This is a genomic window from Jatrophihabitans cynanchi (assembly GCF_027247405.1).
In the GTDB taxonomy this organism is placed as follows: domain Bacteria; phylum Actinomycetota; class Actinomycetes; order Mycobacteriales; family Jatrophihabitantaceae; genus Jatrophihabitans_B; species Jatrophihabitans_B cynanchi.
In genome coordinates, this window is the sequence record NZ_CP097463.1 from 2947275 (window position 1) to 3061005 (window position 113731).

At 70.6% G+C, this 113731-nt stretch carries 108 protein-coding genes, 2 tRNA genes and 1 pseudogene (2 of these 111 only partly in view); 62 read left to right on the plus strand and 49 right to left on the minus strand.

Translation table 11 applies throughout. The features are described from left to right. Window positions 1–674 carry the 5' portion of a citrate synthase 2 gene (locus M6B22_RS14420; protein WP_269442257.1) on the minus strand. The gene continues 433 nt to the left of window position 1, outside the view, so 674 of the gene's 1107 nt are visible here — the first part of the coding sequence; it begins with the start codon at window positions 672–674; its stop codon lies beyond the left edge, outside the window. Window positions 675–795: 121 nt separating this feature from the next. On the opposite strand from M6B22_RS14420, the gene pdxH reads away from it, so the two are divergent. Genes pdxH through M6B22_RS14435 form a run of 3 tightly spaced genes read left to right on the plus strand, consistent with a single transcriptional unit; the run spans window position 796 to window position 3689 of the window. Further along, window positions 796–1437, plus strand: coding sequence for a pyridoxamine 5'-phosphate oxidase (gene pdxH, locus M6B22_RS14425; protein WP_269442258.1), 642 nt, complete (start codon window positions 796–798; stop codon window positions 1435–1437). A gap of 17 nt (window positions 1438–1454) precedes the next feature. Continuing rightward, window positions 1455–2783 (plus strand): MFS transporter, encoded by a 1329-nt coding sequence (locus tag M6B22_RS14430; protein ID WP_269442259.1) that lies wholly within the window; start codon window positions 1455–1457, stop codon window positions 2781–2783. Window positions 2784–2792: 9 nt separating this feature from the next. After that, entirely contained in the window at window positions 2793–3689 is an 897-nt protein-coding gene (locus M6B22_RS14435; RefSeq protein WP_269442260.1) for an aldose 1-epimerase family protein, read from the plus strand. Between the two features lie 38 nt (window positions 3690–3727). Here the strand turns inward: M6B22_RS14435 and M6B22_RS14440 are convergent, their stop codons facing one another. After that, window positions 3728–4576, minus strand: coding sequence for a LysR family transcriptional regulator (locus M6B22_RS14440; RefSeq protein WP_269442261.1), 849 nt, complete (start codon window positions 4574–4576; stop codon window positions 3728–3730). A 96-nt stretch (window positions 4577–4672) separates the two neighbouring features. On the opposite strand from M6B22_RS14440, the gene M6B22_RS14445 reads away from it, so the two are divergent. Next, on the plus strand, window positions 4673–5398 hold the full coding sequence (locus tag M6B22_RS14445) for an SDR family oxidoreductase (protein WP_269442262.1): 726 nt from the start codon (window positions 4673–4675) through the stop codon (window positions 5396–5398). A 33-nt stretch (window positions 5399–5431) separates the two neighbouring features. Here the strand turns inward: M6B22_RS14445 and M6B22_RS14450 are convergent, their stop codons facing one another. The 4 genes from M6B22_RS14450 to M6B22_RS14465 form a co-directional block, all read right to left on the minus strand. Next, a complete protein-coding gene (locus M6B22_RS14450; RefSeq protein ID WP_269442263.1) occupies window positions 5432–5833 on the minus strand; it encodes a type II toxin-antitoxin system VapC family toxin in 402 nt (133 codons plus the stop codon). Further along, window positions 5830–6060: a hypothetical protein gene (locus M6B22_RS14455; RefSeq protein ID WP_269442264.1), complete on the minus strand. Its 231-nt coding sequence runs from the start codon at window positions 6058–6060 to the stop codon at window positions 5830–5832. Before M6B22_RS14455 ends, M6B22_RS14450 begins: the two co-directional genes overlap by 4 nt. Window positions 6061–6338: 278 nt before the next feature. After that, a complete protein-coding gene (locus tag M6B22_RS14460) occupies window positions 6339–7514 on the minus strand; it encodes an ATP-dependent nuclease (protein ID WP_269442265.1) in 1176 nt (391 codons plus the stop codon). A 523-nt stretch (window positions 7515–8037) separates the two neighbouring features. Beyond that, window positions 8038–9513 (minus strand): MFS transporter, encoded by a 1476-nt coding sequence (locus tag M6B22_RS14465; protein WP_269442266.1) that lies wholly within the window; start codon window positions 9511–9513, stop codon window positions 8038–8040. Between the two features lie 102 nt (window positions 9514–9615). Here M6B22_RS14465 and M6B22_RS14470 point away from each other — a divergent pair, with 102 nt between their 5' ends. Both M6B22_RS14470 and M6B22_RS14475 read left to right on the plus strand, forming a co-directional pair. Continuing rightward, a complete protein-coding gene (locus tag M6B22_RS14470) occupies window positions 9616–10500 on the plus strand; it encodes a helix-turn-helix transcriptional regulator (RefSeq protein ID WP_269442267.1) in 885 nt (294 codons plus the stop codon). Window position 10501: 1 nt separating this feature from the next. After that, complete coding sequence (locus M6B22_RS14475; protein ID WP_269442268.1) at window positions 10502–11140, plus strand: MBL fold metallo-hydrolase; 639 nt, start codon at window positions 10502–10504, stop codon at window positions 11138–11140. Between the two features lie 7 nt (window positions 11141–11147). Here M6B22_RS14475 and M6B22_RS14480 read toward each other — a convergent pair whose 3' ends face one another. Further along, entirely contained in the window at window positions 11148–11309 is a 162-nt protein-coding gene (locus tag M6B22_RS14480; protein ID WP_269442269.1) for a hypothetical protein, read from the minus strand. A 77-nt stretch (window positions 11310–11386) separates the two neighbouring features. Between M6B22_RS14480 and M6B22_RS14485 the strand changes: the two genes are divergently transcribed. Further along, entirely contained in the window at window positions 11387–12778 is a 1392-nt protein-coding gene (locus tag M6B22_RS14485; protein ID WP_269442270.1) for a serine hydrolase domain-containing protein, read from the plus strand. A 61-nt stretch (window positions 12779–12839) separates the two neighbouring features. Here M6B22_RS14485 and M6B22_RS14490 read toward each other — a convergent pair whose 3' ends face one another. Then, window positions 12840–14315, minus strand: a complete 1476-nt coding sequence (locus M6B22_RS14490) for an amidohydrolase family protein (RefSeq protein ID WP_407935709.1) — start codon at window positions 14313–14315, stop codon at window positions 12840–12842. Window positions 14316–14428: 113 nt separating this feature from the next. Here M6B22_RS14490 and M6B22_RS14495 point away from each other — a divergent pair, with 113 nt between their 5' ends. The 12 genes from M6B22_RS14495 to M6B22_RS14550 all read left to right on the plus strand — a co-directional run bounded on the left by M6B22_RS14495 (window position 14429) and on the right by M6B22_RS14550 (window position 31208). After that, the gene (locus M6B22_RS14495; RefSeq protein WP_269442272.1) at window positions 14429–15811 is read left to right on the plus strand and encodes a serine hydrolase domain-containing protein; all 1383 of its coding nucleotides are present in this window, start codon (window positions 14429–14431) and stop codon (window positions 15809–15811) included. A gap of 155 nt (window positions 15812–15966) precedes the next feature. Next, on the plus strand, window positions 15967–16950 hold the full coding sequence (locus M6B22_RS14500) for an ABC transporter permease (RefSeq protein ID WP_407935710.1): 984 nt from the start codon (window positions 15967–15969) through the stop codon (window positions 16948–16950). A gap of 3 nt (window positions 16951–16953) precedes the next feature. Then, the gene (locus M6B22_RS14505) at window positions 16954–18984 is read left to right on the plus strand and encodes a dipeptide/oligopeptide/nickel ABC transporter permease/ATP-binding protein (RefSeq protein WP_269442274.1); all 2031 of its coding nucleotides are present in this window, start codon (window positions 16954–16956) and stop codon (window positions 18982–18984) included. Further along, window positions 18977–19981, plus strand: coding sequence for an ABC transporter ATP-binding protein (locus tag M6B22_RS14510; RefSeq protein ID WP_269442275.1), 1005 nt, complete (start codon window positions 18977–18979; stop codon window positions 19979–19981). The genes M6B22_RS14505 and M6B22_RS14510 overlap by 8 nt, the downstream gene beginning before the upstream one ends. A 53-nt stretch (window positions 19982–20034) precedes the next feature. Continuing rightward, window positions 20035–23403, plus strand: a complete 3369-nt coding sequence (locus M6B22_RS14515) for a serine hydrolase (RefSeq protein WP_269442276.1) — start codon at window positions 20035–20037, stop codon at window positions 23401–23403. A 29-nt stretch (window positions 23404–23432) separates the two neighbouring features. Further along, window positions 23433–24593 (plus strand): M20 family metallopeptidase, encoded by a 1161-nt coding sequence (locus tag M6B22_RS14520; protein WP_407935711.1) that lies wholly within the window; start codon window positions 23433–23435, stop codon window positions 24591–24593. Between the two features lie 23 nt (window positions 24594–24616). Beyond that, complete coding sequence (locus M6B22_RS14525) at window positions 24617–25552, plus strand: GNAT family N-acetyltransferase (protein WP_269442278.1); 936 nt, start codon at window positions 24617–24619, stop codon at window positions 25550–25552. Further along, window positions 25549–26655, plus strand: coding sequence for an o-succinylbenzoate synthase (gene menC, locus M6B22_RS14530; RefSeq protein WP_269442279.1), 1107 nt, complete (start codon window positions 25549–25551; stop codon window positions 26653–26655). The genes M6B22_RS14525 and menC overlap by 4 nt, the downstream gene beginning before the upstream one ends. A 125-nt stretch (window positions 26656–26780) precedes the next feature. After that, on the plus strand, window positions 26781–28448 hold the full coding sequence (locus M6B22_RS14535; protein ID WP_269442280.1) for a PucR family transcriptional regulator: 1668 nt from the start codon (window positions 26781–26783) through the stop codon (window positions 28446–28448). 64 nt (window positions 28449–28512) lie between these two features. Next, window positions 28513–28695, plus strand: a complete 183-nt coding sequence (locus M6B22_RS14540) for a hypothetical protein (protein ID WP_269442281.1) — start codon at window positions 28513–28515, stop codon at window positions 28693–28695. 398 nt (window positions 28696–29093) lie between these two features. Beyond that, window positions 29094–30578 (plus strand): HNH endonuclease, encoded by a 1485-nt coding sequence (locus M6B22_RS14545; RefSeq protein ID WP_269442282.1) that lies wholly within the window; start codon window positions 29094–29096, stop codon window positions 30576–30578. Between the two features lie 150 nt (window positions 30579–30728). After that, window positions 30729–31208, plus strand: a complete 480-nt coding sequence (locus M6B22_RS14550; protein WP_269442283.1) for a hypothetical protein — start codon at window positions 30729–30731, stop codon at window positions 31206–31208. Window positions 31209–31250: 42 nt separating this feature from the next. Here the strand turns inward: M6B22_RS14550 and M6B22_RS14555 are convergent, their stop codons facing one another. Continuing rightward, a complete protein-coding gene (locus M6B22_RS14555; RefSeq protein WP_269442284.1) occupies window positions 31251–32090 on the minus strand; it encodes a PaaX family transcriptional regulator in 840 nt (279 codons plus the stop codon). A 105-nt stretch (window positions 32091–32195) separates the two neighbouring features. Here M6B22_RS14555 and boxC point away from each other — a divergent pair, with 105 nt between their 5' ends. Genes boxC through M6B22_RS14575 form a run of 4 tightly spaced genes read left to right on the plus strand, consistent with a single transcriptional unit; the run spans window position 32196 to window position 37726 of the window. Beyond that, on the plus strand, window positions 32196–33872 hold the full coding sequence (boxC, locus tag M6B22_RS14560; protein WP_269442285.1) for a 2,3-epoxybenzoyl-CoA dihydrolase: 1677 nt from the start codon (window positions 32196–32198) through the stop codon (window positions 33870–33872). Window positions 33873–33875: 3 nt separating this feature from the next. After that, window positions 33876–35294 carry a benzoyl-CoA 2,3-epoxidase subunit BoxB gene (gene boxB, locus M6B22_RS14565; protein ID WP_269442286.1) on the plus strand — a complete coding sequence of 473 codons (1419 nt, stop codon included), beginning with the start codon at window positions 33876–33878 and terminating at the stop codon, window positions 35292–35294. Window positions 35295–35307: 13 nt separating this feature from the next. Continuing rightward, window positions 35308–36867, plus strand: coding sequence for a benzoate-CoA ligase family protein (locus M6B22_RS14570; protein WP_269442287.1), 1560 nt, complete (start codon window positions 35308–35310; stop codon window positions 36865–36867). Continuing rightward, the gene (locus M6B22_RS14575) at window positions 36860–37726 is read left to right on the plus strand and encodes an amidohydrolase family protein (protein WP_269442288.1); all 867 of its coding nucleotides are present in this window, start codon (window positions 36860–36862) and stop codon (window positions 37724–37726) included. Before M6B22_RS14570 ends, M6B22_RS14575 begins: the two co-directional genes overlap by 8 nt. Here the strand turns inward: M6B22_RS14575 and M6B22_RS14580 are convergent. From M6B22_RS14580 to M6B22_RS14595, 4 genes are read right to left on the minus strand one after another with little or no spacing between them, the layout of a single operon-like run. Further along, window positions 37715–38749 (minus strand): NAD(P)/FAD-dependent oxidoreductase, encoded by a 1035-nt coding sequence (locus M6B22_RS14580; protein ID WP_269442289.1) that lies wholly within the window; start codon window positions 38747–38749, stop codon window positions 37715–37717. The genes M6B22_RS14575 and M6B22_RS14580 overlap by 12 nt on opposite strands. Continuing rightward, complete coding sequence (locus tag M6B22_RS14585; protein ID WP_269442290.1) at window positions 38746–39258, minus strand: isoprenylcysteine carboxyl methyltransferase family protein; 513 nt, start codon at window positions 39256–39258, stop codon at window positions 38746–38748. The genes M6B22_RS14580 and M6B22_RS14585 overlap by 4 nt, the downstream gene beginning before the upstream one ends. A 4-nt stretch (window positions 39259–39262) precedes the next feature. Then, entirely contained in the window at window positions 39263–40318 is a 1056-nt protein-coding gene (locus M6B22_RS14590; protein WP_269442291.1) for a type III polyketide synthase, read from the minus strand. 59 nt (window positions 40319–40377) lie between these two features. Beyond that, window positions 40378–40869: a hypothetical protein gene (locus M6B22_RS14595; RefSeq protein WP_269442292.1), complete on the minus strand. Its 492-nt coding sequence runs from the start codon at window positions 40867–40869 to the stop codon at window positions 40378–40380. A gap of 217 nt (window positions 40870–41086) precedes the next feature. Between M6B22_RS14595 and M6B22_RS14600 the strand changes: the two genes are divergently transcribed. From M6B22_RS14600 to M6B22_RS14620, 5 genes are all read left to right on the plus strand, one after another. Then, complete coding sequence (locus tag M6B22_RS14600; protein WP_269442293.1) at window positions 41087–42397, plus strand: NAD(P)/FAD-dependent oxidoreductase; 1311 nt, start codon at window positions 41087–41089, stop codon at window positions 42395–42397. 1 nt (window position 42398) lies between these two features. Further along, window positions 42399–42716, plus strand: a complete 318-nt coding sequence (locus M6B22_RS14605) for a TusE/DsrC/DsvC family sulfur relay protein (RefSeq protein ID WP_269442294.1) — start codon at window positions 42399–42401, stop codon at window positions 42714–42716. An 11-nt stretch (window positions 42717–42727) separates the two neighbouring features. Next, window positions 42728–43195 (plus strand): DsrE/DsrF/DrsH-like family protein, encoded by a 468-nt coding sequence (locus tag M6B22_RS14610; protein ID WP_269442295.1) that lies wholly within the window; start codon window positions 42728–42730, stop codon window positions 43193–43195. A gap of 13 nt (window positions 43196–43208) precedes the next feature. Further along, window positions 43209–44087, plus strand: a complete 879-nt coding sequence (locus M6B22_RS14615; RefSeq protein ID WP_269442296.1) for a universal stress protein — start codon at window positions 43209–43211, stop codon at window positions 44085–44087. A 198-nt stretch (window positions 44088–44285) separates the two neighbouring features. After that, a complete protein-coding gene (locus M6B22_RS14620) occupies window positions 44286–44552 on the plus strand; it encodes a DUF1918 domain-containing protein (RefSeq protein ID WP_269442297.1) in 267 nt (88 codons plus the stop codon). Window positions 44553–44585: 33 nt separating this feature from the next. On the opposite strand, the gene M6B22_RS14625 is transcribed toward M6B22_RS14620, so the two are convergent. Both M6B22_RS14625 and M6B22_RS14630 read right to left on the minus strand, forming a co-directional pair. After that, entirely contained in the window at window positions 44586–46901 is a 2316-nt protein-coding gene (locus M6B22_RS14625; RefSeq protein WP_269442298.1) for a heavy metal translocating P-type ATPase, read from the minus strand. 107 nt (window positions 46902–47008) lie between these two features. Beyond that, complete coding sequence (locus tag M6B22_RS14630; protein ID WP_269442299.1) at window positions 47009–47998, minus strand: polysaccharide deacetylase family protein; 990 nt, start codon at window positions 47996–47998, stop codon at window positions 47009–47011. A gap of 143 nt (window positions 47999–48141) precedes the next feature. On the opposite strand from M6B22_RS14630, the gene M6B22_RS14635 reads away from it, so the two are divergent. Then, window positions 48142–48939 carry a class I SAM-dependent methyltransferase gene (locus tag M6B22_RS14635; protein ID WP_269442300.1) on the plus strand — a complete coding sequence of 266 codons (798 nt, stop codon included), beginning with the start codon at window positions 48142–48144 and terminating at the stop codon, window positions 48937–48939. Window positions 48940–48945: 6 nt separating this feature from the next. On the opposite strand, the gene M6B22_RS14640 is transcribed toward M6B22_RS14635, so the two are convergent. The 7 genes from M6B22_RS14640 to M6B22_RS14670 all read right to left on the minus strand — a co-directional run bounded on the left by M6B22_RS14640 (window position 48946) and on the right by M6B22_RS14670 (window position 53716). Next, on the minus strand, window positions 48946–49128 hold the full coding sequence (locus M6B22_RS14640) for a tautomerase family protein (protein WP_269442301.1): 183 nt from the start codon (window positions 49126–49128) through the stop codon (window positions 48946–48948). 100 nt (window positions 49129–49228) lie between these two features. Further along, window positions 49229–50128 carry a LysR family transcriptional regulator gene (locus tag M6B22_RS14645; RefSeq protein WP_269442302.1) on the minus strand — a complete coding sequence of 300 codons (900 nt, stop codon included), beginning with the start codon at window positions 50126–50128 and terminating at the stop codon, window positions 49229–49231. 1038 nt (window positions 50129–51166) lie between these two features. Beyond that, window positions 51167–51478: a hypothetical protein gene (locus M6B22_RS14650; RefSeq protein ID WP_269442303.1), complete on the minus strand. Its 312-nt coding sequence runs from the start codon at window positions 51476–51478 to the stop codon at window positions 51167–51169. Window positions 51479–51552: 74 nt separating this feature from the next. Further along, window positions 51553–52023: a hypothetical protein gene (locus tag M6B22_RS14655; RefSeq protein ID WP_269442304.1), complete on the minus strand. Its 471-nt coding sequence runs from the start codon at window positions 52021–52023 to the stop codon at window positions 51553–51555. 43 nt (window positions 52024–52066) lie between these two features. Beyond that, window positions 52067–52282 (minus strand): hypothetical protein, encoded by a 216-nt coding sequence (locus M6B22_RS14660; protein ID WP_269442305.1) that lies wholly within the window; start codon window positions 52280–52282, stop codon window positions 52067–52069. Between the two features lie 87 nt (window positions 52283–52369). Further along, window positions 52370–52726 (minus strand): J domain-containing protein, encoded by a 357-nt coding sequence (locus M6B22_RS14665; protein ID WP_269442306.1) that lies wholly within the window; start codon window positions 52724–52726, stop codon window positions 52370–52372. A gap of 558 nt (window positions 52727–53284) precedes the next feature. After that, window positions 53285–53716 carry an Hsp20/alpha crystallin family protein gene (locus M6B22_RS14670; RefSeq protein ID WP_269442307.1) on the minus strand — a complete coding sequence of 144 codons (432 nt, stop codon included), beginning with the start codon at window positions 53714–53716 and terminating at the stop codon, window positions 53285–53287. 150 nt (window positions 53717–53866) lie between these two features. On the opposite strand from M6B22_RS14670, the gene M6B22_RS14675 reads away from it, so the two are divergent. Beyond that, a complete protein-coding gene (locus M6B22_RS14675) occupies window positions 53867–54208 on the plus strand; it encodes a MerR family transcriptional regulator (protein ID WP_269442308.1) in 342 nt (113 codons plus the stop codon). A gap of 35 nt (window positions 54209–54243) precedes the next feature. On the opposite strand, the gene M6B22_RS14680 is transcribed toward M6B22_RS14675, so the two are convergent. From M6B22_RS14680 to M6B22_RS14695, 4 genes are read right to left on the minus strand one after another with little or no spacing between them, the layout of a single operon-like run. Further along, window positions 54244–55242, minus strand: coding sequence for an SDR family NAD(P)-dependent oxidoreductase (locus tag M6B22_RS14680; RefSeq protein WP_269442309.1), 999 nt, complete (start codon window positions 55240–55242; stop codon window positions 54244–54246). Then, window positions 55239–56579: a TIGR01777 family oxidoreductase gene (locus tag M6B22_RS14685; protein ID WP_269442310.1), complete on the minus strand. Its 1341-nt coding sequence runs from the start codon at window positions 56577–56579 to the stop codon at window positions 55239–55241. Before M6B22_RS14685 ends, M6B22_RS14680 begins: the two co-directional genes overlap by 4 nt. Beyond that, window positions 56576–57349: a DUF1365 domain-containing protein gene (locus M6B22_RS14690; RefSeq protein ID WP_407935712.1), complete on the minus strand. Its 774-nt coding sequence runs from the start codon at window positions 57347–57349 to the stop codon at window positions 56576–56578. The genes M6B22_RS14685 and M6B22_RS14690 overlap by 4 nt, the downstream gene beginning before the upstream one ends. Beyond that, on the minus strand, window positions 57343–58647 hold the full coding sequence (locus M6B22_RS14695; RefSeq protein WP_269442312.1) for an NAD(P)/FAD-dependent oxidoreductase: 1305 nt from the start codon (window positions 58645–58647) through the stop codon (window positions 57343–57345). Before M6B22_RS14695 ends, M6B22_RS14690 begins: the two co-directional genes overlap by 7 nt. 77 nt (window positions 58648–58724) lie before the next feature. Here M6B22_RS14695 and M6B22_RS14700 point away from each other — a divergent pair, with 77 nt between their 5' ends. Both M6B22_RS14700 and M6B22_RS14705 read left to right on the plus strand, forming a co-directional pair. Then, window positions 58725–59132 carry an SRPBCC family protein gene (locus tag M6B22_RS14700; RefSeq protein ID WP_331459736.1) on the plus strand — a complete coding sequence of 136 codons (408 nt, stop codon included), beginning with the start codon at window positions 58725–58727 and terminating at the stop codon, window positions 59130–59132. A 15-nt stretch (window positions 59133–59147) separates the two neighbouring features. Next, entirely contained in the window at window positions 59148–60026 is an 879-nt protein-coding gene (locus tag M6B22_RS14705) for a MerR family transcriptional regulator (RefSeq protein WP_269442314.1), read from the plus strand. 32 nt (window positions 60027–60058) lie between these two features. Here M6B22_RS14705 and M6B22_RS14710 read toward each other — a convergent pair. Then, window positions 60059–60131: transfer RNA gene (locus M6B22_RS14710), tRNA-Arg, on the minus strand. 338 nt (window positions 60132–60469) lie between these two features. Beyond that, on the minus strand, window positions 60470–61312 hold the full coding sequence (locus M6B22_RS14715; RefSeq protein WP_269442315.1) for a hypothetical protein: 843 nt from the start codon (window positions 61310–61312) through the stop codon (window positions 60470–60472). A 162-nt stretch (window positions 61313–61474) separates the two neighbouring features. On the opposite strand from M6B22_RS14715, the gene M6B22_RS14720 reads away from it, so the two are divergent. Further along, the gene (locus tag M6B22_RS14720) at window positions 61475–61750 is read left to right on the plus strand and encodes a hypothetical protein (RefSeq protein ID WP_269442316.1); all 276 of its coding nucleotides are present in this window, start codon (window positions 61475–61477) and stop codon (window positions 61748–61750) included. A 23-nt stretch (window positions 61751–61773) separates the two neighbouring features. Here M6B22_RS14720 and M6B22_RS14725 read toward each other — a convergent pair whose 3' ends face one another. Together M6B22_RS14725 and M6B22_RS14730 are read right to left on the minus strand one after the other, a co-directional pair. Next, complete coding sequence (locus M6B22_RS14725) at window positions 61774–63372, minus strand: alpha/beta fold hydrolase (protein ID WP_269442317.1); 1599 nt, start codon at window positions 63370–63372, stop codon at window positions 61774–61776. A gap of 110 nt (window positions 63373–63482) precedes the next feature. After that, the gene (locus M6B22_RS14730; RefSeq protein ID WP_407935713.1) at window positions 63483–65405 is read right to left on the minus strand and encodes a putative Ig domain-containing protein; all 1923 of its coding nucleotides are present in this window, start codon (window positions 65403–65405) and stop codon (window positions 63483–63485) included. Between the two features lie 286 nt (window positions 65406–65691). Here M6B22_RS14730 and moaC point away from each other — a divergent pair, with 286 nt between their 5' ends. Genes moaC through M6B22_RS14745 form a run of 3 tightly spaced genes read left to right on the plus strand, consistent with a single transcriptional unit; the run spans window position 65692 to window position 67030 of the window. Continuing rightward, window positions 65692–66120: a cyclic pyranopterin monophosphate synthase MoaC gene (gene moaC, locus M6B22_RS14735; protein ID WP_331459816.1), complete on the plus strand. Its 429-nt coding sequence runs from the start codon at window positions 65692–65694 to the stop codon at window positions 66118–66120. Continuing rightward, the gene (locus tag M6B22_RS14740; protein WP_407935529.1) at window positions 66105–66602 is read left to right on the plus strand and encodes a MogA/MoaB family molybdenum cofactor biosynthesis protein; all 498 of its coding nucleotides are present in this window, start codon (window positions 66105–66107) and stop codon (window positions 66600–66602) included. Before moaC ends, M6B22_RS14740 begins: the two co-directional genes overlap by 16 nt. Next, window positions 66599–67030 (plus strand): molybdenum cofactor biosynthesis protein MoaE, encoded by a 432-nt coding sequence (locus tag M6B22_RS14745; RefSeq protein WP_269442321.1) that lies wholly within the window; start codon window positions 66599–66601, stop codon window positions 67028–67030. The genes M6B22_RS14740 and M6B22_RS14745 overlap by 4 nt, the downstream gene beginning before the upstream one ends. Before the next feature lie 206 nt (window positions 67031–67236). Here the strand turns inward: M6B22_RS14745 and M6B22_RS14750 are convergent, their stop codons facing one another. Beyond that, window positions 67237–67692, minus strand: a complete 456-nt coding sequence (locus M6B22_RS14750) for a large conductance mechanosensitive channel protein MscL (protein WP_269442322.1) — start codon at window positions 67690–67692, stop codon at window positions 67237–67239. 190 nt (window positions 67693–67882) lie between these two features. After that, entirely contained in the window at window positions 67883–68293 is a 411-nt protein-coding gene (locus tag M6B22_RS14755) for an FmdB family zinc ribbon protein (protein ID WP_269442323.1), read from the minus strand. A gap of 314 nt (window positions 68294–68607) precedes the next feature. Between M6B22_RS14755 and M6B22_RS14760 the strand changes: the two genes are divergently transcribed. Next, on the plus strand, window positions 68608–72333 hold the full coding sequence (locus M6B22_RS14760) for a 5'-nucleotidase C-terminal domain-containing protein (RefSeq protein WP_269442324.1): 3726 nt from the start codon (window positions 68608–68610) through the stop codon (window positions 72331–72333). Here the strand turns inward: M6B22_RS14760 and M6B22_RS14765 are convergent. Continuing rightward, on the minus strand, window positions 72320–72925 hold the full coding sequence (locus M6B22_RS14765) for a 5-formyltetrahydrofolate cyclo-ligase (protein ID WP_269442325.1): 606 nt from the start codon (window positions 72923–72925) through the stop codon (window positions 72320–72322). The genes M6B22_RS14760 and M6B22_RS14765 overlap by 14 nt on opposite strands. 49 nt (window positions 72926–72974) lie before the next feature. Between M6B22_RS14765 and M6B22_RS14770 the strand changes: the two genes are divergently transcribed. The 9 genes and pseudogenes from M6B22_RS14770 (at window position 72975) to M6B22_RS22245 (ending at window position 80012) form a co-directional block, all read left to right on the plus strand. Continuing rightward, window positions 72975–73871, plus strand: a complete 897-nt coding sequence (locus M6B22_RS14770; RefSeq protein WP_269442326.1) for a UTP--glucose-1-phosphate uridylyltransferase — start codon at window positions 72975–72977, stop codon at window positions 73869–73871. Between the two features lie 21 nt (window positions 73872–73892). After that, the gene (glp, locus tag M6B22_RS14775) at window positions 73893–75134 is read left to right on the plus strand and encodes a molybdotransferase-like divisome protein Glp (RefSeq protein ID WP_269442327.1); all 1242 of its coding nucleotides are present in this window, start codon (window positions 73893–73895) and stop codon (window positions 75132–75134) included. A 3-nt stretch (window positions 75135–75137) separates the two neighbouring features. Continuing rightward, window positions 75138–75758, plus strand: coding sequence for a GNAT family N-acetyltransferase (locus tag M6B22_RS14780; RefSeq protein WP_269442328.1), 621 nt, complete (start codon window positions 75138–75140; stop codon window positions 75756–75758). After that, the gene (locus M6B22_RS22240; RefSeq protein WP_407935530.1) at window positions 75667–75879 is read left to right on the plus strand and encodes a pentapeptide repeat-containing protein; all 213 of its coding nucleotides are present in this window, start codon (window positions 75667–75669) and stop codon (window positions 75877–75879) included. Before M6B22_RS14780 ends, M6B22_RS22240 begins: the two co-directional genes overlap by 92 nt. 42 nt (window positions 75880–75921) lie before the next feature. Further along, the gene (gene sepX / locus M6B22_RS14785; protein ID WP_269442329.1) at window positions 75922–76599 is read left to right on the plus strand and encodes a divisome protein SepX/GlpR; all 678 of its coding nucleotides are present in this window, start codon (window positions 75922–75924) and stop codon (window positions 76597–76599) included. A 50-nt stretch (window positions 76600–76649) separates the two neighbouring features. After that, a tRNA-Ala gene (locus M6B22_RS14790) sits at window positions 76650–76723 on the plus strand. 481 nt (window positions 76724–77204) lie between these two features. Then, a complete protein-coding gene (locus M6B22_RS14795) occupies window positions 77205–78119 on the plus strand; it encodes a tyrosine-type recombinase/integrase (RefSeq protein WP_269442330.1) in 915 nt (304 codons plus the stop codon). Beyond that, window positions 78116–79030, plus strand: a complete 915-nt coding sequence (locus M6B22_RS14800) for a tyrosine-type recombinase/integrase (RefSeq protein ID WP_269442331.1) — start codon at window positions 78116–78118, stop codon at window positions 79028–79030. Before M6B22_RS14795 ends, M6B22_RS14800 begins: the two co-directional genes overlap by 4 nt. Continuing rightward, window positions 79027–80012, plus strand: a pseudogene (locus M6B22_RS22245) (tyrosine-type recombinase/integrase). Before M6B22_RS14800 ends, M6B22_RS22245 begins: the two are co-directional and overlap by 4 nt. A gap of 354 nt (window positions 80013–80366) precedes the next feature. Here M6B22_RS22245 and M6B22_RS14810 read toward each other — a convergent pair. After that, window positions 80367–83198, minus strand: coding sequence for a COR domain-containing protein (locus tag M6B22_RS14810; RefSeq protein ID WP_269442333.1), 2832 nt, complete (start codon window positions 83196–83198; stop codon window positions 80367–80369). Between the two features lie 795 nt (window positions 83199–83993). Continuing rightward, complete coding sequence (locus M6B22_RS14815; protein ID WP_269442334.1) at window positions 83994–84419, minus strand: hypothetical protein; 426 nt, start codon at window positions 84417–84419, stop codon at window positions 83994–83996. Between the two features lie 374 nt (window positions 84420–84793). Between M6B22_RS14815 and M6B22_RS14820 the strand changes: the two genes are divergently transcribed. The 3 genes from M6B22_RS14820 (at window position 84794) to M6B22_RS14830 (ending at window position 86439) form a co-directional block, all read left to right on the plus strand. Then, on the plus strand, window positions 84794–85102 hold the full coding sequence (locus tag M6B22_RS14820) for a hypothetical protein (protein ID WP_269442335.1): 309 nt from the start codon (window positions 84794–84796) through the stop codon (window positions 85100–85102). A gap of 496 nt (window positions 85103–85598) precedes the next feature. Continuing rightward, entirely contained in the window at window positions 85599–85799 is a 201-nt protein-coding gene (locus M6B22_RS14825; protein WP_269442336.1) for a hypothetical protein, read from the plus strand. A 199-nt stretch (window positions 85800–85998) separates the two neighbouring features. Continuing rightward, window positions 85999–86439 carry a DUF4145 domain-containing protein gene (locus tag M6B22_RS14830; protein WP_269442337.1) on the plus strand — a complete coding sequence of 147 codons (441 nt, stop codon included), beginning with the start codon at window positions 85999–86001 and terminating at the stop codon, window positions 86437–86439. Between the two features lie 172 nt (window positions 86440–86611). Here the strand turns inward: M6B22_RS14830 and M6B22_RS14835 are convergent, their stop codons facing one another. Beyond that, entirely contained in the window at window positions 86612–87253 is a 642-nt protein-coding gene (locus M6B22_RS14835; protein ID WP_269442338.1) for a uracil-DNA glycosylase, read from the minus strand. Between the two features lie 200 nt (window positions 87254–87453). Continuing rightward, window positions 87454–87660: a helix-turn-helix domain-containing protein gene (locus M6B22_RS14840; protein WP_269442339.1), complete on the minus strand. Its 207-nt coding sequence runs from the start codon at window positions 87658–87660 to the stop codon at window positions 87454–87456. Between the two features lie 156 nt (window positions 87661–87816). Between M6B22_RS14840 and M6B22_RS14845 the strand changes: the two genes are divergently transcribed. From M6B22_RS14845 to M6B22_RS14875, 7 genes are all read left to right on the plus strand, one after another. Next, window positions 87817–88266 carry a helix-turn-helix domain-containing protein gene (locus tag M6B22_RS14845; protein ID WP_269442340.1) on the plus strand — a complete coding sequence of 150 codons (450 nt, stop codon included), beginning with the start codon at window positions 87817–87819 and terminating at the stop codon, window positions 88264–88266. 285 nt (window positions 88267–88551) lie between these two features. Next, window positions 88552–89181 (plus strand): hypothetical protein, encoded by a 630-nt coding sequence (locus M6B22_RS14850; protein ID WP_269442341.1) that lies wholly within the window; start codon window positions 88552–88554, stop codon window positions 89179–89181. Continuing rightward, complete coding sequence (locus tag M6B22_RS14855; RefSeq protein WP_269442342.1) at window positions 89169–90116, plus strand: hypothetical protein; 948 nt, start codon at window positions 89169–89171, stop codon at window positions 90114–90116. The genes M6B22_RS14850 and M6B22_RS14855 overlap by 13 nt, the downstream gene beginning before the upstream one ends. A gap of 21 nt (window positions 90117–90137) precedes the next feature. Further along, entirely contained in the window at window positions 90138–90812 is a 675-nt protein-coding gene (locus M6B22_RS14860; RefSeq protein ID WP_269442343.1) for an SAF domain-containing protein, read from the plus strand. 2 nt (window positions 90813–90814) lie between these two features. Next, window positions 90815–91627, plus strand: a complete 813-nt coding sequence (locus M6B22_RS14865) for a hypothetical protein (protein WP_269442344.1) — start codon at window positions 90815–90817, stop codon at window positions 91625–91627. Continuing rightward, window positions 91617–92957, plus strand: a complete 1341-nt coding sequence (locus M6B22_RS14870; protein ID WP_269442345.1) for a CpaF family protein — start codon at window positions 91617–91619, stop codon at window positions 92955–92957. The genes M6B22_RS14865 and M6B22_RS14870 overlap by 11 nt, the downstream gene beginning before the upstream one ends. Continuing rightward, complete coding sequence (locus M6B22_RS14875) at window positions 92954–93748, plus strand: type II secretion system F family protein (RefSeq protein ID WP_269442346.1); 795 nt, start codon at window positions 92954–92956, stop codon at window positions 93746–93748. Before M6B22_RS14870 ends, M6B22_RS14875 begins: the two co-directional genes overlap by 4 nt. On the opposite strand, the gene M6B22_RS14880 is transcribed toward M6B22_RS14875, so the two are convergent. The 6 genes from M6B22_RS14880 to M6B22_RS14905 form a co-directional block, all read right to left on the minus strand. After that, the gene (locus tag M6B22_RS14880) at window positions 93708–94304 is read right to left on the minus strand and encodes a TetR/AcrR family transcriptional regulator (RefSeq protein WP_269442347.1); all 597 of its coding nucleotides are present in this window, start codon (window positions 94302–94304) and stop codon (window positions 93708–93710) included. The two genes, M6B22_RS14875 and M6B22_RS14880, sit on opposite strands and share 41 nt — an antisense overlap. A 122-nt stretch (window positions 94305–94426) precedes the next feature. Next, window positions 94427–94843, minus strand: coding sequence for a VOC family protein (locus M6B22_RS14885; protein WP_269442348.1), 417 nt, complete (start codon window positions 94841–94843; stop codon window positions 94427–94429). A gap of 147 nt (window positions 94844–94990) precedes the next feature. Continuing rightward, the gene (gene narI, locus M6B22_RS14890; RefSeq protein WP_269442349.1) at window positions 94991–95737 is read right to left on the minus strand and encodes a respiratory nitrate reductase subunit gamma; all 747 of its coding nucleotides are present in this window, start codon (window positions 95735–95737) and stop codon (window positions 94991–94993) included. Continuing rightward, the gene (gene narJ / locus M6B22_RS14895; protein WP_269442350.1) at window positions 95734–96372 is read right to left on the minus strand and encodes a nitrate reductase molybdenum cofactor assembly chaperone; all 639 of its coding nucleotides are present in this window, start codon (window positions 96370–96372) and stop codon (window positions 95734–95736) included. Before narJ ends, narI begins: the two co-directional genes overlap by 4 nt. Then, the gene (gene narH / locus M6B22_RS14900) at window positions 96369–98015 is read right to left on the minus strand and encodes a nitrate reductase subunit beta (protein ID WP_269445833.1); all 1647 of its coding nucleotides are present in this window, start codon (window positions 98013–98015) and stop codon (window positions 96369–96371) included. Before narH ends, narJ begins: the two co-directional genes overlap by 4 nt. 5 nt (window positions 98016–98020) lie before the next feature. Next, entirely contained in the window at window positions 98021–101773 is a 3753-nt protein-coding gene (locus tag M6B22_RS14905) for a nitrate reductase subunit alpha (protein ID WP_269442351.1), read from the minus strand. 159 nt (window positions 101774–101932) lie between these two features. Between M6B22_RS14905 and M6B22_RS14910 the strand changes: the two genes are divergently transcribed. From M6B22_RS14910 to M6B22_RS14930, 5 genes are read left to right on the plus strand one after another with little or no spacing between them, the layout of a single operon-like run. Next, window positions 101933–102403, plus strand: coding sequence for a CBS domain-containing protein (locus M6B22_RS14910; RefSeq protein ID WP_269442352.1), 471 nt, complete (start codon window positions 101933–101935; stop codon window positions 102401–102403). Window positions 102404–102454: 51 nt separating this feature from the next. Further along, window positions 102455–103537, plus strand: coding sequence for a pyruvate dehydrogenase (acetyl-transferring) E1 component subunit alpha (gene pdhA, locus M6B22_RS14915; RefSeq protein ID WP_269442353.1), 1083 nt, complete (start codon window positions 102455–102457; stop codon window positions 103535–103537). Continuing rightward, on the plus strand, window positions 103534–104526 hold the full coding sequence (locus M6B22_RS14920; protein ID WP_269442354.1) for an alpha-ketoacid dehydrogenase subunit beta: 993 nt from the start codon (window positions 103534–103536) through the stop codon (window positions 104524–104526). The genes pdhA and M6B22_RS14920 overlap by 4 nt, the downstream gene beginning before the upstream one ends. A 10-nt stretch (window positions 104527–104536) precedes the next feature. Further along, window positions 104537–105745, plus strand: a complete 1209-nt coding sequence (locus M6B22_RS14925) for a dihydrolipoamide acetyltransferase family protein (protein WP_269442355.1) — start codon at window positions 104537–104539, stop codon at window positions 105743–105745. Then, entirely contained in the window at window positions 105742–106653 is a 912-nt protein-coding gene (locus tag M6B22_RS14930) for a PLP-dependent cysteine synthase family protein (RefSeq protein WP_269442356.1), read from the plus strand. The genes M6B22_RS14925 and M6B22_RS14930 overlap by 4 nt, the downstream gene beginning before the upstream one ends. A gap of 30 nt (window positions 106654–106683) precedes the next feature. Here M6B22_RS14930 and M6B22_RS14935 read toward each other — a convergent pair whose 3' ends face one another. From M6B22_RS14935 to M6B22_RS14960, 6 genes are all read right to left on the minus strand, one after another. Then, entirely contained in the window at window positions 106684–107145 is a 462-nt protein-coding gene (locus tag M6B22_RS14935; RefSeq protein WP_269442357.1) for a carboxymuconolactone decarboxylase family protein, read from the minus strand. Beyond that, window positions 107142–107474 carry a carboxymuconolactone decarboxylase family protein gene (locus M6B22_RS14940; protein WP_269442358.1) on the minus strand — a complete coding sequence of 111 codons (333 nt, stop codon included), beginning with the start codon at window positions 107472–107474 and terminating at the stop codon, window positions 107142–107144. The genes M6B22_RS14935 and M6B22_RS14940 overlap by 4 nt, the downstream gene beginning before the upstream one ends. Window positions 107475–107527: 53 nt before the next feature. After that, window positions 107528–110320: an aconitate hydratase gene (acnA, locus tag M6B22_RS14945; protein WP_269442359.1), complete on the minus strand. Its 2793-nt coding sequence runs from the start codon at window positions 110318–110320 to the stop codon at window positions 107528–107530. Between the two features lie 53 nt (window positions 110321–110373). Beyond that, window positions 110374–110742, minus strand: a complete 369-nt coding sequence (locus M6B22_RS14950) for a PRC-barrel domain-containing protein (protein ID WP_269442360.1) — start codon at window positions 110740–110742, stop codon at window positions 110374–110376. A gap of 87 nt (window positions 110743–110829) precedes the next feature. Continuing rightward, the gene (locus tag M6B22_RS14955) at window positions 110830–111033 is read right to left on the minus strand and encodes a cold-shock protein (RefSeq protein ID WP_269442361.1); all 204 of its coding nucleotides are present in this window, start codon (window positions 111031–111033) and stop codon (window positions 110830–110832) included. A 181-nt stretch (window positions 111034–111214) separates the two neighbouring features. Continuing rightward, window positions 111215–112276 (minus strand): fatty acid desaturase family protein, encoded by a 1062-nt coding sequence (locus M6B22_RS14960; RefSeq protein ID WP_269442362.1) that lies wholly within the window; start codon window positions 112274–112276, stop codon window positions 111215–111217. A 473-nt stretch (window positions 112277–112749) separates the two neighbouring features. On the opposite strand from M6B22_RS14960, the gene M6B22_RS14965 reads away from it, so the two are divergent. Then, on the plus strand, window positions 112750–113731 hold the 5' portion of the coding sequence (locus M6B22_RS14965) for a DEAD/DEAH box helicase (protein ID WP_269442363.1). 197 nt of this gene lie beyond the right edge of the window; only the first 982 of its 1179 coding nucleotides appear in the window; its start codon is at window positions 112750–112752; its stop codon lies off the right edge, out of view.

Consider the following 113731-nt stretch of genomic DNA (forward strand, 5'->3'; position numbering starts at 1 on the left):
CCGGTCTGCTCCACCTCGGCGATCATCGGCAGCACGCGCGCGGGAGCACCCCCGTGCAGCGGCCCGCTCATCGCGCCGATCGCGCCGGACATGGCGGCGGCGACGTCGGCGCCGGTGGAGGCGATCACGCGGGCGGTGAAGGTGGACGCGTTCATGCCGTGCTCGGCGGCCGAGACGAAGTACGCGTCGACGGCCTTGATGTGCGCCGGGTCGGGCTCGCCGCGCCAGCGCACCATCATCCGCTCGACGATGGTGTCGCACTGGTCGATGCGCGACTGCGGCACGGCCGGGTTGGCCAGCCCGCGCGCGGACTGCGCGACGTAGGACAGTGCCATCACGGCGGCACGGGCCAGCTGCTCGCGCGCCTCCTCGTCGCTGATGTCCAGCAGCGGGCGGTAATCCCAGATCGGCGAGAGCATCGCCAGCGCGGCCTGCACGTCCACGCGCACGTCGCCGGTGTGCACCGGGATCGGGAACGGCTCGGCGGGCGGCAGGCCCGGACCGAACTTGCCGTCGACCAGCAGCGCCCACACGTTGCCGAAGGTGACCTCGCCGGCGAGGTCCTCGATATCCACCCCGCGGTAGCGCAGCGCGCCGCCGTCCTTGTCCGGTTCGGCGATCTCGGTCTCGAACGCGATGACGCCTTCGAGGCCCGGGCTGTAGTCGGCGGCCATAGGGGATGCTCCGATCGGATTTGGTGTCGGCTTCCGTCTCGGCGGCTGGGTCACACCCGCCGCCCGCCATTGTGCCCATACCGAAGGATGGGACGAGCAGGAGGTGCGAGAATCAGCACAAATGACGGACCCAGCCAGCATGCGCCGCGTCTACCAGCGCGGCACGCTCACCGAGAGCACGGCGCCGGAGCACTGGTTCACCCTGTTCGCCGAGTGGTTCGCGGCCGCAGCCGCCGAACTGATCGCGGTCGAGGTCAACGCGATGCAGGTGGCGACGGTCGATGCGGCCGGCCATCCCGCCGTCCGGACGGTGCTGCTCAAGGCCTTCGACGAGCGCGGCATCGTCTTCTACACGAACTACTCCTCCGCCAAGGGCCGTGACCTCGAGGCGCGGCCGTATGCCGCGGCGGTCCTCGCCTGGCTCGCGCAGGAGCGGCAGGTGCGGATCAGCGGTCCGGTCTCACGCGTCACCCGCGCCGAGACCGAGGCGTACTTCGCCGGCCGGCCGCGCGGATCGCAGCTGGGTGCGTGGGCCTCGGGCCAGTCGGCGCTCGTCCCGTCCCGTGCCGTGCTGGACGAGGCGGAGCGGGAGGTGACCGAGCGGTTCGCCGGGCGCGACATCCCGCCGCCGCCGCACTGGGGCGGCTACCGCATCGCGCCCGAGGCGGTGGAGTTCTGGCAGGGGCGCCCGGACCGGTTGCACGACCGGCTGCGCTACCGGCGCGAGGGTGAGCGCTGGCTGCTGGAACGGCTGGCCCCGTAGTTGAACCGGCACCGTCGTTGAGCGAGCCCACGACGGGTCTCGACGCCAATCCTGATCCGGCCGAAGCCCCGGAGCAGGCGCGCCGGTTGCGCGGGTTGCTGGGCCGGCACGCGGTCGACACCCGGCCGCTGGCGATCGCGCCGTACCGGCGGCTGCTGATCGGCCAGGGCACGTCGTTCATCGGCTCGATGCTCACTCAGGTCGCGGTGCCGGTGCAGGTGTACGCGATCACCCGCTCCTCGCTGTACGTCGGGTTCGTGGGGTTGGCCGGGCTGCTGCCGATCGTCGTGTTCGGCCTGTACGGCGGCGCGATCGCCGACGCGGTCGATCGGCGCCGGCTGTACCTGTTCTCGTCGCTCGGCGGCTGGGTGGTGACGCTCGCGCTGTTCTGCCAGACGCTGCTGGAACTGGACGACGTGGGGCTGATCCTGGCCCTGGTGATGGTGCAGTCCGGCATGTTCGCGGTGGCGTCGTCGGCGCGCGGCGCGATCATCCCGCGCATCGTCGAGCTGGACCTGGTGCCCGCCGCGAACACGCTGAACTTCACGGTCAGCAACGTCGGGCAGGTGATCGGGCCGCTCATCGCCGGCGTCCTGGTCGGGCTGAACCACGGCTTCGCGTACGCGTACGGAATCGACGCGGTGCTGTTCACCGCCGCGCTCTACTCGGCGTTGCGGCTGCCGGACATCCCGCCGCTGGCAGACGTCCGCGAGCAGCCGAGCATGCATGCCGTCGCCGAGGGGCTGCGCTTCATCGCCAAGAACCCGATCCTGATCATGTCCTTCCTCGTGGACATCGCGGCGATGGTGCTGGCGATGCCGCGTTCGCTGTTCCCTGCGGTCGCCGACCTGCGCTTCGGCGGCAACGTCGGCCCGCTGTACGCGGCGATCGCGATGGGGGCGGTGCTGGCCGGGCTGTCCAGCGGCTGGATCGGACGGGTGCGGCGGCAGGGACGCGCGCTGGTGGTCGCGATCGCCGGCTGGGGCGCGGCCGTGGCGCTGTCCGGGCTGGCGCAGCAGCTCTGGCTGGTAGTGGCGCTGCTCGCGCTCGCCGGTGCCGCGGACCTGGTCAGCGCGGTGTACCGGCAGACGATCTTGCAGACGTACGCGCCGGACGCGATGCGCGGCCGCATGCAGGGGGTATTCATCGCGGTGGTGGCGGGCGGGCCACGCCTCGGCGACGTGCGCGCGGGGGCGACCGCGGCGGTGAGCACGCCGGAGTTCTCCTGGGTGGCCGGCGGGGTCGGCTGCGTCGCCGTGGTGATCGTGGCCGGCTACCTCGTCCGGCCGTTCTGGCGCTACGACGCAAGGGTTGCCGAGGCAGCGGCCGAAGCAGCCGCTCGCTAGGTTGCACGAATGACATTGAGCGGGCGGCAGTTCACCCTGACGGCGGGCGGGCACGAGGCGACGGTGGTCGAGGTCGGCGCCGGCCTGCGGCGCTACGCGCGCGACGGGGTGGACGTCACCTGCAGCTACCCCGCCGACGCCCTCGCGCCGAAGTGCTGCGGTGCCACGTTGGTGCCGTGGCCGAACCGGCTGCGCGCCGGCAAGTACGCCTTCGACGGGACCGACTTGCAGCTAGCCCTCACCGAGCCGGCGACCGGGAACGCGATCCACGGCCTGGGCCGCTGGGAACGGTGGTCGCTGGTCGATCAGGACGCGGCGTCCGTCAGTCTCGAACTGGACATCGTGCCGCAGACCGGCTGGCCGTTCGAGCTGAGCGCCCGGGTGACCTACGCGCTGGACGCCGGCTCCGGGCTGACGGTGACCGCGACCGCGACGAACACCGGCTCGGGTCGTGCGCCGTTCGGTGCGGGCTTCCACCCGTACCTGGCCACCCCGGCGCTGGACCGCACGGCCGTCCGACTGCCCGCCGCCACCCGGCTGCTGCTGGACGAGCTGCAGATCCCGGTCGGGTCGGAACCGGTCGAGGGCACGCCGTACGACCTGCGGGACGGGCGCCCGCTCGGTGCTCTGCGCATGGACGACGCGTTCACCGACCTGCAGGTGATCGACGGCCGTGGCGTTGCCGAGGTGCGTACGCCGCACGGCGGTGCGCGCGTCTGGTTCGACGCCGCGTTCGGTCACCTGCAGGTGTTCACGCTGGAGAACTTCCCCGGCTCGGACACCGCGGGGGTCGCGGTCGAGCCGATGACGTGCGCACCCGACGCCTTCAACTCGGGCGCGGGGCTCATGGTGCTCGAGCCCGGCGAGCGCTGGTCGGCGTCGTGGGGCATCACGCCGCTCGACTAGTCGGCGGCGTCCTCGCGAAGCACGTCGGCGACGGGTGGTCAGAGCCGGGTCGCGGTCCGGACGAGATCGGCGACGGCCCTCGATCGACTGTGCGGGGGCCAGGCGATCACCGTGGTCACGTGCGGCGCGTCCACGACCGGTATGGCGAGCACGTCGTGGCGCAGGTTGGCGCGGACCGAGTCGGGCGCGATCACCGACGCCCGTCCCAACGCGATGAGTTGAAGCAGCTGCGCGTGGTCGCGCACCTCCGGGCCGGGACCGGCTTCATACCGTCCGTCCGCCTGCGGCCAACGCGGCTGCGGCAGGCCGGGCAGGTCGCTGACCTCGTCCGTCCGCACCTCGGTCCGGCCGGTGAACGGGTGTCCCGCGGGCAGCAGCACGACCTGGCCCTCCGTGCCGAGGTTTTCGTAGTCCAGCCCGGCGAGTGAGTCGAACGGCGCGTGCAACAGCGCGACGTCCGCGTGTCCTTCGCGCAGCATCCGGCCTTGCTGTCCGGGTCCGCAGAGAATGACGTCGACCCCGACGGCGCCCGGTTCGCCGGCGCACGCGTCGAGCAGCTTCGCGACCAGTTCCGTGGATGCACCGGCCTTGGCGACCAGGGCGACGGCGGGCTTGCCCTCGGCGGCCTCGGCTGCCCGCCGCGTGCGGCGTTCTGCGGCGGCGACCGCCGCGAGGGCTGCCCGGGCTTCCTCGAGCAGCACCGCGCCGGGGCCGGTGAGGGTGACGCCGCGGCTGGTCCGCTCGAGCAGCGTCGTACCGAGGCGCCGTTCGAGCTGGGCGATGGACCGGGACAGGGGCGGCTGCGCCATCCCAAGCCGCTGCGCCGCACGGCCGAAGTGCAACTCCTCGGCGACCGCGACGAAGTAGCGCAGCTCCCGGGTCTCCACCGCTGCCACGCTACCCGTCGCCAATACCCACCGGGTATCGCAGCTGACCTGATCGGTCTTGGCGCTGGCGCCGAGCCCGCGGCGAAGATCGATGGCATGAGTGAATCAACGATTGCGCTGGTAACCGGCGCGAACAAGGGCATCGGATTCGAGATTGCGGCCGGGCTCGGCCGGCTCGGCTGGCGGGTCGGTGTCGGCGCCCGCGAGGCGCGACGCCGCGAGGAGGCGGTGGACAAGCTGCGCGCCGAGGGAGCCGACGCGTTCGGCGTAGCGCTGGACGTGACGTCGGACGAGAGCGTTGCCGCGGCCGCGCGGCTGTTCGAGGAAGAGCACGGACGGTTGGACGTCCTGGTCAACAATGCGGGGATCACCGGCGGGATGCCGCAGGACCCGACCAGCGTCGACCCGGCCGTCATGCTTCAGGTGGTCGACACGAACGTCGTCGGCGTCATCCGCGTCACCAACGCGATGCTTCCGTTGCTGCGCCGGTCGTCCTCACCGCGGATCGTGAACATGTCCAGCAGTGTCGGGTCGCTGACCCTGCAGACCACGCCGGGTGCGTTCGTCGGTCCGATCTCGGCCGCGTACACGCCGTCCAAGACGTTCCTGAACGCGGTGACGGTGCAGTACGCGAAGGAACTCGCCGACACCAACGTCCTGATCAACGCGGGGTGTCCGGGCTACTGCGCCACGGACCTGAACGGGTTCCGAGGCACCCGCACCGCCGAGCAGGGCGCGCAGATCGCCATCCGACTCGCCACTCTTCCGGACGGCGGGCCGACCGGCAGCTTCTTCGACGACGACGGTCCGGTCGCGTGGTGACCCGGCGGGACGTCTTGTGTCCAGGGGGCCAGATCAGGTGATCAGCTCGAAGGCACACCGAGGCCCTGATGCGGCGGCGAGCTTGGCGTCGCAGGTGACGAGGGCACAGCCCAGTTGCTCGGCGAGCGCGACGTAGGCCGCGTCGTAGGCGGTGACGTTGGAGCGCAGTTGCCACACACGCTCGAGCAGCGGCGCGATCGGCATGCGACGCAACGGGAAGGCCGCCAGGTGCGCGAGGGCGCGTGGCGCGGCGCGGTCCACCGCGCGGCTGGTGCGGGCGAGCCGGCGCAACGCCGAGGCGACCTCGGCGTCGAGGTGAGCAGGGGCAAACCACGCGTCGCCGGCTGCGAGGCGCGAGGCGACGGTGCTGCGGCGTGAGTCGTCGGAGGCGTAGAACACCGTGAGGATCGAGGCGTCCAGCACGGCCAGGCTCACGATGCTTCGCGGACCTCGCGCACGGCGGCGACAGCGTCCTCCAACGAGACCCCGGTGCGCCGCGGTGGCACATAGGAGTCGACGTAACCCGCGACACCGATCACCTGCGCGACCTCGGACAGGCGCTCGACGACATAAGAACTCAGTGACTGCCGATTCTGTTCTGCAGCCTGCGCGAGCGCGTTATAGACGTCCTCCGGTACGTCCCGCAGGTTCATCCGTTTCATGGTGCCACTATGGCACCATCCCTTGCGGATGGCCAACAAAGCCGTGCAAGCCGCCGGGCCGACAGAACGTCGCGCCTGGCAGGCAAGGAGAACAACAGCCGGAAACTCGACTTGGATGGAAGTCGGCCGGCTGTTCCCGCCTGGGTGGATCAGGACGCCGCTGACCCGTCGGTGCGACGTCCCCAACGGATGCCGACCGGTCCGACTCATTGGCGTGCCACTCGTCCAATAACTGTCTGTGCGGCAAGAGGTCCAACCGCAAGGTCGCCTGCGACCGCTCACTCCAGGCCGCGAACGGCTGCAACTACCGGCGAAAGGAACTCTTCTGCTATTGGCGAAGCGAGGTGGCGTCCGGCAGCCAATGCACCAGACACCCAAGCGGGGCCGTGGCCGCCTATCGACCGATCGTAGGACTCGAGTTCCCCTCCAGGCAAAACGAGCACTCGCGCATCGCGGAGGTCAGCGACGAGATCCTGCGCCAGCCGTGTCAAATCGCCGTGCGGCAAGCCGTCTAGGCCAAACTCTTTTGCTCGAGCGCGTTGCTCGGTCGTCAAGAGCTGCTTAACGATATTCGTTGCTCTTGATAATAAGTCGTCACCGGTAGCCCCTGCCGACGCGAGTAAAGTCTTCAAGTATGGTGGATCGAGTAGCGCGTCGAAATCTACTGCGACGAAGGCGCCTACGTCCAAACCTTCCAACGCATCTACGCATTGTGGGATCTGCGATTTGCCGCCGGCTGGAACAAATAAGACTTCTTCCGCTGCGAAATCTGCCCGGCGGCCTAACTCGTCGAGTACCGCCGCGTACCACCGGCAGTCACCATCGCTTTCGCAGACGACAACAGTCCGATGGAAAAGTCCCTGTAGCACATTTGAATACCGAAGCAGAGGTCTGTCCCAGATCGATTTAACTCGCTCTGGGGACAACGTCGCGGCAGAGGTATTATCCTGATATCGCTGAAGGCGGACAAACGTGACGGGGCAATTTGTTTCTAGCAAACCGAGCACGAAATCACGATCGTGTGTAGCCGTGAGAAGCTGCAGACCACGGCTTAGCGCTTGCGTCCCGAGATGCCGACCGAGAGACCGCGCTTGCGCAGGGTGCAGGAAGGCTTCCAGCTCGTCTATCACCGTCACTGATGCGCGCGACGTCATGAGGTGGAGTACCATGCCTAAATAGTTCTTTACTCCATCACCTTGTTCGGAAAGCAATCGCAACGCTGCAACTGATTCGGCGTACTCTCGCGTGGGGTGCTGCAAGGGTGGAGAGTCAATTCCTGGTTTACCCACTCTAAGCTGAACATTGCCATTTGCCCTATCCAGGGTAAGTGGAAAATTGAACGTCTTGAGACAAATTTTGGAAAGCTCTGACTCTAAGTCGCCGTCTATGAACAACTCGTGGATCGGGTTGCCGGTTGCTTCCATCCCTGGCTGGCCCATCCCGCCGATCGCCACCCCAACCCGTTGGGCAGAATCGAGGGTCCGCAGGAACCATCCTATGACGTGCCCGAGGTTTTCGCCGCTTGGATCAGCAAGCCATCGTTGTAACTGCGGCAGCTGCAAGCTTGGCCACCGCCTGGCGGCGTGAAAGTTTCCGGTTGCCCGGGAGGAGACTGGACGACCGAATTCGATCGAGCCCAGCTCTCCACATCTTCTGAAATATTGAGTGTAAAATCGACGTCCGATAGGATTACGGCGCGAGATTGGTAACCCTGCAGACACTCGCTGACGTCTCTCAGAAGCTGCGATTTTCCGACATTATTACCGCCGACGACGCAGAGCACACCCGCCGGTGGCAGGTCGATCGTCGCACCCGTCCTGGTTCTGATTCGGGCCACGCGGAAGTCCGTCACGGGCGACGATCTTCGTCTAGTTCTCTTTCATCCTCAAGACCTGCAGCATGGACACAGATTCGGCCTTGGGTGCGTGGGGACGGCCGGGGTTCGGCCGTCCCACGCGGAGCAACATCGCTGCAGCCCTACGCGGCCTCCACCACCACGTCGACGGACGGGGCGGCAGCGCGGCGCGGGCTGGCCAGCGCGAGCAGCACCGCGAACCCTGCCTGGATGCCGACCACGACCAGGAACGCCGTCCGCATGTTGTGCGCCGACAGGCTGACGAACAGCGTGCCCAAGCTGGCCACGCCCAGCGCGACCGAGCCCTGCTGCACGGTCACCAGCACACCGCTGCCGATACCCGCCAGCCGCTGCGGCACGCCGGCCAGCACGGTGCGGAACAGCGCACCCAGCCCGAGCGACTGACCGAAGCCGGCCACCGCAAGACCCGGAGCGAGCGCGACCAGCGACACGTGCGGCCACTGGTCGCCGATCACCGTGAGCAGCCCGACGAGCCCGAGGGCCTGCAACGCGAAGCCGGCCGCGAGCAGCCGGGTGCCGAACCGCTCGTAGAGCCGAGCCGCCAGCAGTGAACCGGTGAAGAAGGCCACCGCCATCGGCGTAATGGCAAGCCCCGAGCCCAGCGCGTCGTGGTGCAGCCCGTCCTGCACGGTGAGCGCGAAGACGAACATGAACGCGCCGAAGCCGAGGAAGAACGGCACCGCGAGCACCAGCCCGTGCCGCACCGTGGCCAGCCGCACCAGCGACGGCGGAACGAGTGGCGTGGTGCCGCGGCGCTCGGCCCGCCGCTCCACCGTCACGAACGCGGCGGCGAAAACGGGCGCGGTGGCCAGCACGAGCCACGACCACACCGGCCAGTGCAGCGCGGGACCCTCGGTCAGCGGCACCAGCAGCGTCACGATGGCGGCGGCGAGCAGCGCGGTACCGGGGATGTCGACGGCCGCGGGGTGCGGTGAGCGGCTGGTCGGCACCACGCGCCGCGCGAGCAGCAGCCCGGCGATGCCGAACGGGACGTTGACCAGGAAGATCGGCCGCCACGACGACCCGGCGAGGTCGGCGTTCAGCAGCACCCCGCCCAGCAGCTGGCCGAGCACGACCGCGATGCCGCCGGTTGCGGCGTACATGCCGATCGCGCGGCTGCGGGCCTGGCCCTCGAGCGTCGCCTGGAAGGTGGCGAGCACCTGCGGCTGCAGCATCGCGGCCGAGACACCCTGCAGGATTCGCGCGGCGACGAGAACGCCGATGGACGGCGCGATGCCGCACAGCAGCGAGGTGAGCGTGAAGCCGAGCATGCCGATCATGAACATGCGGCGCCGGCCCATCGCATCGCCCAGCCGGCCGCCGACCACGAGCGAGACGGCGAACGCGACGCCGTAACCGGCGACGACCAGTTCGAGCATCGGCGTGGACGCGTGCAGCGTGCTGTCGATGGTGGGCAGCGCGACGTTGACGATGAAGAAGTCGAGCATCGGCAAGAACGCGCCGAGGAGGAGCACCAGGGTTCCCAGCGAGGTCAACCGCTGCGGTTCCCGGCGGTGCCCCGGGCGACGTGTCGAGATGGAGCGGAGGTTGTCCGCGGTGAGGGTCTGTGCTGTCATGGCGACCACGATGCGGCCTCAGCCAACCTGGTACCAGGAGTGCGTTTATCCAGGTATCACCACCACCTGGAAACCGCACCGCCGATGCGTCAGGCTAGAACCATGACATCGACGCTCAGCACGGTCGGCACCACCGCCGTCCGGCGCAGCCCCGACGAGATCAGGCGCGAGGAGCTGTCGGCGTTCCTGCGCAGCCGCCGCGAGCGCATCGCGCCCGAGCAGGTCGGCGTGCCGCACTCCGGGCGACGCCGCACGCCGGGCCTGCGGCGCGAGGAGGTCGCCCAGCTCGCCGGGGTGGGCGTCACCTGGTACACCTGGCTCGAGCAGGGCCGTGATATCCGGGTCAGCGAGCAGGTGCTGGAGGCGATCGCTCGCACGCTGCTGCTCGACCGGGACGAGCGCGCGCACCTGTTCACGCTCGCCGGCGCGTCCGACCAGAGCCTGGCGCACGAGTGTGCGGCCGTCAGCCCGCAGCTGCACGCACTGCTCGCCCAGCTCAGCCCGTTCCCCGCCTGCGTCGTGAACGGCAAGTACGACATCCTGGCCTACAACCGCACCTACGGCCGGCTGGCAGGCAACCTGGACGAGGTGCCGATCGAGCAGCGCAACTGCATGTGGCTGCTGTTCACCGACCCGGTGTGGCGCAAGGCGTTCGTCGACTGGGACGACGCCACGTCCCGGATGACGGCCAACTTGCGCGTGCTGTACGCCGACCACATCACTGAGCCCTCCTGGAAGGCGCTGGTCGGCAGGCTGCGCGCCGCCTCGCCCGAGTTCGCCGAGCTGTGGGCCCGGCACGACGTGCGTGGCATCGAGAACAAGCGCAAGCGGTACCGGACCGAACTGGTCGGCATGCTGCACCTGGACGCGACGAACGCCTGGCTGGCGCCCAAGAGCGGAACCCGCCTGCTCGCCTACACTCCGGGCGACGCCGAGACCCAGCGCCGGCTGGAGACGATGGCGCGCCTGATCGAGGAGGGACACTGACGTGCAGCTCACCAAGTTCACTCATTCCTGCGTCCGGTTCGACGACGCCGACCGCTCGCTGGTCATCGACCCGGGCGTGTTCAGCGAGGTCGACGAGGCGCTGGACGGCGCCGGCGCGGTGCTGATCACGCACGAGCACGCCGACCACATCGACACCGAGAAGGTGCTCGCCGCGGCGCGCAAGGATCCGCGGCTGCGCATCTGGGCGCCAGCGGGAGTCGCCGCTTCGCTGGGCGAACTCGGCGAGCAGGTCGTGGCCGTGGGCGCCGGCGAGCAGTTCGACGCGGCCGGATTCGACGTCCGCACCTTCGGCGGCCAGCACGCGGTGATCCACCCGAGCATCCCGGTAGTCGCCAACGTCGGGTACTTGATTGCGGGGGTCGCCCACCCGGGGGACTCGCTGATCGTCCCGACCGAGGACGTCGACGTGCTGCTGCTGCCGGTCAACGCCCCGTGGTCGAAGCTGTCCGAGGTGATCGACTACGCGATCGCGGTGCGCGCCCCGCGCGTGCATCAGATCCACGACGGCCTGATGAACCAGTTCGGCTACGGCATCGTGGAGCGGCAGGTCACCGCGCTCGCCGGCGCGTACGGACCGCAGTACCAGCACCTGGATCCGCGGACCACCGTCAGCGTCTGACGCGGCCTCACTCGAACCGGGCGCCGCAGTTCTCGCAGACGACCGGTCGCTCCGCGTCGTTCAGCCGGCCGCACTCCGGGCACACCCGGTTCGCCCAGCACGCGGGGTCGCCGCCTTCGTCCGGATCCGGCGGCGTCGCCGCGGCGTTGCGTTCGACGGGTTGGGTCATACGTCCACTGTGGCACGGTCCCGGTTCGTCCGTGCGGACGAACCGCAGCGCTGGGGGACCGTCCTAGCGTGTGCGACATGTCGAACCTGAACGAGATCAAGACGTGGCTCGAGGGCCGGTTGCCCGCTCTGCTCGCCGAGAACGAGGTCCCCGGCGCGGCCGTCGCGGTGTACGCCGGCGGCGAGGTCGTCGACCTGGCCGGTGGGGTGCTGAGCAAGGCGACCGGGGTCGAGGCGACCGCGGACTCGCTGTTCCAGATCGGCTCGATCACCAAGGTCTGGACGACGACGCTGGTGATGCAGCTGGTCGACGAGGGGCTCGTCGAGCTGGACGAACCGGTACGCACCTACCTGCCCGAGTTCGTCATCTCCGACGAGTCGGCGGCAAAGGTGATCACGGTGCGCCAGCTGCTCAGCCACCAGGCCGGCTTCGAGGGCGACATCTTCACCGACACCGGCATGGGCGACGACTGCGTCGAGAAGTACGTCGCGACCCTGTCCGACGTCGACCAGCTGTTCGCGCCGGGGGAGATGTTCTCCTACAACAACGCCGGGTTCTGCGTACTCGGCCGCATGGTCGAGGTGCTGCGCGGCAAGCCGTACGACAGCTGCCTGCGCGAGCACCTGTTCACGCCGCTGGCTCTGACCCACGCCGCCAACGGGGCGAACGAGGCGATCCTGTTCCGCGCGGCGGTCGGGCACATCCGGCCGGAGCCGGACGCAGCGCCGGTGCCCGCACCGGTCTGGTCGCTGGTGCGCTCCAACGCCCCGGCCGGCTCGTCACTCGCGATGCGCCCGCGCGACCTGCTCGCCTTCGCGCAGCTGCACCTGCACTCCGGCACCGCCGCCGACGGCACCCAGGTGTTGAGCGCGGCGTCGGTCAAGGCCATGCAGGAGCGCCAGGTGGAGGTGCCCGACCTGGGGCTGATGGGCAACGCCTGGGGGCTGGGCTGGGAGCTGTTCGACTGGGACGGCGGCCCGGTGATCGGCCACGACGGCGGGACGATCGGGCAGAGCGCGTTCCTGCGCGTCGTGCCGGAGCAGAACATCGCCGTCGCCCTGCTCACCAACGGCGGCGACACGTTCGCCGTGTACACCGAGATCTTCGGCCACGTGCTGCGCGAGCTCGCCGGGATCGCGATGCCGGCGCTGCCCACCCCGCCGGCCGAGCAGCTGCCCTTCGACGCCGCACGCTTCCTCGGCACCTACTCGTGCGAGGTCGGCGACCTGACCGTCAGCCAGGACGACGAGGGCCGGCTGTGGCTGCAGACCCTGCCCAAGGGTGCGGTCGCCGAACTGGTCGGCGAGAGCGAGCGGGTCGAGCTTCTCTACCTGCGGGAGAACACGCTGATCCCGGCCAAGCCCGATCGTGGCGTGCACCTGCCGAACGTCTTCCTCGGCGACGACGGCACCGGCCGTGCCCTGTACCTGCACGCCGGCCGGGCCATCCGCCGCGCGAGCCCGGCGTAGGGGGTAACGGAGCAGCCTCGGCGCGGGCCGGATGCTCAGCTGGCGCGGCGGGGCCCGGCGGTCAGCGCGGTTCACCGCGTAGCGGCCGACCGGGCAGCGCCTCGGCCTGCAGTGCGCCGCCGCGCACCACGAACTCGCCACCTACCAGCAACTGCCGAACACCCACGGACGGGCGGGTCGAGTCGAGGTACGTCGCCGCGTCGGTGACCCGCGCCGGGTCGAGCACGACCAGGTCGGCGTCCGCACCGACGCCGAGGTGCCCCTTCGCCCGGGCAGCCGGCGCGATGTCGTCGAGCACCCGCGCGGGCAGGTACGAGCACCGGCGGAACGCCTCCAGCCAGGTCCATGCTTCGGTCTCGCGCACCATCCGCCGCAGCGACCGGGCGAACGTGCCCGCGGTGCGCGGGTGCGTGCGTCCGCCCGCTGGCAGCGGCCACTCCAGGCTCTCGCGCGTGCCGCCGGGCCACAGCACCGGCATCGCGTCGCTCGCCACGATCGCGTCCGGGAAGGCCAGCGCGCGGTGCAGCAGCGCCTGGTCGTCGGCGTCGGACTCGTCCAGGAACTCGACGATGCACTCCGCGCCCGGATCGGTGCGGCGCAGGTCGCGCAGCCGCACGACGTCGCTGACCCGCTCGCCGGTCTCGACGATCACGATGCTGTCCGGCCGCAGCCCCCAGACGTGCAGCCGCTCCGGATCGAGGAAGAACGCGCCGATCCCGGTGCTGCCCGCGCCGTACGGATAGGCCTCCACGGTCACCCGTGCGCCGTCCGAACGGGTGCGCTCCAACAGCGCCAGCACCCGGTCGACGTGCCGGCGCGACGTGCTGTTCACGTGGCAGTGATGCATCGCGGCACCGGTCTCGGCCGCGGCGATCGCGATCTCCGCGGAGCCGTCGACGGGCGTCGTCGGGTCGGCCTCGACCAGCTCGCGCACGTGCGTGAACGTGGGCGCGCCGGCCCGCGCGGCCAGTCCGGCGACGGCACGGAACTCGGCCGGGTCGGTGCGCGGCGCATAGCCCATCAGCACGCCGATCCCCAGGGCGCCGCGGGCCAGGTCGCGTTCGAGCAGGCCCAGCCAGGCAGCGAGTTCGGTGGGCGACGAGTCGCGCTGCCAGCCGCGATCGCCGAGCACGGCCAGGCCGCTCTCCAGCGTCGCATCGGGCTGACGGCCCAACAGCACCTGGGCGCGGGCATCGCCCCACGACGCCGAGAAGCCGTAGTTGAGCGGCCGCCCTTCCTGCGCGGCGCGCTCGTACGCGAGCTCGATCGGCATCAGCCCGGCCTCGAGGTCGAGCGCGGTCGTCACGCCGTCCATCGCCTGCAGCCGCTGCCCGGCGATCGAGTGCACGTGCGAGTGCAGGTCGACGAAGCCGGGCCCGACCACCATGCCGCTGACGTCGACGAGTTCGGCGCCGTCGGGCACGGGCAGGTCGGAGCCGACGCCCACGATCCGTCCGTGATCGACGAGCACGTCGGCAACCTGATCAAGACCCGTGCCGGGATCGACGACCCGGCCACCGCGCAGCACGATCACCAGGCAAGTCAAGCAGCAGCGGCGCCGGCAGTTCGGTCGGTGCCGACAGAATGCGGCAGCACGCCTCGTGCCGAGCGACGAACAGACGCGACGGCACACGACCGACGATGGCTGGCGTGACCGATACGACGACCCGGGCCGGGCTGGCCGACCATGTAGCAGCGCTCGCCGGCGAACTCGGCATCCCCGCCGTCGCGGTGGGCATCGTCCACGGCGACGACGAACTGAGCACCTTCCACGGCATCACCAGCGTGCCGAACCCGCTGCCCGTCACCGAGGACACGCTGTTCCAGTTCGGCTCGATCACCAAGACGTACACCGCGACGGCCCTGGTGTTCCTGGCCGAGCAGGGAAAGGTCGACCTGGGCGCGCCGGTGCGCCGCTACGTCCCTGAGCTCACGCTCGCCGACGAGAGCGTCGCCCGGGCGGTGACCGTCGCCCAGCTGCTGAACCACACGTCCGGCTGGGACGGCGACTTCGAGACCGACACCGGTGACGGCGACGACGCGCTCGCCCGGTTCGTCGCCAAGCTGGCTGACCTGGAGCAGCAGCGCCCGCTCGGCAGCGCGATGTCGTACAGCAACACCGCGTTCTCGCTGGCCGGCCGGGTGATCGAGCACGTCACCGGGCGGAGCTACGAGGCCGCGATCGCCGACCTGATCTTCACCCCGCTGGGGCAACGCGATTCGTACCTGCGCGCCGCCGACGTGATGACCCGCCGCTTCGTGGTCGGGCACCTGCAGGGGGAGGGCGGCGAGCTGCGTGTTGCCCGCCCGTGGCAGCTCGCGCGAAACAACAATCCGGCCGGCGGCATCGTTTCCACCCTGGCCGACCAGCTGACCTGGGCCCGGTTCCACCTCGGCGACGGAACCTCGTCCGCCGGAACCAGGGTGCTGAGTGCGGACGCGGTGGCGGGGATGCGGGAGCCCACCTTCGAGGTGGCCGGCGGCGGTCCCGGCGAGGCGATCGGCACGTCGTGGTTCCTGCGCACCGTCGACGACGTGCTGCTGGCCGGGCACGGCGGCACGACGGCCGGCCAGTTCAGCGAGCTGCTGCTCGTGCCCGAGCACCGGTTCGCGATCGTCAGCGCCACCAATAGCGGGCCGAACGGGCTGCAGTTCAACCAGGAGATCATCCGCTGGGCGCTGCAGGCCTACCTCGGCGTGATCGAGCGCGACCCGGAGCCGGTCGAGCTCGATGCCGCCGAGCTGGCCCGCTACACCGGCGAGTTCGAGACCGCAGCGACCCTCGCCTACGTGAGCGCCGTCGACGGCGGGCTGGTGCTGCGCATGGAGCTCAAGCCCGAGACCAAGGCGGAGCTGGGCGAGGCCGTTCCGGACTACCCGCCGTTCCCGCTGGGCATCCTGCCCGGCGCGGGCGACGAGTACGTGATCACCAGCGGGCCCGCCAAGGGGCTGCGCGGCTACTTCGTGCTGGAGCCGGACGGCACGGCAAGCGCCGTCGACCTGAGCGGCCGCGTGCACACCCGGCGGCCGTGACGGCGCAGCTGCCGCCGGTGTCCCTTCGGCCAGATCGACGAACCGGACCGGTGCCAGTGGTACGCGGCGACGAAGAGCCGGAGCCGGGGGACAGGGGATGCTGGCTCGATGGTGACTGTCAGCCGAGCGGTCCTGGCGAGCCGTCCGTGACCAGCGTGACCCTCGCGCCGCGACCGCTCGCGGGCCTGGCGCAGAACGCATGGGTACGGTTCGCGGTCCGCCGGGCCGGGCGTCTCGTGGTGTCGGTGTGGGTGCTGATCACCGCGTCGTTCATGATGATCCATCTCATCCCGGGCGACCCGGTCCGCGCGGCGCTCGGGCCGACGGCACCCGCCGCCCTGGTGCGGGCGCGGCGCACCTCGCTCGGCCTGGACGACCCGCTGCTCGAGCAGTACTGGCACTACCTGCGCCACCTGTTCAGCGGGGACATGGGGACGTCGATGATCTCCAACCTTCCGGTGTCCGAGACCATCTCCGACCGGCTGCCCGCGACGGTCGAGCTGGCCGTGTACGCGTTCCTGCTCGCCGTCGTGATCGCGGTCCCGCTCGGGACGGTGATGGCGGTGCTGACGCGCGGCGGGCGTGGCCGGCGCACCGAGCTCGCGTTCACCTCGACCAGCGTGGTGCTCGCCGCCGTCCCGGAGTTCCTGCTCGGCGTCGCGCTGGTCTACGTGTTCGGCGTCCAGCTCGGCTGGCTGCCGGTCGCCGGGCGGACCGGCCCGGACTCGTACCTGCTGCCGGTGATCTCGCTCGCGGTTGGCCCGGCCGCCGTGCTCGCGCGCATCATGCGGGTCGAGCTGCTGAGCGTGCTCGGCGCCGACTTCATCCGTACCGCTCGTGCCAAGCGACTGCCCGCCCGGCTGATCTATGCGAGGCACGCGCTGCCCAACGCGGTTACCGCGACGCTGACGCTGGCCGGGCTGCTGCTCAGCTCGCTGGTCGCCGGCACCGTCCTCGTCGAGAACGTCTTCGCCTGGCCCGGGCTGGGCAGCACGATCGTCTCCTCGATCCTGGCCAAGGACTACCCGGTCGTGCAGGGGATCGTGCTGGTCTACGGCCTCGGCGTGCTGCTGGTGAACCTCGCGGTCGACGTCCTGCTCGCGCTCCTCGATCCCCGCTCCACGATCATGGAGGGCTGAGCGGTGCCGGCTCCCGAATCCCGCAAGCGCGCGGTGGCGGCGCGGCTTTTCTCCGTGGTGCGCACCCCGGTCGGCGCCTGCGCGGGCGCGCTGCTGCTCGCCGTGTTGCTGCTGGCGGTGCTCGGACCGGTGCTGTGGTCCGACCGCGCGAACGCGATCGACACCGACCACATCCTGCAGGGCTCGTCCGGCGCGCACTGGGTCGGCACCGACAGCCTGGGCCGCGACATCTTCTACCGGGTGCTCGTCGCCACCCGGCTGTCGGTCGGACTGGCGCTGCTCGCCACCGCGATCGGCGTGGCGATCGGCCTACTGCTCGGCGCGGTGCCCGCGGTGTTCGGCCGCCGCGTCGGGCGGCTGGCCGCCGCGGTCGTGAACATCGCGGTCGCGTTTCCCGGCCTGCTGCTCGCGCTGTTCTTCGCCGTCGTCTTCGGTGTCGGCGCGAAGGGCGCCGTGCTCGCTATCGGCGTGGCCACCGCGCCCGGATTCGCCCGGCTGGTGCAGACGCTCGTGGCCGGCGTGGCAGCGCGCGACTACGTCGCGGCCGCGCGCATCGCCGGCGTCGGGCGGGTCCGGTTGCTGGCCCGGCACATCCTGCCGAACATCGCCGAGCCGCTGGTCGTCAACGCCACGATGAGCGCCGGCGGCGCGCTGCTCACCTTCGCCGGGCTGTCCTTCCTGGGGCTGGGCGTGCAGGCGCCGCAGTACGACTGGGGCCGGCTGCTCGGCGAGGGGCTGAACGGGATCTACGTGCACCCGGCGGCGGCGCTCGCGCCCGGCGTCGCGGTCGTCATCGCCGGCCTAGCGTTCAATTTGTTCGGCGAGGCCGTCGCGCGCACGATCGGCCTGACCGTGACCGGCGGCGGCGTCGTGCGACGCCGGGTCGCCGACGATGCCCCGGGCGATGTCGCCGACGTCGAGCAGCTCGCCGACGCGGCGGTGCCTGCTGCCGGCGACCAGGACGCGGACGTGCTGCGCGTGGACGGTCTGCGGGTGCAGTTCCCCGGGGCGGACGGCCCGATCACCCCGGTGCGCGGGGTCAGCTTCGGCATCGGCCGCGCCGAGGCGGTCGGCGTGGTCGGGGAGTCCGGGTCCGGCAAGTCGTTGACCGCGCTCGCCGTCGCGCAGTTGGTGGACGAACCCGGCCGGGTGATCGCGCAGCAGTTGACGTTCTGCGGCACCGACCTGCTGCACGGCACCGCGCGCGTGCACCGGCAACTGCTGGGCACCAGCTTCGCGATGGTGTTCCAGGACCCGATGACCTCGTTCAATCCGACCAAGCGCATCGGCCGCCAGCTCGCCGAGGTCGCCGAGCAGCACCAGGGCATGAGCCGGTCGCGGGCAATGGAACGCGCGGTCGACCGGCTGCGCGCGGTGCGGGTGCCGGCGGCCGAGCGCCGCGCCCGCCAGTACCCGCACGAGTTCTCCGGCGGCATGCGCCAGCGCGCCATGATCGGCATGGGGGTGATGGGCAGCCCGAAGCTGATCGTCGCCGACGAGCCGACCACCGCGCTGGACGTCACGGTGCAGCAGCAGGTGTTGCGGCTGCTGCAGGCGATCCGGGACGCCGACGACGTCGCGATCCTGCTGATCAGCCACGACATCACCGTGGTGGGCCAGATGTGCGACCGGGTGCTGGTGATGTACGCCGGGCGGATCGTCGAGGAGCTGCCCGTGGCCGCGCTGCGCACCGACGCCAGGCATCCGTACACCCGCGCGCTGCTCGCGGCGGTGCCGGACATGAGCACCGACCGCGACGCGCCGCTGCCGGTCATCCCGGGCCGTCCCGTCGACCCGGCGCACCTGCCGCCGGGCTGCCCGTTCGCGCCGCGGTGCGAACGCGCCGACGCGCGCTGCCGCGCAGCGGACCCTGAGCTGATCGAGTTGGCCGGCTCCGGGGCGGGTGACGTGCGGCGGGTCGCTTGCTGGCACCCGTACGACGGCGACGCGGACACCGACCCGAGCGACGACGAACCGGGGCAGCTGGGCAAGCGGCCACGCGCCACCGTCCCGGCGGGAGACGTCCATGAGTGAGCTGCGGTTCGACGCGGTCAGCGTGCGGTTCGGCAGCCTGCGGCACGGCATGACTGCTGTCGACGGTGTCGACCTGACCGTGCCCGACGGACAGATCGTCGGGCTCGTCGGCGAGTCCGGGTCCGGCAAGTCGACGCTCGCCCGCGCGGCCGCCGGCCTCACCCCGCTGTCGGCCGGCCGGATCCTGCTCGACGGCAGCCCACTGCGCTATCGCGGCCGCGCCCGCCGTCCACTGCAGATGGTCTTCCAGGACCCGTACTCCTCGCTCGACCCGCGGATGACCGTCGGCGCCTCGATCGCCGAGGCCGTTCCCGCCGAGGCCGGGCTGCGCGGCGCGGGCCGGCGCGCCGAGGTCGCGCGGCTGCTCGAGCAGGTCGGGATGGACCCCGGTCGCGCGCGGGCCTACCCCAGCCAGCTGTCCGGCGGGCAGCGGCAGCGGGTGGCGCTCGCCCGAGCGCTCGCCGGGCGACCGGACGTGGTCATCGCCGACGAGATCACCTCGGCGCTGGACGTCTCGGTGCAGGGCACCGTGCTGAACCTGGTGCGCGACCTGCAGCGGGAGCTGCGGCTGTCGATGCTGTTCATCTCGCACAACCTGGCCGTGGTGCGCTACGTCGCCGACACGATCGCGGTGATGTACCTCGGCCGGATCGTCGAGCACGGGCCGGCCGACGACGTGCTGCGCGACCCGCAGCACCCCTACACGCGCGAGCTGCTCGCCGCGGCGCCGCAGCCGGAACTGACCGGCCTCGGCCCGCTGGAGAGCGACCCGGCGCTGCGCGCGGTGGCCGATGCCGAACCCGCCGACCCGCACCGGCCGCCGCGCGGCTGCCGGTTCCACCCGCGCTGCCCGGTCGGCCCGCTCGTCCTGTCCGGACGGGACGTCTGCATCGAGACCGAACCGACCGGCGCCGGCCACCGCCACGGCGCCGCCTGCCACTTCGCCGGGAAATCGCACCCGGCGCTGGAACCCACGGCGCTGGAACCCACGGCGTGACCGCGCCGCACCGACCCGCCACGCACATCGACTCGCCACATGAGGAGCCCGTCGTGACCCGACGCCTGCGCATCGACGACCTGACCGCCCTGACCGTTCCCGAGCAGCCGACGATCTCACCGGACGGCACCCGCATCGCGTACGTGCTGCGCGGCAACGACGCGGGCGGTGACCGGGTCGTGCACAACCTGTGGTGGGTACCGGCGGCCGGCGGTGCGCCGGCCCAGCTGACCCGCGGCGGCGCGGACACCTCGCCCTCGTGGTCGCCGGACGGAACCCAGCTGGCGTTCCTGCGGGCGCAGGACGGCCCGCCGCAGCTGTGGCTGCTGCCGGCGGCCGGCGGCGAGCCCGAGCAGCTGACCAGCCTGCCGCTCGGCGCGGGTGCGCCGGTGTGGAGCCCGGACGGGACGCGGCTGGCGTTCGGTGCCGCGGTCGACGTCGCCGCGGCCGCCGGCGAGGACGACGCGGCCCGCAAGCGGCGTGCGACGCAGGCGATCGTCGCCGACCGGCTGGACTACCAGGCCGACGGCGCCGGGTTCCTGCGCACCATGCGCACCCACCTGCACGTGCTCGAGCTGGCCGGCCGCACCTGCCGCCAGGTGACCGAGGGCGACTGGCACGCCGGCCCGCCGGCCTGGTCACCGGACGGCACCCGGCTCGCGTTCGGCGCCGCGATGGCACCGGACGCCGACCTGACCGGTCGCGCCGGGACGTATGTGCTGGGCGTGCAGGACAGCAAGGCGGTCCCGCAGCTCGTGGGGCTGGCCGACGGGGTGACCGGCCCGCTGATCTGGACGGCCGACGGCGACGCGCTGCTGGTGGTCGGGATGCCGGGCGCACCCGTCGGGCACGCCGGCCTGCTGCGCGTGCCGCTCGCCGGCGGCGAGGTAGTCGACCTGGCCGCCCCGCTGGACCGCAACGTCATGCCCGGCGGCCCCGCCTACCCCGGCGCCGTGCCGGTGCTCGTCGACGGCGGCGCGAACGTGCTGTTCTGCGTGCGCGACCGCGGCTGCACGCACCTGTACTCGGTGCCGGTGCAGGGCGACGGTGCGCCGCGGCTCGTCGTGGGCGGGGCGGGACGCAACGTGTCCGGCCTGTCCGTCGCGGGCGGCACGGCCGCGATCGCGCTCGGCACGCCGACCTCGTTCGGCGAGATCGTCGCGATCGACCTCGCCGGCGGCGCCGAGACCGTGTGCACCGCGCAGGGCGGCGTGCCCGACGGCGTCGAACCGTACGAGCGGGTCGAGCGCGAGTTCACCATCTCGGACGGGACGACCGTGGCCGGCTGGCTGGTCCGCGACCCGGACGCCGTCGGGGCGCAGCCGCTGCTGCTCGACATCCACGGCGGCCCGCACAACGCATGGAACGGCGCGGCCGACGAGATCCACCTGTACCACCACGCGCTCGCCGCCCGCGGCTGGACGGTGCTGCTGCTGAACCCGCGCGGCAGCGACGGCTACGGCGAACAGTTCTACAACGCCGCGCTCGGCGGCTGGGGCGTCGCGGACGCGAAGGACTTCCTCGAGCCGCTGGACGCCCTGGTGACCGAGGGAGTGGCCGACCCGCAGCGGCTGGCCGTCGCCGGCTACAGCTACGGCGGCTTCATGACCTGTTACCTGACCAGCCGCGACGGCCGGTTCGCCGCGGCGGTTGCGAGCGGTGTGGTCAGCGACGCGATCAGCATGGCCGGCACGTCCGACGCGGGCCACTTCATCGCGGCCTGTGAACTGGGCGGGGCGCCGTGGGCCGAGCCGGAGCGCTACGCCGAGATCTCGCCCCTGGCGCAGGTCGATCGCGTCAACACGCCGACGCTGGTGATCCAGGGCGCGGCCGACGTCCGCTGCCCGGTGGGCCAGGCCGAGCAGTGGCACACCGCGTTGCGCGAGCGCGGCGTTCCCACCCAGCTGGTGCTCTACCCCGAGGGTTCGCACCTGTTCATCCTGCAGGGGCCGCCGTCGCAGCGGCTGGACTTCAACCGTCGCGTCACCGACTGGGTCGAGCGGTACGCCGGTGACGCCGCCGGTCCGCGCCCCGCGCGCATCGACGCGGCGCACTGGCAGCGGCGGCTGGACGTGCTCGCCGCACGGCACCGGGTACCCGGAGCGAGCCTGGGCATCCTGCGGGTGCACGCCGGCGCCGAGGACGAACTCGCGCGGGCCGCGTCCGGTGTGCTCAACGTGGACACCGGCGTCGCGACGACCGTCGACTCGGTGTTCCAGATCGGCTCGATCTCCAAGGTGTGGACGGCCACCCTGGTCATGCAGCTTGTCGACGAAGGCCTGCTCGAGCTCGACGCCCCGGTCGTCGACGTCCTGCCCGAGCTGCAACTGGCCGACCCTGACGTGACCAAGCGGGTCACCATGCGGCACCTGCTCACGCACACCAGCGGTATCGACGGCGACGTGTTCACCGACACCGGGCGCGGCGACGACTGTTTGGAGAAGTACGTCGAGGGGCTCGCCGAGGTCGCGCAGAACCATCCGCTCGGCGCCACGTGGTCGTACTGCAACTCGGGCTTCTCGCTGATCGGGCGGGTGATCGAGAAGATCACCGGTGACACGTGGGACGAGGCCATGCAGAAGCGGGTCTTCGCGCCGCTCGGGCTGCAGCGCACCGGGACGCTGCCGGAGCACGCACTGCTGCACCGGGCCGCGGTGGGGCACGTCGCCGAGGGTGACGCCGAGCCGACCCGTGCCCCGGTGTGGGGACTGCCGCGCTCGCTCGGGCCGGCCGGGCTGATCAACGCGCAGACCGCCGACGTTCTCGCGTTCGCCCGGCTGCACCTGACCGGCGGGCTGGCCGCCGCCGGCACCCGGCTGCTCAGCGAGGCAGCCGCCGCCGAGATGACCACGCACCAGGCCGACCTGCCGGACAAGTACACCCTCGGCGACTCGTGGGGGCTGGGCTGGATCCGGTTCGGCTGGGGCGGGCACCGGCTGATCGGTCATGACGGCAACACCATCGGACAGTCCGCGTTCTTGCGGCTGCTGCCCGAGGCCGGCCTCGCGGTCACCCTGCTGAGCAACGGCGGGAACACCCGCGACCTGTACGAGGACCTCTACCGCGAGATCTTCGCCGAACTGGCCGGCGTGGCGATGCCGCGGCCGCTCGTACCGTCCGCCGGGGCGGTGCAGGTGGATGTGACGCCGCACGTCGGCAGGTACGAGCGGGCCGCCGCCGAGATCGAGGTGTTCGTCCGGGACGGCAAGGCGATGATGCGCCAGACCGTCGCCGGTCCGCTCGCCGCGCTCGTGCCCGAACCGTCCGAGGAGTTCGAACTCGTCGCTGCCGATGACTCCGGCGACCTGTTCGTCATCCGCGAGCCGTCGGCGCTCACCTGGATCCCGGTCACGTTCTACGCGCTGCCGGGCGGTGAGCGGTACGTGCACTGCGGGGTGCGTGCCACGCCGAAGGTCGCGTGAGCACCGGCGGGGGCGCTCTCGTCGACCGGATGAGGGCAGCCCTGCCGCTGCTGCTCGCCGACATCGAGGCGCTCGTGACGTGTGAGTCGCCGTCGGCCGATCTCGCCGCGGTCGCGGCGAGTGCGCAGCGGGTTGCCGAGCTCGGGACGCAGCGGCTCGGTGTCGCGCCGGAGCACATCGCGATCGACGGCCGCAGCCATCTGCGCTGGCGGTTCGGTGCGGCTTCCTCGCGGGTGCTGCTGGTCGCCCATCACGACACGGTGTGGCCGCTCGGCTCGCTCGGGCGGCACCCGTTCGACATCACCGACGGGATCATGCGCGGGCCGGGCTGCTTCGACATGAAGGCCGGGCTGGTGATGGCGCTGCACGCGGTCGCCGCCCTCGAGGACCGGTCCGGCGTGACCATCCTCGTCACCGGGGACGAGGAGCTCGGGTCACCGACCTCGCGCGAGCTGATCGAGTCCGAGGCGCGCGGGTGCGACGCCGCGCTCGTGCTCGAGGCCTCGGCCGACGGCGGTGCGCTGAAGACCGCGCGCAAGGGCGTCTCGTTGTACGAGGTGCAGCTGGTCGGCCGAGCGGCACACGCCGGCCTCGAACCGCAGCGCGGGATCAGCGCGAGCGTCGAGGCAGCGCACCAGATCCTTGCGGTGTGCGGGCTGGGCGATCCCGCGCTCGGCAGCACGGTGACGCCCACGCTACTCAGCGCCGGCACGACCACGAACACGGTGCCCGCGGCGGGTCGTTTCGCCGTCGACGTCCGCGTGCCCAACGCTGCCGAGCAGGCCCGCGTCGATCGGGCGATGCGCTCGCTGCGGCCCGTCCTCAACGGCGCAGAGGTGATCGTGAGCGGCGGTCCGAACCGTCCGCCGCTGGAGCCGGGCGCCTCGCGTTCGCTGTACCTGCTGGCGTGCGCGCTGTCCGAGTCACTCGGCCTGCCGGCGCCGCAGTCCGCCTCGGTCGGTGGCGCGTCCGACGGCAACTTCACCGCCGGTGTCGGCACTCCCACGCTGGACGGGCTGGGTGCGGTCGGTGGCGGCGCGCACGCCGATCACGAACACGTGCTGGTCGACGCGCTGCCCGGGCGTACCGCGCTGCTCGTCGCCTTGATCGCCGAGTTGCTCGGCCCATCGAGGGAGGCGCGGTCCGGTGCAACCAACACCGCTGCCGCGTCTGGTTCGGATCGACCATGACGCAAGGCGATCCGGTCGCGAACATGGCTAGCGTGACCGACCTGCACCATGATCCCGGCGGCCTGCCCGGGCGCACTGCCGACACCGCGGCCGCCATCGACGCCGCGGTGCAGGCGGCCGACGCCGCAGCCCAGGCATCCGGCGTGCACGTGCGCGAGCTGAGCGCACTTGCCGACCTCGAATCCGTGTACCGCCTCTACGACGGCATCTGGCGACCCGACCCGAAGAACCCGCCGGTCACCACCGAGATGTTGCGTGCGCTGACCAAGGCGGGCAACTACGTCGCGGGCGCCTACGAGGGCGAGCAGTTGCTCGGCGCCTGCGTCGGGTTCTTCGGCGCGCCGCTGCAGGGCGCGACCATGCACAGCCACATCGCCGGTGTCTCGTCCGCCGCGCGCGGGCGCAGCGTCGGCTTCGCGCTCAAGCTGCACCAGCGCGCCTGGGCGATGCTGCGCGGCGTCAGCACGATCTCGTGGACCTTCGACCCGCTGGTGCAGCGCAACGCCTACTTCAACCTGGCCAAGCTGGGCGCGGTGGCCGAGGAGTACCTGCCGAACTTCTACGGCGGAATGCACGATCGGATCAACGGCGGCGACGACACCGACCGGCTGCTGGTGCGCTGGGACCTCGCCGGCCCGCGCGTCGCGGCTGCCTGCGTCCATGCGCCGCCTCGGGTCGACGCCGCCGTCGAGCGTGGGAACGGTGCGGTCGTCGCACTGGAGTCCTCGGCACACGGCCGTCCGGTTCCGGGTCGGCTGGACGGGGACGTGCTGCTGGTCGCCGTCCCGCCCGATGTCGAATCGTTGCGGACGAGCGACCCGGGCTGCGCCAAGGAGTGGCGGACCGCTCTGCGTGAGGCGCTCGCCGGGCTGCTGTCCGACGGTGCGCACGTCAGCGGCTTCGACCGGGCCGGCTGGTACCGGCTGAACAGGACCGAGACGGAAGGTGCGCCCAGATGAAGCTGACCGGAGTCGAATTGCGCCGGATCACGATGCCGCTGGTCGCGCCGTTCCGCACGTCCTTCGGCACCGCGACCGACCGCGACGTGCTGCTGCTGCGGGCCGTCACCGATGACGCCGAGGGCTGGGGCGAGTGCGTGGCGATGGCCGACCCGCTGTACTCCTCGGAGTACGTCGACGCGGCCGCCGACGTGCTGCGCCGGTTCCTGATCCCGGCGCTCGCCGCCGCCGAGCGGCTGGACGCGAACGCGGTCGCCCCCACCCTGGCGCGGTTCCACGGGCACCGGATGGCCAAGGCGGCGCTGGAGCTGGCGGTGCTGGACGCCGAGCTACGCGCCGCGGGGCGCCCCTTGGCCCGCGAGCTGGGCGCGGTGCATGACCGGGTGCCGTGCGGCGTCTCGGTCGGGATCATGGCGAGCGTCCCCGAACTGCTCGACGCGGTAGCCGGTTACCTGGACCAGGGCTACCTGCGGATCAAGCTGAAGATCGAGCCGGGCTGGGACCTCGAGCCGGTGCGTGCGGTCCGCGAGCGCTTCGGTGACGACCTGCTGCTGCAGGTGGACGCGAACACCGCGTACACCGTTGCCGACGCGCGGCACCTCGCCCGCCTCGACCCGTTCGACCTGCTGCTGATCGAGCAGCCGCTGGACGAGGAGGACGTGCTCGGGCACGCCCGGCTGGCCGGGCTGATCAGCACCCCGGTGTGCCTGGACGAGTCGATCACCTCGGCGCGTGCGGCGGCCGACGCGATCACGTTGGGCGCCTGCTCGATCGTCAACGTCAAGCCGGGCCGGGTCGGCGGCTACCTGGAGGCGCGCCGCATCCACGACGTCTGCCAGGCGCACGGCATCCCGGTGTGGTGCGGCGGCATGCTGGAGACCGGCATCGGCCGCGCCGCCAACGTCGCGCTCGCGGCACTGCCCGGCTTCACCCTGCCGGGCGACACGTCCGCGTCCGACCGCTACTTCCGCACCGACATCACCGAGCCGTTCGTACTGGACGACGGCCACCTCGCCGTCCCGACCGCGCCCGGCATCGGCGTCGACCCGCTGCCCGAGGAGCTCGCCGCGGTCACCGTCAGCACGGAGTGGATCACCGTCTGAAGGGGATCGCCGTCCGAGTGTGGATCACCGCCGGAGCGCCGGTTGGTCCGCTCGGACAACTTCGCGATCGACGGTTGTGGGCACCGACGAACTAGGCTGGCCGTTCGGCTCCTAGCCTGTGGAAGGTGCTTGTCTCGGTGAACTCGCGCCCGCGCGCCAGCCTCGGCCGGATCCTCGACGATCTCGGCGCCACGCTGCTGGAGCTGATCCACGGCGACGCCGACCTGCCCGGCGATGTCGGCGGCATCGTCATCCACGACCCGTTCGAGGAGACCGCGCTGCCGGCGCATGCCGTGGTGCTCGGCGTGGGGGTGCGCGAACCGGACCAGGTGCTGGCACTGCTGCGCGAGCTGGCCGGGCACGGTGCCGCGGCGCTCGTGGTGCGGGCGCCCGCACCGGCCGACCCGCGGATCGCGGCGGCCGCGGCCGAATCGGGTGTGGCGCTGCTGGCGCTCACCCGCGGAGCGTCCTGGGCTCAGCTGGCCGCGATGCTGCGCTCGCTGTTGGCCGAGGGCGATGTCGGGACGGCCGGCCCGGAGACGCTCGCCGGCATGCCGTCCGGCGACCTGTTCGCACTCGCCAATGCGGTGGCCGCGCTGCTCGATGCGCCCGTCACGATCGAGGACCGCGGCTCGCGCGTTCTCGCGTTCTCCGGGCGGCAGGACGAGGCCGACCCGTCCCGCGTCGAGACGATCCTCGGCCGGCAGGTGCCCGAGAAGTACGCCCGGTTGCTCGCTGAGCGTGGCGTGTTCCACGAGCTGTACCGCAGCGACGAGCCGGTCTACGTCACGCCGATGCCGTCCGGGCCGGACGAGTTCTCGCTGCCTCGCGTGGCGGTGGCGGTGCGCGCGGGCGATGAGATCCTCGGCTCCATCTGGGCGGCGGTGCACGAGCCGCTGAGTCCCGAGCGGTCGCAGGCGTTCTGCGACGCCGCCAAGCTGGTCGCGCTGCACATGCTGCGGATCCGCGCCGGTGCCGACGTCGAGCGGCGGTTGCGGGCCGACCTGGTGAGCACCGCTCTCGAAGGTGGCGTCGGGGCCCGTCAGGCGATCGACCGGCTCGGGCTCGCCGACCAGCCGATGGCGATCCTCGCGCTCGCCGTCGTGGACGCGAGCGCCGAGCCGTCCGTCGGTGTCGACGCGAACCTGGCGACGGAACGGCAGCGGCTGGCCGACGCGCTCGCGATGCACCTCAGCGCCGTGCATCCACGCTCGGCCGCGGCGCTCGTCGGCGACGTGGCGTACGGGCTGATCCCGGTGCCCCGGGACCGGGCGGACGGCGAGGAGCGCGCGGTGCGGATCGCGACCGAGTTCCTCGACCGGGTCGGTGACCGGGTGCGGGCCTCGATCGGGGTCGGGCCGGTCGTCGCCGACCCGGCCGATCTGCCGCAGGCGCGTGCCTGCGCCGATCGTGCGCTGCGCGTGCTTCGTTCCGGACGTGGCGCCACGCGGGTCGCCCGGCTGGCCGACGTCCACGTCGAGGCGCTGCTGCTGGAACTGCAGGACCTGGTCACGGTGCGTGGTGATCAGCCGACGGGACCGGTCGCCCGGTTGCTCGACTACGATGAACTGCACGGGACGAACCTGGTCGAGACGCTGCGCGCCTGGCTGGACGCGTTCGGCGACGTGATCGCCGCGGCGGCAGCGGTGTACGTGCACCCGAACACGTTCCGCTACCGGCTGCGGCGGCTGGCCGAGGTCGGCGAACTCGACCTGGCCGACCCGGAGGCCAGGTTCGCCGCGATGCTGCAGTTGCGTGTCGTGCCGGTCGGCAAGCCGGCCAAGCGTCGCTGATCGGTTCTACTCCGGGCGGATGCGGAGCTGCGCCGGCAGGCGCGGCTCGGGCTAGCCTCGCGGTATGGCAGATACCGATAACGAAGTTCCCGAGGCGCCGGCGAAGTGGGAGAACGTCGTGGTCGGCAAGGCCAAGGAGGTGCTCGGCCGCGTCGTCGGTGACGAGGAGTTGACCGAGGAGGGTCAGGAGCAGGAAGAGGTCGCTCACGAGGTCCGCGAGGAGTACCGCGAGGAGAAGCAGGACTAAGCCCGACACCGCGCTCGCGGCGGGGGTTTCGCCGTCGTGGCAGCGGCTGCTTGCCCTGCCGTCGCGGCACAGTGGCGAGGCCGTTGCCGTCGGGCACCTTGCCGGATGAAACCGAGTTGATCACCGCACTCGGAGTCAGTGGACCGATCGCTCGCACGCCGGTCCGCCTGCCCAGGCACCCACGCGCCTACTCGATCGAACTGGCCGCAACCATAGGGTCGGGATGCAGCACGTAGCGCGCGGCTACACGCTCGACCGCATCGTGCCAGCTCAACAGACTGCAGCCGTTCCCTCCCGGTCCGTCGTGCATCACGAGAGGCAGCGCGCACAAGGCGGATCGCGACGCGGCTTTCGTCGGAAGAGGCAGAACTGTCAGACCCTGCGCTTATGGTGAACGCATGCTCGAATTGGCGGTGGATCGGGGGGACGGCGATGCCGTCCTGGTCGGGCTGCGCCGGGCGTTGCGGGAGCTGACACCGGCTGCGGATGACGCGGCGCGGGTGGATCAGATCCGGGTACTGGAGGAAATCAAGTCGGCCGCGGCAGCGGCGCAGGCGGCGGTGACGGCGGCGTTCTGCGCCTCGCAGCGGGCCGAGCAGCTCGCGGCCGGGGTGCCGGCGGAACGGGCCGATCGGGGAGTCGCGGCGCAGGTGGGGCTGGCGAAGCGGACATCGCCGTTCCGTGCGCGCCGCTACGTGGGCTGGGCCAAGATCCTCACCAGCGAACTGCCCGGCACCTTCGCGGCACTGCGGCGCGGCGAGATCCCGGAGTGGAGAGCGATGCTGGTCGCGCGGGAGACCGCGTGGCTATCGCGCGCCGACCGGGCGCTGGCGGACGCCGAGCTGGCGCCACGGCTGGAGCAGCTCGGGGACAAGCGGACCGTCGCGGAGGCGAAGAAGATCGGCTACCGGCTGGACCCGAGCGGCTTTGTGGATCGGTTGCGTAACGCCGAGACCGAACGGCGGGTCACCCTGCGACCCGAGCCAGACGTCATGTGCCGTCTCAGCGCACTTTTGCCGGTAGCGCGGGGTGTTGCCGGGTACGCGGCGTTGTGTCGCGAGGCCGACGCACGCCGTGCCGCCGGCGATTCCCGCAGCCGTGGCCAGGTCATGGCCGACACGCTGGTCGAGCGGCTCACCGGCCAGTCCGTCGCCGACGGGGTGCCGATCGAGGTGAACCTGGTCATGCCGGCAGACAGCTTGCTACCCACAGCAGCGGCCCAACCTGCCGACACCGGTGCCGCTGCGGCCGATCCCGCCGGTCCGAAGGCTGCCCATCGCGATGCGGGGGCGGATCCACATGAGACGGGACCGGAGACCCGCGCGGAGGAGACCCGCGCGGCTGAACCGCCGGCCGGAGGACGTCCGGGGGATGAGCCGGCGCACCTGGACGGGTACGGGCCGGTCCCGGCGGCGATCGCGCGCGACTGGCTGCTCGACCCGGCCCGCACCGCTCCGACCTGGATCCGCCGCCTCTACGCCCACCCGCGTAGCGGCGATCTGATCGCGATGGACTCGCGCCGTCGCACTTTCACCGCCGGGCAGCGGCGGTTCCTGCGGCTACGCGACCAGCTGTGCCGCACTCCGTGGTGCGAGGCCCCGATCCGCCACTTCGACCACGTGACCCCCGCGGAGCAGGGCGGCCCGACCAATACCAGGAACGGTCAGGGCAGCTGCGAGGGCTGCAACTACGACAAGCAAGCCCCCGGCTGGTACGCCCGCTCCGACCCGGACGGCAGCATCACGCGGACCACGCCGACCGGCCACGAGTACCGGAGCAGTCCACCCAGTCGCGGGACGAGTCCGGCCCGAGGCAGTCCGACTCGCCGGACGCAGCCTGCTGGCTGGCCGGTGATCGTCGATTACGTGCACTTCGCCGCCTGATCCGTGCGGTCGGAGGGTATCCCGCATCCGCCAGGGGATGCGTTCGATCGGGCGCGATCACGCGCGCGGACTGCTCCGACCCCACGCCCGCGGGCGCCACACCTGCCCTACACTTGCGCCACCGGACGATCCAGTGCCCTGGAGGCATGCGTGAAGCTGACCAAGCTCGGCGAGAAGGCAGTAAAGCTCTCGGTGCAGGATCGCAAACTGGTCGGGGCGAAAGTGGTGAAGGGCGAGGACATCACCAAGTACACCCAGGGCGCGGTCTGCTACGACGCCGCGGCCTTCGTGCGCTTCCTGCTCGGCAACACCATCACCGCCGACGATGTCGTCAAGGTCAACGGCCAGAGCTGGGAGTCCAAGCTCGCGCTCAAGAGCGGCTCGGCGTGGAACGGCACGGCAGGGATCCCCACCGGGTACGCGCTCGGCTTCTTCCGCAAGCCGGACAAGAAGTTCTTCCACGCCGCGGTCTCGGTCGGCGGCACAACGATCAGAGCCGTCAACGGCGGCAAGCTGGGCGCGGGATGGAGCTCCCCGGTGGACCTGAAGAAGGTCCTCGGCGCGCCGGACAGCGAAGGCTGGTTCGCCTACGACGGCACCCAGATCAAGGTGTTCATGTCGAAGGTCTGACGGATCTGCTCGGCCCGTCCCGCTGCGACTACGGCCGAAGGATCACCCGGCGTTGAGCCGCAGCCAGTCCTGCTGCGCCCGCGCGGACCAGGCCGCGTGCCGGCGGGCGAACAGCGCCGCGGCTCGCTGCCCGCTCCAGCGCGCGGGAAGCAGTTCGCGCGGCAGGCCCGGATCGCGCCAGGGGAACGCGCGCCAGGCGTGCACCAGGTCGACCAGCCGGGGCAGCGGGTCAGCGGCCGACGCGGCCGCGAACGAAGCCAGGAACTCGCGATAACTCTGCTCGATCGCCGGCAGGTCCCACGCCTGCGCCACGAAGGACTCCAGGTCGCCGCCCCCGCGGTGCCGGGCCACGAACACGCGGGCGTCCTCGAACGCCGCGGACTGCGCCAAGACGGCTTCGGCCTCGGCCGCCCGCTCGGCGTGCGTGCTGATCCAGACCCCGGGCACCGGGTTGCCGAAGCCGGCCCAGCGCATCCTGGTGCGCAGCAGGTGCCGGGCCGCCCGATCGCTCTCGGCGACCCGCGCGAGCACCAGCACCCACTGCCCGTCCCAATCCGGCGTGGCGCCGGTGAAGCCGTAGATGCGCCCGGCGCCCTCGGTGAGCAGCTGCTCAGCGCGCGCGGTGAGCCGCCACCGGCTGCGCCGCCCGATCCGTTCGGACGTCAGCCAGCCGTCGGCCCCGGTGCGCATCACTGCCTGCCGGCTCGCCTTCTCCTCGACGCCGAGCCGGCCGAGGACGTCGATGAGGGCGGACGTCCAGGCAACCCCACCGTGCGGCAGGACCAGCTCGCCGAGCACGGTGAACAGCAGGCCGCGCGCGCTCTCGGCGCCCGCGGCATGCCGGCGGGACAGGCTCGGCGCCGAATCGGCTTCGACGGACACCACACCTCCCAGCGCTCGTTGCACAGCCTACAAACTACTACAAACACTTGACGAAAGACCATTGCTATGTAGAACATGGAGGAGTACCCGACCCGAGGAGCGAGCATGACCGGTGTGGCCACGGCACAGCGCGTCGAGTTCCGCACATCGCCATCGGACTACCGGCACTGGCGCCTCGTGACCGACGGTCCGGTCGCGACGCTCACCATGGACGTCGCAGAGGACGCTGGCCTGGTCGAGGGCTACGAGCTCAAGCTCAACTCCTACGACCTCGGGGTGGACATCGAGCTCTACGACGCGGTGCAACGGCTGCGCTTCGAACACCCCGAGGTGCGCGCGGTCGTCGTCACCAGCGGCAAGGACAAGATCTTCTGCGCCGGCGCGAACATCGGCATGCTCGCGGCCTCCTCCCACTCGTGGAAGGTGAACTTCTGCAAGTTCACCAACGAGACCCGCAACGGCATCGAGGACGCCACGGCGCACTCCGGCCAGACGTACCTGGCGGCGCTCAGCGGCACCGCGTCCGGCGGCGGCTACGAACTGGCGCTGGCCTGCGAGCACATCATGCTGGTCGACGACCGCTCGTCCACGGTGTCCCTTCCGGAGCTGCCGCTGCTCGGCGTGCTGCCCGGCACCGGCGGCCTCACCCGCGTCGTCGACAAGCGGCACGTGCGCCGCGACCTGGCCGACTATTTCGCCACCCGCGCGGAGGGTGTCAACGGCAAGAAGGCCGTCGCCTGGAAGCTCGTCGACGAACTCGTGCCCCGGCCGCAGTGGGACGCGACCGTGCAAGCTCGTGCCGCCGAACTGGCCGGGCGCTCCCCGCAGCGCGACGGGCCGGGCCTCGCGCTGACTCTGCTCGAGAAGTCCCGCACCGCCGACGAGGTCGGCTACCGCTACGTGACAGCGGCCCTGGACCACGTGGGGCGCTCGGTTGCGATCACCGTGCGCGGTCCGCAGCAGGACGCGCCCGCCGGCCCGGCCGGACTGCACGAGCAGGGCGCCGAGTTCTGGACGCTCGCACTCACCCGCGAGCTCGACGACCTGATCCTGGACCTGCGCACCAACGAACCCGAGCTCGGCACCTGGGTGTTCCGCACCGAAGGCGACGCGCACCGGGTGCTCGCCCACGACGCGCTGCTGCTCGCCCACCGCGACGACTGGTTGGCGAACGAGATCCTGCTGTACCTCAAGCGCACCCTCAAGCGGCTGGACGTCACCAGCCGCAGCCTGCTCGCACTCGTCGAGCCGGGCAGCTGCTTCGCCGGCAGCCTGCTCGAACTCGCCCTCGCCGCCGACCGCTCGTACCAGCTGGCCGGTGTCTTCGAAGATCTCGACCCGGATGCCGAGCCCGCGGCGATCATCGCGGGTGGCCTGAACTTCGGTCCGCTGCCGATGGGCAACGGGCTGACCCGGCTGCAGACGCGGTTCCTCGACGACGCGGCCGCGGTCGACGCCGTACGCGCCCGCGCCGGCGAGCCGCTGTCGGCCGAGGACGCCGCCGCGCTCGGGCTCGTCACCTTCACCCCGGACGACATCGACTGGGACGACGAGGTGCGCATCGCGATCGAGGAGCGGTCCAGCTTCAGCCCCGACGCGCTGACCGGCCTCGAGGCGAACTACCGCTTCGCCGGCCCGGAAACGATCGAGACCAAGATCTTCGGCCGGCTCTCCGCCTGGCAGAACTGGATCTTCTACCGCCCCAACGCGTCCGGACCGGACGGTGCGCTGCGCCAGTTCGGCACCGGCCGCCGCGCCGACTTCGACAGGAAGCGGGTCTAACACATGACCACCACCGCCGATTACTCGGTCAAGATCCCCAACAACGTCGACCTGCACGAGGACCGCCGCCTGCAGCGCGCGCTGGAGTCGTGGCAGCCGAACTTCCTGTCCTGGTGGGAGTCGATGGGTCCGACGCTGCCCACCGAGGACGTCTACCTGCGCACCGCGGTGAACGTCGGCCGCGAGGGCTGGGCGCACTTCGGGCACGTGCCGATGAAGGACTACCGCTGGGGCATCTTCCTCGCCGAGCGTGATCGCGAACGGCAGATCGGCTTCGGCCAGCACCAGGGCGAGCCGGCGTGGCAGAAGGTTCCCGGCGAGTACCGCGCCGAGCTGCAGCGGCTGATCGTCGTCCAGGGCGACACCGAGCCGGCGTCCGTCGAGCAGCAGCGCAACCTCGGCGCCACGGCGCCGAGCCTGTACGACCTGCGCAACCTGTTCCAGGTGAACGTCGAGGAGGGGCGGCACCTGTGGGCGATGGTGTACCTGCTGCACGCCTACTTCGGCCGCGAGGGCCGCGAGGAGGCCGAGGAGCTGCTGCACCGCAACTCCGGCAGCCAGGACAGCCCGCGCATCCTGGGCGCCTTCAACGAGGAGACGCCGGACTGGCTGAGCTTTTTCATGTTCACCTACTTCACCGACCGCGACGGCAAGTACCAGCTGGGCACCCTGAAGGAGTCGGCCTTCGACCCGCTGAGCCGCACCTGCGAGTTCATGCTCAAGGAGGAGGCGCACCACATGATGGTGGGCACCACCGGCATCGACCGCGTCGTCGAGCGCACCGCGCAGGTGATGACCGAGCACGACACCGACGACGTCACCGCACACGGCGCGATCCCGCTGCCGGTGATCCAGAAGTACCTGAACTTCCACTACTCGGTCTCGCTCGACCTGTTCGGCTCGGAGACCTCGACGAACGTCGCGAACTACTTCACCGCCGGGCTCAAGGGCCGCTGGATGGAGGGCCGGCGCAAGGACGACCACCGGCTCACCGACGACGCGATCCTGGTCGATGCGCTCGACGACGGGCAGATCGCGCAGACCGAGGTGGCCGCGCTTGTCGGGCTGAACACCGACCTGCGCCGCGAGTACATCGCCGACTGCCAGAGCGGGGTCACCCGCTGGAACCGGATCCTTGACGGTGCCGGCATGCCGCAGCGGCTGTACCTGCCGCACGTCGCCTTCAACCGGCAGGTGGGCGCGTTCGCCGGCATCGAGACGAGCCCGACCGGCGAGCAGCTGTCGGCCGAGGAATGGCAGCGCCGCAAGGGCGACTGGCTGCCGACCGAGGTGGACAAGACCTACGTGCGCTCGTTGATGCGCCCGGTGCACGAACGCGGCAAGATAGCGGCGTGGATCGCTCCACCGCGGCAGGGCATCAACGGGCAGCCGTTCGACTTCGACTACGTCCACCTGGCCTAGGAGGCGGGGCCGGATGAGCGAGGTGTTCAACGCGTGCGAGTACCTGCTGGACCGGCAGCTCGCCACGGGCGCGGGCGAGCGCATCGCACTGACCGGCCCGGCCGGCGAGCTGACCTACACCCAGCTGCACGAGGCGGTGCTGCGCGCCGCCGGCGCGTTGCGCGGGCTGGGCTTGCAGCCCGAGCAACGAGTGCTCATGTTCATGGCCGACGAGCCGCAGTTCGTCATCGTCTACCTGGCCGCGATGCGCATCGGCGCGGTGCCCGTCCCGGTCTCGACCATGTCGCACGCCGACGGGCTGGCCGACCTGCTGCGCGACTCGCGCGCCAGGCTGCTCACGGTGAGCGGCCCGTTCGCGGACACCGCGGCCGCTGCCCTCGCCGACGTACCGGACCTGACCGCGGTCCTCGGCCCCAAGCCGCAGATCGACCCCGCTGCGCCCCTGCCGTGGCACGACCTGGACGCGCTGATCGCCGCGAGCGAGCCGGACCCGGCCGGGTACCCGACCACCGAGGACTCCCCGGCGTTCTGGCTCTACACCTCGGGCACCACCGGCTTACCCAAGGGCGCGATGCACCGGCACGGGTCGATCAAGGTGGTGTGCGAGACGTACGGCGCGCAGGTGCTGGGCATCCGTCCGGACGACCGGTGCCTGTCCGCGGCCAAGGCGTTCTTCGCCTACGGGCTCGGCAACTCGGTGCTGTTCCCGCTGGCCGTCGGCGCGGCGAGCGTGCTCGAGCCGGCGCCGTCCCGTCCCGAGCTGGTAGCACAACGGGTCAGCGAGTACGGCGTCACGCTGTTCTTCGGTGGCCCGACGTTCTTCGCGAACATGCTGCGCGCCGAGCTGCCGCGCGCAGCGATGGCAGGCGTACGCCTCGCCGCGTCGGCCGGCGAGCCGTTGCCCGCGGCGCTCTACGAGCGCTGGACGGCGCGCTTCGGCGTCGACATCATCGACGGCATCGGGATGACCGAGATGCTGCACATCTTCCTGTCCAACCGCGCCGGCGAGGTGCGCCCCGGCACCACCGGGCAGGCGGTGCCGGGCTACGAGTTGAAGATCGTCGACGACGCCGGTGCCGAGGTTCCGGTCGGGACGCCGGGCACGCTGCTGGTGCGTGGCCGCTCGACGGCGACCGGGTACTGGTCGCGCTACGACGCGTCGCGGCAGGTGTTCCAGGGTGACTGGCTGCGCACCGGCGACACCTACGTCCAGGACGCCGACGGCTTCTACGCCTGCCTCGGCCGCACCGGCGACATGCTCAAGGCGAGCGGCATCTGGGTCTCGCCGGGAGAGGTGGAGAACCGGCTGCTCGCGCACGAGTCGGTGGCGCAGGCGGTCGTGGTCGCCGCGGTCGACGGCGACGGCCTGGAGAAGCCGGTCGCGTACGTGATCCTGCAGCCGGGCCGCTCCGCCACCGAGGAGGAGCTGATCGAGTTCTGCCGCGACGGGCTGCCGTCGTTCAAGCGGCCACGCAAGATCGTGTTCGTCGGCGCGTACCCGACCACCGCGACCGGCAAGGTGCGTCGCGTCGAGCTGCGCCAGCTGGCCGCGACGGTGCTGATCGATGCTTGACGGGCGGGCGCTGGTCGACGTGCACCTGCACCCGGCGCGGCTTCCGGGCCTGAAGCTGCCGTGGGACGTGTGGGTGCAGGACTTCGACAGCCCGCAGCTGCACGCCCTCTACGACGACGAGGGCGCCGTGCGTCCGGCCGCGTTCGACGAGCTGCTCGCCGCCGAGGGTGTCGACGTCGCCGTCGTGCTCGCCGAGTACAGCCCCAAGGTCACCGGCTGGCAGCGGGTCGAGGAGATGCTGCCGCTCGTGGCGCACAACCCGGACCGGGTCAGGTTCGCCGCCAACGTCAATCCGCACCTGCACTTCCCGGTCGCCGACGAGCTGCAGCGCCAACTCGACCTCGGCGCGGTCGCGCTGAAGGTGCACCCCGTCCACGGCGGGTTCGCCGCGAACGACCGCGCGCTGTACCCGGCCTACGAGCTGTGCCAGGCCGCCGGCCTGCCGGTGGTGGTGCACTGCGGCACGTCGACCTTCCCGGGCGCGCTGAACCAGTTCGCCGACCCGGTCCTGCTCGATGACGTGCTGCGCGACTTCCGCTCGCTGCAACTCGTGCTCGCGCACGGCGGCCGCGGCTGGTGGTACGACGCCGCGGCGTTCCTGGCGCTGACCAACCCGAACGTCTGGATCGAACTGTCCGGGCTTCCGCCGTCGCGGCTGCAGACCTACTACGCGCGGCACAACTGGGCGCGGCTCACCCGGCGGATGATCTTCGGCACCGACTGGCCGGGCATCCCCGGGATCGCGAAGAACGCGCGTGCCGTCGCCGCGCAGTGCCCGGACGACGAGACGGCCGAGCTGGTGCTGGCCGGCAACGCGGCCCGCGTGTACAACCTCAAGCTGCCCGGCTCACCGGGCTAGCTGCGCGACCGCGGCGCGGAACAGCCACGGCGCGCGCGTCGCCAGCGGGACGATCGCCCGGCGCGACGGTGCCGGTACCGTCGCGCGCACCAGGGCCACGGTGAGCAGCCGGTAGCGGCGGGTGATCCGCCGGTGCTCTGCGACGTACTGCTCCGGCGCGTCACGCGCGATCGCCTCGACGGCCGCCTCGGCGCAGCGGAAGCCCAACGAGAGCCCCTCACCGGTAAGCGCGTCGACGTACCCCGCGGCGTCGCCGATCAGCAGCACCCGGCCGGCGACCGGTCGCGACACGCGCTGGTGCAGTGGCCCGGCCGCGAGCACCGGGCCGGCGACCGCACCGGCGAGCCGCTCGCGCAGCGCGGGGAACGCGGCCAGCCGCTCGGCGAACGGTTCCCGGCCACTGCCGAGGAACGCCACGCCGACACAGTCCGGGGCCACAGGAGTCACGTAGGCCTCGCCGTGCTCGCCCCAGTAGACCTCGACGTACTCACTCCACGGGGCGATCGCATGGTGCGCGCGGATGCCCCACCGCCGGCGGCCACGGGCGGCCCGCTCCAGCCCCAGGGCACGCCGGACGGGCGAGTGCAGCCCGTCCGCCGCGATCAGGTACCGTGCCCGCACGCCGGCCGCCTGCACGTACTCGCCGTCCTGCTGCACGTCGTGCACCCGCGCCGCGCCGAGCTCGGCGCCCGCGTCGACCACGGCTTGGTGCAGCGCGCCGTGCAACGCGAGGCGGCGCAGACCGAGACCGCTACCGTCCGGGAAGTCGGCGGTCGCGCAGGCCCGTCGGCCGGCGCGATCCCGTCCGTCGAGGTACCGGATGCCGCGAAAGGGCATGCCGGGCGGCCGGACGCCGAGCCGGTGCAGCGCCGCGACACCGCCGGGCATCAGCCCCTCGCCGCACGCCTTGTCGATCGGGGCGCCGCGCGGTTCGAGCACGGTGACATCGAGCCCGGCCCGCCTCGCGTGCAGGGCGGCGGCCAGACCGGCGGGGCCACCGCCGATGATGAGGACGTCCTTCATGCGGTGAGGGAGTTCAGCGCGCGGGCCTCGACCCGGATCCGCACGCTGAGCAGCCACGCGTTCAGCGCCGTGAACACCAGCGCAGTGATCCAGGCGGTGTGCACGAGCGGCAGCGCGGCACCCTCGACCACCACGGCGACGTAGTTGGGGTGCGGCAGTAGCCGGTACGGTCCGCGGTCGATCCGGGCCATGCCGGGGATCACGAGCACCCTGGTGTTCCACTGCCGCCCCAGCGTGCCGATGCACCACCAGCGCAGCGCCTGCGAGGCGAGCACGAGCACGAGCATCGGCCAGCCGAGCGCGGGCAGGAAGGGCCGATCGCCCAGCCCAGCCTCGAGCAGCGCGCCGGCGAGCAGCCCGGTGTGCAGCACCACCATCAGCGGATAGTGCCCCGCACCGGACTCGACCGCGCCGCGTTCGACGCTCCAGTGCTGGTTGCGGCGGGCGACGACGAGTTCGGCGAGGCGCTCCAGCGCGACCGCGGCGATCAGCGCCGCGTACCAGTACATCGCCTCACTGCCACTCGAGCAGGACGAGTTCGGAGCAGAAGCCCGGCCCCATCGCCATCAGCACGCCGGGCGTGCCGGCCGGCGGGTGCTTGTCGATCGTGTCGCGCAGCACGTGCAGCACCGAGGACGAGGACAGGTTGCCGACCTCGGCGAGCGAGCGCCAGGTGAGCTCGACCGCCTCGTCGGTCAGGCCGAGCGTGTCGCGTATCGCCTCGATCACCTTCGGCCCGCCCGGGTGGCAGACCCAGGTCGAGACGTCCTCGACGCGCAACCGGTGTGCGTCGAGGAACTGCTCGACGTCCGTGCCGAGGTAGCGGCGAACCAGGTCCGGCACGTTGGCGTCCAGCACGATCTGAAAGCCGCCGCCGGTGACGTCCCACCCCATGGTGCGTTGCGAGTCCGGGTACAGGTGGCTGCGTGAGTCGACGATGCGCGGCCCGACGTGACCGGCCGCCACGCCGTCGCCGACCACGACGACCGCGGCGGCCCCGTCGCCGAAGATGCCGCTCGCGACCAGGTTCGCGGTGCTGTCGTCGCCACGCTGCATGGTGAGCGAACACAGCTCGACCGACACGAGAACCGCGACGCCGCCGGGCGCGCCGGCCAGGAAGTCGTGCAGCCGGGCGATGCCCGCCGCGCCGGCCACGCAGCCGAGGCCGAACATGGGGATGCGCCGCACGTCGGCCCGCATGCCGAGCCGGCTCGCGATGCGGGCGTCGATGGACGGGGCAGCGACGCCGGTCACCGTCGTGAACATGATCAGGTCGACGTCGTGCGGCCGTAGGCCGGCCTCGTCCAGTGCCCCGGCGACCGCCGCCGCACCCAGTTCGACGGCGTGCTTGACGAAGGCGTCGTTGGCAGTGCCGAAGTCGCTCAGCTGCCGGTAGTCCTCCAGCGGCAGCGCCAGGTGCCGGTACTTGACACCCGCGCTCGCGTGCAGGCGGCGGGCCAGCGGCGCCCGGTCGGGGTCGCCGAGCACGTCCACGAACATATCGGTGATGACCCGCTGCGCATGCCGGGTCGGCGGCAGTACCCCGTACACGGCTGCGATGACGCTCATGGTTCTCAGGTACCCGATCGGCCGATGACCCAAGCAAGCGGTGCGGCCGACAATACGCGCTACAGCTTGGCGAGCCCGATGCGCATTTCGTTGTAGTAGTGCGCGAAGTTCTTCAGCGAGGACATCGACACCTTGACGTCCACGTCGCTCATCTGCGGATACAGGTTGCCGCCGAGGATGGACAGCACGCCGTTCGTGAACTTTGCCGCCTTCTGCTCGAACGCCTTCGACGACGCCAGCCGCTTGGCGACGACCTTGTCGCGGAACTCCTTGCCGGTCGCGTGCCCGGCCAGCAGCGTCGCGTTGCTGGTGTCCTTGCCCAACGCGTTGAGGTCCTTGAGCACCACTTTGGCGTCCTTGACCAGTTCGGTCAGCCCCGCGGAGGCAGCCTTCAGTCCCTTCTTCACCTTCTCGTCCTGGGACTTGCTCGCAGTCTCGGCCCAGAGCTTCGCTGCGCGCGCCCCGCGGCCGCCGAGGTTGGTGAGCTGCGCCTCGAGGTTCACGATCGTGCTCACCGCGGCGTACAGCTTCTTCTTGTCGGTGTCGTTCACCGGTTTCCCCGTTCCGACTCGACGATCCGGTCGCCGAGTCGATCGCAACGTACCGCACCGCGTGGCGCAGCGGGCGGTGAGCGTCTCTTGGTGCCGTCCGGTCGCCGGTCGCGGTCTCGAACTGGACGCGGTGGTGGCTCGGGCAGCGGCTAACGGCCTTGCCGGCCAGGGACGATGTGCCCTGTTCGCCGCAGCGGAGCCGGCCGAGGCTGGGACCATGAGGGGTACGGGTGCGGCACCGACAGGTCCGGCGCGCGTGGTGGTGCTCGGGGCCGGTACCGGCGGCACGATCGCGGCCAACCGGCTGCGCCGCACGCTCGGCGACACCGCGCTGATCACCGTCGTCGATCGCGACGCGCAGCACGTCTACCAGCCGGGCCTGCTGTTCGTGCCGTTCGGCCGCGTCGACCCGTCGGCGCTGCTGCGGCCGCGACGCCGCTTCCTGCACCCGGGCGTCGGTTTCGCCGAGGGCGACGTGGACCACGTCGATGTCCCCGGCCGGCGGGTCCACCTCACCGGCGCGGACGGGCGCGAGCAGGTGCTCGACTACGACGTGCTGGTGGTGGCCACCGGCGCGGTGCTCGTGCCGGAGGAGACGGACGGGCTGGCGGCCGCGCTCGCGAACGGGCAGGCGCACACGTTCTACACGCTCGAGGCGGCCGCGGAACTCGCCGGTGCACTGGCCGGCTTCACCGCCGGGCGGCTGGTGGTCAACGTCGTGGACCTGCCGATCAAGTGCCCGGTCGCGCCGCTGGAGTTCTGCTTCCTCGCCGACCACTACTTCCGCCGGCGCGGCATCCGCGACCGGGTGCAACTGACCTACGCGACGCCGCTGGACGCGGCGTTCACCAAACCCATCGCGGCGCGCGCCCTCGCCGACCTCCTGAAGACCAAGGGCGTCGAGCTGGTGACCGAGTTCAACACCGGGTCGGTCGACGGGGCGGCCAGGCGGCTGACGTCCTACGACGGCCGTGAACTGGCCTACGACCTGGCCGTCGTCGTCCCGCTGCACGCCGGCGCGGGCTACGTCGCCCGCTCCCCGGGGCTGGGCGATGCGCTCGGCTTCGTCCCCGTCGACGAACACACCTTGCAGTCGACCCAGGACCGGCACGTGTTCGCGCTCGGTGACAGCACCGACCTGCCCGCGTCGAAGGCCGGCTCGGTCGCGCACTTTGAGGGTGAGGTGCTCGCGGAGAACGTGCGCCGGCACCTCTGTGGACAGGCCCTGGCCGGGCGCTTCGACGGGCACACGAACTGCTTCATCGAGACCGGCGGCGGCAAGGCGCTGCTCATCGACTTCAACTACGACACCGAACCACTGCCGGGGCATTATCCGGCCAGGATCGGCCTGCCGTTGCTGCGCGAGTCCCGGTTGAACCACCTCGGCAAGCTCGCCTTCGAGCAGCTCTACTGGCACGCGCTCCTGCCCGGGCGCGACCTGCCGGGCATCGGATCGCCGATGCCGCTGCGAGGCAAGCACAACCGGCTCCCGGCCGCTGCGGCCGCCGGCACGACGAAGGAGAAGTGACATGCCCACCGCGACCTACGCCGGACGCCAGGTCACCGTCAACGACGAGGGATTCTTCGAGCACCCGCAGGACTGGACCGAAGCGATGGCTCCGGAGATCGCCGCGTCTGCCGGCATCGACCACCTCGGCGAGGACCACTGGCGGGTCATCAAGTTCATGCGGACCCAGTACGAGCAGACCGGGAGCGGCCCGACCGTTCGGCTGCTCGGCAAGTCCTCCGGCGTCTCGGTCAAGGAGCTCTACGCCCTGTTCCCCAAGGGGCCGGCCAAGCTCGCCGCCAAGATCGCGGGAATCCCCAAGCCCCGCGGCTGCATCTGAAGGAGACCGTCATGAACGACCGGATCGAGAAGGTGTCGATCATCGTGTCGAAGGGCTCGCTCGAAGGCGTGTACCCGGCATTGATCATGGCCAACGGCGCCCGCGCCGAGGGCATGGAGGCGAACCTGTTCTTCACCTTCTTCGGGCTGGACGCGATCAACAAGCGCCGCTACCAGGACGTGAAGGTCGCCACCGTCGGCAACCCCGGGCTGCACCTGTCCACCATGCTCGGCGGGTTGCCCGGCGCTTCCGCGGTGATGACCCACGTCCTGGAGAAGAAGATGGACAAGCTCGACATCCCGCCCATCCCGGAGTTCCTCGAGATGATCGCCGACACCGGTGCCGGGCTGTACGGCTGCAAGGCATCGTGCGACCTGTTCGACCTGGCCATGGAGGACCTCATCGACCAGGTCAAGGACATCATCACGGTGGGCGAGTTCTACGAGCTCGCTGCCGGCGGCCAGATCATCTTCACCTGATGGGCGGTTCACGGTGACTGGGAGTCAGGACCAGCTGGTCGTCGGCGTCGACGGCTCGGGTGCCGCGGCCGCCGCCCTGGACTGGGCGGTTGCGGAGGCCCGCGCGCGGCGCTGCGGACTGCGGGCCGTGTACGCGTACGGCGAGTTCACCGAGGGGCTGGCCATGGTGTACGGGCGCCTGCCGGAGCCCGATCGCGCCGAGGTCGTGGCGGCGAGCCAGCAGCTGCTCGACGCGGCGCTGAGCCGGGTCGCCGAACTCGACGCGACGCTGCCGGTCACGGGGGCGATCATCGAGAAGGCGCCGCCCCGCGCCCTGCTGGACGAGGCGGCGCACGCGGGCCTGTTGGTGATCGGCTCGCGCGGGCTCAAGGCGTTCGGCGCCGCCGTGCTGGGGTCGGTCGGCGCGGCCGTGGCCGGGCGCGCCGCCTGCCCGGTCGTGGTCGTTCGCGGCGCGAAGGTGCGCCGGGGCAAGGATGCCGCGGTCGTGGTGGGTGTGGACGCCACGGACGCCACGCCCGCGGTGCTGCGCTTCGCCTTCGAGCACGCGTCGCGGCATGCTCTTGCGCTGCGCGTGGTGCTGTGCTGGCGCCGCGAGCCGCTCACCGAGCTGGCGTGGCGCCCGGCGTCGCCGCCGCCGCAGGCCGAACGGTGGCTCGCCGAGTCGCTCGCCGGCTGGCGCGAGCAGTACCCCGAGGTAGCGGTCCGCGGCGAGATCGTCCGCGACCAGGCGGCCGCGGGCCTGGTGGGCGCGGCACAGGACCAGCGGCTGCTGGTCGTGGGTGCGCGCGGGCGGCATTCGCTCGCCGGGACGCTGCTGGGTTCGGTCAGTCAGGCGGTGCTGCACCACGCCACCTGTCCGGTGGCCGTCGTCCCGGTCAGCGCACGCGATTGACGCGCAGCAGCGCCGACGCCTCGCGCCGCCGTCGCGGCGGCAAGAATCCCGACTTTGGTCCCTGGTCCCGGAGCGGCTCGTGCAGTGTTGTGGGTGGGTGGCCGCCAGGCGCTCAGCCGAGCGCTCGACGGGCGGGTCACTGGGGTGGCCGGGGGCGTCGGGGGAGCGGCTCCGGCCGCTTCGAGAAGGGAGCACGCGATGCAGGCACAAGCAGGCGACTGGCTCGTCATCCACAGTCACCTCGAAGCGCGGCCGATCCGCCGCGCTCTCATCCTCGCCGTCGGCGCAGGTGGTGAGCCGCCCTTCACGGTGCGCTGGACCGACACCGATCGCGAGGCGATCCTGTTCCCGGGCCCGGACGCGACCGTCGTCACCGCGGCTGAGGAGTCCGACCGCGAGCACGCGGAGTCCGCGCGGGTCAGCGGGATGCAACGGGACATCCGCGCCGGCGGTCCGGTTCGCTGACCGGCCGCGCCGCCGGCTGCTCCGCAACGCCGGCTACTCCGCGACGAGCGTGAAGTAGTTCTCCTCCTCCTGCAGGTAATGCAACTGCAGCAGCGCGTGCAGCCCGTACAGGCTGGCGAGGATGTCCTGCTGGCGTTCCGGCGAGATCTGGCCGCTGTCCTCGATCGTCGCGAGGTGTGCTTGCAGCCGCCGGGCCAGCCGCCCGATCTCGGCGTGCGCGCGGCTCATCGGGGCGAGTGCCTCACCGTCGCCCATCGTCCGTGCAAGTGCCGGGTAGAGCTCGGCCTCTTCTGCCTGTTCGTGCGGAATCAACTGCTCGACGAGCGCGGCCCGGGCCCGGCGCAGCGCGGCCAGGGCCCCGGGGGTCGGCCCGGCCGACAGCTCGTCCGCGGCGGCGCGCAGTTGCGGGAGCACCTCGCGGAGCGCGCCGTGTTCCGCGGCGAAGCGGCGCAGCAGGGCCTGAACCGCGGGCTGGACCGGCCGGCCGCCGACCTGCCCGCCGCGAAGCGCCCGAAGCGCGTTCAGGATGACCGCGACGTCGATGCCCTCCTGCAGCAGCGCGCCGGGGGCGGGCGGGAGGAATCCGAGCGCGGCGGCGGCCATCGCGGCCAGCGACAGGGCCATGCCGACGGCCGCGCTCTGCAACGCGATGCGGCGCGCCCGACGGGCAATCTCCATGGCATCGGCGAGATAGTGCAGCCGGTCGGTGGTCAGCACCACGTCGGCCGCCTCCGAGGCCGCGCTCGCGCCGCGGGCGCCCAGGGCGACACCGACCGTTGCGGCTGCCAGGGCCGGCGCGTCGTTGAGACCGTCGCCCACCATCACGGTGACCGCCCGCTGCTGCTCGTCGCGGACCGCGGCGACCTTGCTGGCCGGTGTCTGTTCGGCGCGGATCTCGTCCAGGCCGAGAACCTCACCGACCTCGTGGGCCGGCGCCCAACGATCCCCGGTCAGCAGCACCAGCCGCTCGATGCCCGCGCTGCGCAGCCGCCGCAGTGTGCGGCCCGCTTCGGGACGCAGCGGATCCTTCAGCAGCACGGCGCCCACCGGCGTGCCGTCGGCCTCGACCCAGACCAGCGCGCTGCCGTCCAGCACCGCCCGGTTCACCGCGGTTCGCGCCCACGCCGCGTCCGGCACCGGATCGAGCTTGCCCACCCGCACCCGCGCCCGGCCGACCAGCGCGCTGACCCCGCGGCCCGGCTCGTCCTCGACAGCCTCGGGCAGCACCAGCGACACCCCGCGCCGCCGGGCCTCGGCGACCACCGCCGCGGCCAGCACGTGCTGCGAGAGGCTGTCGGCCGACGCCGCGAGCCGTAGGACGTCGGTCCCGTCCCAGCCGGGCGCCGTAAGCAGTTCGGTGACAGTGGGCCGCCCCGCCGTCAGCGTCCCGGTCTTGTCGATCACCATCGTGCGGGCCCGCCCGAGGTTCTCCAGCGCGCCACCGCCACGTACGACCACCCCGAGGCGGGACGCGCGGGAGAGCCCGGAGACGATCGCCACCGGCGCCGCGAGCAGGAGCGGGCAGGGGGTGGCCACCACGAGCACTGCGACCGCGCGCTCGGCCGTTCCCGCAAGCCACCAGGCCAGGGCGGCAAGCGCGAGCGACAGCGGCAGGAACCAGGCGGCGAAACGGTCGGCGAGCCGGATCACCGGTGCGCTCTCGGCACCCGCCTGCCGCACCAGCTCGACGATCCCGGCGTAGGTGCTCTGCGCCGCGGGCACCGTGCACCGCAGCTCGAAGGCGGCGCCCGCGTTGAGGGTGCCGCTGCGCACCGGATCGCCTGCAGACCGCTCGACCAGTTCGGGTTCGCCGGTCAGTGCCGATTCGTCGAGTACGGCCGGGCCCTCGCTCACCCCGTCCACGCCGAGCACCTCGCCCGGGCGCACGATGACCAGGTCGCCCACCTGGACCTCGTCCACCGGCACCTCGCAGACGGAGTCGCCGACCCGCCGGTGGGCGGTGCGCGGCGCGCGGTCCAGCAGTTGGCGCAGGTCGCGGGTCGCGCGGCGCTGCGCGGCCGCGTCCAGGGCCCGCCCGGTCGCCAGCATCACCGCGATCAGCGCGCCGGCCAGGTACTCGCCGACGGCCAGCGTCCCCAGCAGCGCGAGCACCGCGATCAGGTCGACGCCCAGGGTCCTTCGCGCGAGCGCGTGGATCACCCAGCCGACCGCGGGCGGCAACGCGATCACCGTCGCCGCGCCCCAGAGCACGTCCGCCCAGCCACCGGCGCCGGCCAGCCAGGTCGCGGCACCGGCAGCCAGCAGGCCCACGGTGCTCGCCAGCAGCGCCGGCTCCAGCCACCGCGTGAGCGCAGCTCGTAGTGCCTGTTCCGGTCCGCGCTGCGTCATTGAGACCTCACCCTCGCCTCGACACTGGCCGGTGTCCGAGGCGCGGGCAATCGGCGTTGGACCCGGATCTACCGGCCCTTCGCCCCTGGCGCGGCGGGTGCACTCGTTCAGGCGAGCAGCGCGTCGAGGGTGAGGAAGCGGTAGCCGGCCTGGCGCATCCGCTCGATCATGGCGTGCAGCGCGTCGGCGTCGAACGTCGTGCCGTCGTCGGGGTTGGAGCCGACGTGCATGAGCACGATCTCGCCCGGCTGCAGCCCGGCCATCGCCCGATCGACGACTTTCGCGGCGCTCATCCCGCCGCCGGTGCCCTCCCAGCCGAGGGTGTCGACGGTCCAGCGCACGGCCACGTAGCCGAGGTCGTTCACCGCAGCGATGGTCCGGGCATCCCGGTCGCCGTAGGGGAATCTGAACAGCGGCCGGGGGTCGGCACCGGCGGCCCGGATGATCCGCTGCGCGCCCAGCACCTCGGTGCCGATCGCGGCGCTGCTCAGCGCGGGCAGGTGCGGGTGGGTGATCGTGTGATTGCCGATCCGGTGACCGCCCGCGTGAATCGCCGCGACGCCGGCCTGATTGGCCTCGACCCACCTGCCGGTGAGGAAGAAGGTCGCGGCGATGTGTTCGTCGGCGAGGGTGTGCAGGATGCTGGCGAGCCCTGCGGAGTTCGCCCCGGCGTCGAACGTCAGCGCGACTGCTCGCCGGCTCGTCGGCAGCACGGTGACGTCCTGACCGCGCAGCGCGGGCGGGAAGGGGGTGGCCGCCGGTCGAGTGCCGGTCGGCGACGTGCTCGCCGTCGTGGGCGGGGCCGTCGTGGGTGGACTCGTCGTCGGCCGGGGCGTCGTCGGCCGGACGGTCGTGGGGAGGGTCTTCGTCGGCCGGACGGTCGTCGGTCGGGGCGCCGTCGGCCGGGCGGTCGTGGGCTGTGCGGAGGACGTCGCGCTCGCCGGAGGGTGCCCGGACGCGGTGGCTGTCGGCGCCCGCGCGGCAGGACCGCCACCCGTGCCACGAACGGCGATCACGACACCCACCGTCGCAACAGCCACGGCGACGGCGGACGCGCCGATGACCCACGCGATGCTCGTGCGGCTGCGCCTGGCCATCTCGCCCCCCGGGGGTACGTCCCCATTGCAGGTCGCTGACGCCCGGATCGCTACGGTCGGCCGGCACCCGGTGGCGGGACCAAGGGCACGCGCGCCGCGACTGCCCCGCGGAGCCGGCGCCGGTGCGCTCGTATCGTGGGCCGATGAGCGAGGACCCCTGGGCGAGTTCGCAGCTGGCGAGCCGGTTCGTCGACGGCGCGTACGCGACCGTCAAGGGCTACGTGCGCACCTACGTCATGCACCACCAGTTGCTGGATCACCTGCCTGCGCCGCCTGCGTCAGTGCTGGACGTCGGCGGCGGCGCGGGCAATCAGTCGTTCCCGCTGGCACAGGCCGGGTACGACGTCACGCTGCTCGATTCCTCCCCCGCGATGCTGGACAAGGCGCGCGGGCGGCTGCAGCAGTTGCCGGGCGAGGCGCAGCAACGGGTGACGCTCGTCGAGGCCGACGGCCTGGACGCGGCTGCCGCTGTAGGCGGTCGGCGGTTCGCCGCCGTGCTGTGTCACGGCGTGCTCGGCTACCTCGACGACCCGCAGCCCATGGTCGACCAGCTGTGCCGGTGTGCGGCTCCCGGCGGCGTCGTCTCGATCATGACCGGCAACGCGAACACGACCGCGATCCAGCCGGCGTTGGAACGGCGGTGGGCGGACGCATTGGCCGCGTTCGACGTCCGGACGGGGACCGGCGTGCTGGGCGTGCGTGCCCGGGCCGACACCGTCGAGGAACTGAGCCAGCTGCTGCTGGATCGCGGCGTCGAGCCGGAACGCTGGTACGGCGTATGGCTGTTCGTCGACTGGCTCGAGTTCAGCGGCGTCGAGCTGGACGCCGGCGATGCCGAGCAGGTGGCGGCCACGGCAGCCGTCGAACTCGAAGCCAGTCGGCGCGACCCGTATCGGCAGCTCAGTCGCGTCTTCCATCTCGTCGGACGCACGCCGGGCTGACGGCCTCTACTTGTCAGCTGTCAGGACGCCGCCCTGGCCCCAGCTGTCGGCCGGCGTCTCCTGGATCCAGATCTGGACGCTTGCGGCGGGTACGCCGAGGGTGTCGACGAATGCGTCGGTGATGCCGTTCACCAGCGCGCGCTTGAGTTCGACGCTGCGCGGGCCTTGCAGGACGGTGACGGTGGGCATGGCAACCTCCGTGGTTGAGGATCTCGACAGCGATCTGCCGTCCCACCCATTCGACCCGGCCGTGTGCCCGCGATCGAGACGCAATGGCAACTCGCCGCGATCACGATTCCTGATCGCCGGATGCAGCCATCGCGCACGCGCGGAGCAGCGGCGCGACTTGCCGCGAGGTGGCGTCCGCCCGCACGGCGAGCGCGGTCGGCATGGTCAGCGCCGGCTCGGTCGGCAGGAACCGCACCTGTGGCGAATGCAGCGCCCGCGCCTGCGGCTCGTAGAGCACTGTCCAGCTCGGGGACCCGGAACCGATCGCGGCGATCAGGTCCTGCAGCGTGCCGGGATGGTTCCCGAGGATCGGTGTGAATCCCGCGGCGGCGCAGGCATTCAGCACCAGGTCGACCAAGGGCGGGTTCAGCCGCCGCGCCACGATCCGCAGCGGCAGGGTGGCCAACTCGGCCAGCCGGATCGGCGTGTCCGCGGCTCGATCCGCTGACGACGGCAGCACCACCAGCAGCCGGTCACGCCACACCTCGACCAGCTCGACGCCCGGCGCGGAGCTCACGCCGCGCACGAAGGCGGCGTCCAACTGCCCGCCGGCGACCCGCTCCAACCGCGCCCGCGTCGGCGCGCTCACCAGCTCGGCCGCCGTCCCGGGCAGCAGCTCACCGAGCGCGCGCAACACCCGGCCCAGCCGGTCACCGAGACCGGCGCTGCTGCCGAGCCGCACGGTGCGCGACGCGCCGGTCGCCGTCGGGTCGGCGACTGCGCCGCGGGCGCGCTCGGCTGCCGCCAACACCTCGCGGGCCGCGGGCAGAAACCGGCTGCCGGCCACGGTCAGGCGCACCGTCCGCCCCGAGCGGTCGAACAGGACGACACCGAGTTCGCGCTCCAGCCGGGCCACCTGCTGACTCACGGCGGGCTGCCCGATCGACAGCGTGGCTGCGGCCCGGCCGAAGTGCAACTGCTCGGCCACCGCGACGAAGTACTCAAGCTGCCGCAGCTCCACGCGCTCATCCTGCCAGCCACCCAGACCCACAGGGCGCGTCGGCAGCTCGGAATGCGAGTGCCGGTTTGCGTTTGTAGCCATCTGCCGAAGCAGCTCGCAGAGGGGGGCAAGGACCCTTCGCGGGTGTCTTTCGATTGGACCCCGGCCTCAAGCCAGGAGGCGAGGCCGGGGCCCGTACGACTAGAGCGCAGACCCAGAGGTCATCCCCAACGCTGGTCCCGAAGCCGTTTGTTTCACCGGCCGCATCGGAGCGCACTGCCTCGAAGTCTAGGCGAGAGCCGCACTCTCAATGCACCGGCGGCCACTGACCGGCGGTGAAAACGGCAGTACCCGCCGGGACGTGCCCAGCAACCCGCACGAGTAACCGCATATGCCACGGTGCGCCAGGCCCGTTGTTCTGAAGGACGGTTGCCTGGCCACCCGCAGCGCGCACTAGGCGCGCGTAGTCGATCAAGAGGTCGGGCACCCACCCGACTGGCACGCCGTCCGGGGTTGTCAGCAGGAGCGCGTCGGCATTCGCCTCGTTGGCGCTGTCGTCGTCGATCGAGAGCTCACTACCTGCTCGGAGTTGGTCGACGGCCGTTGAGGTCCGGCTCTCGGGTCCTGCGTAGCGAGATCCACGAACTAGGAAGATCGATTCTGTGGCTCCGTCATCAGCGACAACGGGTGCCTCGACCAGCAGGACGCTGTCGCCCTTCTGCTCCCCCCCCGCTGCGACTCAGAATGTCCAGTCGGGATGCGTCAGGCGGAAGGCCGAGTTGGCGTAGGTATTCAGGAAAGTCGGGACGCTTCCGGTCCATGATCCGTAGGTCGAAAAACGGCCACAACCGCATCGATTCATAGACTCGCTTGAGGTCGGGGAACCCGATGAATGGCCTGAAGCCGTCGACCTTGTCCTGGACGCCTGCCAGGTACTGGAAGCGATAGCCTGTCGCGCTGTGATCGAGTACAGCGACGGGGGCGATGAGCCGTAGCGGTCGGTTCCGCCACGCCACGGCGAATCGACGCACGGCACGATCAACGTCTGGTGAGAGCAGCTCAGCGGACGACATCGATCAACCTCCCTCGGTTGATCAACACGAGCTCAGTGATGAACCGCCGGGTCGCAGCGGACAGGCCCGGCGCGGACTCGACCAGCCCCTCGATGGAACCAGCATCCACCGACAGGATCCTCTCGTGCCAGTAGGTGCCAGTGTCCGATGGGCAGTGTGCGACTGCCGACGCGGCGAGATCGACCAGCGTCTGTCGTTGAACTCCCCGTTGGTGCTCGAATCGTCTTGCCCGGCCGCTGTGCGCCCACTCTGCGACCGTGCCGCTATCCACGTGGTGGGCGCGGGCTTCCTCGGTCAATAGGAAACCCAGACTGGCGGCGTGGTCGAACGATGCGCACAGCGCTTCCGGTGCGCTCGATCCGGGCGGCGGAACTAGCACCGCCCAGTTTCGGTCGTGACGATCGCCATGCGCGATGAGCGCATCGAACAGGAGGTAGCCGTGAACACGTCGAAGGCGCCGAACTCCGGTGGCAGATCCGATTCCGGAGGTGGCGCGAAGCGCTGAAGTGCTTCACGTATCGCCAGGACGTTGTACCCGCGCTGTTCAGGATCATCAGGGTCGTAATCCGGCACGACCTCGGGCATCAGGGTACGCCCGGCCTGCAATTCCCAGTTCGGCGGGCGCACATCCTCCACGAGCGCACCGCGAACACCGTCCCTCCGTGCCAGGTCGACAGGTGCTGCCGGCACCCCGAGAAGGCGCGCGATTTCGCAGGCGAGCTTCTCGGCGACGTCCTCACCTGCGGAGCGCTCGCGCTCCAAGCGAGCTGGCTTGAACAGCCAGGTTCGCTTCTGGGCCGGGTGCCGGAGCCAGCGATGGGGATGGCGGCCCTGCTTCTCCACGCCGGCAACCGTCCAGTCATCGATGGTGAGGACCGGCCAAGGCTCACCCATCTGATGGGCCAGTCACTCGGCGGCTGCCTCGAGCGTCGTCGCGCACGACCTCCAGGTCATGGCGCGATTCCCGCCCAACAGCACCGATCATTGTCACCGAGGACTTGCGCCCGAAGGGTGGATCGGCCACGTGCCAGCCCGCGGCGGTCAGTTGAGCGTCGATCAGCACGCGAGCGCGCTGCTCCGCGTACAGACCGTCGGCGCTCACGGGCAGACGATACTGCGAAGATCACGCTCGCCGGTCGCCCTGGGGCGCGAGCAGGTGCCACACGGAGCCGCAGCCCCTGCTAACCGCTCACAGTGGGCCGCGATGCCAGCGGACGGGTCCGGCCACGATCGGCGGCGTCGGCACGCTGCTGCCTCGTGGCGGCCGGGGATGTTGCGGCTGCCGGCGCACGATCACGGGCTGTGATCGCGCGGCCACACCTCGGTCGTAGGCGGCGCGCCGGACGGGGTCGCCGAGCACCGAGTAGGCGGCAAGCACCTGCTGAAGAGCATTGTCGGAGGCAGTGGCGTGGGCTTGGTCGCCGATCCCGCGAGTGTCCGGGTGGTGATGCCGCAGCAGGCTCCGGTACGCGTGGCTGATCTCCGCCGGGGTTGCCTGCGCGGTGATCCCCAGAACGGCGTAGAGGTCAGGTGTTTCGTCGCTCATGATCGCAAGGTGTGGGGTCCGCCGGCGAGTCCCGGCCGGTCGGCCGGGACTCGCCGGGCCGATGACCGTGCCCGGTCCGCGTGGTGCTGTGCGCCGTGGGCGCGGACGCCGCGCGGTATGCGTCGGGCGCTCGAAGGAATCGGGTGCGGACGGAGCCATCGGTCACCGACTGATGGTGGATCGGTATTCGGGTCTGTCACCTGCCTCTCGGTCTCGAGACACCTCTGTCGACATCGGGACGTCCGCAACATCGGGACGTCTGCAAGGCCGGAGGAGAACGTTGCCGGCGCCGTGCTCCGATGCAGCCGTGGCCGCACGTACCCGGTGGGGTGGTGAACGGCGCCGGACGCCGGGTGGGTGGGCGGTGGGACCGCTCGCGGTCGCAGCGGCCTCCCGGTGCGTCCGGCGGCGGTCCGGGCCACTCCGCCGCGACGATCGCGTCGAATTCGGCCCGCAGCAACTGTTCGTCCGCGCACACGAGGGCGACGAACTCTTCGTCCTCGACAGCGCGCGTGCGGCCGGGTCCGGTCAGGGCGACCATGACGTCACCTGCCCGGGTCAGGCGTTGATCGCCTGCCGGTCCTCGCCCTTGCTGCTGATGACGATCTTGCGCGGCTTGGCCTGCTCGGCAACCGGGATCAGCAGGGTGAGCACACCGGCGTCGTAGCTGGCCTCGATGTGCTGGGTGTCGAGGTTGTCGCCGAGGATCAACTGCCGGCTGAACACCCCGCGCGGGCGCTCCGCTGCGATCATCTCCGCGTTGCCGTCGCGGGTCGGGCGTTCGGCCTTGACGGTCACCACGTTGCGTTCCACGTCCAAGTCGATCGACTCCGGGTTCACGCCGGGAAGGTCGAACTCGACGTGGAACGTGTCGCCCTCGCGCCACGCGTCCATCGGCATCACGGCCGGACGCGCCAGCGTGCCGTTGGCGCCGAGGACCTGCTGGGTGAGCCGGTCCAGCTCACGGAACGGATCGGTGCGCATCAGCATCGGTGTCCACCTCCATCGCGTCGTTCTGTTGATGCTCGGCCATAGCTCGCTGGGTACGATCTATGGCATGCGCTGTAGATTTCTTTTAGCACATGCGGAATGCTGTCGCAAGAGGGCAGCAGCCCGATCCGCTGAGAAGGAGAGCCGTTGATGGGGGCACCCCGGCCTGACGATGCACGCGGCGTGTTCGGCATCTCGGTGGCCGCCGAGCTGGCCGGCCTGGGCGCGCAGACGCTGCGGCTCTACGAGGCTCGCGGCCTGCTCGAACCGGCCCGCACCGAGGGCGGTACCCGCCGTTACAGCGTGAACGACCTCGACCGGTTGCGGCGCATCAGCGACCTGCTCGCCGCCGGGCTGAACCTGGCCGGCATCCGCATGGTGCTCGACCTGCAGGACGAGAACAGCGAACTGCGGGCGGGTGACCCGCCCACGCGCCAGAGCGCGCAAGCGCCGCAACCGAGACGGCGGTCGCGGCGTCCGGAGCAAGGCTGACCGCGAGTTGCCACGCCGGCGCCGAGCACCGGAACTCAGCGCTGCGTCGCGTCCGCGGGGCCCGGCTTCTCGGCCGGCGCGCCGGTCAGGTCCACGCACAGCCGCCAGAGCTGTCGGCGCTGCTCGCACGTTTCGCGGGTGCGGCGCAGGTAATGCAGCGGCCGCGGGGCGCGGTCGTGCCACAGCCGGCCTGTGCCCAGGCCCGGGACGTCGGTGGCGGCCAGCCAGGTGACGGTGTCCGCGCCCTGATCGGCCCCGCGCAGCAGCGGCCGGGTCAGGGCGGCGAACCGGGGCAGCGACGTCGCGACCCCACCGGTGGCGACCCAGCCCGGGTGAGCCGCGTGCACGCCGACGCCCGTCCCGGCCAGGTGCTCGGCCCACAGCGTGGCCATTACGGCCTGCATCCGCTTGGTCCGCGCGTAGGCCGCGGCACCTCGGTAGTCCCCGCGCTCGTACTGCGGGTCGGACAGCTCCAACCCCTGCGTGTACATGCCGCCGGAGGTCAGCCAGATGACCCGGGCGTCCGCCGCGAGCGAGGGTGCCAGCAGCGCGGTCAGCAGGTGGGGACCGAGTACGTGCGTGGCGAGGGTCAGCTCGTTGCCGTCGACACTGACCTGCCGCGTAGCAGGCAGCACCCCGGCGTTGTGGACCAGCACCCGCACGCCGGGCGCGACGGTCGCGGCGTACTCGCGCACCGCAGCCAGTGAGCTGATGTCGCACCCGTCGACCCGGACGTCGGCGCCCGGGACGGCCTCGAGCAGGTCGGCGCGGGCCCGCTGGCCGGCGGCGGTGTCGCGCACCACCAGGTGCACCTCGGCGCCGAGCCGGGCCAGCCCCTCGGCGATCGCCTTGCCGATTCCGCGGTTGGCGCCGGTCACGAGGGCCGGCCGCCCGGCCAGCGCTCCGGGTGGCGGGTCGGCCGGCCAGCGCCGCCGCCGTAGCATCGGGCCGAGGCGGGTGTAGCCGAGCAGGCTGCGGTCCAGGAGACGGTCCCAGGTGGCTTCGCGGGTCACCTGCTCGCGGTGCCCGGTCACGACGGCTGCTCCGCCGCGCCGGGGAGCCCGGCCCGGCCGAGCTGGTGGGCGAGGGCGTCGGCCAGCCGCGGATGCCGGAACCGGTGGCCGGTTGCCGCGAGTCGAGCCGGCGTCACGTGCTGGCTGGCCAGCGCGATCTCCTGCGCACCCTCGCTGCCCAGCAGCAGCCGGGGCCCGATCGCGGGCACCGGCAGCAGCGCCGGGCGGTGCATGACCCGCGCCAGCGTGCGGGCGTAGTCGCCGGCGCGGACGGCGTGCGGCGCGACGGCGTTGACCGGTCCGCGCAAGCTCTCGTCGCGCAGCGCGTGCAGGTAGACGTCGAGCAGGTCGTCCAGCCCGATCCAGGACAGCCACGCATCGGCGTCCCCGACCGGGCCGCCCAACCCGGCGCCGAACAGCGGGCGCTGCACGCGCAGCGCACCCCCCAGCGGCGACTGCACGACGCCGGTGCGTACTTGCACCACCCGCACCCCCGCGTCGGTGGCCGGCATGGTGGCCTGCTCCCATTCGGCGACGACATCGGCGAGGAAGCCGTCGCCGCGCTCGGCCTGCTCGTCGAGCACCTCCTCCCCGCGCCGTGGCCCGTAGTAGCCGATGGCGGAGGCGCAGACGAACACCCGCGGGCCGCCGGACGCGCGGGCGGCGACCTCGGCCAGGCGCCGGGTGGGCCCCACCCGGCTCTCTCGCACGGCCCGCTTGTGCCCGTCGGTGAACCGGCCGGCGACGGACGTTCCGGCGAGGTGGATGACGGCGTCCACTCCGTCGAGCAGGTCGGCGGCGGGCGCGGCCGGATCCCAGTGCCGCGCGTCCCGGCCGGCCGGCGTGCCCCGAACCAGCCGGATCACCCGGTGCCCGCCGGTGGACAGGAACGCGCACAGCGCCGTCCCGATCAATCCGGAGGAGCCGCTCACCGCGACGGTCAGCGGGGCACCCGACCAGTAGCCGTGTGCCGCGAGGTCACCGGCGAGTTGCCGGTGCCGATAGGCCAGCATCGGCGCCAGCAGTCGCGCCGGAACCGGGGTGTCGATGCGGTCACGGACCTCGGTGTGGGCGTCGTCCACGGCCGCGAACGTGTGCTCGTGCCGCCAGCGCAGCGGCAACGACACCAGCTCGTCGACGAACCGGTACGGCGCCTCGAGGTCGCGGTGCTGCGCCACCCAGCGCAGCCCACCGGGCAGCGACAGTTCGGCGCGGCCGTCGCGCAGGTCGTCCGCCTCGCGCCGCACCCGGACCGGCTGCCACGGCGGGAGCAGCCGGGTCAACGCGCCGGGGCGCTCGTGCCAGGCGAACACCTGCCGCAGCGGTGCCGCGACGACGCTGCGTGCCTCGGCGCTCATGCTCGCTCCAATACCGAAGACACCTGCACCGGGCAACCCGCTCGTGCTTCCGGGCGCGGCTGAATCGCCAACCCCCGGCGCCACAGGCCGATGCCGTGCAGCCGGATCAGCACAGCTTCGCGCAACGGCATCGGCAAATGCCACAGCGCGGTGCGCACCACCTGCCGCCGAGTCGCCGGTACGAGCCGGGCGCGAGTGCTGGCGGTCAGCACCCGCTCGGAGTCGACGTCGAGGCCGACGACCACGCCGAGCTCGTCAGCAGACAACTGCAGCCGGACCGCGTACTCGCCCTCGACGCCGTTGAACGGCGAGACGTACAGGGCTTTCGCGGTGCGTGCCCGGCCGCGATCGTCCAGGTCCAGCAGGTATGCCTGACGCGAGCCGTAGGTGTTGTGCACCTCCAGGACTGCGGTCCGCGACCTGGCGTCCTGGCCAAGGACCCAGTAGACGGTCAGCGAGTTGAACACGTGTCCGAGCACCCGCGCATGGGTGAGCATCAGCAGCCGGTCGCCAGGGCGCACGGGCCGGTCGTGGCGGGCCAGCAACCGGCGCAGGTCGCCACCGATGCCGCCTGCCTGCCCGCCGTCGAGGTGGTCGCGCGCGTCGAAGCGTGCCAGGGGTCTCAGCGGGCCGAGATCCGGCAACGCGTCGAGATCCACGAGCCATTGGTAGTGGCGGTGGGTGAAGGTGTTGTGCAGCGGCGTGCGGCGGATGTGTCGCACGGTGCCGACGGCAAGCGCGGGCAGCGGCGGCAGCGCGGCGGTCACCAGCGGCCCCCGAACCGTCCGGCGGCCTCGACGCCGGAGCGGCAGCCGTCCTCGTGGAACCCCCACCCCAGATGGGCACCGGCGAAGGCGAGCCGCGGCCCGCCCGCCTCGCGCAGCCGCGCGCCGGCGGCTACCGCAGCGTGGGTGAAGACCGGGTGCTCGTAGCGCATCCGCGCGGTCACCAGGTGCGGTGCCACCCGGCCGGGCGCGTTCAGGGTGACGAGGTGATCCGCCGAGTCGTCCAGGCCCTGGAGGCGGTTCATCCAGTAGCTGACGCACACCCTGTCCGCCGGGGTGCTGCAGGAGGCCATCCGGTAGTTCCACGACGAGCGCGCGCGGCGCGCAGGCAGCAGCGACGCGTCGCGGTGCAGCCAGGTCTCGTTGACCGAGTAGCCGATGGCGCCCAGGTCCTCCTTCTCCGCCGGCGTGGCGTCGGCGAGCAGGTCCAGCGCCTGGTCGGCGTGCGTGGCCACCACGGCCACGTCGAACTGGTGCAGCCCGCCGTCGGCGGTGCGCACGTCGACACCGTCCTCGTGCCGGGTCAGGGAACGTACCGGCACCCGGGCGCGGCTGTCGCGGAGCCGGGCGACGATCGCGTCCACGTACGCGGCGGACCCGCCGACGACCGTGCGCCAGGTGGGCGAGCCGGTGATCGCGAGCATCCCGTGATGGTCGAGGAACTGGAACAGGTGGCGCGCCGGGTAGGCCGTGGCGTCCAGATCGCCGGCCGACCAGACGCACGAGACGAGCGGGATCGCGAAGTGCCGCACGAAGTACTCGCCGAAGCCGCCGGCCGCAAGGACGTCGCCGAGGGAAGCGTCCTGCAGGTGAGCCGCGCGGCCGTCCAGCACCCGGCGGGCGAGGCGGTGGAAACGCGGCACATCGGCCAGCATGCCCAGGAACCGTGGTTCTACCGCCCGGCGCGGCTGTGCCAGCAGGCCGGGCAGGCCGCGCCCACCGGCGTAGGACAGTCCGCACCCGTCGCAGGTGATCGACATGCTCATCTCGGTCTGGCGGGTGCGGACACCCAGTTCGGCGAACAGCCTCAGCAGGTGCGGATAGGTGCGCTCGTTGTGGACGATGAAGCCGCTGTCGATGCGTAGCTCCCCGCCGTCGGAGCCGGGCACGCGGTGCGTGTGCGCGTGGCCGCCGAAACGGGAGTCGGCCTCCAGCAGCGTCACGTTGTGAGTGCGGGAGAGCAGGTGGGCTGCGGTGAGGCCGGAGATGCCCGCGCCCACCACCACGGCGCTCCGCCGCGTCGCGCCTGCGCCGCTGCGTACGTCGGTCCTTGTCGAATCCATTCCTGAAATGTAGAGTCTTTGTATAAGGTTTGTCAAAAGATTGGACAGAGACTATGCGGCTTGACCGGAGCGTGACCGTGCGCCAGCCCCTGGATCGGGTTTTCGGCTACCTGGCGGACTTCACCACCACCGAGCAGTGGGACCCCGGCACGGTGCGCACCGAGCGCCTGTCCGGGGACGGCGGTGTCGGCACCCGGTATCGCAACGTCTCGCGGTTCCTCGGCCGACGCACCGAGCTGGATTACGTCGTGGTCGACCTGCTGTCCCCGCGGCTGATCCGGCTGCGCGGTCGGAACGCCACCGTCACTGCGACCGACACCATGCAGCTCGCCGCCGCCGACGACGGGACGACCCAGGTGCGCTATCGGGCCGAGTTCGAGTTCCACGGGCCGGCCCGCCTGGCCGCGCCGCTGCTCCGGCCCGCTCTGAAGCGTTTCGGCGACCGCGCGGCGGCGCAGCTGCGCGCGACGCTCGACGCGCTCTGAGCCAGACTGCTCACCGTGTACACGATCCGGATGGCGGCGCGGGCGACCGGCGTCAGCGAGGCGACGCTGCGGGCCTGGGAACGCCGCTACGGCGTGATCACCCCCCAGCGCACCGAGTCCGGGTACCGGCTCTACGACGACGCCGCGATCGAGACGGTGCTCGCCATGCGCGACCTGGTGGCGCGCGGTGTCGCACCCAGTCAGGCGGCGGTGCAGCTGAGTGCGACGGTCACGGCGGACTCGGACACCGCGCGTGACGTGCCGCACGACACCGCGGCGTTCCTCGCTGCCGCGCGTGACCTCGACGCGGCGGCGCTCACCCGCTGCCTGGACGAGGAGTTCAGTCGCGCCTCGTTCGAGCGCGTGGCGGACGGCTGGCTGATGCCCGCACTCGCGGCTCTCGGCACCGCGTGGGCCGACGGCACCGTGAGCGTCGCGGGGGAACATCTCGCCGCACAGTGCGTGATGCGCCGCCTGGCCATGGCGTACGAGGGCGTCGGGGAGCGGCCGGGCGGCCCCCGCGTCGTGATCGGACTGCCGCCGGGAGCACGCCACGAACTGGGCGTGCTCGCGTTCGCGGTGGCCGCCCGCCGCGCCGGGCTGCGGACCGTCTTCCTCGGAGCCGACGTCCCGGAAGAGGACTGGTTGACGGCGGCGGACGCGCTGCGGCCGTGGCCGAGCCGCGCGGTCGTGGTCGGGGTTGCCGCACGTCGCGATGCCCGAGCGGGGGCCGGCGTGCTGACGCGCCTGCACGAGCACGATCCGGACCTGCTGATCGCCGGTGGCGGCCGCGCTCAGGACCTGCTGCCGGAGCCGTGCCTGCGGCTGGGCCACGACCTGGGCGCTGCGGCCGCGACGCTGTCCGCGGCGTTGGCTCGCAGCGGCCGAAGGTGATGTACGCGCCGAGGATCTCGGGCCTGTGACGGTGCCCCCGGCAGGATTCGAACCTGCGACGCCCGGCTTAGGAGTCCGGCGCTCTATCCCCTGAGCTACGAGGGCGGGGACCGAAACCAACAGTGGCGGCAACTCCGTGCTCCCGAAAGCCCGGGTGCAACGCTCCGGCTGACAGGTGCTCGGACCGCTCCGTGAGGTGCCGAGCCGCCGTGCCCAGTGTCCCACGAGCGGTCGATCGCCGAATTCCCGGTGGTGACCGGGCAGAGCAGGCAGAGCGGACGAGCGGTGATCGGTACCCATAGAGCCCTCGTGATCGGGGTCTGCTGGCAAGAACGCCTGCAGACCCCGATGTCCGGTGCAACACCACCACCGAACCCGGAAAGCCGGCCGAAGCAGTGCCGGCGTGGCCCTGGGCGGGAACGTCAACCTAGTCGAAAAGTCGTCTAGTCGAAGGCTGTCTGGTCCAAGATTGTCCGATCGAGGACGCCCGGATCGGTGCGCAGCAGGTCGGGCGGCAGCAGTTCGAGCACGGCGGCGACCGCATCGGGCAGCGCGGTGTCGGCGTAGCGGGCGGCGAGCGCGCCGGCGAGGTCGGCGTACGACACCGCGTCCCAGCGGCTGCGCACTTGCGGCTCGCGCTCCTTCAGCGGCCGGTCGGACGCGCTGAGCACCAGCCAGCGGACGTCCGTCACCGACGGGACGACCAGCTCGCCGGGCAGCCAAGTGCGGCTCATCACCCACGCGTCGTGCTGCGGGATCGCGGTGACCAGGTGCCCCTGCGCATTGGGGCGCGGCAGGTGGTTGTGGCCGTCGCATCCGGCGGACCACTCGTGCGGCGCGTGATCGCTGAGCTCGATCGCCCAGTGCCGCCACAGTTCGACGCTGCCGGGTAACCGCGTGCCGTGACTGATCGACGCCGCTGACACCCACTTCGGCCGCGGTGTCTGCCCGTCGATCGCGCTCGCTACCTCGACGACGACGTGCACCTGGTGCCGGACGTCGGCGAGCACCAACACGGCAGCCCCGTGCGGGCGGACCAGCACCGGCCACAGCCGGACGCCGATCAGCGACGCGGGCGGGAAGCCGCCGAACACGGCGGTGAGGCCGGGCTGCGCCTCGCCAGGACGCGGCGCGTCCCACAGCAGGTCGGCCTGCGCCAGCGCCGCGCCGAGCGTTGGACCGTCGACGCGCTGTTCCGGCGGCGAATCGGCATCGCTGAGCAGCTCGTCTCCCTCGGCCGCCGGTGGCTCGACGGGGACGCGCTGCTGGGCACGTCGACCGAACACCTGGGACCAATCGGCCCACGCCGCGCGAAGCTGAGGCGGGCTCGCTCGATACCGGGCTCGCCGCTACATCCCGCGGCCGGAGCGGATTGTTCCTCAAGTTCGCCTCCGGCCGGCCGATGTAAGGGCATCTGACCTACGTTCGGCGACGACGGGGAGCGCGAAGTGACGTATCTGCTGGTGATGCTCGGGTCCGTCGGCGGAGCCGTCGCGCTCGTCGCCGTGCTGTGCGCGCTGAGCGCCTCGTGGCACGCGACCGACCCGCAACTGCTGGGTCTGATCGCCCTCGGCGACGAGTCGCTGACCCCGCTCGCCGCCGAACGCGCCGTGACCGACGACCTGCTCGCCGGCATGATCACCGGCACCGAGTACCGCGAGGTCGCCGGTGCCCTGGCCGCGCGCGAGCCGCAGCCGGCCGCGCTGCTCAAGCTGACCAGCTGACCAGCTGACCGGCGGACGGCAGGCTAGCCGACCGGGACGGTGAGGGTCGCCGGCGACGCCAGTGTCACCGTGCTGCCCGGCACGCTCTGCCCGAAGTAGCGCGCATCGACCGTGTCCACCACGAGCGCGAGCTGGTGTCCAGGAGCGAGCGTCCACGAGATCGGCTGCAGCGCGATGGTCGCGGCCCGCGCGGTGCCGGCGACGGTGATCGCACCATGCGTCATCAACCGCCCCGACCCGCCGGTGCCGACGTCGTAGAGGTAGCCGAACAGCGAGACAGCCGACGCGCTCGTGCGAAGCGCCAACCGCACCTGCGCGATCCCGTTCACCGTGACCGAAGCGGTCGCCGCCGGCGCCGACCAGATCGCGGCTCCGTCCGGCGCGGACACCGGTAGCGACAGCGTCGGCTGCCGGTAGGCGGTACCGGTGGAGTACTGCTCCGGTCCGGCATCGGCCGCGGTCGCGACTCCCGCGGCAACCGGGTACGTCCACGCCGCCGCCGACGTGCCCACCGTGCCGCCGTATGCCGGATTGCCCCGCGCCGGATTGCCCCGCGCCGGATCGCCCAGTGAGAACGCGGTGTCCTTGCCCGCTGCCTGCCAGCTGCGGTAGCCGTGCACCTGCCCGGTCGCGACGTCCTGCAACTGCACCGGGTCGGCGCCGGTGATCGAGTTGTGGTCACCGCGCAGGTAGTGCCCCATCCACCGTCCGGCGTTCTGCCACAGGGCGCTCTTGTGGCCCTGCAGCCCGGCGAGGGCCGAACCCGAGTGGTCGCCTGCCGCGAGCTCGAGCCGCTTCGGGGCGGTGAGCGCGTCGAAGAACGGCACCACCGCGGCGGGCGGCAGCAGCGAGTCCTCGTAGGTGTCGCCGAGCATCACCGCGGTGCCGTGCCTGCCGAGGGCAGCCACCTCCGCGATGGCCGAGCGCGTTGCCGACAGGGCGCGGTACGAACCGTCGGCCGCTGCCGCCTTTCCCGCCGCGAGGTCGGCGACGAGCGCGCGCACCTCAGGGCTGAACGCACTCGCCGGCAGCGGGCGGAACAGCGACGCGTACGACTGCTTGCTGGGCGTGTTGCCCGGCGCGAGGGCCTGCGCCAGGTCTGTCCAGCCGCTGAAGGAGACCACCGCCTTCACCCGCGCGTCGTGTTCGGCCGCGAGCAGCGAGACGCCGCCGCCGTACGAGGCACCGAGCAGGCCGACCGCGCCCTCGTCCGCCGGCAGGTGCGCCAGCGCCCAGTCGATCACCCGGCTCACGTCCGATACCGTCGCCGGGCCGGCCAGGTCGATCAGCCCGCCCGAGCCGCCGAAGCCGCGCTGGGCGTAGCTGACCACCGCGAAGCCGAGCGCCTGGAAGCCGGCCGCGACGTACTGGTACTCGCTCGCGTGCGAGCCCCAGCTGCCCGGCATCACGATCAGCGGAAACCGCCCCGTGCCCGAGGGCACGTAGCTGATGGCCGAGAGCTCGACGCCGCCGGTGCCCGCGATCGTCCTGGTCTCGACCCGGCCGGCCGCCGGTGAGCCGGACGAGCCGGAGCGGTGCAGCACGACCACCAGCACGCCGGTGAGTACGGCCGCCACGGCGACAACGGCGAGCGCGAGCCACCGCGGGGATCGGATTCGCATCAGGCGGTCCATTGTGCCGGGACAAGTGGGCGGGCCGCCTCTCGAGGCGGCCCGCCCACCGATCGTCCGATGCCAGGCTGTGAACGGGCTGTCCCGGCGTGAGGAATCGGCTATCCCAGCGTCAGCGCCGTGTCGTCGATCAGGAAGGACGTGGCGAGCGAGGAGTCCTCGGTGCCGGTCCACTTGATCGTGACGGTCGTGCCGGCGTACGCGGACAGGCTCACCGTGCGCCTGACGTAACCCGAACCCTGGTTGACGTTCGAGAACGACTGCACGCGCGTCCCGTTCGCCGTCACCGTCAGCTTGTCGTACGCGGTGCCGGTGCCCTCGTTGCTGTCGATCCACAGGTAGTACGACAGCGACGCCGTGCAGCCCGCGGGAATGGTGACCGCCTGCGAGAGCGTGTCGGTGTGGCTGCTGCCGTACCCGTCCAGCCACGCGTAGCCGCTCCCGGCGTGCGAGTAGGCGCCGTCGGTGTTGATCACACCGCTGGTCTGCGTCCAGTTCGCCGTACCGGACTCGAAGCCCGGGTTCTTCAGCACCTGCCCGGAACACCCGCCACCGCCGGAGGACGAGATCGTCCAGGTGAACGTCGCGCTGCCGGATGCGTTCGTGCTGTCCTTCGCGGTGACGGTCGTGCTGAACGTGCCGGCCGCCGACGGCGTGCCCGAGATCAGCCCGGACGAGGCGTTGATCGACAAGCCGCCCGGCAGACCGCTCGCCGAGTAGGTCAGCGCCAGGCCGCCGGAGTCGGACGCGCTGACCTGCAGGCTGGTCGCGGTGCCGACGGTGCCGGTGTGCGAACCGGGGTTGGTGACGGTGACCGTGTTGCCGGTACCGCCACCGCCGGCGCCGCCGAAGGCGACCAGCCCGTTCGGCGTACCCAGCCCGGTCGGGCCGTCCCAGCCGGCTGCCGCGGTGCACAGCAGCGACGGCGAGCACGTGCCGTTGTTGCCGCTGGTGACGTCGTTCAGGTTGCCGGTGTGCGCGTAGGGCAGCGAGCCAGGCTGCGTGGACGCGGACGGCGTGCCGGCGAGCGCGTACACCGACGCGATGATCGGCGCCGACGCGCTCGTCCCGCCGTACACGGCCCAACCGCTGCCGCCGTAGGTCTGGTACACCGCGACGCCGGTCGCCGGGTCAGCCACTGCCGAGACGTCCGAGTCGGCACGACGGCTGCACACCGAGCTCGACACCACGCTCTGCCACGAGGGCTTGGCCTCATCGCTCGAGCAGCCCGAGCCGGTTCCTTCGGTGCTGTTCGTCTTCCACACCGACTCGCTCCAGCCGCGGCTGTTGGACGCGGTGTGCAGCGCGGTACCACCGACGGCCACCACGCGCGGCGAGGTCGCCGGGTAGATCACGCCGGCGGAGTACGCGCCGTCACCGGTCGAGGCCGTGTAGACGACGCCGGAGGACTGGAAGTACTGCGAGTCGTAGCTCGCCTCACTGCCGGATTCGCCGCCGCCCCAGCTCATCGAGACGAACTTCGCGCCGAGGGTGGCGGCCTCCTTGACCGCGACGAACAGGTTGTCCGAGGCGTCGTTCGCCTCGATCAGGGTGATGCCGCAGTCCGGGCAGATCGCCGACACCATGTCCAGGTCGAGCGAGATCTCCCCGGCCCAGCCGCTGTCGGCGGCCGGCATCGGGCTGCTCTGCCCGTTCTGGTTCAGCTTCCTGAAGCAGCCGTTGGACGTCGTGCAGGCGGGCAGGCCGTACTGCGAACGGTAGGCGGCCAGGTCGGACTCGGCGTTCGGGTCGTCGTAGGCGTCGACGACGTAGACGCGCTGCCCGCTGCCACCGCTCGCCGGCAGGTTGTAGGCACTCAGCAGGCTGCTCGGCCCGTAGCCGCTCGGGGTGGCGTCCGGGTTGGCGCTGAAGTGGGCCCGCGGCGTGAAGCCGAGGTCGCCGCGGCGCTCGGCGAAGCAGGTGTAGTGGCCGGGCCCGACGTCCTGGTTGCAGCTGTCCACGATCTTCATGCCCGTTGATCCGGACGACACCGGTTGTGCCGACGCCGGGATCGACAGGGCCATCGCGAGTGCGGTGCCGCCGACGAGGACGGTCAGCCCCCGTTGAGCAACGTTCACGGTGCCTCCTTGTAAGTGATGGCTCACGTCTGCGGGAGCCTGCGAGGAACGTAGGCCCGTGAACGGCCGGTAGGGCGCTGTCCGAAATGTCAGGTTGTGGCCGTGCAGGAACACGCCGCTTGACGGATTTCACGGCTCGTGCACAGGTACGCGGCCGCAACCGCCGTCGCTGCCGGTTGGCTAGGCTCGGCCTGTGGAGCTGACGCACCTGGACGAGCACGGCGCGGCGCGCATGGTCGACGTGTCCGGAAAGGACGTCACCACCCGCACCGCCACCGCGACCGGCCGGTTCCACACGACGCCGGCGGTGATCGAACTGCTGCGCCGCGACGGGCTGCCCAAGGGCGACGCGCTGGCCGTCGCGCGGATCGCCGGCATCGCTGCGGCGAAGCGCACGCCCGACCTCGTCCCGCTGTGCCACCCGGTGGCGCTGCACGGGGTGAGCGTCGAGTTGGCGCTCGGGGCCGACTGTGTGGAGATCACCGCCACCACCCGCACCGCCGACCGCACCGGCGTGGAGATGGAGGCGCTCACCTCGGTCGTGGTCACCGGGCTGGCGCTCTACGACATGGTCAAGGCAGTTGACCGTGGTGCGCAGCTCACCGACGTCCAGCTGCAGACGAAGGCCGGCGGGCGCAGCGGCGAATGGACGCGGGCGTGAAGGTTGCCGTGATCACCTGCTCGAACCGGTCGGCGGCCGGCGAGCGCGCCGACGACTCGGGGCAGCTGCTGGTCGACCTCTTCGGCGCCGACGGCCACGACATCGTGCTGCGCACGGTGGTGCCGGACCAGGTGGACGCGATCCGCGTCGCGGTCGGCGAGGCGTGCGCCGTCGCCGACGTCGTCATCACCAACGGCGGGACCGGGCTGACCCCGACCGACGTCACGCCCGAGGCCGTGCGGCCACTGCTGGAGCGGGAGATCCCCGGCATCGCCGAGCAGATCCGGCTCGCGTCCGCGGCCAAGGTACCGACGTCGGTGCTCTCGCGCGGGGTGGCCGGGGCGATCGGCCGCACGCTGGTGGTGACGCTCCCGGGCTCGCCCGGCGGCGTGCGGGACGGGTACGCCGTGCTGGCGCCGCTGGCCGCGCACGCCGTCGACCAGCTCGGCGGCGGCGACCACCGACCCGGAGGCGGAGTATGAACGAGACGACGACCACCCGGCTGGTCGAGATCAGCCAGGCGCCACTGGACGTGGCCGCACACGAGGCGGCCGCCGCGCGGCCGGGCGCGGGGGCGACCGTGGTGTTCTGCGGTGTCGTTCGCGACACCGACCACGGCCGGGTGGTCACCGAGCTGGAGTATCAGGGCCACCCGAGCGCGCAGGACGTGCTGGAGGCGATCGTCGCCGAGATCGAGGCCGACGCCGGGGTGCTCGGCCTCGCGGTGAGCCACCGGCTGGGGACGCTGCAGATCGGCGATGCCGCGCTGGTGGCCGCGGTGTCGACGGCACACCGGCACGAGGCGTTCGCGATCTGCGGCCGGCTCGTCGAGGAGGTCAAGCACCGGTTGCCGATCTGGAAGCGGCAGACCTTCGCCGACGGCACCGACGAGTGGGTCAATTGCCCGTGACCGCAGGTGAGCACGGCACCGAAGCCCAGCAGCCGACCCGAAAGCCGCGCGGCCGCAATGACGATCCGGTGCTGCCGCGCGTAGCGGAGTCCGAGCGGGACGAGGCCTGGGGCGACCGGTCGCGCTCAGCTGAACGCGACGCCGAGTGGTACCGCGAGCAGCGTCCGCCGCATCACGGGTAGCGCAGACGGCGCGTCTGCGCAGGCCTACAGGCCGGGTGTCGTCGCGCCTGTCTGCGGCGCGGTCGGCAGGTCGCTGGCGCAGTACTTGCACTTGGACGCGCCGATCGGCAGGTCGTCCGACAGGCACGCCGGGCAGGTCGCGGTCGGCGCCGGATCACCGAACACGGTCTTGCCCTGCCGCGCCATGATGCCCTTGTAGGGCAGCACGATCAGGAAGTACACGACCGCCATGAAGACGACGAAGTAGATGACGGCGGAGATGAACTGACCGAAGTCCATGAAGGTGGACTTGTTGCCCTTGTCGCCGAGCTGCACGCCGAGGCCGATGGCCTGTCCCCCCTGCGCCGCGGCGATCAGCGGGTTGATGATGAAGTCGGTGAACGCCTTGATCAGGCCGCTGAATGCGAGGGCGACGACCAGGCCGACCGCAATGACGATGACGTCCCCGCGCATCAGGAAGTTCTTGAACCCCTTCAGCATGGTGCAACACCCCTGTTCCGCTTCGATCTCGCGGCACGATGCCGTGGTCGCGATGCTAGGGGCATCTGTCCCGAACGGCGAGCACCGGCGCGGCTCGGCTGCCGGGCGGGTGGCGGATCGGGTGGCGGATCGGGTGGCGGATCGGGTGGCGGATCGGGTGGCGGATCGGGTGGCGGATCGGGTGGCGGTCTCAGGCCGGGGCCGCGGCCTTGCCGGCCGAACTCGGCGCGCTCTTCGCCGCGCCGTTCGCGGAGCCACCCGAGCCGGAGTCCGACGAGGACGATGACGAGGATGAGGATGACGAGGATGAGGACGACGAGGACGACGCGGCCTTGGCGCTGGTCTTGGCCGCGGACGTGTCGCCGGACTTCTCGTCCGACTTCTCCGACCGGCCGCCACCGTCGCTGGACGCACCGGACTTGCGGCTGTCGGTGCGATAGAAGCCCGAGCCCTTGAACACCACGCCTACCGCGGAGAACACCTTGCGGACCGGTCCGCCGCAGCTGGGGCATTCGCTGGCGGCCGGGTCGGTGAACGACTGCACGAGCTCGAACTCGTTGCGGCAGTCGGCGCTGGTGCAGGCGTACTGGTAGGTGGGCATTGCGGTGGTCCTCCGGAGCTGTCCTGTGCGTTGTGCCCACCCGGCCGAACGCCGGCATTGGCACTCGCACTCTACGACTGCTAACCATCGTCGCTGATGGGCCTATTCCCCGTCCAGTCGGCCGGCGGCGTCCCGCGAGCGAAATCCGGGCAAGATCCGCCAACCCGGCGAGGCAAATGCGGTGAACCTGCGCATTGACTGCCGCGGCCAGCCGGGTCCACGCTGAGGCACGGTCGACTCCCGGCACGCCGCTACCCGACCGCCGCCAGCCCGACCACCCATCAGCTGATCCGTCTCAGCCAGTGAGGTGCCGCGTGCCACGTCGTCTGCTCGCCGTCCTGACCAGCATCACCACCGCCGCCGGCCTGACCCTGGCCGTCCCGGCCGCAGCATCGGCCCATCCCGCCCAGCACAGGGGGCACTCGTCCGGCAGCCATCCGGTGGTGCTCTACTCCTCCGACGGCATGCGGCCGGACCTCATGCAACTGTTCGCGGCCGGTGGCTCGATGCCCACCTACGCCGGCCTGATGCGGGCCGGCGTCACCGGCCAGAACGGGCTGACCCAGGGCTTCCCGCCGAACACCGGGCAGGGCTGGTACACGCTCGCCACCGGCGCGTGGCCGGGCGTGCACGGCAGCACCAACAACACCTTCTTCGACAACCGGCTGCCGTTCACCAGTTCGATCTCCTTCTCCTTCCACGGCAACGGCGCCAGCCCGGGCAGCGATCCGACCAACGTGCTGGAGGCGCAGTCGGTCGCCTCGTCGGCCGAACTGGCCGGCAAGAAGGTCGCCCAGGTCGAGTGGACCGGCGGGCTGAACGCGAACATCGCCGGCCCGACCGTCGACTACGCGTCCTTCTACTCCAAGCGCGGCGTGCTCGACTACCCGCTGGACGCGACGAAGCAGTCCTCGGCCGCCTCGTTCGGGCTGTCCTACCAGGTCGCCGCGTTCACCCCGGCGGCCGGCTGGACGCACGTGCCGGCCAGTCACAATCCGGCGCAGCAGACCACCCTGCTCGTGCAGTCCACATCACCCTCGCTCAACCCGGATCGCACCTTCGACCTGTACGTCTACGCATCCGGCTCGCACGGCTACGACCGGGTGCTCGTCGTGCCGTCGGGCGCGAGCAAGGACGGCGCGCACGCGGTCGCCACGCTCGTCCCAGGGCAGTACCAGGCGGTGAAGTTCCGTGGTGCGGACGGCCTGACCGGCACCGCCGCCGGCGAGAGCACCGGCTTCTACCTCAAGGTCACCGAGCTGGCCGGCGACCTGTCGCACTTCGGCCTGTACTTCACCTCGCTGACCCGTCCCAACGCGCACTGCGCCATCGCCGCCTGCGACGCGCTGCCCGCGGGTGCGCCGGGCGAGGACCGGCTGGCGAAGTACCTCGCCGACAACCTGCCCCCGGCGGTCTTCGGTGACTTCGCTCCGGAGGAGGCCGGGATCATCGACGAGGACACCTGGTACCAGCAGACCGTCGGACTGAACCAGGCGTACGACTCGGCCGTGCTGCGCTACGTGCTCGGCACGCTGCAGCCGGACACCCAGGTGCTGCTCGCCGGCACCGACGAGACCGACGAGGTCAGCCACCAGATCCTCGGCCTGCTCACCCCGACCGCACCGGACGGCACTCGCAACCCGTACTACGACCGGGTGGCCGGAACGGGCCCGCGCGATCACCGGGTGGCGCAACGGCTCGGCTACCTGATCGGGGCCTATCACAACGCCGACTCGCGGCTCGGCCTGATCCGTTCGCTGGTCGGTTCGAACGCGGACATCCTGGCCAGCAGCGACCACGGCTTCGCGCCGCAGTGGTACGCCATCGACGCCGCGCTGCCGCTCAAGCAGCTCGGCCTGCAGGACGTCGAGCAGACCGGCAACTGCCGGCCCGCCGCGGCCAGCGCGCCGGGAGGCACGATCGCCAAGGAGTGCGAGGCCGGCGCTACCGCGCAGATCTACCTCGACGTCAAGGGCCGCAACCCGGACGGCGTCCTGGACCCGGCGCAGTACCAGGCGACGGTGAACCGGATCGTCGACGCCTACCGGAACCTGCGCGACCCGAACACCGGCAAGAAGATCATCGAGGCGGTGTTCACCAAGGCGCAGATGGCCGATGTCGACGGCAGTGACTCGCTGAACCCGACCCGCACGGGTGACGTCGTCGTCGTCGCGAAGGTGCCGTACCAGTTCGACGCGGCCACGGTCGGCACGCTGGTCGCACCGTCACGGTTCTTCGGCCAGCACGGCTACCTGCCCGACGACGTCGACCTGCGGCACAACGTGAACATGCACGCCACGTTCGTCGCCGGCGGCCCGGACATCGTGCACGACCGAAGCCTGGCCGGCGTCCGCGCCGTCGACCTGGCGCCGACCCTCGCCGTGCTGGGCGGCTTCGACCCGCCGCTGCAGGCGCAGGGCCGGGTGCTGACGAGCATCATCCGCGGCGGGCACCGGTACGTGAGCGGCCAGTTGCTCGGCATCAACGACGTCCACGGCAACATCACCGGCAAGGGGCTCAGCTACACCGACCCGTACACCGGGGTGAAGGACGCGGCCGGCGGCATCGGCGTGCTCGCCACCTACCTCGAGCGGGCCCGGGCCGGTGCGCCCAACACGCTCACCGTCGAGGCGGGCGACATGGTCGGCGCCAGCCCGCCGGAGTCGGCGTTGTTGCGCGACAAGCCGACGCTGGACGCGCTGAACCTGATGGGCATCGACCTCGGGACGCTCGGCAACCATGAGTTCGACCGCGGTGTCACCGAGATGCTGCGCCAGGTCGACGGCGGCCAGTCCACGATCGACTCGTCGATCACGTTCAGCGGGCTGGACTACCCGGTCGTCGACGCCAACGTGATCAGCGACGCGACCGGCAAGCCGCTGCTGCCGCCGTACCGGATCGAGAAGATCGGCGGTGTGCGGGTCGCCTTCATCGGCGCCACCACGATCACCACGCCGACGATCGTCACCACCGGCGGAACGAGCGGCGTGCACTTCGTGGACGAGGCGACCGCGATCAACGGCTACGTGCACACGCTGCAGCACAAGGGCGTGCACGCGTTCGTCGTCGTGATCCATGAGGGCGGCAGCCAGTCCGGCTTCCCGGTGGGCACGGTGAACGGCCGCATCCACGACATCGCGGCGGCGCTCGACCCGGCCGTGAAGGTCGTGGTCTCCGGGCACAGCCACACCGTGATCGACACGCGCGTCGGGCACGCCCTGGTGATCCAGGCGTCCTCGTTCACGCGCGCGTTCGACCAGGTGCAGTTGCTGCTCGACAGGCGCGCCGGCACGATCAGCGCCGCCTGGGGCCGCGTCGTCCCGGTCTGGACGTCGTTCCCGCCGGCGAGCACCGATCCGGCCGCGACGCCGGTGCCGCCCGACCCGCAGGTGCAGGCGGTCGTGGACGCCGCGGTGACCGCGACGAACCCGATCACGCAGCAGGTGATCAACCACGCGTCGGCGGACATCCCGTCGCAACGCGAGGGCGGCTCGACGCCGGCGGGGGAGTCGCCGGCCGGTGACCTGGTGGCCGACGCGCAGCGCTCGTACACCGGCGCGCAACTGGCGTTCGTGAACACCGGCAGCATTCGTGCCGGGCTGCTTGCCGGACCGGTCACGTACGGCGACCTGTTCACCATGCAGCCGTTCCAGGACGACTACGTCGACACGTTCACGCTGACCGGCGCGCAGGTCTGGGCGCTGCTGAACCAGCAGCTGGCGGCGGGCACCGGCGGCATCATGCAGGTGTCCGGGCTGCACTTCAGCTACTCCGGCAGCCAGGGCAGCGGCGCGATCACCGGCGTGTGGCTCGGCCCGGTGGGCGACGACACGCAGCCGATCCCGAACGACACGTCGCAGACGTACACCGGCACCGCGAACTCGTTCATGGTCGGCGGTGGCGACGGGTTCACCGTGCTGGAGTCGGCGGGCAGCATCGTGCAGACCGCGGATTCGGAACTGCAGCCGCTGCTCAGCTACGTCGGCGGCCTGCCCGACCCGTTCAGCTACAGCACGGACGGGCGGATCACGCAGGGGTAGGCAGGTTACGCAGGCCGGACGGGGTGATCACGGCCGTGACCGGTTCGTCCCACGGCTCGCGCGGCAGTTCGGCCACCAGCTCGCCGTCGAACAGCAGCGCGATCCGGGGCACCCCGGCCGGCACCCGGGCCAGCGCGCGGTCGTAGGAGCCGCCGCCGCGCCCGAGCCGGACGCCGTCGCGGGCGACGGCCAGCGCAGGCACCAGCACCGCGTCGGCCGTCGCGATCGCGGCCACGCCGAGCGGTGCGCCGGTGGCGCCGTCCCCATCCCGTTCGGCACCGTCCCGTTCGGCACCGTCCCGTTCGGCACCGTCCCGTTCGGCACCGTCCCATTCGAGCCAGGTCAGGTCGCGGTCGGCGAGCAGGACCGGCACCAGCACCCGCACGCCGAGCGCCCGCAGGTCCCCGAGCGCGTCCAGCGACCCGGGTTCGGTGCGCAGCGGCAGGTAGCCGGCGACGCAGCGCCAGCCGGCCTGCTCGGCGTGCGCGCGGATCGCGTTCCGCACGCCGGCGCGGGCGATCGCGAGCTCGTCCGAGCTACGGGACCGGCGCGCGGCCAGCAGCCTCTCGCGCAGCTGCTGCTTGGCCTCCACGGCGCCATTGTGCTCAACCTCGGCGCGAGCGATGCAATAGTCTCGAATCATGGATGGCACCGAGCGCGTCACGAAGGCGGTGATTCCCGCCGCCGGGCGTGGGACGCGGTTCCTGCCGCTGACCAAGGTGGTGCCGAAAGAACTCGCCCCGATCGTCAGCACCCCGACGATCGAGTTCGTCGTCGCCGAGGCGGCCGGAAACGGGCTGACCGACCTGCTGGTGGTGCTCGGCCCGGGCAAGGACGAGATCGCCGACTACTTCGCGCCGCACCCGGACCTGGAGGCGGCGCTCGAGGAGAGCGGCGACAAGGACGCGCTGGCGGCGATCCGGCGGGTCGGCGAGTTGGTGCGGTTCCACCAGGCCGTACAGCAGGTGCCGCGCGGGCTGGGCGACGCGATCGCGCACGCGGCGGACTTCGCGGCGGGCGAGCCGATCGCCGTGCTGCTGCCCGATGACCTGATCGACGAGCGTGACGACCTGCTGGGCGCCATGCTGGCCGTGCACGCCGAACATGGCGGAGCGGTCCTCGGCCTGCTCGACGTCCCGCGCCGCGACGTCGGGATGTACGGCTGCATCACGCCGGCGCCCGGCGCGGACATGACCGGCGACGTGATCGCGGTGGCCGATCTGGTCGAGAAGCCCGCACCGGACGAGGCGCCCAGCACGCTGGCGATCATCGGGCGGTACGTGCTGCCGCCGGAGATCTTCCCCGCGCTGGAGCGCACCGAGCCCGGGGCCAAGGGCGAGATCCAGGTGACCGACGCGGTGCGCCTGCTCGCCCAGGAGGGCGTCCCGGTGCACGGCGTGGTGTTCCGCGGCCGCCGCTACGACACCGGCAACCGGCTGGACTACCTGAAGGCAGTCGTGCAGCTCGCGCAGCAACACCCGCAGATCGGCGAGGACTTCGGCGCCTGGCTGCGCGAGTATGTCTCGGGATCCCACTGACGCACGTCCGGGAGGACATTCGTGGCTGCAGATGCCCGCCTGCGCACGGTCGACGAGCAGCTCGAGATCGTGCTCGCCGGCCTGGGGTCGATCGACCCCATCGAGCTGACCCTGCTCGACGCGCAGGGGCTGCTGCTCGCCGAGAACGTCAGCACCGAGGTGCCGCTGCCCGGGTTCGACAACTCGGCGATGGACGGGTACGCGGTGCGCGCGGTGGACACCCGGGACGCCACCCCCGAGCATCCGGTGGTGCTGCCGGTCGTCGGTGACGTGGCCGCCGGGGCGACGTCCCGCTCCGGGATGGGCCCGGGACTGACGATGCGGATCATGACTGGCGCGCCGATCCCCGCGGGCGCCGACGGGGTCATCCCGCTGGAGGACACCGACCGCGGGGTGGCCAAGGTGGCGATCCGCCGGCCGGTGCAGTCCGGCGAGTGCGTCCGCCGCGCGGGGGAGGACCTGCCGGCCGGAGCACCCGCGCTGGGTGCCGGCGCCGCGCTCGGGCCGCAGCAACTCGCCCTGCTCGCCGCGATCGGCCGCGACCGCGTGATCGTCCGCCCGCGGCCGCGGGTGCTGGTGATCTCGACCGGCAGCGAGCTGATCGACGTCGGGCACAAGCCGAGCTTCGGCGAGGTGACCGACTCGAACTCCTACCTGGTGACGGCGGCCGCGCGCGATGCCGGTGCTGACGCGCGGCGCATCGGCATCGTCCCGGACGATCATTCCAAGCTGCTGGACGCGCTGGAGAGCCAGTTGCTGCGTGCCGACGTGCTGGTGACCACCGGCGGCGTCAGCATGGGGGCGTTCGACATCGTCAAACAGGCGCTGTCGGAGCTGGGCACCGTCGAGTTCACCCGGATCGCGATGCAGCCCGGCAAGCCGCAGGGCTTCGGGCACCTCGGTGATCGGGTACCGATCTTCTGCCTGCCCGGCAACCCGGTCAGCGCGCTGGTGTCCTTCGAGGCGTTCGTCCGGCCGGCGATCCGCAAGCTGCTGGGCAAGCGCAACCTGCAGCGTGCGACCGTGCAGGCCGTCGCGCTGGAGCGGGTCGACAGCCCGGCCGGTATCCGACAGTACCGCCGCGGCGTGTTGCACCGCGAGGCGACCGGCGGGTACAGCGTGTCGCTGGTCGGCGGGGCCGGCTCGCACCTGATCGCCTCGATGGCCTCGTCCAACTGCCTCGTCGTGATCGACGAGGAGGTGACCGAGGTGGTGGCCGGGTCGCGGGTGACGGTGATCCCGCTGCTGCTGGCGAATCGCTGAGCCGTGGCGCGCCATCCCGGCTGGCCGGCGACGTTGACCGCCGGGCCGGTGCAGCTGCGCGCGCCGCGACTGCGCGACGGGCGGGCGTGGAGCGAGGTGCGGCTGCGCAACGAGCGGTGGCTCGCGCCGTGGGAACCGAGTGCGCCGCAACCGTGGTCCGAACGTCACTCGCCGGGTGCCTGGGCCCCGCTGAACTCGGCGCTGCACAAGGCCGCCCGGCACGGGACGATGCTGCCGTTCGTGGTGCTGTACGGCGGCCGGCTGGTCGGTCAGGTGAATGCGTCCAACGTGGTGCACGGGGCGCAGCGTTCGTGCACGGTCGGCTACTGGGTCGACGCGGCGGTCGCCGGCCGGGGCATCACGCCCACCGCGCTGGCACTGCTGATCGACCATTGCTTCGGCGCGGTCGGGCTGCACCGGGTCGAGGTGGACATCCGGCCGGAGAACGCCGCGAGCCTGCGCGTGGTCGAGAAGCTGCGGCTGCGGCGCGAGGGCTTCTACGAGCGGTACCTGGACATCGACGGCGGCTGGCGTGATCACGTCGCGTTCGCGGTCACGGCCGAGGAGACCGCGTCGGGCACCATGCTGTCCCGGCTGCCGGTGTTGCCGCCCCCGCCCGGCTGATCTCGACGGAGCTGATCTCGACGGAGCTGATCTCGACGGAGCTGATCTCGACCAGGCTGACCCTCAACCTTTGGTCGACACGCCGGGCGAGGTGCCGGGCCGGACGCCGTCGCCTGGCTAGCGTGTTCGCGAGGCGTGTTACTGGTGTGACTGGAGGTGCGAAGTGCTGTCTCCCATGATGACGGTGTTCGTGCTCGCCGTCCTCTGGCTGATCGTCGTCGTGCCGATGCTGGTGCGCCGCAACGACGAGCGGCGCCGGGAGCGCTCGGTCGCCGGTTTCGGCGCGATGATGCGCGCCCTCGGCCGCGGTGCACGCGACGACGCGCGCCCCGAGATCTTCGTCCCACGCGAGCGCCGCGTCGCCACCGCCGCACCCGCCCGCCGTCCCGTGCCCGCTGCCCAGGAGGCGCTGATGTACCCCGTCGATCGTTCGGAGCTGTCCGCCGCGCGCATGCAGATGATGGCTCGCCGGCGGCGCTCGCTGGGCATCCTGGGCGTGGGCACCGTGTTGTTCGCCGCCCTGGGCCTGCTCGCCGGCGGGCTGCTCTGGCTGCTCTTCGCCGCCTTCGCCGCCGGCCTGGGCGGTTACTTGATGTTCCTGCGCAACCAGGCGATGCGCGATCGCGACCGGCGCGAGAACCGGCTGCAGCACGCGGTGGTCCGCCGCGGCGCCGGCTACGACGCGACCGAGGAGCTGGACCGCTTCGAGGACGCCCCCGAGTCGCTCGTGCGCATCGACGACGACGACATCGAGTTGCACAACCTGGACACCATCGACCTGACCGGTGTCTACAACGAGGAGGCCGCGTTGCATGCGGCCACCCAGCGGCGCGCCTCCTGAGCCCTGTTATCCTTCACTCCGGCCCGCGTTGACGCGGGTTCCCGGTTTCCGGGGCTGTGGCGCAGTCCGGTAGCGCACCTCGTTCGCATCGAGGGGGTCAGGGGTTCGAATCCCCTCAGCTCCACTTACGTAAGCCCTGGATCTCCGGGGCTGCACGAGCCTTGGCCCATGGCTATCGAAGATCATGTCAGCGAGATGTCAGCAGGGACTGCCCGACACTGCCCGGCGCGCCATGACATCGGGCGCCTCGCAGCGGCACCAACCGGGACGGCGACCGGTGACGACTGGGGGACTCTGCGCCAGTTCGGCACGGGGGCATGGCCCTTGGGACGGAGTCGTGCGATCGTCGACCACTGCGCACGTCGATGAGTGTTAGGTCCGGGCGCCCCCGGCGACGCAACGGACCCGCGTGTCGGGGAGCCACGGTCGATGCTGAGGATGAACGGGCACTACGTCCGCGCGAGATCGCCGATCATGCCGACCTCGCCGTTATGCCGATGTTCCGCATGTTGTGCTGGCTGGAGCGGCTGACGCCGCCGGGGATGTCGGCATAACCATGGGTCTTGGGGTGATGCTCCTTCTACCCGTCTCGGGAGAAGGAGGCCATGTCCAGATCGAGGACAGTCGAGAGCGAGAAGGTCGAGGTTCTGCTGGCGGATTTCGGTGACTACCTGCGCGAGCAGCGATGTGTCACGGCGCGCACGGTCGAGGCGTATACCGCCGACGTTGACCGGTTCCTGGATCGTCTCGGCCGGCAAGGACTTCGCGGGCTGACTGCTGGGGATGTGTCCCGAGCGATCCTGCGCGAGGCGGATGGCCGGCATGCACCGGCGACGGTGCGCCGTCACGGCTGCTCACTGCGCGCGTTTCTCCGTTACGCCGTCGTCGTCGGACTGATCGACAGCGACTTGTCGTCGGCCGCGGTGCCGGTCTCGGGACGTCAACTCTCGTTGCTGCCGCAAGGACTGACCCGAGCCCAGGTTCGGGCGCTGCTGCACGGCTGCGACCGGCGCCGGGCGGTAGGACGGCGAGATTACGCGATGATCCTGTTGATGGTGCGCCTCGGGTTGCGGGCCGGCGAGGTCGCCGACCTCCAGCTCGAGGACATCGACTGGCGCGCCGGACAGATCACGGTGCGCGGCAAGCGGGCCCGCACCGATCAGCTGCCGCTGCCCAGCGATGTCGGTGCGGCGATCGCCGGCTACCTGCAACGCGGCCGGCCGGTCACGACGTCGCGCGCAGTCTTCATCGGAACAACGCCGCCACTGGTTGGCATGAGCCGCAGCGGGGTGTCTCGCGTCGTTCGTCGTGTGAGCGCGAAGGCTGGCCTGGGCGCCTTCGGTCCGCACCGACTGCGGCACACGACCGCCTGCACCATGCTGAGCTCGGGTAGTTCATTGGTCGAGATCGGTCAGGTGCTTCGGCACGATTCGCTCGGGACGACCGCCCGCCACGCACGGGTGGAGGTCGACCGGCTGCGCCGGATCGCCAGCGCCTGGCCGACCGGATCGTCGTCATGACCACGCTGGCCGAGCACGTCGAGGACTACCTGCGGTTGCGGCGTGCGCTGGGGTTCACGCTCGGTGGCTATGACGACCCGCTGGCGAGCTTCGCCGCCTATATCGAGGCGGCCGGCACGGGCACGGTCACGGCCGAACTGGCCGAGGCCTGGGCGTGGCTGCCAGTGGGGATCAAGCCGATCACGGCCAGCTATCGGATCGGCTGGGTGCGCGGTTTCGCCCGCTACCTGCACGCGATCGACCCGGCGCATGAGATTCCGCCGCCCGGCCTGCTGTCCGTGCCACGGCGACGGCCGGCGCCCTACCTCTACTCGCATGAGCAGGTGCAGGACGTGCTGGCCAGGGCACGGCAACTGCAGCCGCCGCTGCGCGCGGCGACCTACGAGACGCTGTTCGGGCTGCTCGCCACCACCGGTATGCGAGTCGGGGAAGCGCTCGCGCTGACCCGCCACGATGTTGCCCTCGTTGACGGCATCCTCACCATCCGGCACGCGAAGTTCAACCGGATGCGGCTGGTGCCGCTGCACCCGAGTACCACTGACGCGCTGCGCCGCTACGCCCTGGTCCGTGACCACCTCTGCCGTGACCCGCGCACCGACCGGTTCTTCCACATCGGCGGCGTCGTCGAGCGGCGTGACGCCGAGCACGTGTTCCTCACGATCACGACCCAGCTCGGGCTGCGCACCGCGATCGTCCATCCGCGCATCCACGATCTCCGGCACACCTTCGCCGTCCGGACCCTGACAGACTGGCAACGCGACGGATCCGACGTCCACGCGATGCTGCCGGTGCTGTCGACCTATCTCGGCCACATCGAACCGAAGAACACCAACTGGTATCTATCCGCGACCCCGGAGCTGATGCAACTCGCGGCCGAGCGGCTCGAGCAGCACTTCGGCGGCCGGTTATGACCGCGCTCGCGCCGCTGCTGCAGGCCTTCTTCACCGACCGGCTCGCCAAGCAGCGCCACGCCTCCCCGCACACCGTCCTCAGCTATCGCGACGCATTCCGGCTGCTGCTCGACTACGCCGCGACCAGGACCGGGAAGACGCCGTCCGCGCTGGACATCGCCGACCTAGACGCGCCGCTGATCACCGCGTTCCTCGACCACCTCGAACACGACCGGCACAACAGCGTGCGCACCCGCAACAACCGCCTCGCCGCGATCCACTCGCTGTTCAGCTACGCCGCCTTGCATCACCCCGAGCACGCCGACACGCTTGCCCGCGTGCTCGCCATCCCAGTCAAGCGCTACGACCGCACGATGCTGACCTGGCTCACCGAGAGCGAGGTCGACGCGCTGCTCGCCGCCCCGAATCGGGCGCTGGACCGGGCGGCGCGACCACGCACTGCTCGTCCTCGCTGTCCAGACCGGGCTGCGGATCTCCGAACTGACCGGCCTGACCCACGCCGACGTTCAGCTCGGCGCTGGCGCGCGTGCGCTGCATCGGCAAAGGCCGCAAGCAACGCGCGACCCCGCTCACCAAGCACACAGTCGCGATCCTGCGCGCTTGGATCAACGAGCAACACGGCGTGCCGACCGCCTCGCTGTTCCCGACAAGGACTGGTGTCCCGCTCAGCCGCGACGGCGTCGAACACCGCCTCGCCGGCTATCTCGCAATTGCCAGCCTCCATTGCCGATCGCTGCAGGGCAAACGCGTCACCATGCACACCCTGCGCCACACCGCCGCGATGCGACTGCTGCAGAGCGGAACCGACACCGCCGTCATCGCGCTCTGGCTCGGCCACGAACAACTTGCCACCGTCCAGATCTACCTGCATGCCGACATGGCACAGAAAGAGCAAGCGATCGCCAGGCTCACACCGCCAGGCACCCGGCCCGGCCGTTACCAGCCCCCGGACTCGCTGCTGGCCTTCCTGCAACAGCTCTGATCATGCCGACCTCGGCGGCGCCGAACCCCAGCACAGGCGGGCAACCCGCGAGCCTCGTCGGCATAACCGCCAAGTCGGCATGATCGGCGTAATGCCGACGTCGGCATTACGCCGAATATGGCCTCCGTCACCGGCTTTTCGGCGTCGCCATTATGTGCGGCTTGACCTCGTCCGCGCTCGCGGACGAGCCGGCACGCGACGCTTTGGGTGGAACAGCGGCCAAAATCGCGCGAGCGGAACGGAGTCTCGCTGCGTCAACTAGTGAACGAGGCGTTTTCCGTATGCGAACCGCCGCGGCCAGGAGATAGAGGGGCGAGTGACCCGCAGCGGGCCGTACACACTCCCTAACACCTGTCACAGAGTCGGTAGTCCAGGATCGTATGTGCGGTAGTGTTCGGCACACACCCATAGAAAGTCACCGGTCGATGCTTGCACTCGGCGCAATCCGCCGAACGCACGAGCGGGATCTACATCGAATAGGAAGGTTCTGAACGCGCGCAGCGCCTCCCCTTCCAAGCCGCTCATCGTAGAGCCGCGCCCGGTTAAGCCAGAATATTCGTCTTCATCTCCCATTCCGAGCTGCTGGAGCAGATCGAGCGTGCCGGCCGCGAGGTCCAACTCGTGCTGCGCGAGCTCATACGTGTCCTTACCCAAGTCGATGCCCGCCACCGCGCCCGCGAGGGGAATCGCGAGCTGAAGCGCCTTCATCACAAGTTTGACATAGGGCCAAGTCGATCTGATCCATGCCTTGGCCTCGGTGATCAAATATGGCTGAGCCCTTACGGGATGATACGAGCCTGGGTTCTCACACCAAAGCCGCAATCGGACCCTGTCCGAGGACAAACCGCGAATCCTACCGGCCTCCTTCGTTACAGTAAAGAGGCGCGGACAGTCGGTGACCTCCATCGCCACCGCTCTTGCTATGCGTCGCAATGACGCCTCGCTCGCCGCGGCTACCGTCTCCAGATGTAATACTCCGGACTGAACGTCGCGTACACGGTTGCTCAGGTTCGTAAGCTCCTCTTGGAAGGTGCCCGTTGGCGGGGCAAACCCGGTGAGCAACTCATCGACACTAAACTCACCGTCACAGTCCAGGCAGTTTTGCAACTGGCCGCCAGCCTCTCGCCGGCGAAGAAGCCCATCGAGCGGGAAAACGCCAGCGCAAGGGGTACCCTGGGAGCGTCCAGGACATGGGACGAGGAGTCGATAGCGGAGCCCGGGCCACCGTCGCCGCAGGAGCGTTTCGATGCTATCCCGAAGCACGTTGAAGAAAAAATCGGGAGACGGTGCAGATACCTCCAACCGGAGCAGCCGTTCATCTTCACTCAGCTCAATGAGAGCTGAAGAGTCGTACGCCAACTTTGGGTGTACGAGAAAAACGCCGTTACGCCAGTGCTTCCCCACCGAGTACTCGTGGTTGCGAACGGTAAGCCATGCGATCAAGCCAGGAGCCCCATCGCTCAGGGCGCAATTCAATCGTAAACGACGCAAAGTCGGGGGTCGTGGGCCGGGCCGGGGCCTCGGTGCACCAAAATTGATCTGAGGCCTCTCGAATGGAACTAGCTGAGCAACTAGACTACGTGTTTCGTCGTCACGCATTCGGTAGCATACATCGAACTTTTCCATCAGCCTGAGGAAGTACGGGTGATTTTCATCCGCATAGTTTGCAGCGCGCCAGATCTCCCGTAGATGCGAGTGAAGCAATACCCCATTCGCCGACCGGGTAACGTGGTCTTCCAGTACAATTCCAATCGCCTTACTAAGCCACTCAGGTTGCAAAATTACTAAATCACGGAGCCCTTCATCCTCACTGAAGTAAATCACTTGTCCCAGGTCGTGACAGAGATCAAGAAGAGCCGCCTGCTCCGCCTCAGGGACACCTGACCTGTTGCACATATCAAAGTATTCGCGAACTGGCATGTACGGCCGCGAACACCCGGCTTCCACCAACCGTTCGCGGACGTCGGACCAGCGCAGGCTTATCGACTGGCCAACGTGTGGCAGAGAAGAAAGATGCGCGCGAACTAACTCCTTCAATCGATCGATATTGGCGCCGCTGCTGTTGTCAACAGTGACGTGATCAACTATCATCCCGCCGAATTCGCGTTTCAGAGCAGGTAAATCTAGTTCCACCCGCCGCTCGTCACCATAAGTGGCTACAATCAGTATTCGTGCATTGGCGCCGACTCGAAGTCTAAGCCGGCGCAGCCAGCCCACAATGTCGCTCTGCTGGCGCCCTTCCCGTGGTCGCCAAACAAGCAGGAAAAGGGTCCCTGGGCTGTAGAAGAACTGGTGAGTGATCCGGTAGACCTCTTGGCCTCCGAAGTCCCATACACGGACCGGAAGTGCGGCCTTTTCGTGTGCGTGCTCCAGTTCCAGTTGCCCAATCTCGATTCCATGGGTCGTGGGGCGATCCGCGACGAACGGCTGACCCTGCATGGCCGCCAAGAGCGAGCTTTTTCCGACGTTGCCCTCACCTACGAGCATCACCCTAGCCTCGAAGAGCCTGGTCGACCCCGATAAACTTTCAAGGTAAGCCGCGATACTCGACTCGCCGCGCTCGAGCAAGCTGAGGAGTGGTTCAGGAAACCTATTACCGGAGGCCTTTAGTTGCAGGCCTCGGCGGAGAAGTGGGGCTAGCTCTTTTGGCAATGCGACGAGGCGATTATCTTGTACGTCGAGGTAGGTTAACTTCGGGGTCTCGCCAAGTTCCGGCGGCAGCTCAGTGAGCTCGTTTGAGCTGAGAATCAACTGCTCGAGCTGCGGCAAGCGCGAGACAGCGGCATTTACGCGACGCAGGCCGGCGTTCGCGAGGTTCAACACCTTCAACGATCTGAAAACTGAAACGTTAGGGCCAATGGCGCTCATTGAGCCGCTGTGCAGCTCGATTGTGACAACCTGGCCCCGATCGGGCATATCGACGGGGAGTTGGGTAAGGCCGCGCCCGATCACCCAGATGCCGTTTCCACGACCGAGCCTGTGAGCAGGAAGCTTTAGGTAGCCGGTGCCGCCGTTCACTCCTTCGGCCTCAGCGAGGGCTTGATATAGGAGACGAACAGTATCGACACCGATAATGGAGCTGGCGCTTTTCGGCGGTTCCCCGAGCGCGGCCAGAATGGCCATCATCCTGCGGCTGTCGATGCCAAAATGCTTCGCGAGCGCGAATACACGAACCTCCTCGTTCATCAGGCTCCTTACTCCGTGAGCAGCTGCGCTTCTGAACTCATTCATTACCGATAGCGGTTTGATTTTAGGGCAGGCGGATGTGCGGCCCGCTCAATGATCGTAACGTGGCTGACGGGTGGGCGTTCGCGGCAGATGCTGCGTCCCGCGGACTAGGTGACTGGGCCGTTGGGCCTTCGTGGTGGTCGGGGCGACCGTCGGCATGGTCACAGCGGGCAAGAGCGTGATCGTGACGATGCCCAGTGCAGCAACGTCAGGACGGTGTCACGATGCGCGAGCGCCTCCGCGGTGAAGACGCCGACGAAGGTGCCCCAATGATGGCATAGCGCCTGCGGCGGCGATCGAACTCCTCGGGGCTGTCCGGAGGTCCGCGATTAGCGCCGGCTGTTCGACGCAATGTTGCGCATGCTCCGTCGGGCTTCGGACGCCACCTCCTCGCCCGTCTCTTTCGGGCTCGGGAGGGCATGAAACGACATCGCACGAGGATCGACTATCGGCCCGGCTTGTCTGGCGGCCGATCGGACGAGGGATTCCTCACTTGTTTCAACTGCGCTACCGTGTCGCCGCCACGCTAAGCGCAGCCTTCAACCCCCAAGCGCGACCAGAACGCCCCATCTGCGCTATAGATCATCCAGATCGATGTGCGCGAGAACGACGGGTATCGAGCACAGCCAGTTCTGTCGCCTTGACGGGGCGCCGCGGCGGTAGCGGAGCCAGCAAGAGACCGGTTCGCCGGCGTGAAGTTTGCCAACGGCGCGTCCGCCGCCGCCGGCGCGCGGCTCGTTGAGCACGGGCCGGTTACGGGTGGTGCCAGCACTGGACCCAGTCGACGACCCGCCAGCTGGATTGTCCCTCTGGCCCGACAGCGGTGGAGTAGCCGAACCGGATCCACGACTCCCCGGGGTGTTGCAGGCATGGCGGGATACCGCCGGAGTGGGAGCCGCCGTGCGCGTCGTACCAGTCCATCACGTTCGGGCCGATGAAGAACCCATACGCCCAACCGCCGACTTTGACGGTGCCCTGCGTGGAGCTGTGGTAGGCCTGCCCGACGAGCACGTGGTCGCTGCTCGTGTGCCGGCCCAGGCCGTACCCGATCAGCGCGGAAGCCGCGAGCGCTACCAGCACAGCCGCGGTCTTGGCCGGAAGCCGGACGAGCCGCCGGCTACCGTCGACCCGACCGTCCCCGTCGGGGCCGATTGTCGCCGGTGGCTGGGTCACGGCCATGTCGCCTCCCCCGTTTTGATCGTCTCGTCGGATTGTGTCGCCACCGTCGGACCAGCGCTACGGGCTAGGCCGTCGCACCTCGTCGACGCGATATGCAGATCCCCTACGCGTCCGCTCGTCGCTAGGTAGACATCCGAGAACTCAGTCCGGGTTCATATGCGTAGGCCAGCAGTTGCAGTCGTGACCGCACCGAACGACGGCGGTGAGCGCCACGATGGCGGCGCGAGCGTGCGTTACGCCACGCCGTGACCGCAATGACTCTGTCGCACTCGTCGTAAGCGTGCCCATGCACCTGGCCAGGTGCCGCGTTTGGTGCAAACATCGGGCGACTGCGGGTACGCAGCAAGCACGCCGCTCATGTAGGGAGCAGCGCCATGACGATTCTGTTCACCCAGGTCATGCCCGTCGGAGTGCCGGTCGAGATGCTCGACGCGGTCTCCGACGAAATGGATGTGGACAACGACCCGCCCGAGGGTTTGATCGTCCACACCCATTTCGAGAAGGACGGCCGAGCGCACATCGTCGATGTCTGGGAATCGGCCGAAGCCCATCAGCGTTTCGCGGACTCCAGGCTGACTCCCGCGATGGGCAAGGTGGCCGCTGCCCGTGGCTTCGATCCTGGCCAGGCCGGCGAGCCCGAGACATCAATCACCGATGTACATCGGATAGTTCGCGGTCGCTGACACGCCGTCGCCGTAGCTCGAACGGAGGCGGCGACTCCCGATCCGCTTCGTCGGTGTCGAGCCTAGACGGCCACCGACGGGTGGCAGGCACGAGTGCGGGCGCAATCGTCTCCAGCCTGGACGCAGGCTCATCAGGTGACCACTAGCCTCGAACGAATCGCGGCGATCGTCGAGAACAGGAAGACCGCGCGAGCGGCCTGACCAGAAACTCGCGCGCGGACCCCGCATCCGCATCCGTAGTTAGGGACGAGTTGGCAGAACCGTCGCACCCTACGGACTCATCTGAGCTGAGCCGATGTGAGCGGGCGGCGCGCAGATCGAGGCCTCCGTGCGTGTTACGCATGGTGCGCCGAGCGACGCGGCCGTGTCCGCGCCGCTCGGCGGCCCAGGGTTCTATCGGGCGACGCCTGCGAGGTTGGCGGCGCGCCGTGGGACCGGTCAGCTATGCCGACGTGGGCGGATCGGCGCGAACGGCACGGCCGACATGATTGAGAGCGTGCGGTCGGCCGACGACGCCCGCGCCCGCGTGCAGCGGCACGACCTCGCTTTGCCACAGATCGATGCAGCAGCGTGGGATCACACGGTCGAAGCCGGTGTCGCGCTGGGGCCGATACCCGATGACGTATTCATCGTCGAGGCGAAACAGGAAGGGAGGACGCTCAGCGACCCGCCGTCGCGAGATACCGTCACTCGGTAGTTGATCACGGCTAGCCTGTCTACATGCCGAGCACGACCTGCGGATGGTGCGGATGTCTGTCGCACATGACTCGCGTCAGTACGCCCGCGGAGTTTGAAAGCAGCGGGTGGGCGAGGAACAGCGTCGTGACCTGTGCCTACAGGTGTGACCACTGCCGGCGGCTGTCCGTTGGCACGGTGGAGGCCCAGCGGGAGTAGACGTGCCGGACGCCATCGCGGCTGCAGCGTCTGAGGGGTATGAGTGCCGCAGCATCGGCGCGCTTCGTGGCGCCGCACTGCTGGCGCGCGCGGTGATAGAGGCGACCGCGAAGGCGAAGGACATCAAGTCCGGCAACCTCCAGTCGAAGATCGACGCGCTTCACGAGCGTGGTCTCATCCGCGAGCACGTGAAGGAGGCGGCGCACGAAGCACGGTTCTTCGGCAACGACATGGCGCACGGAGACTTCGAGGTGGAGGTCGACGTGGACAGCGCGGATGAGGTGCTGGTGATCATGGATGAAGTTCTCAACGACGTGTTCCAGTCACCCGCACGGACGGAGCGGCTGAAGCAGTCGCGCGAGGCGCGGAAGATCATCGCCGAGATCGACGCCGCGGCAGAGATGCGGGCGATCGAGGGCGCGACGGATCAGCCCGGTGGTTGACCCAGACATACGCTGGCTGGTATCACGGGTCGGGAGATCATTCCCACGCTGCACGAGGGTCGGTTTGCTCGATAGCGATCTACCTGCGCGGCGATCACTTCCTATCAGGGTGCGCGAGATCGACGGCTCGGCACGCGACTCAGAATGCGCGAGCCGTCTGTTCATGACTCGATTACTGGGTCGGCTGCTGTCGAGCGAGCGCGTCAGCGGCGTCGATGAACGCCTTCGCGAGGTGGACCGCGCGTTGTTCGCGAATGGCCGGGTCAGGATGCCAGAACGCCTGCCGACTGGTGTGGTAGGTCTCGATGACGGTCAGGTCCGCGATCGTCGACGGTGATCGTCGGGCGAGACGGCGCCATCCAGAGTGGGCAGAACCGCCGTGCAGCATGACGACTCGCAGCCTTGGCATCAGTTCGATCAGCTCTAATAGCGGCCCGACGCCGCTGTCAAGCTGGGCCGCTGTAGGGGCCTTATTGATGTACCACGGGTATGCGTTCCACGGCACGACATCTGCGGCGCCGATCCCGACGTCGGCGAACAGTGTGCTGATGCGCTCTGCGGTTGCATCATCGTTCTCCATACAGAGGAAGCCGCTGCCACCGTGATCAACATTGGTCTTCGGGCCCGGGTCACGAAGGACACTGAGCAAGCAGGCGTTGACGCCGCCGTACATCGGCGCGACGTAAGGCGCCCAAATCTCGCCACTGGGATCGCAGAGTCTGTCTACGAGCGCGTTGATCGGCGCGATGTGAGCAGCGCGAAGCCCACGGATCTGTTCCTCACGAAATGTCGCGTCTCGCATCCGCCGCGCCACGCACTCAGGGTAGGTCGACGGCGGATCGATGGCGTCGACAACGGTCGCCCTCTGACGGCACATAGGGATAAGTCTGCGCCTCGCCTGCACGACCAAAGGCTGCTTCAAATAACGACGGCTACGGCACGCCCGGGATCCTGTCGGTGCTGGACACTCCCGCGAGTTCGCGGCTTGCGCACCGGGCGCGAGGTGGTGGCGGGCTACGCAGCGCGCAGGAGTTCTAGCAAGGCCGCCTTCGGGACCTTGATGAGGCGGCCGATGTGGATGATCGGGGTTGGCCAGCGGCCTGTGCGGACGAGTTCGTAGGCGAGGGTGCGGCCGATTCCGAGCATGGTGGCTGCCGTCGGCAGGTCGACGACCGCCGGCACTGCGGCGGCGGTGTCGAGCCGGTCCTGGAGTTGGGGCATTGTGGCGGCTCTCCGATCGTGTCGTCGGTTCACCTATGACAAGTGCATCCGGGGGACCGAACTGGACACCGATCGCGGAAATTCTTGCGCCAGACCGAGCAGGACGGTCGGCGGATAGCCTGCGTACGGCAGGTCAGCTGTGGCGGAGGAGGCGGTGTGGCGCAGGCGCGATTCCGCGGCGACCGCCTGGCTGAGGCGCGCCGTCAGAACGGGATGAGCCAGTCGCAGCTTGCCGAGGCGATCGGCACGGCCGGCCGGGAGCGGATCAGCCAGTGGGAGCGCGGTGTGGAGCAGCCGCAGCCGAAGCTGCTGCGTGCGGTGGCCGACGTCTTGGGCGTGGACCCGCTGCTGCTGATGGACGTCGATACCGGTGCCCGGACCCTGCGTGATCTTCGCTTGGCGGCCGGGATGAGCCTGCGCGACGCCCGGACGGCTGCCGGGTTGCCGTACACGACGTACTACCGGCTGGAGAACGGTGTCGGCACCGTGCCGCCGTCGCGCAAGCTGCTCTCGCAGGTGGCGCGCGCGCTCGGTGTCCCCGTGACGGTCGTCGGCCCCGCGATCGAGCGCTCACGTGCGGCCCGCGCGGGCGGCGCGCCGGAGTAGATCGAGGCTCGGGGCAGCAACAGTGGCTGACGTCGCGTGTTGTGGTTATGATCCACGCTTAAACATACGCTGTCCCGGACGGTGTGACCACGCGGCCGGTCCGAGGAGTGAGCAGCGGGAGGGGCGGTCACGCCGATGAGTCCGAAACCTGCTGTGTACACCGCACCGACCTGCTTGCGCGCTCTGGCCGATTGGCATGGTTTCGGCCTATTCTGCGAGCGTCGCGTGTGGTGTGGGTCACGTTCGCTGCCCAGTGAGTGGGGCCCACGCTCGGGAGGACACCGTATGGCTGCCAGGCGGCTGATCGAGCTGGCGCTGGTCGGCGCGCTGTCCATCACCGGTTGCAGCAGAGGCGCAGCCGATCCGACGCACTCGGCGAGCGCCCCTGCCTCGTCCCGCAGCGTCGCGCCGAGTTCCCCCGCGCCCTCCCCTGCGAGTTCCCCACCGGCCTCGCCGAGCTACGACCCGCAGGTGAAGCCGGCGGTGGACGCCTATCTCGCGTTTTCGGCAGCGGCCTTCGTCGCCGAACAGAAGCCGCCCGCGCTGGGCGCACCGCTGCCCGCCGGCGGGGATTTCTCGACGTACTCGTTCGACCCGATCAAGGGTGATCTGCTCGGTTACGTCACCACGCTGAACCGCAATCACCAGGCGTGGCGGGGGACGCCGCCCGCACCGCGGGTCTCGGTCCTCTCCGCCGATCTGGGTGCCGTGCCGCACCCGACGGTCACACTCGCCGACTGCCCGACGCCCGCGCCGACCTGGGAGCAGTACGACGTGACGACCGGGGCGGTCGCACAACCCCAGCCCGGGTCCGCGCCACCGCCGTACCTGATCACGGCCCAGCTCATCTACTACGAGCACCACTGGGGCGTCTCCAAGACCACCCACGATTCGAGCCGGACATGTCACGTGTAGGACGACTGTTCGTCCTCGCCGCCGCGGTCGTGGCCACCGCGGCGGCGGCGGCCGTCGGCGCGGTCGCCGCGCACGCCGACACGCAGCAGTGCACGACCGATCCGTACACGGGGGTGGTCACGTGCATCGTCGTAAGGGATCCGACGCCCCCACCTGGGTCGAGCGCCCCCAGCAGCGGCGGCGGCCCGACCGGGTGCACCTGGGCGGGCGCCGCCGTGCCGTGCAGCACCGACCTGGGCTGGTTCAGCAACGGTTGCTATTGGCAGGCGATGAGCCCGCAACCGGCGGCGGGCGACCCGGCGTGGCAGGGTCATTCTCCGGGCGAGGGGATGATCTACCGGAAGTACTGCATGTACGACCCACCCGGCCCGTACTACATCTGGAGTGCGGACCCGCCGCCCGGGGCGCCTGCCACGCTCCCACCTGCCGCGACTGTCGCGCTGCGCGCCGAAGCGCAGCTGGCCCTTCCGACGCTGCGGGCGCAGTCCAACGCCAGCGCTGCAGCTGCCACATACGTGGCGGTACCGACCTGGCTGTGGGTCGACCCCGCCGGGTGGCACCCGCTGTCCGCGTCGGCGTCGGTCGGCACCCGCGCGGTGACGGTCACCGCCACACCGGTAGCGACGCTCTGGAACACGGGGGACGGCTCGGCGCCGGTGAGATGCGCCGGTCCCGGTGCAGCGTTCGACCCGGCGCGGCCGTACGACCCGCCCTGCGGCCACACCTACCGGACCTCCTCGGCCCGACAGCCGCAGACCGGCCCGGCACCGAACGACAGGTACTTCACGGTCCGCGGCTCGGTTGTGTTCGCCATCCATTGGGTGTGCAGCGGTGACTGCGACCAGGCCTCCGGCGACCTGGCGGACATGACTTGGGGCACGACGGCGATGCCATTGCGGGTGTTCGAGGTGCAGACGGTTGTGGTCAATCACTGATCGACGAAAGGGCGGTGCGGCGTGAGCGTGCAGACGTCACCCAGCCACGTCGTGGGCAACGGGCGCGCCGGACTCACGCCACCCCCCGGCCAGCCGCTGCCCACCCGGGCGCGCCGACGCGGGCTCATCGCCGTCGGGGTGCTGCTGGTCGCCGCGTCGGCATTAGCCGCCGCGGTGCTCTACAGCAGCGCTGGCGGGAAGGTCACCGTGATCGTCACGGCGCGGCCCGTCGCCGTCGGCCACGTCATCACACGCGGCGACCTGAGCACCGCACAACTGTCGGCGAACAGCGTCCCCGCCTTCGCCGCCACGCACATGAACCGTGTCGTCGGCAAGGTCGCCGCCGTCGGGCTGGTCGCGGGCCAGGTGCTGAACCCGGACATGATCACCGACCAGGCACCGCTGCCCATGGACTCCGCGGTGGTCGGCGTCGCGCTCAAGCCCGGCCAGCTTCCCGCCGACGGCCTGCGAACCGGCGACCACGTCATGGTGGTCATCCTCGCGCCGGCGAGCGGAACGTCGGCGAGCGTTACGGCACCAACGGTGCTCGCCGCTTCGGCGCCCGTCGTCGGGTCCGTGGCTCTGCCCGCCGCGTCGGGGTACGTCGTCTCGGTCGCGGTACCCAGGTCGTCGGCGGCCCAACTGGCGTCCGCGTCCACCAGCGGCCTGGTCGCGCTCGTCAAGGTTGGGGGATAGCGATGCTCACGATCTTCGGTGTCAAGGGCTCACCCGGCGCGACTACCTGCGCGCTGCTGACCGCTGCGCTGTGGCCGACCCAGGCGCTGCTCGTCGAGGCCGACCCCGCCGGCGGCGACCTGGCGCTGCGCCTGTCCGGCCCCAGCGGTCAGGTGCTGCCGCGCAGCCCGAGTATCGCGGGGCTCGCCGTCGAACCGTCCGGGTCGCCGGGCTGGGAGCGCGCCTGGCACCACGCGCTGCAGACCCGGGTCGGCGTGTCTGTGGTGTGCGGTCTTGTGGAGGCCGAGCCGATGGGAATCGCCGTCCGACAGCACGCCCAGGCGATGGCACGCAGGCTTGCCGGGACGGAGACGATCGTCGACGCCGGTCGCCTGCTGCCGCAGACGCCCACCTTCCCGTTCGCCGCCGCGGCCGAAGCGATCGTGCTGGTCGTCGGTGACGGCGCCGAGCAGTTCTTTCACGCCCGTGATTTGCTAGGCGGGCTGCTGCCGGAGGTCAGCGCCGAGACAGGCACGCGGTCGTCGGTGCACGCGGTCGTGGTCGCCGGCCCTCGCCGTGGATCCGCAGCCGCGACCGAACTTGCGTCGGTGCTGGGGCAACGCGGACTGCCCGTCGCCGTTGCCGGATGGATCGCCCACGACCGCAGCGGGTTGCAACGGTGGACGGCTGCGGAACGCGGCACGGGCCGCTCGATCCTGCTGCGCTCGGCGAGGCCGGTCGTGACCGAGATCGCCGAGGCACACGCCCGGGCGATGCGCGCCCGCAGCGGCGACAGCGCTGAGGGTCAGGAACAGGTGAGCCTTCGTGCCAGGTAGCCCGGTAGCGACCGCACCCCCGGACCTCGTGGCCGAACTGCGCCGCGAGGTCGGTGCCGCACTCGTCGAGCAGCGACGCCGCTACGCCAGCGCGGGAACGTTCCTGAGCGGGCAGGACGAACGCCAACTGGCGAGTTCCTTGATCACTGAAGCGGTCCGCGGCTACGCCGCGCGGCAGCTGTCCGACCGGTCGCACATCGTGCCCGAAGGGGTGCAGCTTGACCTGTCCCGGGCGGTGTGGGCCGCGATGTTCCAGGCCGACCGGCTGCAGGCACTGCTCGACGACGCGGATGTGGAGAACGTCAACCTCGTCGGCTGCGACGCGACGTTCGTGAAGTACGCCGACGGCCGCAAGGAACGCGGACCTGCCACCGCCGCGAGCGACGAGGAGTTGATCGAGTTGGTGCGCCGCCTGGGCACCTGGGTCGGGCTGAGCAGCAGGCCGTGGGACATCACCAACCCGTTCCTGCGGCTGCGGCTTCCCGACGGCTCACGGCTGGCGGCGATCGGCTGGGTGTGCGACCGGCCGACCGTCTCCATCCGCCGCAACCGCCACCCACGCGTCAGCCTGGACGACATGGTCGCGCTCGGCACCTGCAGCCCTCAGGTGGCGGCGTTCCTGGGCGCGTCGGTCCGGGCAGGGCTGACCAGCGCGATCGCCGGTGACCAGGGCGTCGGCAAGACCACCCTGCTGCGCGCCATGATCCGCGAGATACCGGCCGACGAGCGGATCTTCACCATCGAGGCGTCACTCGAACTGGACGTCGCGGCGATGGGCACCCACGACGACGTCGTCGCGCTGGAGGCGCGCCGCTCCTACGGCGACAAGTACGGCGAGGTCACCCTGACCGACTTGGTGCGCGAGACCCTCATCCAGGACGCCAGCCGGGTGATCGTCGGCGAGTGCCGCGGCCCGGAGATCATCGCGCTGCTGAACGCCACGCTCGGCGGCAGCGGCGGCAGCCTCACCACGATCCACGCCAAGACGGCGACCGGGGTGTTCAACCGGATCGCCAGCTTCGCGGTGCAGTCCGAGGAACGGCTCTCGGCCGAGACCGCGCACATGCTCACCGCCGACGCGCTCGAACTCGTCGTGTTCCTACGCAGCGTCCGCGACCCGCGGACCGGGGTGCGGCGGCGGGTGGTGCACGAGATTCGCCAGGTCGACGGCTTCGACCGCGTCGTCCAGTCCTCGGCGCTGTTCACGTTCGACCCGTCCACGATGCAGGCCGAACCCACCGACACCGAACTGATCTGCGCCGCGCAGCTGATCGATGTTGGCTACGACCACTACGCCTTCGGCGGTGCGGTGCGGGGGTGGGGACGATGACCGATCCCACCGTCCTGCTTTTCGCTGCCGTCGCGGGCGTCGGCGCGGTCGGTGTCGTCCTGATCGTCGCCGGCGCCCGCGCGGGCACCTCGCCGCGCGCGGCTCGTCCTGCGCCACGTGCGCGGGCGGTGCTACAGGCAGCACGCGACCCCCTCGTCGGTGCCCGGCTGATCGGCGGGATCGTCCTGGCGACCGTCGTGCTAGTCACGACCCGCTGGCCGGTGGCGGCCGCCGCCGTCCTCGTGCTAATCCTGGGCTGGCCAGCTCTGTTCGGCGCGGGCGGCGCGGGGCGTGACCGTGTCGCCCAACTGGAGGCGCTGGCGATGTGGGTGGAGTCGCTCAAGGACCTCGTCTCCGGAGCTTCCGGGCTGCGCGAGGCGATCCCGGTCAGCGTGGAGACGGCGCCGCCGCTGCTGCAGCCGCCACTGACCCGGTTGCGTGGCCTGCTAGCGGCACGGGAGTCGTTGACGACCGCACTGCCGGCACTCGCCGAGGACCTGGCCGACCCGAGCGCCGACCTGGTGATCGCGACCCTGATCCTCAACGCCCGCTCGCGCGGGCCGGGGCTCGCGAACGCGCTGCAACGGCTGGCCGAGTCGATCCGGGAGGAACTGGAACTGCGCCGCCGCATCGAGGCGGGTCGGCGCGGTGACCGGCGCAGCGCGCAGATCATCGTCGGCATCACCCTCGCGATGGGCGCGGCGATGGCGTTCGTATTCCCTCCTCAGTTCACCCAGCCGTACCGCAGCCTCACCGGACAGGGCGTGCTGCCGCTGCAAGGGACTCGATGAGTGAGTCGACCGCCCAGGCAACTGCCTGCTGGGCGTCGGCCTCGTCCAGTCCGCTCTCGTCCGCGATGATCACCCAGGACGCGGCGCTGCACAGGTGCGTGATGACCGCGGTGGCCCATCGTGCGGTGTCGGCATCCAGGCCTTCGGTCGCCGGCTTCAGCGCGGTGCCGATCGCCTCGACCCGTTGCCCGCGTACTGCAGATCGGGTCGCGCGTCCGGCCGTCGTGCGCACCAGCGCGCGCGCGAGGTCCGGTCGCGTCGACAACCGCCGGGCGGCTTCCAGCAGGCTGGCGGAGATGTCCTGCGGACCGGCGATGTCGAACGGCACGCCCAGCGATCCGTAGAGGTGTTCGCCGGCCGCGCTCAGCAGCGCGGACCGGTCGGGGAAGTAGCGATACAGCGTGCGCAGCGAGATCCCCGCTGCCGCCGCGACGTCGGCCATCGACAGGTCGTCCACCGCGGTGCCTTCCAGTTCGGCGATCACCGCATCGAGCACCGTCGTACGGACGTGTTGCGCCTGGCGTGCACGCAGAGGTGTCCGGCCCGCTTCTTCCATGGCATAACCGTGTCAGAGTGGCATGGATGTGTCAAGAGCGGCGTCAAGCAAGCTGTGCAGCAATCCTCCTGGCGCGCATTCGCCGAGTGTCAGGTCTGTCCGGGCAGGCCCGGTACGGCCGATCAGCCCTTGGGGGCGAACAGCTCCAGCGCGATGTGGTCCGGGTCGCGGAACTCCAGGATGTGCGCTTCGCCGATGTCCTTGACCGGCTCGTGGGCGATGCCCAACTCGTCGAGCACCGCCGCGGCAGCGTCCAGATCGGCGCGTGATGCCACCGCGAAGCTGAGGTGGTCCAGGCCTACGCGGTTCTCGTCGAATCGGTCGGTTGCCACCGGCCGCAGCCCGAGCAACTGCTCGCCCACGTGGTACAGCACGCCGCCGAACAGGAAGGCGAACCGCTCGCGGGTGGCCTCGTCGGCATCGGGCGGCATCTCGAAGGCCACCGGCCAGCCGAAGACGCTCTCGTAGAACGCCCGGGAGCGGGTGATGTCGGTGACGGTCAGCCGAACGTGCGAGAAGGCAGCTGTGGTGGCAGGCATACCGCGATCATCCCACCGGCCGCCGGCCGGCCGCAGCGGCCGGCTACTGCGCCGTCAGGCCGACTGTGCGCAAGCGCGCTGCTCCGACGCGGCGAGTTGCAGGTACGTGCCGCCCGCACCGTCACCCCGGCGCAGGCGTGGCGCCACTCAGTAGGGGACGCCGATCTTGCGCCACTTGCGCCCACCCGTGCCCGGCTCGCTGGGGCTGCTCGCGCGGCGCCGGCGGTACACGATGTACGGGCGCCAGAGGTACCACAGCGGGTAGCTCCACGCGTGCACCAGTCGGCTGAACGGCCACAGCGCCCAGATCGCCCAGGCCGCCGTCGCGTGGATCTGGTAGATGAGCGGCGCGTGAGCGATCGGTTGCACGTCCGGCGAACCCGAGAACAGGCCACGGAACCACGGTGCCACGGTGGTGCGGTAGTCGTAGCCGTGGCCGAACAGGTTGATTCCCACGGTCGGCGCGATGCCGGTGAGGATGATGATCAGTAGCAGGATCAGCGTCACGTAGTCGGTCTTCGGGGTGGTCGCGCGCACCCGCGGGACGAACAGCCGGCGGGTGGCCAGCACGACGACGCCGCCGATGACCAGAACGGCGGCCAGCGTGCCGGCGCCCGCCGAGAACCAGCGGTATGCCGATTCCGGGATGCCCACCGCCTTGGTCCAGCGTTCGGGGATGAGGACGCCGATCACGTGTCCGGCGATCGCCGCGAACGTGCCGTAGTGGAACAGCGGGCTGCCCCACTTGAGCATCCGGCGTTCCTGCAACTGCGTTGAGCGGCTCGTCCAGCCGAACTGGTCGTAGCGCCACCGCCACACGTGGCCGACAACGAAGATCCCCAACGCCAGGTACGGCAGTGCCACCCACCAGAACAGCTGCGCGTTGGTCGTCATCGCGGAACCGCCGCGCCGGCCGGGACGCTCGCGCCGTAGCCGCTCAGGTACTCAGGTGGCGCGAACGGCTCCAACCCGACCTCCTCCTCCGGCGGACCGGACTCCCACGCAGTGCGGACCTGGCTCAGCTCGCGGCGGCCGAGCCTGGGCAGCTGCGCGCTGACACCGGAGATGATCGACGCGTACGGTGTCCCGGCCTTCTCCAGCGCCCGGTGCAGCAGTGCCAGGTCGGCCCGGTGCGAATGCAGCAACCGCTCGCCGCGCGGGCACAGATCGGCGAACTCCAGCACCATCGGCAGGTAGTCGGGCAGTTCGCTTTCGCACGGGACGAACCCGGCGTCGCGATAGGCCGTCTTGAAGATGACCATCGCCATGCCACGTTTGCGGGTGTCGCCGTAGCGGTAGTACGTCAGGTAGAGCGCGCACCGGCGGCGCAGGTCGAACGTCTCGACGTAGTGCTGGGCGACCTCGGTCGGCGAAGTCGTGCGCAGCCAGTGCAGGAACTGGCCGAAGGCCTCGCGCGCTGGTCGCGGCGAGGTGCCCGCGGCGAACGCGTCCAACTCGTCCAGGCCGTCGAACAGGGCGGCGCTCGGGTACTGCAACAGCACCGAGGCCAGCTTGAAGGAGCTGTTCATGCCGGGCCCCGCTCCGGGAACAGGTTCGGGGCGCCGCTCCTACCGTCCCATCCCAGCAGGTTGAAGTGGGTGCGCCCGTCGTCGGCCTGGAATGTGCCGACGTCGCCGGACGCCGCCGGCGCGGACGGTGCGGTGCCCGCCCGCTCGGGACGCCAGCTCGAGATGCCGTGGGGGCCGGTACCGCCCATGCCGGGTCCGCCTTCGGTGTCGAGGCTGCAGAACAACTGCTCGTGCTGGCCCATCAACGCCCCGGCCTCCTCGGCGTGCGCCTTCGGGATGACGTAGCGGTCCTCGTACTTGGCGATGGCCAGCAGCCGGTACAGCTCGTCCAGTTCCTCCAGGCCGGCGTCGACGGTAGCGGGCAGCTTCTCGTTCGGGGTGAGCCCGAGTTGGCCGGCCCGCTGGATCGCGCGGACCACGGCCAGCTTGCGCAGCACGCGTTGCACCGTGTCGACCTTGCCCGCGGTGAACAGGTTGGCCAGGTACTCGACGGGGATCCGCAGCGCGTCGATGGTCGCGAACACCTGGTCCGGGTCGGCGTCGTCGTAGCCGGCGGCGTGCACGATGTCCGACACCGGCGACAGCGGCGGGATGTACCAGACCATCGGCAAGGTGCGGTACTCCGGGTGCAGCGGCAGGGCTACCCGGTGCCGGACTGCCAACTGGTACGTCGGCGAACGGCGGGCCGCCTCCAGCCAGTCGGCCGGGATGCCCTGCGCGAGCGCGGCCGCCTGCACCTGCGGGTCCTCGGGGTCGAGGAACACCGACATCTGCGCCTCGTACAGGTCTTCGTCCTCCGGCGTCGTCGCCGCGTCCAGCACCTTGTCCGCGTCGTACAGGATCAGCCCGAGGTAGCGCAGCCGCCCGACGCAGGTCTCCGAGCAGATGGTGGGCTGGCCGGCCTCGATGCGCGGGAAGCAAAACGTGCACTTCTCCGCCTTGCCGGTGCGGTGATTGAAGTAGACCTTCTTGTACGGGCAACCCGACACGCACATCCGCCAGCCGCGGCACTTGTCCTGATCGACCAGGACGATGCCGTCCTCCTCGCGCTTGTAGATCGCACCCGAGGGGCAGGACGCCACGCACGAGGGGTTCAAGCAGTGTTCGCAGATGCGTGGCAGGTAGAACATGAACACCTGCTCGAACTCCATCTTGACCTTCTCCTGCAGGTTCGCCAGGTTCGGGTCGGCCATCGCGTGCTCGGGCGCGCCCGCCAGGTCGTCGTCGAAGTTGCTGCCCCAGGCGATGTTCATGTCGGCGCCGGTCAGCGCGGAGATCGAGTGCGCGGTGGGGTTCGGCGTGCCCAACGGGGCTTGCAGCACGCGCTGGTAGTCGTAGGTCCACGGGTCGCCGTAGTCGTCGATGCTGGGCAGGTCCGGGTTGTAGAAGATGGTCAGCAGCTTGCGCAGCCGTCCACCGGCCTTGAGCTGTAACCGGCCCTTCTTGTCCAGGGCCCAGCCGCCGTGCCACTGCTCCTGGTCCTCGTAGCGCTTCGGGTAGCCGATCCCGGGCTTGGTCTCGACGTTGTTGAAGTACACGTACTCGGTACCCGGACGGTTGGTCCACACCTGCTTGCAGGTCACCGTGCAGGTGTGGCAACCGATGCACTTGTCCAGGTTCATCACCATCGCCATCTGGGCCATGACTCTCACCGGTACTCGACCTCCTGGGCGCGGCGGCGGATCACGGTGATCTCGTCACGTTGATTGCCGGTGGGACCGTAGTAGTTGAACCCGTAGGACAGCTGCGCGTAACCGCCGATCATGTGTGTCGGCTTGACCACCAGGCGGGTGAGCGAGTTGTCGCCGCCGCCGTGCCAGCCGGACACCTCGGACTTCGGTGTCATCAGGTGCCGGTCCTTCGCGTGGTACATGAACACGGTTCCTTCCGGCATGCGATGGGTGACCACTGCCCGGCAGGCCACCACGCCGTTGCGGTTGTAGGCCTCTATCCAGTCGTTGTCCGCGACTGCGATCTTCGCCGCGTCGAGCGGGCTCATCCAGATCACGGGTCCGCCGCGGAACAGCCGCAGCATGTGCAGGTTGTCCTGATACTCCGAGTGGATCGACCACTTCGAGTGCGGCGTCAGGTAGCGCACCGTGATCTCCGGCCGTCCGGCGTCGCGCAGGCCCTGCTCACCGAAATGTCGCACGTAGTCCAGCGGTGGCCGGTAGGTCGGCAAGCTCTCGCCGTATTCCATGATCCAGTCGTGGTCGAGGAAGAAGTGCATGCGTCCGGTGAGGGTGTGCCACGGCTTCTTGCGCTCCACGTTGACCACGAACGGTGAGTAGCGCCGGCCGCCGGTCTCGCTGCCGGACCACTCCGGCGAGGTGATCACTGCGCGCGGCTGGATCTGCGTGTCCGCGAAGCTGATGCGCTCGCCCGAGCGTTCCTCGGCGAGATCGGCCAGCTTGACGCCGGTGCGCTCCTCCAGGTCATGCCAACCCTGAACGGCCACCTGCCCGTTCGTGGTGCCCGACAGCGCGAGGATCGCCTCCGCCAGGTGGATGTCCCTGGTGAGCCGCGGCCGCCCGTCCGCGACCCCGCCGCGCACCCGGCCGTTGACCCGGCCGAGCAGGTCGACGGCGGCGGCCGGCTTCCAGCTCACGCCCTTGACCGCGGTGCCCACGCCTTCGACGAGCGGACCGAGCGCCGCCATCTTCTCGGCCACGGCGGCGTAGTCACGCTCGACGGTGACCAGCCGCGGCATCGTCACGCCCGGGATCGGCTCGCACTCGCCACGCTTCCAGTCCCGCACCACGCCGCCGGGCTGGGCCTGCTCGTCGGCGGTGTCGTGCAGCAGCGGGGCCGCGATGACGTCGTGGCGGGTGCCCAGGTGCGTCGCGGCGAGTTGCGAGAACGACTCGCCGATGGTCTTGAACACCTCGAAGTCGGTGCGGGTCTCCCACGGCGGTGCGATCGCCGGGTTGAACGAGTGCACGAACGGATGCATGTCGGTCGTCGAGATGTCGTGCTTCTCGTACCAGGTCGCGGCCGGCAGCACGATGTCGGAGTAGGTGCAGGTGCTGGTCATCCGGAAGTCGACCGTGGTGACCAGGTCAAGCTTGGCCCGTGGTGCCGGGTCGCGCCACCGCACCTCGCTCGGGCGCAGCCGCTCGGGGGACTCCTCAGCGCGCACGGCGTCATCGACACCGAGCAGGTGCCGCATGAAGTACTCCATCCCCTTGCCCGAGGAACCGAGCAGGTTGGCGCGCCACACCGTCATCACGCGCGGGAAGTTCACCGGGTTGTCGGGGTCCTCGCCGGCGAAGTGCAACCGGTCGGCCTGGAGCTCACCGGTGACGTACTCGTTCACGTTCTTGCCGGCCGCCGCGGCCTCGTCCGCCAGATCGAGCGGATTGCGGTCGAAGGCCGGGTGCGAGGGCGTCCAGCCCATCCGCGACGCCTGGGCGAGCGTGTCCGCGAAAGCCTTCCCCCGGAACAGGCCCCTGCCTAGCGGGCTGGCCAGTTCCTCGGCACCGAAACTCTCGTAGCGCCACTGGTCGGTGTGCAGGTAGAAGAAGGACGTCCCGGTCATGTGCCGGGTGGGCCGCTGCCAGTCCAGCGCGAAGGCGACCTGCTGGAAACCGGTGAGCGGACGCACCTTCTCCTGCCCGACGTAGTGCGCCCAGCCGCCGCCGTTCACCCCCTGGCAGCCGCACAGCATCGTCAGCGTGAAGAACGTGCGATAGATCTGGTCGGAGTGGAACCAGTGGTTCGTGCCCGCGCCCATGGCGATCATCGATCGGCCCTTGGACAGTTCGGCATTGCGCGCGAACTCGCGTGCGACGCGGGTCATCGCTGCCGCCGGGACGGACGTGATGACCTCCTGCCAGGCCGGCGTGTACGGCTGCGGGTCGTCATAGCCCGTGGGCCAGTCGCCGGGCAGCCCGTCGCGCGAGACCGCGTACTGAGCCATCAGCAGGTCGAACACCGTCGTGACCAGTCGCCCGCCGAGGCGGCGGACCGGGACGCCGCGGCGGATCGCGCTGCCGCCCTCGGTCGCACCCACGTCGAAGCGAGGCAGGTCGACGGCGACCGCGTCCTCACGCGTGCCGTACAGGCTGAGCACAGGGTCGATGCCGCCGAGTTCCAGGTTCCACTTGCCCTTGCCGGCCTCGGCGAAGTGGGTGGCCAGCGTGCCGTTGGGGTAGAACGGCGCTCCCGTCGCGGAGTCCAGCAGGACGGTCTGGTGCGCCGAGCCGTCGGCGTCCAGGTCCGCCGCGGTGAGGAACCGGTCCGGCACATAGCCGTCGCCGTGTTCGCGCAGCGTCACCAGGAACGGCAGGTCGGTGAAGGACTTCACGTAATCGGTGAAGTACGGCACCTGGCGGTCCCGGAAGAACTCGGTGAGGATCACGTGTCCCATCGCCATCGCCAGCGCACCGTCGGTGCCCGGCGCGCACGGCAGCCAGTCGTCGGCGAACTTGGTGTGATCGGAGTAGTCCGGACTGACCACGACGACCTTCTGGCCGCGGTAGCGTGCCTCGGTCATGAAGTGCGCGTCCGGAGTACGCGTGATCGGCAGGTTGGTGCCCCAGATCATCAGGTACGAGGAGTTCCACCAGTCGCCCGACTCCGGCACGTCGGTCTGGTCGCCGAACACCTGCGGCGAGGCGATGGGCATGTCCGCGTACCAGTCGTAGAAGGACAGGATCGTGCCGCCGATCATCGACAGGAACCGGGTGCCTGCCGAGTAGGAGACCTGGGACATCGCCGGGATGGGTGAGAAGCCGACCACCCGGTCGGGGCCGTACTCCTTGACCGTGTGCACGTGCGCGGCGGCGATGAGTTCGGTGACCTCCGGCCAGCTCGCGCGCACGAAGCCGCCCATGCCGCGGGCCCGCTTGTAGCGGGCGGTGCGCTCCGGGTCGCCGGTGATCTCCGCCCAGGCGAGCACCGGGTCGCCGAGGCGTGCGCGGGCCTCGCGCCAGATCTCCAGCAGCGGCCCGCGCACGTACGGGTAGCGCACCCGGGCCGGGGAGTAGGTGTACCAGGAGAACGACGCCCCGCGCGGGCAGCCGCGTGGCTCGTACTCCGGACTGTCCGGCCCGACGGACGGGTAGTCGGTCTGCTGCGTCTCCCAGGTGATGATCCCGTCCTTGACGTAGATCTTCCAGGAGCACGAACCGGTGCAGTTGACGCCGTGCGTCGAGCGCACCTCTTTGTCGTGGCGCCAGCGTTCGCGGTAGAACGCCTCGGCGTCACGGCCGCCCACGCGAAGAAGTTCGCGATGGTCCGGCGTCGGGGTGCCGGGCTGAAGGAACTGCGCCTTCCGTAACAACGATTCGATCGGCTCGCCGCCCGGTAGCAGCGGGGCCAGTCGCTCCGGCGATCGGCGTCCTGGATCGGCCGCGCTCGGATCGGCTCCCGCTCGCTGGGTATTGCGTGTCCGCGTCATGCCTGCGCCTCGGTTCTCTCGGCAGGAACGGGTGACCAGCAGTCGTCCCGACCATAACGGCTCACTCGCGCGAAAGGACAGCCTCATTGTTCTGACGATCACGCTGTGAAAACATGGGTGCATGGGACGGCGTGAGCCGGACGACCCGGCGGTACGGTCGTGACCACTGCGGGCGAGATCATGAGCGCGCCGGTGATCACGGTGCACCTGCATGCCTCACGCGCGCACATCGCCGACACCTTGACCGCGCATCGCATCAGCGCCGCGCCGGTGGTCAACGACGCGGGCGCCGTGGTGGGTCTGGTGAGCGAGTACGACCTGCTGGCCAAGCCCGGTGGCGACGCGTCGGCCCTGATGACGACCGCGGTGATCAGCGTGAGCGCCGACTGCCCGGTCAGCGACATCGGGCACCTGCTCGTGGAGCGGCACATCCGGCGCGTCCCGGTGCTGCAGGACGGCGAGCTGATCGGCGTGGTGAGCCGACGGGACGTGATCGCCACGATGGCCACCGAGTGGGTGTGCCGGGTCTGCGGCGAGCCGGTGCGCGGGGAGCAGCCGCCGCAGGCATGTCCGAAGTGTCACGCGGCGCGCGAGGAGTTCGCGCTGCAGGAACAGCCGCCCGGGCCCTGAGCGACGGAGCACGGCGACACAGCCAGTACAGCGAGCACAGCAAGGAGAACCATGGCAGCCCCGGGCGGCGCGCATGCGCAGGCCGACACCGGTTCACCGCCTGCCGGTGAATCGCTGCTCGAGTACTACCGGCAGATGGCGCTGATCCGCGCCTTCGAACTCCGGGCCGCGCAGATGTACCGGATGGCAAAGATCGGCGGCTACTGTCACCTCAACCTCGGCGAGGAGGCCACTGTCGTCGGGCTGATGGCCGCGCTGCAGCAGCGGGACTACCTGTTCACGACCTATCGCGATCACGGCTATGCCCTCGCCCGCGGGTTGGAGCCCGGCCGCGTCATGGCCGAGCTGTTCGGCAAGAGCACCGGCGTGTCCGGCGGTCGCGGCGGCTCGATGCACCTGTTCGACCAGAAGGCCCGGCTGCTCGGCGGGTACGGGATCGTCGGCGGCCAGATCCCGCCCGCAACCGGTGCCGCCCTCGCCCTGACCTACCGTGGCGAACCCGGCCCGGACGCCGAGGCGGTGATGTGCCTGATGGGCGACGGCACCACGAACATCGGCGCGTTCCACGAGTCGCTGAACCTGGCCGCGCTGTGGCAGCTGCCGATCGTCTACGTGATCATCAACAATGGGCTGGGGATGGGCACCACCGTCGAGAACGCCTCGGCCGAGCCGGAGCTGTACCGCCGCGGCTGCTCCTACCGCATCGAGGGCGAGCGGGTCGACGGCGACGACGTGCTGGCGGTGCGTGACGCGGCGCGCGCGATGTTGACCCGCGCCCGGACGCAACGGCAGCCCGGACTGCTCGAGGCCGTCAGTCATCGGCTGCGCGGCCATTCGGTGGTGGACCCGGCGCGCTACCGGTCCAAGGAGGAGACCGAGCGGCTGCGCGAACTCGACCCGCTGCCCGCGCTGCGCGCCCGGCTGATCGACGACGGCACCCTTACCGACGAGTCCGCGCGGCGGATCGACGAGCAGGCCGAGCAGCAGGTCGACGCCGCGGTCGCCTTCGCCGACGCGAGCGCGGACCCGCAGGTGAGCGAACTGTTCGAGCATGCGTACGCGACTCCGGTGCCGAACGCCCCGCATCAGCTGCCCGGCGACCCGCTGCTCACGCTTGCGCACGCGTCGTCATGACGGTGCTCAGTTACCGGCAGGCGCTGCACGACACGCTGCGGACCGAGTTGCAGCGGGACGAGTCGGTGATCCTGCTCGGCGAGGAGATCGGCGTCTTCGAGGGCTCGTACAAGATCACCGCCGGGCTGCTGGCCGAGTTCGGGCCGGCCCGGGTGCGCGACACGCCCATCTGCGAGGAAGGCTTCGTCGGTGCCGCGGTCGGCGCTGCCATGCTGGGTATGCGGCCGGTCGTGGAGATCATGACGATCAACTTCAGCCTGCTGGCGATCGACCAGATCGTCAATCACGCCGCCAAGATGCACGCGATGTTCGGCGGGCAGGTGTCGGTGCCGATGGTGATCCGGACGCCCGGTGGCGGTGGGCAGCAGCTGGCGGCGACCCATTCGCAGAACCTCGAGGTCTGGTACGCACACGTTCCCGGTCTGAAGGTCGTCGCCCCGGCGACGCCGGCCGATGCCAAGGCGCTGCTCACCGCGGCGATCCGCGACGACGATCCGGTGCTGTTCCTGGAGAACCTCGCGCTGTACAACACCAAGGGCGAGGTTCCGGACGGCGAGCAGGTCGCCGAGATCGGGACCGCGTCGGTGGCCAAGGTCGGCAGCGACCTGACCGTGGTCAGCTACTCCCGGTCGACCGTGGTCGCGCTGGAGGTTGCCCGCCAGCTCGAGGCGGACGGGGTGTCGGTCGAGGTGGTTGACCTGCGCAGCCTGCGCCCGCTCGATCGCGAGACGATCTGCGCGTCGGTGCGCAAGACGAGCCGCGCGGTGGTGCTGGAGGACGACTGGCTCACCTACGGCGTCGGTGCGGAGATCGCCGCCAGCATCTGCGAGGGCGCGTTCGACTACCTGGACGCCCCGGTGCGCCGGGTCGCCGCCGCCGAGGTGCCGTTGCCGTACGCGAAGGCGCTGGAGCTCGCAGCGTTGCCGGACGCCGACGACCTGACCAAGGTGATCGGCGAAGTGCTCGACGCGACCCGGTTCACGCGCTAAGGAGGCGGCCTTGCCCGACGTCCGCATGCCCCGGCTGTCCGACACGATGACCGAGGGCATCTTGTCCCAGTGGCTCAAGCACGAGGGCGAGCAGGTCAGCCGCGGTGACGTGCTCGCGGAGATCGAGACCGACAAGGCCACCATGGAGCTGGAGGCAGACGACAGCGGCGTGCTGACCCGGATCCTGGTCGAGCCCGGCACCACCGTGCCGATCGGTCAGCCGATCGCGGTGATCGGCGAGCCGGACGCAACAGCACCGCAGGCAGCCGCAGCACCGGCAGCAGCAGCACCGGCAGCAGCAGCACCGCAGCCGACCCGCCCACCTGCCGCCGCTCCGGCCGCGCCGCGTTCGGTCGAGGTCCGCACCTCGCCACTGGCCCGCGCCATCGCGCGCGAGCACGGGCTCGACATCGCTACGATCACCGGCACCGGGCCGGGCGGGCGGATCGTGCGCGCCGACGTGCAGGACGCCGTCGCCGCGCGTGACCGGGCCACGACACCGCCGGCCGGCTCTGCCGCGCCCGGTTCGGGAGATACCGAGGTCCGGCTGAACTCCATCCGGCGCATCACCGCGCAGCGGCTGACCGAGAGCGCCGCCGCGCCGCACTTCTACCTCACCTCGGTCGTCGACGCACAACCGCTCCTGGCGCTGCGCAGTGAGCTGAACACCCAGCTCGCCGGTGCAACCGGCGCACCGCGGATCAGCGTCACCGACCTGCTGGTGTGCGCCTGCGCGATCGCGCTGCGCGCGCATCCGGGCGTCAACTCCTCCTGGGCGGGAGATCACCTCGTCCAGCGCGGTCAGGTGAACATCGGGCTCGCCGTGGCGCTGCCGGACGGGCTGATCGTGCCGGTGATCCGCGATGCCGACCGAAAAGGGGTCCGCGCGATCGCGAGCGAGGCACACGCGCTGTCCGATCGGGCCCGCGCCGGCAAACTCACGCTGGAGGAGTTCAGCGGCGGCACGTTCACGATCAGCAATCTGGGCATGTACGGCGTCGATCACTTCACCGCCGTGATCAATCCGCCGGAGGCAGCCATTCTCGCCGTCGGCGCCGCGCGCGACGAGCCGGTCGTGCGCGACGGCGAGCTGGTCGCCGGTACCACGATGAAGCTGACGCTCACGATCGATCACCGGGTTCTCGACGGTGCGGCCGCCGCCGCGTTCCTGCGTGATCTGGTCGGCCTGCTCGAGCAGCCACTGCGGATCCTGGCATGAACCGCCGGCAGGTCGAGCACGGCACCGTCCTCGACGCGATCGGGAACACCCCGCTGATCCGCGTCGACGGGATCTGGGTCAAGCTGGAGTTCCTGAACCCGTCCGGCTCGATCAAGGCGCGCATCGCGAAGTACATGATCGAGCGGGCCGAGGCCGAAGGCCTGCTCAAGCCCGGCGACACGATCGTCGAGGCGTCCAGCGGCAACACCGGCAACGCGCTCTCGATGGTCGCCGCGGTTAAGGGCTACCGGATGCTCGTCGTCATGCCGAACGGGATGAGCCCGGAACGCGCAGCCATCTCGCGTGCGTTCGGCGCCCAGGTGATGACGCTGGGCGACTTCCAGGTCAACGATGCGCTGGCGAAGGCGCGTGAACTGGGCGCACAGGACGGCTACTTCGCCCCGCAACAGTTCGACAGCGAGTGGAACGTCGAGGAGAACCGCACCTGGCTCGGGCCGGAGGTGCTGCGGCAGCTGCCGGACGGCGTGCTGCCGGACGCGGTGGTCGGTGGCGTCGGCACGGGCGGGACGATCGTCGGTGTCGGCCAGGCGTTCCGCGCGGTCAACCCGTCCTGCCGGGTCGTCGCGGTCGAGCCGAACGAGTCGTGCACCCTCATGTGCGGCGAGGTCGGCCGGCACCTGATCGAGGGGATCGCCGACGGCTTCGTACCCGGCATCATCGCCCGGCACCGCGGCGAGGTCGACGAGATGGTCGCGGTCGACAGCGAACAGGCGATCGCCGAGATGCGGAGGTTGGCGCGCGAGTTCGGCCTGTTCGTCGGGCCGAGCTCCGGCGCCCACCTGATCGCCGCGCGAGAGTTGCGCGAGCGCTACCCCGACGCGGAGAACGTCGTCACGTTCTTCTGCGACGAGGGCGAGAAGTACCTCGCGGAGTACTACCTGGACTGATCGCCGACGGCGGCCGGCTGCCGAATCGGACTACGGCTGCGTGGACTCGGGCAACTGCTGGTGCGTGGCGACCGCGAGCCGGTTCCAGACGTTGATCGTCGCCACGGCCATCAGCAGCGCGACGATGCCGGCCTCGTCGAAGCTCTTCGCGACGTCCGCCCAGATCGCGTCGGGCACGCCCGCCTCACCGATCCGGGTGACCGACTCGGTGAACGCGAGTGCCGCCCGCTCCTGCTCGGTGAACAGCTCGGGTGCCTCGCGCCAGGCGGACAGCACGTCCAGCCGGCGCTGGTCCTCGCCCTTCGCGCGGGCGTCCCGGTTGTGCATGTCCAGGCAGAACGCGCAGCCGTTGAGCTGCGAGGCACGGATCTTGACCAGCTCGTACAGCTGCGGATCCAGGCTGCTCTCGCGCACGTAGCGCTCGAGCGCGAACACGGCCTGCTGCGCCTTGGGGTCCACGCTGTGGATGTCCAGACGCTGATGAGTGCTCATGACAACTCGGCAAGGGTGTCCAGCGCGATGGTGGAGTGCGCGTAGGCACCTCCGGCGCGCATCTCCGCGGCGACCCAGATCGCTTCCATGATCTGCTCGTCGGTGGCGCCCTTGCGATGGGCCAGCTTGGTGTGGCCCTGGATGCAGTACGGGCACTGGGTGGTGTGCGCGACGGCGACAGCGATCAGCTGCTTGGTCTGCTCCGGGAGTGCCCCGTCGGCGAACACCGCACGGCTGAAGGCTTCGAAGGCCTCGTGCGTGTGCGGCGCCAATTGCTTGCGCCTGGCGGCGGTCTCGGCGGTGCTCTGGTGGTACAGCGAGTCGGACATCTTCTCTTCTCCTCCTTCTTTTACCTACCGTACTCGTAAAAAAGGAGCGAGCCTCAGCCGAGCAGTTGTCGCAACACGTACTGCATGATCCCGCCGTGCCGGTAGTAGTCCGCCTCGCCGGCGGTGTCGATGCGCACGGCGGCATCGAACTGTGTGCCGTCGGCCTGTACCTGCACGGTGTCCGGTACGCCACCGGTGTTGAGCGCCGCGATCCCGGTGATGGTGAATCTCTCCTCGCCGCTCAGCCCCAGCGAGTCGGCGGACTGGCCGTCGAGGAACTGCAGCGGCAGCACGCCCATCCCGATCAGGTTCGAACGGTGGATGCGTTCGTAGGACTCGGCGATCACGGCCCGCACGCCGAGCAGCGTAGTTCCCTTGGCGGCCCAGTCGCGCGAGGAACCCGAGCCGTACTCCTTGCCGGCGAGGATCACCAGCGGGATGCCCGCCTCGGCGTAGTTGACGGACGCGTCGTAGATCGTGGCGACCGGCGCGTCCGGACGGGTGAAGTCGCGCGTCCAGCCCCCCTCGGTGTCCGGTGCGAGTTGGTTACGCAACCGGATGTTGGCGAAGGTGCCGCGAATCATCACCTCGTGGTTGCCGCGGCGCGAGCCGTACGAGTTGAAGTCCTTGCGCTCGATGCCGTGCCCGGTCAGGTACGCACCGGCCGGCGAGTCCGCCTTGATGGCGCCTGCCGGTGAGATGTGGTCGGTCGTCACCGAGTCGCCGAGCTTGGCCAGAACCCGCGCCCCGGAGATGTCCGCCACCGGCTCCGGCTCGCGTTCCATGCCCTCGAAATAGGGTGGTTGGCGCACGTACGTCGAGTCCGGCTGCCAGTCGAACCGCTCTCCGTCCGGCACGTCCAGGCCGCGCCAGCGCTCGTCGCCGGTGAACACGTCCGCGTAGTCGCTGGCGAACATGTCGGCCCGCAGGCAGCTGTCCACCACCTCGGTGACCTCCGCTGTGCTCGGCCAGATGTCGCGCAGGTACACCGGTTTCCCGTCGCTACCGGTACCCAGCGGGTCGCTCAACAGGTTGACGTGCATCGTGCCGGCCAGCGCGTACGCGACCACCAGTGGCGGCGAGGTGAGGAAGTTCATCCGGCACTCCGGATGGATGCGACCCTCGAAGTTGCGGTTCCCCGACAGCACCGAGCAGACCGTGAGGTCGTTCTCGTTGACCGCGGCGCTCACCTGCTCGATGAGCGGCCCGGAGTTGCCGATACAGGTCGTGCAGCCGTAGCCGACCAGGTTGAAGCCGAGCTTGTCCAGGTACGGCGTGAGGCCGGCCCGCTCGTAGTAGCTGGTGACCACGCGCGATCCCGGCGCCAGCGAGGTCTTCACCCACGGCTTGCTGGTCAGCCCGCGCTCGACCGCCTTCTTGGCCAGCAGCGCCGCCCCGATCATCACCGACGGGTTGGACGTGTTCGTGCACGAGGTGATCGCCGCGATCACGACGTGCCCGTTGTCGAGCTCGCTGGAATCACCGCCGTCGAACGTGACCGGCACGCGCTGGTGCGGCCAGTCATGGTGACTACCGCACCCGCACGGGGCCTGCGGGCGATCGCCGGGGGAGTCGTGATCGACCGCGATCGGGTCGCTCGCGGGGAACGATTCACCTGACGCCTCGTCCAGTCCGGACCGCACCGCCTCCGCGTGCGACTGCCCGGCGAGCATCGCACTCACGGCATGCGGGGCGATGCGGAGCGGGATCCGGTCGTGCGGGCGCTTCGGCCCGGCGATCGACGGTTCGACGCCGGCCAGGTCCAGTTCGAGCGTCTGCGAGTAGCCGGGCTCGTGATCCGGTTCGTGCCACAGCCCTTGTTCCTTCGCGTACGCCTCGACGAGCGCGATCTGTTCGTCGGGCCGTCCGGTCAGGCGCAGGTAGGACAACGTGACGTCGTCGATCGGGAAGATCGCGCAGGTGGCGCCGTACTCCGGACTCATGTTGCCGATGGTGGCGCGGTTGGCCAGCGGGACGTTCGTGACGCCGGGCCCGTAGAACTCGACGAACTTGCCGACGACGCCGGTGCGCCGCAGCAGTTCGGCGACGGTCAGCACGAGATCGGTGGCGGTGGTGCCTTCGGGTAACTCGCCGGTCAGCTTCAGCCCGAGCACCTGCGGGATCAGCATGCTCATCGGCTGGCCCAGCATCGCGGCCTCGGCCTCGATGCCGCCCACCCCCCAGCCCAGCACGCCCAGCCCGTTCACCATCGGGGTGTGCGAGTCCGTCCCGACGAGCGTGTCCGGATAGGCCAGCCGGCCGCCGTCGGGACGCTCGCGGGTGAACACCACACGGGAGAGGTACTCGAGGTTCACCTGGTGACAGATGCCGGTGTCCGGCGGTACGACGCTGAAGTCGTCGAAGGCCCGCTGGGCCCAGCGCAGCAGCTGATACCGCTCGGCGTTGCGCTCGAACTCGAGTTCGGCGTTGACGCGGAAGGCGTTCGGGCGGCCGAACACGTCGGCGATCACCGAGTGATCGATCACCAGTTCGGTGGGAATGAGCGGGTTGATCCGCGCCGGGTCGCCGCCCAGCGCGGTGATCGCGTCGCGCATCGCGACCAGGTCGACCACGCACGGCACCCCGGTGAAGTCCTGCATCAGCACCCGTGCCGGGGTGAACGCCACGTCCGCGTCGGGTACCGCATCCGGTCGCCACGAGGCCAGCGCGGCGATCTGCTCGGCGGTGACCAACCTGCCGTCCTCGTTGCGCAGCAGGTTCTCCAGCAGCACCTTCAGGCTGTACGGGAAACGATCGGTGCCGTCGAGGCGGTCCAGCCGGTAGATCTCGTACTCCGTGCCGGTGACGCGGAGCCGGTCACGTGACCCGACGGTGTTCGAACTCATGCTCGTCCTCCTCGGGCGGAGTAGGGATCACTGCCACCCTAGGCCGAGACGCGTCAGCCGCGCAGGGCAAGCCGCCGTCCGGTGCCCCGGCGCGATCCGGCAGGTGCGTAGGCGAGGTCGTAGTGCGCGAACAGCGCAGGTTCGACCTCGGCGGGCAACGCGTGGCCGGGCCGCACGGACGGGCAGCGGCGCGCGAGTTCCTTGCCGCACTTGACGGTGACCGACGACGGGGCAACGGTTGCGTCGGCGAGTGGGACGAACACCAGTCGCCGACGGCAGCGGCGCAACATGGCCACGCCGGCGAAGGACACCATGCCGGTGTCGGTGTCCAGATAGAGGCTGGCGAGTTGACCGATGCGCTCGCCGCGCGCGTCGAGGACCTTACGTCCCACGATGTCGGTGGTGAACTCCGATGGGCTCACGGGTACTCCCTTCCGGCGTTGATACCGCCGGGCGGTCCTGACCGGGCGGGATGCCCGCCACGGCCAGGACCAGTTGTCCTGCGTGCGTCAGATGACGCGGACGTTGTCGGCCTGCGGGCCCTTCTGGCCGGCGACCGTGTCGAACTCGACGCGCTGGTTGTCGTCCAGGCTCTTGTACCCGTCGCCCGCCAGGCTCGAGTAGTGCACGAAGACGTCCTTGGTGCCGTCGTCGGGTGCGATGAAGCCGAAGCCCTTCTCGCTGTTGAACCACTTCACAGTTCCCTGCGCCATGGTGATTTCCTTTCGGTGAGTTGTGCCGAGCCGCACCGTGTGTGCGGGCCGCGGTCGTGACGTCCGACGCCGTAACTCGATCCGAGAGGATGAGGACTTCGTCGCGCGCTGCAGAAATCCCGCGCGCCGTGACGTGAAGGAGAAATGCCTAACCAAGGACTACGGTAACACCGTTTGCGGCTCAACCGGCCGTCGCGGCCGTCGAGCGCAGCGGAGCGCCCAGCGCATGCAGGTGCCGCAGCACGATCGCGTACGAGCCGAACAACGAGGTCTCGGTGTACGGAATTGCGTACGCGGCGCAGTGGGCCCGCACGACTGCCTGTGCCTTGCGCAGGTTGGCGCGCGGCATGCTCGGGAACAGGTGGTGCTCGACCTGGTAGTTCAGCCCGCCGAGCAGCAGGTCGGTGAACCAGCCGCCGCGCACGTTGCGCGAGGTCAGCACCTGGCGCCGCAGGTAATCGATCTTGCTGCCGGCCTTGATGGTGGGCATTCCCTTGTGGTTCGGGGCGAACGAGCATCCCATGTACAGCCCGAACACGGCCTGGTGCACGCCGAAGAAGGCCACCGCCTGAGCGGGCGTCAGCACCAGGACGAGCGCCGCGAGGTACGCGACGGCGTGCAGTGCGAGCAGCACGATCTCCACGGTCCGGTAGCGCCCGGAGCGCCCGACCGGCGCGGCCGTGAGGTGGCGGGCGCTGGACACGTGCAGGTTCAGGCCCTCGAGCAGCAGCAGCGGGAAGAACAACGCCGCCTGGTGGCGACCGATGAACCGGCCCAGCCGGCGGTGACGTGCGGCGATCTGGTCGGTGGTGAAGGCCAGCACGCCGTCGCCGATGTCCGGATCCTGCCCCTCGTGGTTCGGGTGCGAGTGGTGCCGGTTGTGCTTGTCGACCCACCAGGCGAAGCTCAGCCCGACCAGCAGGTTGCCGGCCACGATGGTGAGCAGGTCGTTCGCGCGGCGGCTGTGCCAGACCTGCTGGTGGCCGCCGTCGTGGCCCAGGAACGCGACCTGGGTGAACAGCACGCCGAGCGCGGCGGCCACGATCAACTGCAGCCACGATTGGCCGAGCCAGACGAAGGTCGCCCACGCACCGGCGAACGCGGCCAGCGTCACCGCGATGCGCAGCAGGTAGCTGCCGTAACGGCGATCGAGCAGCTTCGCCTGCCGGATCTGACGTGACAAGATGGCGAACTCGCTGCCGCGGCGCACGTCCGCCGGACGGGTCTCAACGGTGAGGGTCAAGAGGGGAACCTTCGTCGGCGCCGACATGCTCGTGTGCCGCCGGATCTCTGCCCAGCATGACGCCTGGATCATGATCACGCCAGGTGCACTCGGACCCCGCACAAGTGGAGGGCCCGTCCGGTCGTGCCGTTCGGTCCGGGCGCGGCTGGTAGGCTGGCTGAAGCGGCATTTTCCGCCGCGCCTCTTGCGGGCGAGCCTCCCGCCACGGTTCTGCTGATCGCCAGCCTCCGCTACCTGCGAGGTTGTTGCCGATCGCGAGCCACTCGTTCTTTGGAATACACGTGAGTTCATCTCGTTCCCCCCTGCCTGCAGCGACGTCTGCAGCCGCGCCGGCCGGTCGCCGGTCGCGCCGCGGTCGGCGTCCCGGCGCAGGTCACCAGCCGGTGCCGGCCCCGGCCGGCGCACGCACCGCGGCGCACCGGCCCGCGCCCAGCTCGAAGCGCCCGGCGCTCGTGCGCCCGGCCGTTGCGCCCGTGCCGAGCGCAACGACGCCCGGCCGCAGCTTCGCCGAACTCGGGCTGCCTGCCGTGCTGGTCGAGGCGCTCGCCGCGGCGAACCTGACGCAGCCCACCGCCATCCAGGACGCGGCCCTGCCCGACGCCCTGGCCGGCCGCGATGTTCTCGGCCGCGCCCGGACCGGATCGGGCAAGACGCTCGCCTTCGGACTGCCGCTGCTCACCCGGCTCGCCGCCGGGTCCGGGACGTCACGGCCGACCCGCCCGCGCGCCGTCGTGCTGCTGCCCACCCGCGAGTTGGCGCAGCAGGTCGAGGCCGCACTGCGCCCGCTCGCCGACCAGGTGCACCTGCGCATGCTGGTCGTGGTCGGCGGGATGCCGATCAACAAGCAGATCGCCGAGCTGCGGCGCGGGGTCGACGTGCTCGTCGCGACCCCCGGCCGGCTGGTGGATCTGATCGAGCGCAAGGCCGCGGTGCTCGACTCGGTGTCGATCGCGGTGCTGGACGAGGCGGACCATATGGCCGACCTCGGCTTCATGCCGGCCGTGACCCGCATCCTGAACGCCATGCCGCCCACGCGGCAGTGCCTGCTGTTCTCGGCAACTCTGGACCGCGACGTCGATCGGCTCGTGGCGCGCTACCTGTCCGATCCGGTGGTGCACCGGGTGGACACCGGCGAGGTGCCGGCCGCGGCGATGGATCACCAGGTCTTCCGGCTGGCTCACGAGGACAAGGTCGCCGTCGCCGCCGAGATCGCCGCGCGCGAGCCGCGCACGCTGTTCTTCGTCCGCACCAAGCACGGCGCCGACCGGCTGGCGCGGCAGTTCCGCACCCGCGGGATCGACGCCGCCGCGCTGCACGGGAACCTGAACCAGAACCAGCGCCGCCGCGCGCTCGACGGGTTCACCTCCGGCCAGAACCGCGTGCTCGTCGCGACCGACGTGGCCGCGCGCGGGATCCACGTCGACGACCTCGACCTGGTGGTGCACTACGACCCGC

Excerpts from the sequence above, each read along its gene's own strand:
- pdxH (WP_269442258.1), top strand. The coding sequence starts at position 796 with ATGACGGACCCAGCCAGCATGCGCCGCGTCTACCAGCGCGGCACGCTC.
- M6B22_RS14435 (WP_269442260.1), top strand. The coding sequence starts at position 2,793 with ATGACATTGAGCGGGCGGCAGTTCACCCTGACGGCGGGCGGGCACGAG.
- M6B22_RS14445 (WP_269442262.1), top strand. The coding sequence starts at position 4,673 with ATGAGTGAATCAACGATTGCGCTGGTAACCGGCGCGAACAAGGGCATC.
- M6B22_RS14455 (WP_269442264.1), bottom strand. The coding sequence starts at position 6,060 with ATGAAACGGATGAACCTGCGGGACGTACCGGAGGACGTCTATAACGCG.
- M6B22_RS14465 (WP_269442266.1), bottom strand. The coding sequence starts at position 9,513 with ATGACAGCACAGACCCTCACCGCGGACAACCTCCGCTCCATCTCGACA.
- M6B22_RS14470 (WP_269442267.1), top strand. The coding sequence starts at position 9,616 with ATGACATCGACGCTCAGCACGGTCGGCACCACCGCCGTCCGGCGCAGC.
- M6B22_RS14480 (WP_269442269.1), bottom strand. The coding sequence starts at position 11,309 with ATGACCCAACCCGTCGAACGCAACGCCGCGGCGACGCCGCCGGATCCG.
- M6B22_RS14485 (WP_269442270.1), top strand. The coding sequence starts at position 11,387 with ATGTCGAACCTGAACGAGATCAAGACGTGGCTCGAGGGCCGGTTGCCC.
- M6B22_RS14510 (WP_269442275.1), top strand. The coding sequence starts at position 18,977 with ATGAGTGAGCTGCGGTTCGACGCGGTCAGCGTGCGGTTCGGCAGCCTG.
- M6B22_RS14520 (WP_407935711.1), top strand. The coding sequence starts at position 23,433 with ATGAGGGCAGCCCTGCCGCTGCTGCTCGCCGACATCGAGGCGCTCGTG.
- M6B22_RS14525 (WP_269442278.1), top strand. The coding sequence starts at position 24,617 with ATGGCTAGCGTGACCGACCTGCACCATGATCCCGGCGGCCTGCCCGGG.
- menC (WP_269442279.1), top strand. The coding sequence starts at position 25,549 with ATGAAGCTGACCGGAGTCGAATTGCGCCGGATCACGATGCCGCTGGTC.
- M6B22_RS14540 (WP_269442281.1), top strand. The coding sequence starts at position 28,513 with ATGGCAGATACCGATAACGAAGTTCCCGAGGCGCCGGCGAAGTGGGAG.
- M6B22_RS14545 (WP_269442282.1), top strand. The coding sequence starts at position 29,094 with ATGCTCGAATTGGCGGTGGATCGGGGGGACGGCGATGCCGTCCTGGTC.
- boxC (WP_269442285.1), top strand. The coding sequence starts at position 32,196 with ATGACCGGTGTGGCCACGGCACAGCGCGTCGAGTTCCGCACATCGCCA.
- boxB (WP_269442286.1), top strand. The coding sequence starts at position 33,876 with ATGACCACCACCGCCGATTACTCGGTCAAGATCCCCAACAACGTCGAC.
- M6B22_RS14570 (WP_269442287.1), top strand. The coding sequence starts at position 35,308 with ATGAGCGAGGTGTTCAACGCGTGCGAGTACCTGCTGGACCGGCAGCTC.
- M6B22_RS14575 (WP_269442288.1), top strand. The coding sequence starts at position 36,860 with ATGCTTGACGGGCGGGCGCTGGTCGACGTGCACCTGCACCCGGCGCGG.
- M6B22_RS14580 (WP_269442289.1), bottom strand. The coding sequence starts at position 38,749 with ATGAAGGACGTCCTCATCATCGGCGGTGGCCCCGCCGGTCTGGCCGCC.
- M6B22_RS14585 (WP_269442290.1), bottom strand. The coding sequence starts at position 39,258 with ATGTACTGGTACGCGGCGCTGATCGCCGCGGTCGCGCTGGAGCGCCTC.
- M6B22_RS14590 (WP_269442291.1), bottom strand. The coding sequence starts at position 40,318 with ATGAGCGTCATCGCAGCCGTGTACGGGGTACTGCCGCCGACCCGGCAT.
- M6B22_RS14600 (WP_269442293.1), top strand. The coding sequence starts at position 41,087 with ATGAGGGGTACGGGTGCGGCACCGACAGGTCCGGCGCGCGTGGTGGTG.
- M6B22_RS14605 (WP_269442294.1), top strand. The coding sequence starts at position 42,399 with ATGCCCACCGCGACCTACGCCGGACGCCAGGTCACCGTCAACGACGAG.
- M6B22_RS14610 (WP_269442295.1), top strand. The coding sequence starts at position 42,728 with ATGAACGACCGGATCGAGAAGGTGTCGATCATCGTGTCGAAGGGCTCG.
- M6B22_RS14620 (WP_269442297.1), top strand. The coding sequence starts at position 44,286 with ATGCAGGCACAAGCAGGCGACTGGCTCGTCATCCACAGTCACCTCGAA.
- M6B22_RS14625 (WP_269442298.1), bottom strand. The coding sequence starts at position 46,901 with ATGACGCAGCGCGGACCGGAACAGGCACTACGAGCTGCGCTCACGCGG.
- M6B22_RS14630 (WP_269442299.1), bottom strand. The coding sequence starts at position 47,998 with ATGGCCAGGCGCAGCCGCACGAGCATCGCGTGGGTCATCGGCGCGTCC.
- M6B22_RS14635 (WP_269442300.1), top strand. The coding sequence starts at position 48,142 with ATGAGCGAGGACCCCTGGGCGAGTTCGCAGCTGGCGAGCCGGTTCGTC.
- M6B22_RS14640 (WP_269442301.1), bottom strand. The coding sequence starts at position 49,128 with ATGCCCACCGTCACCGTCCTGCAAGGCCCGCGCAGCGTCGAACTCAAG.
- M6B22_RS14665 (WP_269442306.1), bottom strand. The coding sequence starts at position 52,726 with ATGAGCGACGAAACACCTGACCTCTACGCCGTTCTGGGGATCACCGCG.
- M6B22_RS14670 (WP_269442307.1), bottom strand. The coding sequence starts at position 53,716 with ATGCTGATGCGCACCGATCCGTTCCGTGAGCTGGACCGGCTCACCCAG.
- M6B22_RS14675 (WP_269442308.1), top strand. The coding sequence starts at position 53,867 with ATGGGGGCACCCCGGCCTGACGATGCACGCGGCGTGTTCGGCATCTCG.
- M6B22_RS14685 (WP_269442310.1), bottom strand. The coding sequence starts at position 56,579 with ATGAGCGCCGAGGCACGCAGCGTCGTCGCGGCACCGCTGCGGCAGGTG.
- M6B22_RS14695 (WP_269442312.1), bottom strand. The coding sequence starts at position 58,647 with ATGGATTCGACAAGGACCGACGTACGCAGCGGCGCAGGCGCGACGCGG.
- M6B22_RS14725 (WP_269442317.1), bottom strand. The coding sequence starts at position 63,372 with ATGCGAATCCGATCCCCGCGGTGGCTCGCGCTCGCCGTTGTCGCCGTG.
- M6B22_RS14730 (WP_407935713.1), bottom strand. The coding sequence starts at position 65,405 with ATGGCCCTGTCGATCCCGGCGTCGGCACAACCGGTGTCGTCCGGATCA.
- moaC (WP_331459816.1), top strand. The coding sequence starts at position 65,692 with ATGGTCGACGTGTCCGGAAAGGACGTCACCACCCGCACCGCCACCGCG.
- M6B22_RS14740 (WP_407935529.1), top strand. The coding sequence starts at position 66,105 with ATGGACGCGGGCGTGAAGGTTGCCGTGATCACCTGCTCGAACCGGTCG.
- M6B22_RS14745 (WP_269442321.1), top strand. The coding sequence starts at position 66,599 with ATGAACGAGACGACGACCACCCGGCTGGTCGAGATCAGCCAGGCGCCA.
- M6B22_RS14750 (WP_269442322.1), bottom strand. The coding sequence starts at position 67,692 with ATGCTGAAGGGGTTCAAGAACTTCCTGATGCGCGGGGACGTCATCGTC.
- M6B22_RS14755 (WP_269442323.1), bottom strand. The coding sequence starts at position 68,293 with ATGCCCACCTACCAGTACGCCTGCACCAGCGCCGACTGCCGCAACGAG.
- M6B22_RS14770 (WP_269442326.1), top strand. The coding sequence starts at position 72,975 with ATGGATGGCACCGAGCGCGTCACGAAGGCGGTGATTCCCGCCGCCGGG.
- M6B22_RS14795 (WP_269442330.1), top strand. The coding sequence starts at position 77,205 with ATGTCCAGATCGAGGACAGTCGAGAGCGAGAAGGTCGAGGTTCTGCTG.
- M6B22_RS14800 (WP_269442331.1), top strand. The coding sequence starts at position 78,116 with ATGACCACGCTGGCCGAGCACGTCGAGGACTACCTGCGGTTGCGGCGT.
- M6B22_RS14810 (WP_269442333.1), bottom strand. The coding sequence starts at position 83,198 with ATGAACGAGGAGGTTCGTGTATTCGCGCTCGCGAAGCATTTTGGCATC.
- M6B22_RS14815 (WP_269442334.1), bottom strand. The coding sequence starts at position 84,419 with ATGGCCGTGACCCAGCCACCGGCGACAATCGGCCCCGACGGGGACGGT.
- M6B22_RS14820 (WP_269442335.1), top strand. The coding sequence starts at position 84,794 with ATGACGATTCTGTTCACCCAGGTCATGCCCGTCGGAGTGCCGGTCGAG.
- M6B22_RS14840 (WP_269442339.1), bottom strand. The coding sequence starts at position 87,660 with ATGCCCCAACTCCAGGACCGGCTCGACACCGCCGCCGCAGTGCCGGCG.
- M6B22_RS14850 (WP_269442341.1), top strand. The coding sequence starts at position 88,552 with ATGGCTGCCAGGCGGCTGATCGAGCTGGCGCTGGTCGGCGCGCTGTCC.
- M6B22_RS14855 (WP_269442342.1), top strand. The coding sequence starts at position 89,169 with ATGTCACGTGTAGGACGACTGTTCGTCCTCGCCGCCGCGGTCGTGGCC.
- M6B22_RS14865 (WP_269442344.1), top strand. The coding sequence starts at position 90,815 with ATGCTCACGATCTTCGGTGTCAAGGGCTCACCCGGCGCGACTACCTGC.
- M6B22_RS14875 (WP_269442346.1), top strand. The coding sequence starts at position 92,954 with ATGACCGATCCCACCGTCCTGCTTTTCGCTGCCGTCGCGGGCGTCGGC.
- M6B22_RS14880 (WP_269442347.1), bottom strand. The coding sequence starts at position 94,304 with ATGGAAGAAGCGGGCCGGACACCTCTGCGTGCACGCCAGGCGCAACAC.
- M6B22_RS14885 (WP_269442348.1), bottom strand. The coding sequence starts at position 94,843 with ATGCCTGCCACCACAGCTGCCTTCTCGCACGTTCGGCTGACCGTCACC.
- narI (WP_269442349.1), bottom strand. The coding sequence starts at position 95,737 with ATGACGACCAACGCGCAGCTGTTCTGGTGGGTGGCACTGCCGTACCTG.
- narJ (WP_269442350.1), bottom strand. The coding sequence starts at position 96,372 with ATGAACAGCTCCTTCAAGCTGGCCTCGGTGCTGTTGCAGTACCCGAGC.
- narH (WP_269445833.1), bottom strand. The coding sequence starts at position 98,015 with ATGGCCCAGATGGCGATGGTGATGAACCTGGACAAGTGCATCGGTTGC.
- M6B22_RS14905 (WP_269442351.1), bottom strand. The coding sequence starts at position 101,773 with ATGACGCGGACACGCAATACCCAGCGAGCGGGAGCCGATCCGAGCGCG.
- pdhA (WP_269442353.1), top strand. The coding sequence starts at position 102,455 with ATGGCAGCCCCGGGCGGCGCGCATGCGCAGGCCGACACCGGTTCACCG.
- M6B22_RS14920 (WP_269442354.1), top strand. The coding sequence starts at position 103,534 with ATGACGGTGCTCAGTTACCGGCAGGCGCTGCACGACACGCTGCGGACC.
- M6B22_RS14930 (WP_269442356.1), top strand. The coding sequence starts at position 105,742 with ATGAACCGCCGGCAGGTCGAGCACGGCACCGTCCTCGACGCGATCGGG.
- M6B22_RS14935 (WP_269442357.1), bottom strand. The coding sequence starts at position 107,145 with ATGAGCACTCATCAGCGTCTGGACATCCACAGCGTGGACCCCAAGGCG.
- M6B22_RS14940 (WP_269442358.1), bottom strand. The coding sequence starts at position 107,474 with ATGTCCGACTCGCTGTACCACCAGAGCACCGCCGAGACCGCCGCCAGG.
- acnA (WP_269442359.1), bottom strand. The coding sequence starts at position 110,320 with ATGAGTTCGAACACCGTCGGGTCACGTGACCGGCTCCGCGTCACCGGC.
- M6B22_RS14955 (WP_269442361.1), bottom strand. The coding sequence starts at position 111,033 with ATGGCGCAGGGAACTGTGAAGTGGTTCAACAGCGAGAAGGGCTTCGGC.